Origin of the sequence: Aminobacter sp. MET-1 (assembly GCF_026521175.1) — a bacterium.
In the GTDB taxonomy this organism is placed as follows: domain Bacteria; phylum Pseudomonadota; class Alphaproteobacteria; order Rhizobiales; family Rhizobiaceae; genus Aminobacter.
Genome location: NZ_JAMSHL010000003.1, coordinates 279,159 through 369,272, shown reverse-complemented (window position 1 = coordinate 369,272; position 90,114 = coordinate 279,159). Strand labels below are relative to the sequence as shown.

Annotated in this window: 93 protein-coding genes (1 of these 93 cut by a window edge); 44 read left to right on the top strand and 49 right to left on the bottom strand. The window is 64.6% G+C overall.

Going from position 1 to position 90,114, the window contains the following annotated elements:
- Positions 1-286: 286 nt before the first annotated feature.
- The 8 genes from NDO48_RS06825 to NDO48_RS06790 all read right to left on the bottom strand — a co-directional run bounded on the left by NDO48_RS06825 (position 287) and on the right by NDO48_RS06790 (position 8,935).
- Positions 287-1,468 carry a DUF2333 family protein gene (locus NDO48_RS06825; protein WP_267321186.1) on the bottom strand — a complete coding sequence of 394 codons (1,182 nt, stop codon included), beginning with the start codon at positions 1,466-1,468 and terminating at the stop codon, positions 287-289.
- A gap of 13 nt (positions 1,469-1,481) precedes the next feature.
- Complete coding sequence (locus tag NDO48_RS06820; protein WP_267321185.1) at positions 1,482-2,768, bottom strand: DUF6638 family protein; 1,287 nt, start codon at positions 2,766-2,768, stop codon at positions 1,482-1,484.
- A 1-nt stretch (position 2,769) separates the two neighbouring features.
- Positions 2,770-3,087 (bottom strand): hypothetical protein, encoded by a 318-nt coding sequence (locus NDO48_RS06815; RefSeq protein WP_267321184.1) that lies wholly within the window; start codon positions 3,085-3,087, stop codon positions 2,770-2,772.
- Positions 3,080-4,990: an AAA family ATPase gene (locus NDO48_RS06810; protein ID WP_267321183.1), complete on the bottom strand. Its 1,911-nt coding sequence runs from the start codon at positions 4,988-4,990 to the stop codon at positions 3,080-3,082. The genes NDO48_RS06815 and NDO48_RS06810 overlap by 8 nt, the downstream gene beginning before the upstream one ends.
- Before the next feature lies 1 nt (position 4,991).
- Positions 4,992-5,738: a hypothetical protein gene (locus NDO48_RS06805; RefSeq protein ID WP_267321182.1), complete on the bottom strand. Its 747-nt coding sequence runs from the start codon at positions 5,736-5,738 to the stop codon at positions 4,992-4,994.
- Positions 5,731-6,879: a hypothetical protein gene (locus NDO48_RS06800; protein WP_018429072.1), complete on the bottom strand. Its 1,149-nt coding sequence runs from the start codon at positions 6,877-6,879 to the stop codon at positions 5,731-5,733. Before NDO48_RS06800 ends, NDO48_RS06805 begins: the two co-directional genes overlap by 8 nt.
- Positions 6,880-7,126: 247 nt before the next feature.
- Positions 7,127-8,215: a hypothetical protein gene (locus tag NDO48_RS06795; protein ID WP_018429071.1), complete on the bottom strand. Its 1,089-nt coding sequence runs from the start codon at positions 8,213-8,215 to the stop codon at positions 7,127-7,129.
- Between the two features lie 111 nt (positions 8,216-8,326).
- The gene (locus NDO48_RS06790; protein ID WP_018429070.1) at positions 8,327-8,935 is read right to left on the bottom strand and encodes a thymidine kinase; all 609 of its coding nucleotides are present in this window, start codon (positions 8,933-8,935) and stop codon (positions 8,327-8,329) included.
- Between the two features lie 210 nt (positions 8,936-9,145).
- On the opposite strand from NDO48_RS06790, the gene choX reads away from it, so the two are divergent.
- From choX to NDO48_RS06770, 4 genes are all read left to right on the top strand, one after another.
- Positions 9,146-10,081, top strand: coding sequence for a choline ABC transporter substrate-binding protein (choX, locus tag NDO48_RS06785; protein ID WP_018429069.1), 936 nt, complete (start codon positions 9,146-9,148; stop codon positions 10,079-10,081).
- A 262-nt stretch (positions 10,082-10,343) separates the two neighbouring features.
- Entirely contained in the window at positions 10,344-11,198 is an 855-nt protein-coding gene (gene choW / locus NDO48_RS06780; protein WP_026227413.1) for a choline ABC transporter permease subunit, read from the top strand.
- Positions 11,195-12,379 (top strand): choline ABC transporter ATP-binding protein, encoded by a 1,185-nt coding sequence (gene choV, locus NDO48_RS06775; protein ID WP_018429067.1) that lies wholly within the window; start codon positions 11,195-11,197, stop codon positions 12,377-12,379. Before choW ends, choV begins: the two co-directional genes overlap by 4 nt.
- Positions 12,380-12,487: 108 nt before the next feature.
- Entirely contained in the window at positions 12,488-13,522 is a 1,035-nt protein-coding gene (locus NDO48_RS06770) for a serine hydrolase domain-containing protein (RefSeq protein ID WP_267321181.1), read from the top strand.
- 55 nt (positions 13,523-13,577) lie between these two features.
- On the opposite strand, the gene NDO48_RS06765 is transcribed toward NDO48_RS06770, so the two are convergent.
- From NDO48_RS06765 to NDO48_RS06745, 5 genes are all read right to left on the bottom strand, one after another.
- Positions 13,578-14,090: a hypothetical protein gene (locus NDO48_RS06765; RefSeq protein ID WP_267321180.1), complete on the bottom strand. Its 513-nt coding sequence runs from the start codon at positions 14,088-14,090 to the stop codon at positions 13,578-13,580.
- The gene (locus NDO48_RS06760) at positions 14,087-14,431 is read right to left on the bottom strand and encodes a hypothetical protein (RefSeq protein ID WP_267321179.1); all 345 of its coding nucleotides are present in this window, start codon (positions 14,429-14,431) and stop codon (positions 14,087-14,089) included. Before NDO48_RS06760 ends, NDO48_RS06765 begins: the two co-directional genes overlap by 4 nt.
- A gap of 249 nt (positions 14,432-14,680) precedes the next feature.
- Complete coding sequence (locus tag NDO48_RS06755) at positions 14,681-15,640, bottom strand: helix-turn-helix transcriptional regulator (RefSeq protein ID WP_267321178.1); 960 nt, start codon at positions 15,638-15,640, stop codon at positions 14,681-14,683.
- A gap of 167 nt (positions 15,641-15,807) precedes the next feature.
- Entirely contained in the window at positions 15,808-16,047 is a 240-nt protein-coding gene (locus NDO48_RS06750) for a YdcH family protein (protein WP_018429062.1), read from the bottom strand.
- Positions 16,048-16,143: 96 nt separating this feature from the next.
- A complete protein-coding gene (locus NDO48_RS06745; protein ID WP_267321177.1) occupies positions 16,144-16,497 on the bottom strand; it encodes a DUF1428 domain-containing protein in 354 nt (117 codons plus the stop codon).
- Between the two features lie 187 nt (positions 16,498-16,684).
- Between NDO48_RS06745 and clpS the strand changes: the two genes are divergently transcribed.
- Positions 16,685-16,990: an ATP-dependent Clp protease adapter ClpS gene (gene clpS, locus NDO48_RS06740; RefSeq protein ID WP_267321176.1), complete on the top strand. Its 306-nt coding sequence runs from the start codon at positions 16,685-16,687 to the stop codon at positions 16,988-16,990.
- Positions 16,991-17,120: 130 nt separating this feature from the next.
- Here the strand turns inward: clpS and NDO48_RS06735 are convergent, their stop codons facing one another.
- Genes NDO48_RS06735 through NDO48_RS06720 form a run of 4 tightly spaced genes read right to left on the bottom strand, consistent with a single transcriptional unit; the run spans position 17,121 to position 23,923 of the window.
- Complete coding sequence (locus NDO48_RS06735; RefSeq protein WP_267321175.1) at positions 17,121-19,187, bottom strand: hypothetical protein; 2,067 nt, start codon at positions 19,185-19,187, stop codon at positions 17,121-17,123.
- A gap of 1 nt (position 19,188) precedes the next feature.
- Positions 19,189-22,008, bottom strand: a complete 2,820-nt coding sequence (locus NDO48_RS06730) for a DUF4159 domain-containing protein (protein WP_267321174.1) — start codon at positions 22,006-22,008, stop codon at positions 19,189-19,191.
- Complete coding sequence (locus NDO48_RS06725) at positions 22,005-22,919, bottom strand: DUF58 domain-containing protein (protein WP_267321173.1); 915 nt, start codon at positions 22,917-22,919, stop codon at positions 22,005-22,007. The genes NDO48_RS06730 and NDO48_RS06725 overlap by 4 nt, the downstream gene beginning before the upstream one ends.
- A complete protein-coding gene (locus NDO48_RS06720; protein ID WP_018429056.1) occupies positions 22,919-23,923 on the bottom strand; it encodes an AAA family ATPase in 1,005 nt (334 codons plus the stop codon). The genes NDO48_RS06725 and NDO48_RS06720 overlap by 1 nt, the downstream gene beginning before the upstream one ends.
- A 281-nt stretch (positions 23,924-24,204) precedes the next feature.
- On the opposite strand from NDO48_RS06720, the gene NDO48_RS06715 reads away from it, so the two are divergent.
- From NDO48_RS06715 to NDO48_RS06705, 3 genes are read left to right on the top strand one after another with little or no spacing between them, the layout of a single operon-like run.
- Positions 24,205-24,849: a DUF1285 domain-containing protein gene (locus NDO48_RS06715; RefSeq protein WP_026227411.1), complete on the top strand. Its 645-nt coding sequence runs from the start codon at positions 24,205-24,207 to the stop codon at positions 24,847-24,849.
- Complete coding sequence (locus NDO48_RS06710; protein ID WP_267321194.1) at positions 24,849-25,481, top strand: CoA pyrophosphatase; 633 nt, start codon at positions 24,849-24,851, stop codon at positions 25,479-25,481. Before NDO48_RS06715 ends, NDO48_RS06710 begins: the two co-directional genes overlap by 1 nt.
- Entirely contained in the window at positions 25,478-26,743 is a 1,266-nt protein-coding gene (locus NDO48_RS06705; protein ID WP_267321172.1) for a CCA tRNA nucleotidyltransferase, read from the top strand. The genes NDO48_RS06710 and NDO48_RS06705 overlap by 4 nt, the downstream gene beginning before the upstream one ends.
- A 2-nt stretch (positions 26,744-26,745) precedes the next feature.
- On the opposite strand, the gene NDO48_RS06700 is transcribed toward NDO48_RS06705, so the two are convergent.
- Positions 26,746-26,931 carry a DUF1059 domain-containing protein gene (locus NDO48_RS06700; protein WP_018429052.1) on the bottom strand — a complete coding sequence of 62 codons (186 nt, stop codon included), beginning with the start codon at positions 26,929-26,931 and terminating at the stop codon, positions 26,746-26,748.
- 115 nt (positions 26,932-27,046) lie between these two features.
- Between NDO48_RS06700 and NDO48_RS06695 the strand changes: the two genes are divergently transcribed.
- Together NDO48_RS06695 and NDO48_RS06690 are read left to right on the top strand one after the other, a co-directional pair.
- Positions 27,047-27,934: an EamA family transporter gene (locus NDO48_RS06695; protein WP_267321171.1), complete on the top strand. Its 888-nt coding sequence runs from the start codon at positions 27,047-27,049 to the stop codon at positions 27,932-27,934.
- A 223-nt stretch (positions 27,935-28,157) separates the two neighbouring features.
- Positions 28,158-29,180 (top strand): SMP-30/gluconolactonase/LRE family protein, encoded by a 1,023-nt coding sequence (locus NDO48_RS06690; protein ID WP_157632778.1) that lies wholly within the window; start codon positions 28,158-28,160, stop codon positions 29,178-29,180.
- Between the two features lie 84 nt (positions 29,181-29,264).
- Here NDO48_RS06690 and NDO48_RS06685 read toward each other — a convergent pair whose 3' ends face one another.
- The 3 genes from NDO48_RS06685 to hemF form a co-directional block, all read right to left on the bottom strand.
- The gene (locus NDO48_RS06685; RefSeq protein ID WP_018429049.1) at positions 29,265-29,525 is read right to left on the bottom strand and encodes a DUF1344 domain-containing protein; all 261 of its coding nucleotides are present in this window, start codon (positions 29,523-29,525) and stop codon (positions 29,265-29,267) included.
- Positions 29,526-29,805: 280 nt separating this feature from the next.
- Complete coding sequence (locus tag NDO48_RS06680; protein WP_267321170.1) at positions 29,806-31,626, bottom strand: DEAD/DEAH box helicase; 1,821 nt, start codon at positions 31,624-31,626, stop codon at positions 29,806-29,808.
- A gap of 349 nt (positions 31,627-31,975) precedes the next feature.
- Positions 31,976-32,890 (bottom strand): oxygen-dependent coproporphyrinogen oxidase, encoded by a 915-nt coding sequence (hemF, locus tag NDO48_RS06675; RefSeq protein WP_267321169.1) that lies wholly within the window; start codon positions 32,888-32,890, stop codon positions 31,976-31,978.
- A gap of 78 nt (positions 32,891-32,968) precedes the next feature.
- Here hemF and NDO48_RS06670 point away from each other — a divergent pair, with 78 nt between their 5' ends.
- Positions 32,969-33,226 (top strand): hypothetical protein, encoded by a 258-nt coding sequence (locus NDO48_RS06670; protein WP_018429045.1) that lies wholly within the window; start codon positions 32,969-32,971, stop codon positions 33,224-33,226.
- 291 nt (positions 33,227-33,517) lie between these two features.
- Here the strand turns inward: NDO48_RS06670 and soxR are convergent, their stop codons facing one another.
- Positions 33,518-33,958, bottom strand: a complete 441-nt coding sequence (gene soxR / locus NDO48_RS06665) for a redox-sensitive transcriptional activator SoxR (protein WP_018429044.1) — start codon at positions 33,956-33,958, stop codon at positions 33,518-33,520.
- A gap of 103 nt (positions 33,959-34,061) precedes the next feature.
- Positions 34,062-34,538: a tRNA (cytidine(34)-2'-O)-methyltransferase gene (locus NDO48_RS06660; RefSeq protein WP_267321168.1), complete on the bottom strand. Its 477-nt coding sequence runs from the start codon at positions 34,536-34,538 to the stop codon at positions 34,062-34,064.
- A 281-nt stretch (positions 34,539-34,819) separates the two neighbouring features.
- On the opposite strand from NDO48_RS06660, the gene NDO48_RS06655 reads away from it, so the two are divergent.
- The 8 genes from NDO48_RS06655 to NDO48_RS06620 all read left to right on the top strand — a co-directional run bounded on the left by NDO48_RS06655 (position 34,820) and on the right by NDO48_RS06620 (position 43,580).
- A complete protein-coding gene (locus NDO48_RS06655; RefSeq protein ID WP_018429042.1) occupies positions 34,820-35,137 on the top strand; it encodes a hypothetical protein in 318 nt (105 codons plus the stop codon).
- A 153-nt stretch (positions 35,138-35,290) separates the two neighbouring features.
- Complete coding sequence (locus tag NDO48_RS06650; protein ID WP_267321167.1) at positions 35,291-37,168, top strand: ABC transporter ATP-binding protein; 1,878 nt, start codon at positions 35,291-35,293, stop codon at positions 37,166-37,168.
- Between the two features lie 339 nt (positions 37,169-37,507).
- Positions 37,508-39,385, top strand: a complete 1,878-nt coding sequence (locus tag NDO48_RS06645; protein ID WP_267321166.1) for an ABC transporter ATP-binding protein — start codon at positions 37,508-37,510, stop codon at positions 39,383-39,385.
- A gap of 40 nt (positions 39,386-39,425) precedes the next feature.
- The gene (locus NDO48_RS06640) at positions 39,426-39,734 is read left to right on the top strand and encodes a DUF6665 family protein (protein ID WP_018429039.1); all 309 of its coding nucleotides are present in this window, start codon (positions 39,426-39,428) and stop codon (positions 39,732-39,734) included.
- A gap of 330 nt (positions 39,735-40,064) precedes the next feature.
- Positions 40,065-40,628, top strand: a complete 564-nt coding sequence (gene petA, locus NDO48_RS06635) for a ubiquinol-cytochrome c reductase iron-sulfur subunit (protein ID WP_018429037.1) — start codon at positions 40,065-40,067, stop codon at positions 40,626-40,628.
- 17 nt (positions 40,629-40,645) lie between these two features.
- Positions 40,646-41,947, top strand: coding sequence for a cytochrome b (locus tag NDO48_RS06630; protein WP_018429036.1), 1,302 nt, complete (start codon positions 40,646-40,648; stop codon positions 41,945-41,947).
- Between the two features lie 25 nt (positions 41,948-41,972).
- Entirely contained in the window at positions 41,973-42,836 is an 864-nt protein-coding gene (locus NDO48_RS06625; RefSeq protein WP_018429035.1) for a cytochrome c1, read from the top strand.
- A 198-nt stretch (positions 42,837-43,034) separates the two neighbouring features.
- A complete protein-coding gene (locus NDO48_RS06620; RefSeq protein WP_026227410.1) occupies positions 43,035-43,580 on the top strand; it encodes an adenine phosphoribosyltransferase in 546 nt (181 codons plus the stop codon).
- 278 nt (positions 43,581-43,858) lie between these two features.
- Here NDO48_RS06620 and NDO48_RS06615 read toward each other — a convergent pair whose 3' ends face one another.
- The 4 genes from NDO48_RS06615 to NDO48_RS06600 form a co-directional block, all read right to left on the bottom strand.
- On the bottom strand, positions 43,859-44,317 hold the full coding sequence (locus NDO48_RS06615; protein WP_018429033.1) for a MaoC family dehydratase: 459 nt from the start codon (positions 44,315-44,317) through the stop codon (positions 43,859-43,861).
- Complete coding sequence (locus tag NDO48_RS06610; RefSeq protein ID WP_018429032.1) at positions 44,314-44,775, bottom strand: MaoC family dehydratase; 462 nt, start codon at positions 44,773-44,775, stop codon at positions 44,314-44,316. Before NDO48_RS06610 ends, NDO48_RS06615 begins: the two co-directional genes overlap by 4 nt.
- An 82-nt stretch (positions 44,776-44,857) precedes the next feature.
- Positions 44,858-45,832 (bottom strand): magnesium/cobalt transporter CorA, encoded by a 975-nt coding sequence (gene corA, locus NDO48_RS06605; protein ID WP_018429031.1) that lies wholly within the window; start codon positions 45,830-45,832, stop codon positions 44,858-44,860.
- 183 nt (positions 45,833-46,015) lie between these two features.
- Positions 46,016-46,810: an APH(3')-II family aminoglycoside O-phosphotransferase gene (locus tag NDO48_RS06600; protein WP_267321165.1), complete on the bottom strand. Its 795-nt coding sequence runs from the start codon at positions 46,808-46,810 to the stop codon at positions 46,016-46,018.
- 490 nt (positions 46,811-47,300) lie between these two features.
- Between NDO48_RS06600 and NDO48_RS06595 the strand changes: the two genes are divergently transcribed.
- A complete protein-coding gene (locus tag NDO48_RS06595; protein ID WP_026227408.1) occupies positions 47,301-47,858 on the top strand; it encodes a hypothetical protein in 558 nt (185 codons plus the stop codon).
- A 176-nt stretch (positions 47,859-48,034) separates the two neighbouring features.
- On the opposite strand, the gene ychF is transcribed toward NDO48_RS06595, so the two are convergent.
- The 5 genes from ychF to NDO48_RS06570 form a co-directional block, all read right to left on the bottom strand.
- Complete coding sequence (gene ychF / locus NDO48_RS06590; protein ID WP_267321164.1) at positions 48,035-49,138, bottom strand: redox-regulated ATPase YchF; 1,104 nt, start codon at positions 49,136-49,138, stop codon at positions 48,035-48,037.
- A 74-nt stretch (positions 49,139-49,212) separates the two neighbouring features.
- A complete protein-coding gene (locus tag NDO48_RS06585; protein ID WP_267321163.1) occupies positions 49,213-49,755 on the bottom strand; it encodes a dihydrofolate reductase family protein in 543 nt (180 codons plus the stop codon).
- 122 nt (positions 49,756-49,877) lie between these two features.
- Complete coding sequence (locus NDO48_RS06580; protein ID WP_267321162.1) at positions 49,878-50,285, bottom strand: GFA family protein; 408 nt, start codon at positions 50,283-50,285, stop codon at positions 49,878-49,880.
- Positions 50,286-50,372: 87 nt separating this feature from the next.
- On the bottom strand, positions 50,373-51,110 hold the full coding sequence (pth, locus tag NDO48_RS06575) for an aminoacyl-tRNA hydrolase (protein WP_267321161.1): 738 nt from the start codon (positions 51,108-51,110) through the stop codon (positions 50,373-50,375).
- Between the two features lie 27 nt (positions 51,111-51,137).
- Entirely contained in the window at positions 51,138-51,749 is a 612-nt protein-coding gene (locus NDO48_RS06570) for a 50S ribosomal protein L25/general stress protein Ctc (RefSeq protein WP_018429023.1), read from the bottom strand.
- Between the two features lie 291 nt (positions 51,750-52,040).
- On the opposite strand from NDO48_RS06570, the gene NDO48_RS06565 reads away from it, so the two are divergent.
- The 3 genes from NDO48_RS06565 (at position 52,041) to chrA (ending at position 55,063) form a co-directional block, all read left to right on the top strand.
- A complete protein-coding gene (locus NDO48_RS06565; protein ID WP_267321160.1) occupies positions 52,041-52,805 on the top strand; it encodes a sulfite exporter TauE/SafE family protein in 765 nt (254 codons plus the stop codon).
- Positions 52,806-52,926: 121 nt separating this feature from the next.
- Positions 52,927-53,730, top strand: coding sequence for a chromate resistance protein ChrB domain-containing protein (locus tag NDO48_RS06560; protein ID WP_416377185.1), 804 nt, complete (start codon positions 52,927-52,929; stop codon positions 53,728-53,730).
- A 1-nt stretch (position 53,731) separates the two neighbouring features.
- Positions 53,732-55,063, top strand: a complete 1,332-nt coding sequence (chrA, locus tag NDO48_RS06555; RefSeq protein WP_267321158.1) for a chromate efflux transporter — start codon at positions 53,732-53,734, stop codon at positions 55,061-55,063.
- A 67-nt stretch (positions 55,064-55,130) separates the two neighbouring features.
- On the opposite strand, the gene NDO48_RS06550 is transcribed toward chrA, so the two are convergent.
- The 6 genes from NDO48_RS06550 to lgt all read right to left on the bottom strand — a co-directional run bounded on the left by NDO48_RS06550 (position 55,131) and on the right by lgt (position 61,030).
- Positions 55,131-56,066 (bottom strand): ribose-phosphate pyrophosphokinase, encoded by a 936-nt coding sequence (locus NDO48_RS06550; protein WP_018429019.1) that lies wholly within the window; start codon positions 56,064-56,066, stop codon positions 55,131-55,133.
- A 245-nt stretch (positions 56,067-56,311) separates the two neighbouring features.
- Positions 56,312-56,872 carry a hypothetical protein gene (locus tag NDO48_RS06545; RefSeq protein WP_267321157.1) on the bottom strand — a complete coding sequence of 187 codons (561 nt, stop codon included), beginning with the start codon at positions 56,870-56,872 and terminating at the stop codon, positions 56,312-56,314.
- 74 nt (positions 56,873-56,946) lie between these two features.
- The gene (locus NDO48_RS06540; RefSeq protein ID WP_018429017.1) at positions 56,947-58,098 is read right to left on the bottom strand and encodes a M24 family metallopeptidase; all 1,152 of its coding nucleotides are present in this window, start codon (positions 58,096-58,098) and stop codon (positions 56,947-56,949) included.
- Positions 58,099-58,102: 4 nt separating this feature from the next.
- Positions 58,103-58,894 carry a peptidoglycan editing factor PgeF gene (gene pgeF, locus NDO48_RS06535; RefSeq protein WP_018429016.1) on the bottom strand — a complete coding sequence of 264 codons (792 nt, stop codon included), beginning with the start codon at positions 58,892-58,894 and terminating at the stop codon, positions 58,103-58,105.
- Positions 58,895-59,093: 199 nt separating this feature from the next.
- Entirely contained in the window at positions 59,094-60,179 is a 1,086-nt protein-coding gene (locus tag NDO48_RS06530) for a class I SAM-dependent methyltransferase (protein WP_267321156.1), read from the bottom strand.
- Positions 60,176-61,030, bottom strand: a complete 855-nt coding sequence (lgt, locus tag NDO48_RS06525) for a prolipoprotein diacylglyceryl transferase (protein WP_267321155.1) — start codon at positions 61,028-61,030, stop codon at positions 60,176-60,178. The genes NDO48_RS06530 and lgt overlap by 4 nt, the downstream gene beginning before the upstream one ends.
- A gap of 201 nt (positions 61,031-61,231) precedes the next feature.
- Between lgt and NDO48_RS06520 the strand changes: the two genes are divergently transcribed.
- From NDO48_RS06520 to NDO48_RS06510, 3 genes are all read left to right on the top strand, one after another.
- Positions 61,232-61,546, top strand: a complete 315-nt coding sequence (locus NDO48_RS06520) for an accessory factor UbiK family protein (RefSeq protein ID WP_026227403.1) — start codon at positions 61,232-61,234, stop codon at positions 61,544-61,546.
- Positions 61,547-61,863: 317 nt separating this feature from the next.
- Positions 61,864-62,364 (top strand): YbjN domain-containing protein, encoded by a 501-nt coding sequence (locus NDO48_RS06515; RefSeq protein ID WP_018429012.1) that lies wholly within the window; start codon positions 61,864-61,866, stop codon positions 62,362-62,364.
- 10 nt (positions 62,365-62,374) lie between these two features.
- Complete coding sequence (locus NDO48_RS06510; protein WP_267321154.1) at positions 62,375-62,734, top strand: tRNA-binding protein; 360 nt, start codon at positions 62,375-62,377, stop codon at positions 62,732-62,734.
- A 154-nt stretch (positions 62,735-62,888) separates the two neighbouring features.
- Here NDO48_RS06510 and NDO48_RS06505 read toward each other — a convergent pair whose 3' ends face one another.
- A complete protein-coding gene (locus NDO48_RS06505) occupies positions 62,889-63,893 on the bottom strand; it encodes a glycosyltransferase family 4 protein (protein WP_267321193.1) in 1,005 nt (334 codons plus the stop codon).
- Positions 63,894-64,203: 310 nt separating this feature from the next.
- Here NDO48_RS06505 and NDO48_RS06500 point away from each other — a divergent pair, with 310 nt between their 5' ends.
- The 3 genes from NDO48_RS06500 (at position 64,204) to NDO48_RS06490 (ending at position 66,940) form a co-directional block, all read left to right on the top strand.
- Complete coding sequence (locus NDO48_RS06500) at positions 64,204-65,049, top strand: MetQ/NlpA family ABC transporter substrate-binding protein (RefSeq protein WP_018429009.1); 846 nt, start codon at positions 64,204-64,206, stop codon at positions 65,047-65,049.
- 177 nt (positions 65,050-65,226) lie between these two features.
- Positions 65,227-66,303, top strand: coding sequence for a methionine ABC transporter ATP-binding protein (locus NDO48_RS06495; protein ID WP_267321153.1), 1,077 nt, complete (start codon positions 65,227-65,229; stop codon positions 66,301-66,303).
- Positions 66,284-66,940, top strand: coding sequence for a methionine ABC transporter permease (locus NDO48_RS06490; protein WP_026227401.1), 657 nt, complete (start codon positions 66,284-66,286; stop codon positions 66,938-66,940). The genes NDO48_RS06495 and NDO48_RS06490 overlap by 20 nt, the downstream gene beginning before the upstream one ends.
- A gap of 13 nt (positions 66,941-66,953) precedes the next feature.
- Here NDO48_RS06490 and NDO48_RS06485 read toward each other — a convergent pair whose 3' ends face one another.
- The 3 genes from NDO48_RS06485 to NDO48_RS06475 are packed head-to-tail and all read right to left on the bottom strand — an operon-like array spanning position 66,954 to position 69,658.
- Entirely contained in the window at positions 66,954-68,366 is a 1,413-nt protein-coding gene (locus NDO48_RS06485) for an ATP-binding protein (RefSeq protein ID WP_018429006.1), read from the bottom strand.
- Between the two features lie 52 nt (positions 68,367-68,418).
- Positions 68,419-69,138, bottom strand: coding sequence for a response regulator (locus NDO48_RS06480; RefSeq protein ID WP_018429005.1), 720 nt, complete (start codon positions 69,136-69,138; stop codon positions 68,419-68,421).
- Positions 69,128-69,658 carry a MarR family winged helix-turn-helix transcriptional regulator gene (locus NDO48_RS06475; RefSeq protein ID WP_018429004.1) on the bottom strand — a complete coding sequence of 177 codons (531 nt, stop codon included), beginning with the start codon at positions 69,656-69,658 and terminating at the stop codon, positions 69,128-69,130. Before NDO48_RS06475 ends, NDO48_RS06480 begins: the two co-directional genes overlap by 11 nt.
- A 240-nt stretch (positions 69,659-69,898) precedes the next feature.
- Here NDO48_RS06475 and NDO48_RS06470 point away from each other — a divergent pair, with 240 nt between their 5' ends.
- The 3 genes from NDO48_RS06470 (at position 69,899) to NDO48_RS06460 (ending at position 72,024) form a co-directional block, all read left to right on the top strand.
- Positions 69,899-70,792 (top strand): branched-chain amino acid aminotransferase, encoded by an 894-nt coding sequence (locus NDO48_RS06470; protein WP_018429003.1) that lies wholly within the window; start codon positions 69,899-69,901, stop codon positions 70,790-70,792.
- Positions 70,793-70,942: 150 nt separating this feature from the next.
- A complete protein-coding gene (locus NDO48_RS06465) occupies positions 70,943-71,236 on the top strand; it encodes a hypothetical protein (RefSeq protein ID WP_267321152.1) in 294 nt (97 codons plus the stop codon).
- A 149-nt stretch (positions 71,237-71,385) separates the two neighbouring features.
- Positions 71,386-72,024, top strand: a complete 639-nt coding sequence (locus NDO48_RS06460; protein ID WP_018429001.1) for an MBL fold metallo-hydrolase — start codon at positions 71,386-71,388, stop codon at positions 72,022-72,024.
- Between the two features lie 94 nt (positions 72,025-72,118).
- Here the strand turns inward: NDO48_RS06460 and NDO48_RS06455 are convergent, their stop codons facing one another.
- The 4 genes from NDO48_RS06455 to NDO48_RS06440 all read right to left on the bottom strand — a co-directional run bounded on the left by NDO48_RS06455 (position 72,119) and on the right by NDO48_RS06440 (position 74,088).
- Positions 72,119-72,571 carry a BA14K family protein gene (locus tag NDO48_RS06455; protein ID WP_267321151.1) on the bottom strand — a complete coding sequence of 151 codons (453 nt, stop codon included), beginning with the start codon at positions 72,569-72,571 and terminating at the stop codon, positions 72,119-72,121.
- Between the two features lie 206 nt (positions 72,572-72,777).
- On the bottom strand, positions 72,778-72,990 hold the full coding sequence (locus NDO48_RS06450; protein WP_018428999.1) for a cold-shock protein: 213 nt from the start codon (positions 72,988-72,990) through the stop codon (positions 72,778-72,780).
- 269 nt (positions 72,991-73,259) lie between these two features.
- Positions 73,260-73,664 carry a hypothetical protein gene (locus tag NDO48_RS06445; RefSeq protein WP_267321150.1) on the bottom strand — a complete coding sequence of 135 codons (405 nt, stop codon included), beginning with the start codon at positions 73,662-73,664 and terminating at the stop codon, positions 73,260-73,262.
- A 211-nt stretch (positions 73,665-73,875) separates the two neighbouring features.
- Positions 73,876-74,088 (bottom strand): cold-shock protein, encoded by a 213-nt coding sequence (locus NDO48_RS06440; RefSeq protein WP_018428997.1) that lies wholly within the window; start codon positions 74,086-74,088, stop codon positions 73,876-73,878.
- 433 nt (positions 74,089-74,521) lie between these two features.
- Here NDO48_RS06440 and NDO48_RS06435 point away from each other — a divergent pair, with 433 nt between their 5' ends.
- Entirely contained in the window at positions 74,522-74,944 is a 423-nt protein-coding gene (locus NDO48_RS06435) for a Kazal-type serine protease inhibitor domain-containing protein (protein WP_018428996.1), read from the top strand.
- Between the two features lie 63 nt (positions 74,945-75,007).
- Here the strand turns inward: NDO48_RS06435 and NDO48_RS06430 are convergent, their stop codons facing one another.
- Positions 75,008-75,379, bottom strand: coding sequence for a hypothetical protein (locus NDO48_RS06430; protein WP_267321149.1), 372 nt, complete (start codon positions 75,377-75,379; stop codon positions 75,008-75,010).
- A gap of 296 nt (positions 75,380-75,675) precedes the next feature.
- Here NDO48_RS06430 and NDO48_RS06425 point away from each other — a divergent pair, with 296 nt between their 5' ends.
- Together NDO48_RS06425 and NDO48_RS06420 are read left to right on the top strand one after the other, a co-directional pair.
- A complete protein-coding gene (locus NDO48_RS06425; RefSeq protein WP_018428994.1) occupies positions 75,676-77,415 on the top strand; it encodes a winged helix-turn-helix domain-containing protein in 1,740 nt (579 codons plus the stop codon).
- Positions 77,416-77,538: 123 nt separating this feature from the next.
- The gene (locus NDO48_RS06420) at positions 77,539-77,847 is read left to right on the top strand and encodes a hypothetical protein (protein ID WP_267321148.1); all 309 of its coding nucleotides are present in this window, start codon (positions 77,539-77,541) and stop codon (positions 77,845-77,847) included.
- On the opposite strand, the gene NDO48_RS06415 is transcribed toward NDO48_RS06420, so the two are convergent.
- On the bottom strand, positions 77,811-78,893 hold the full coding sequence (locus NDO48_RS06415) for a helix-turn-helix domain-containing protein (RefSeq protein WP_267321147.1): 1,083 nt from the start codon (positions 78,891-78,893) through the stop codon (positions 77,811-77,813). The genes NDO48_RS06420 and NDO48_RS06415 overlap by 37 nt on opposite strands.
- 315 nt (positions 78,894-79,208) lie before the next feature.
- On the opposite strand from NDO48_RS06415, the gene NDO48_RS06410 reads away from it, so the two are divergent.
- On the top strand, positions 79,209-81,824 hold the full coding sequence (locus NDO48_RS06410) for an autotransporter outer membrane beta-barrel domain-containing protein (protein ID WP_267321146.1): 2,616 nt from the start codon (positions 79,209-79,211) through the stop codon (positions 81,822-81,824).
- A gap of 26 nt (positions 81,825-81,850) precedes the next feature.
- Here the strand turns inward: NDO48_RS06410 and NDO48_RS06405 are convergent, their stop codons facing one another.
- Positions 81,851-82,744 carry a DMT family transporter gene (locus NDO48_RS06405; protein WP_018428991.1) on the bottom strand — a complete coding sequence of 298 codons (894 nt, stop codon included), beginning with the start codon at positions 82,742-82,744 and terminating at the stop codon, positions 81,851-81,853.
- A 231-nt stretch (positions 82,745-82,975) separates the two neighbouring features.
- Between NDO48_RS06405 and NDO48_RS06400 the strand changes: the two genes are divergently transcribed.
- The 8 genes from NDO48_RS06400 to NDO48_RS06365 all read left to right on the top strand — a co-directional run.
- Positions 82,976-83,269 carry a GYD domain-containing protein gene (locus tag NDO48_RS06400; protein ID WP_267321145.1) on the top strand — a complete coding sequence of 98 codons (294 nt, stop codon included), beginning with the start codon at positions 82,976-82,978 and terminating at the stop codon, positions 83,267-83,269.
- 112 nt (positions 83,270-83,381) lie between these two features.
- Positions 83,382-84,035: a class I SAM-dependent methyltransferase gene (locus tag NDO48_RS06395; protein ID WP_267321144.1), complete on the top strand. Its 654-nt coding sequence runs from the start codon at positions 83,382-83,384 to the stop codon at positions 84,033-84,035.
- Between the two features lie 116 nt (positions 84,036-84,151).
- Positions 84,152-84,715 carry a helix-turn-helix domain-containing protein gene (locus NDO48_RS06390; protein WP_267321143.1) on the top strand — a complete coding sequence of 188 codons (564 nt, stop codon included), beginning with the start codon at positions 84,152-84,154 and terminating at the stop codon, positions 84,713-84,715.
- Positions 84,716-84,721: 6 nt separating this feature from the next.
- Complete coding sequence (locus NDO48_RS06385) at positions 84,722-85,252, top strand: GNAT family N-acetyltransferase (RefSeq protein ID WP_267321142.1); 531 nt, start codon at positions 84,722-84,724, stop codon at positions 85,250-85,252.
- Between the two features lie 204 nt (positions 85,253-85,456).
- Entirely contained in the window at positions 85,457-87,190 is a 1,734-nt protein-coding gene (locus NDO48_RS06380; protein WP_267321141.1) for a cation:proton antiporter, read from the top strand.
- Between the two features lie 174 nt (positions 87,191-87,364).
- A complete protein-coding gene (locus tag NDO48_RS06375) occupies positions 87,365-88,321 on the top strand; it encodes a LysR family transcriptional regulator (RefSeq protein ID WP_267321140.1) in 957 nt (318 codons plus the stop codon).
- Positions 88,322-88,469: 148 nt separating this feature from the next.
- Entirely contained in the window at positions 88,470-89,321 is an 852-nt protein-coding gene (locus tag NDO48_RS06370) for an ABC transporter substrate-binding protein (protein WP_018428984.1), read from the top strand.
- A 75-nt stretch (positions 89,322-89,396) separates the two neighbouring features.
- A protein-coding gene (locus NDO48_RS06365; RefSeq protein ID WP_267321139.1) for an amino acid ABC transporter permease crosses the window boundary here: on the top strand, positions 89,397-90,114 show its 5' portion. The gene runs 206 nt beyond the window's last position; the window shows 718 of its 924 coding nt (coding positions 1-718); its start codon is at positions 89,397-89,399; its stop codon lies off the right edge, out of view.

Here is a 90,114-nt window from a genome sequence, read left to right as displayed (position 1 = left end):
ATCTTCGCACCGATCTCCTGGATCGGCTTCTTCTTCGCGCCACGCGCAATCTGGATATCGGTCTTGAATTCGGCCATTGCCGCTCCTCCGGAGTTCATGTCGCAAATGAGGGTGGTTCACCTTCTCGCGTGCATAGAAGCGCGACAGCGCCGCTCGCCGCCGTCTCAAAACAGCCGCCCAATGCACGGATTGCGACAGGTTTCGTCACGGCTGGTGCGGCCCCATCGGGAGCGGCAACGGGCAGGCGCTGCGCACTCCCCAAGGGCTGGGCATGAACCCGACCGCCTTAGCGGTCGAGCACGCTGCGGATTTCGACGATCTGCGAGCGGGCGCGCAGAAGGTTGAAGCCCATGGTCGCGAGGTGCGAGGGGAACAGGAAGCTCGATTCGTTGCCGTTCGAGATGATCCAGGGCTGCATGTTGAGCGCGTCGCGCATCTGCGTCTGCATCGTGTCCCACAGGGTTGCGAGGTTGCGCTCGCGGATAACAGAGGAGAAGTCTTCGCGTGTCGCGCTCAGGATGCCGTAATAGGCATATAGCTGGCCGTAGGCGAACCAGAAGCGGTCGTCGGCGCGCGGATCGAACCAGCCGGCATCAGACGCCTCGATCTGGCTGCGCAGGATGTCGGAAGTCGAACCCATGTCACCAGCGATGCGGTCGAGGAACTGCAGCAGGTTGTCGGCGCGGGCGTCGAAGGTCGCCTGGCACTTCTCGAGGGTGGCGTTGAAGGCGCGCAGCTTGGCGATGCCGTCGCGATAGACGCTCGGCGTCGGGCGCGTCGGGCCGCGCATGCCGATGTACCAGGCGTCTTCGTCCCAGGCCATTGCCGTGCGCGCGTCCTGCAGGTTCTGGTCGATGCGCGAAGTGCCGCGGGCGCGGCCGAGCGTGTCGACCAGTTCGGTCGTCGTGCGGCGCAGCACCTGGTTGATGCCGAGCTGGAACGCCGCCTTGTTGTCGAAGAATGGCGTGTTGCGCCATGGCACGCCGAAGAAGCCGAGCTTCGACACCAGCATGGACGAGATCCACGCATTGCGGTTGACATTGAAGTCGATGAGATCGGCAGCAACCGCTGCGATCTCCGAGCGCTTGCAGACCTGCGGGGCAGGGGCGGTCTGGCCGGTTGCGGCGGCGGCCGGTGCCTGCGTGTCGGTGGCAGGCGCCGTTGCCGCAACGATCGGGTCGCCGGCCAGTGCGTTCTTGGCCTGGGCCGTGGTCGAGGATGCTGCGACCCGGGTCGGGTAGTCGGGATCGAAATCCCGCCAGAACTGGGTGACATAGAAGAAATAGGCATAGAGGCCGACGAAGCAGACGATGGCGAGGCCAAGCACGGCCTTGAGGATCAGCCCGCGCTGGCCGTACCAGCGGCCCACCCACATGAACGGCCACAGGATCAGGCCAATGACGAAGCCGATGCCGCGTCCGATCCACTGGAATATCCGGGTGAAGAAATTCACGATCGGATCGAGCATTGTGAAGGTCCCCTCAGTCGGTCAAGCCGTAGAGCTGCGCGCGGAATGCCGCTTTGTCTTTCAGATATGAGTTTTTCAGCGTGTCGACAACGTTGGATCGCCAGACTTCGTTGAGACCTTCATAGTCCTTGTAGAAGCCTTGCTTGTTGAAGACATAACGCGAGACGAAGTCCGAGGGCACGAATTCGGAGATCAGCCGGTTGGTCAGCCACGCGTCCGGGTGGTCGGTCTTGGCGCGCACCACCAGGAAGCGGTGTTGCGGAAACACCTCTTCCAGCCTCAGCTGCCCGAGTTGGGCAATCTCGCGCTTGGCGCCGTTGAGGAACGGGAAGACGCCGTCGCTGTTGATCGCGTCGGCATGACTGTGAATCCAGGTCTGCAGCCAGACCTTGTCGACCTTGTTCAGGTCGCGATTTGGCTCTGCGGCGCGGATCAGCGCCCGCACCGCCATCTCGGCACGATGTTCGAGATAGCCCGAGCTCTCGATCCAGGAGGCGCGCGGCAGGTCAAGCCTGCCGGTCGAGGCGAGGAACTTGAACACCTTGTCGGCGTCGCGGATCGACAGATAGCTCACCTGCCACGGCCGCGAGCGGCGGAAGCCCGGCGCCGAAGGGTCTGAGATGACGGTGGTGATATCAGGATCGACAAAGACGTAGAGCCCGCCGAAATGGCTGGTCCAGAAGGCGTTGTGGCGGAAGATCACCTGGTCGGGCACCAGCGCGTTTTCGCGGATGTCGCCGCAGACCTTGGCGAGCTCGACCATGCGGTTGAGCATCTCGTCGTCGCGCCAGGCCTCGGGCTCCTGCTTCAGCCGGTCGACCAGCTTGCCGAGTTCGGCTGCCTTGCCCAGCACGTCCTCGGCAGACAGCACGCGGAACTCGACCTGGTTGATCGACAAAAGGTCTTCGATGTCCTCGACCTTGGAGACGGAATCCTCGATCTCGCCATAGATCACGTCCTTGATCGTCAGCGCGTCGATGGCGCGCTGGTTCTTCGACATGAATTCGAACAAAAGCTGCGAGGTGTTGGAAAACGCCGTGTGCACGACAGGCAGGTCGACCTGCGACGGCGTCAGGATGATGAAGCGGCGATTGACCTCGTTGGGATCCAGATACTGGTAGTCGCCCAGCTCCTCGGCGATTTCGGGCGAGAATCCGGTGCGATCGATCTCGAAACTCTTGAGCTTCGTCGGTTCCAGCCCGAACGCCTTCAGCGCCTTGTTGTAGCGATCGACCAGATGCGGTTCATCGACCGGCAGGAGGCGACCGTAGATGAGCTCGTTGTCGCGGAGGAGGTCCATGTCAGAACATTCCTTCCAGCGGGCGCATGCGGTCCAGCCTTTGAGGCAAGATCAGGTGGACAAAAATCAATAAAACAGAAGCGCCAATTACATATGGCCAAAGCTCCATCATCATGGATTTTGTTCGCCTCTTTAACCGCTGCATTTCACTGTTGGCGGGGTGTCCAGGATGAAGCGTTTGGAGAAGCTTAATGTCTTCCGCTGCTTCTCTATTCCAAACACGTGCCGCCAGAGCGAACAAATAGATGGAGGTCAAAAGAGAGATTGCGTTCTCGATAAGCTGAGAAGCGCTTAGTTCGGTCAGTGACGCCTCAAGCATTCCACAGCCCCTTCGCCTTCAGTTCCTCCATCTCCTTCACTGCGCGTTCCCTCAGCCGCGCATCGCGGAGCAGCTTCGACACCGCGGCATCGTCCGACTTGTCGGAGTAGCGGAACTCCGAGTCGGCGTAGCGGTTGATCTCCTGCATCACCATCTCCATCGAGAACGGCCCACGCAGCTCCTCGATCATCGCCTTCTTCTCGTCGTAGCCCTTGTGCATGAACGTCTCGGGTTTCTCGAACCAGTCGTCCGGCAGCTCGATGTCCATGGCACGCATCTTGATCGCGTCGGTGACGTTCTTGATGGCGCGGCCGGTGAAGCGTGGCTCGGCTTCCTTGATCATGTGCAGATAGGTGCCGATGTCGGCCAGTGTCCTGGGCTCGCCATTGTCCTTCATGAAGCGGTCGTAGACCTTCATCAGCCCGTCTTCCTGAGGCTTTTCGTGCTCCTCATAGGCTTCGCTCACGGCGCGCTGGATCTCCTGCGCGGCATAAAGCTCGTGTTCGCCGAGCGGGATCTTATGGTTCTTGCCGGCGAGCAGGACAAAAATGTCGATGTAGTCGTCGCGGGTCTGCGGCCCGTCGACCAGCCAGCGGGCGCCGGCGCGCTGGCGCAGGGCGTCGTCGACATTCTCGGGATAGTTGGAGAACATGCCGAAGGAGCAGTTGCCGCGCACCACGGTTCCGGCTCCTGCGAAGGCGTCCATGAGCACGCCGGTTATTTCCTGTTGGCCGGCTGACGCACGGTCGTCCGAGCGCTTGGCCGCCACCTGGTCGATGTCGTCGATGGTGCCGAAGCCGATGGCGCGCGGGTTGAGCACGTTGTTGATGAACTGGCGGCAGTTCTGGCCCGACTTGCCCTGGTAGGACGAGATCTGGTCGACGCCGAAATTCTCATAGGCAAAGGCATAGCCGGCGACCTGGCAGTAATTGTTGACCAGGCCCGCGATCATCTGGATCAGCGTGGTCTTGCCGGTGCCCGGGGCGCCGTCGCCGATGAAGGTGAACAGGAAGCCGCCGAGTTCGACGAATGGGTTCATTTCCCTGTCGAAATCATAGGCCATCAGCATCTTGGCCAGCCGGACCGACTGGAATTTTGCGATGTGGTTGCCGACGACCTCCTGCGGCTTCTTGAAGGTCATGACCAGCGGCTTCGACTTCTTGCCCGGCGCCACGTCGAAGCCGTCGAGGGTGAAGTCGTCGGCATCGATGCGGATATGGGCGTTCTCGAAGGCGCCGAGCCCGTCGAAGCGGCCCTTGCGCTGGAGCAGGCCCTCGATGGCCGTGCGGGCAAAGGCGCGGCCGCGCGTCAGGAGATCGGCGTCGTCCTTGGCGCCCGAAAGAGCCCGGTCGAGGCCGGAGACGATCGACTTGACCGCATCCTGCGGCGTGTCGAACAGGAAGTCGGGTTCGCTCACGTCGTTGGGCGCTTCGCCGTCGCTGTCGATCAGCTGGGCGAGGTAGGAGGCAAGCGTGAAACCGGCGACATAGGCCGAGGCCGACAGCAGCTTCTTGAAATGGCCGGCTTCGTCGCCCTCAAGCGGACTGCGGGCATTCCTGGCCTGCAGCGCCTCGAGGTCGGTCGAGCGTGAGAACACGTCGGAGACAGCAAGTGCGACCGCGATGCCGCGGCGGGCGCGGAACAGAAGCGTGTGCTGGGGGATCGACATCAGTTGGTCGTCGGGGCGGATCGCCGTGACGGTCTTCTGCAGCTCGACCTCGCGCGTCTTGCGGATCGAGCCGGTCGAAACCGTCGAGACAAAGCGCCTGTTGGTGCCGGCAAGGGCCGTTCCCGACTGGCCGGAAGAATCTTCCAGCACCACGATGCGGGTGATGAAGCTCTGCGCGGTTGAGCGGTGCTTTTCGATGTCGGCTTCGGAAATCGTGGTCAGGCCGGTGTCCATTTCAAGCTCCTATCCGGTCGAGCCAATCGTTGATTGCAGGCATCACGACCGTCCCGAAACGGTCAAGCGCAAAGATACCGAGAACAAATGCCATGATCCTGGTGAAGACCATTCTCCTGACGCCCACGAATTTCAGCGTGAGTATCGAAAAGAGGATGAAGGTCATGACAGAAACCTGGCCGGCGTCCACCGGGGTCAGGTAGGAAAACGCGTACAATCCGACTGCGGTTGCGACCAGGATCAGCAGATAGAACCTGATCGATATGATCACCCGGTCGCTGTAGATGAAATAGCCGGTTCCGAGCAGTAGGCTGACAAAGATCGCGACGGCATCAAACATCCTGGCTGGCGCATTCAGAACCGTAACCAGCGTGGATTGGGACACCAGTTCGCATATGGTGTAGCGGTCGAAGGCGAGCCGTCTTTCGGTCTTCGTGCCGTAATTGGCTGCGATCGCGGCGCCGGCGCAGATCAGGCAGAACGACAGGGCACCGTGGATGTTGTCCAGCGAGACCCCGAGCAACTGTCCCACTGCACCCCATGCGTGCATCGAGACCGTGTTGAAACCCAGCACGATGCGGCTGAGCAGCGGGCCGAAATCCAGCTTGCTGTTGAAGTTGGCGAGGACCGAGATTGCCGTGGGCACGCCAAAGGCGATCGAAATCCACTTCCAGGCAACTTTTCTCCTACGTGCCTGACTGGCCCACCAAAGCGAGATCGTGTCTCGTATTGAGGACGCCTCAGACATCCGAGATCACCTGTCCCTTCGACAGGATGTGCACCTTGTAGCCCTCGAAAATCTTCTGCGTCTCGCCGGCGGCATAGAGCGCCTGGTAAGCCTCGTGCGGGATCAGCGCGTGCTTTTCGTAGCTCGACACGCCCTGGCGCGCAGCTTCGAGATCGTCGGTGTTGATGAAGAATTCCTCGCTCGAGGGTTCACTCGACCACAGGCCCTTTCGTCCCGGCTTCTCCGCCTTGGAGTAAACCTCCTGGATGGTCCAGGTCAGAAGCCAGGCGTTTTCGGCCTTGCGCACCTTGGACAGCACTTCGGCGACGACCGAATTGTGCTCGGTGATCCCGGCCGAATAGAACGGTCCGAGCACCAGCCGGCGCAGTTGCTTGGGGTGGAGCTCGGCAAAATCCTTGTCGAGATTGGTGGCGATGGTCAGCGGCGACAGCGTGTAGGCCGAATTCTTCTCGGTGAAGTCGTCGAACCGATGGGCGAGGTCGGGGTTGAGCAGGCCCTCGACGGGCAGGGGAATGTCGATCTTCTCGTTGAGCTTGCCGCTTTCTCTGTCGACGAGCTGGCTCACCATCGCGTCCGACGAATCCTCGACGGTTGCCATGTAGATCAGCGGCAGGTTGGCCGTGCCGTCGAAGCTGCCCCAGTGGACGAGGTAATAGGGCCGCATCGACCGCGGGTTGACCGACACCTTGGCCGTCTGCGACAGGATGAAGGGCGAGAAGGTGACGCCGTCCTTGACGTCTTCGAGATAGAGCCGCTCGGCCATCGACCGCTGCAGCGCCTCGGGGAACTCCTTGTGGCGCAGGATGAAGTCGGCCATCTCCTCGCGCAACTCGCCCGGCGGGGGAATGTTGGCGAGGCGCTGGGCCGCCGTGCGGCGGTCGTTCTCCAGTTCCAGCACGTTCTGGAACACCGGAAAGCCGCTCTCGGCGCGGCTGATCTTGAACGTCTCCATGAAGCCGAGCCGGTTGCGCCAGCAGGCGAAGGACCGCTCCAGCCGCGAGATGTATTCGGCGGCGACCTTGGCGACGATGCCATGCCGGTAGAGCGGCGAGCGGTCGTCGCGCATGAAGATTTCAAGCCCGCTCAGCGCCGCCTTGATGGCCTCGAAATAGCGGACCGCCGGGTCGTCGGTGGGGGTCATGAATGAAGTCTCCGGGGCATTCGCTCGATGTTGCCCCCTTCTGCCCTGCAGGCCATCTCCCCCTCGATGGGGGAGATCACGCTTTCATCGGTCTCATAGCCAGCCACTGACGCTGCAATGCCCAACACAAGAAAACATGCAGGACAAGCGCCGCCGGCGACGTGCCTGATCTCCCCCCTAGAGGGGGAGATGGCCGGCAGGCCAGAGGGGGGCGCGACAGGGCGCGACATAGCGGATGCTGGTCGGCTTACGACTGCACGTAATCAGCCGCGTTGTGCTTCTTCAGCACGTCCTCGAAGCGGCGGGCGAACGCGTCGTCGGCCAGCTTCTTGCGGCGCTGGATGTCGGCGGTCGCCACCATGTTCTTCTCGTGCAGCTCAAGCAGGTCGCCGATGTGCTTCTGGGCGGCGGCGCCGATGCCGGCCATCGTCTCTTCGGCGGTGTTGTCGACCTTTGAGCCCAGCGTGTTGATCTTGTGGGCCACGTCCTGCTGGGCCGCGGTCTTCAGCGAGTCCTCCAGCGCCTTGTAGAGCACGATGCGCTGCTCGGTATCGATGGTCAGCTTGTTGATCAGCGTGTTCTGGGCGGCGATCTGGTTGTTGAGCGAATCGACGAAGGTCTGGAACATCGAGGTGTAGCGCTCGAGCGTCTGGCTTTCGGCCAGAAGTTCCTGCTCCTTGGCCTGCTTCTCGTTGTATTCGGTGGCGAGCTTCGAGCGCTCGGATTCGAGCTCGGTGCGTTCCTTCTGGCTGGTCGAGGCGGCGATCCGGTTCTCGATGTCGAGCAAGAGCGGGTTCAGCTCCTCGATGCGCTTCTGGGTCGCCTCGAGATTGGTCATCGTCGTCTTGCGGCGTTCGATGACCTGCGACAGGCTCGCCTCCGAGGTCTTGTAGCGCTGGTCTAGGACCTGCTTCTGCGCCTTGAGGATGCCAACGATGGTATCGGACTTGGTCAGGAGTTCCTGCAGGTTGCCGGCCAGCGACATGTTGCGGACGCGGTCGGTGCGCATGCGTTGCTTTTGCGCATCCGAGAAGATGCCGACGAGGCTTTCCCAGCCGGTGAAGCTTTTCATGCTTTCGAATTCGGTGCCGAAGACGTTGGTGGCGTCCTCGAGCCCGATGATGAGGTCGGCGATGTTGCCTTCCATCACCTTCTGCTGCTTGAGCACGTCCTGGATGCGCGCATTCTCGATGTCGAAGTCCTGCGCGCCGATCTTGGCGTCGGTCTGGGCGAATTTGTCGAGCACCGTGCCTGATTGCTCGATCTTGCCCCGCATCTCCTCCACGACCTGTCTGGTCTTGGCGATCTCGGCGTCGAAATTCTGCAGCGTGGCCATCAGGTCCTCCGGTCATGTCACAAGGGCATTGGGGGCGAATATATGTGGCGCATCTTTCGATTGAAAGACACGCGCGCCTCGCGGAAAAGATTTAGGAAAAGCTGAACTTCGTCAGGACGCAAAGCCGATGAAGTCGTCGGGCTGGGCGCGGCCCATCTCTTCTTCCCAATGACGCCGGCACAGCGACACATAGACGTCCTTGCCGATTGCTACCTGCTCGCCTTGCTTGGCCACCTTGCCGTCGGGCCCGAGCCTGACCACCATCGTCGCCTTGCGGCCGCAGCGGCAGATGGTGCGCACTTCGCGCAGGTCGTCGGCAATCGCCAGCAGCGCCCGCGAGCCCGAGAACAGATTGCCCTGGAAATCGGTGCGCAGGCCGTAGCACATGACCGGGATGCCCAGCCTGTCGGCAACGCGCGCCAGCTGCCAGGCCTGCTCTTCTTCCAGGAACTGCGCCTCGTCGACGAACACGCAATGCACCGTCGAGTGCTTGTGATGCTCGGCGATGCGGGCGAACAGGTCGTCGCCGCCGCGGAACATCTCGGCGCCCGCCTCAAGCCCGATGCGCGAGGAGATGTAGCCTTTGTCGCCCTTGCGGTAGTGGCCGGCGACGAACAGCATCGTGTTCATGCCGCGCTCGCGATAGTTGTAGGACGCCTGCAGGAGCATGGTCGTCTTGCCGGCATTCATGGTCGCGTAGTGGAAGTAGAGCTTGGCCATGCGTTCTTCTAAGCCGAAGCCGCCGGCTGCGGGGAGGGGACAAGTTCCTCCGTCCACCGCAAAAACTTGGCCGCATGTCGCTCATGGATAAGCCGGCGGCGTCTGTCGCTGCGTCATGTCACTTGAATCCAAAGGAAAATGGTGTTTGGCTCGCGACAAAGACGAACAACAACAGTATCGCGTTGCCGTCATAAAATGGGAGAAATATATATGTCGCGCATGAAAGCACTCGCCGCGGTCATCGGCGTGTCGACGTTTCTGACTGCCAGCGCAGCCTTCGCTGCCGATCCGGCCAGCTGCAAGACGGTACGCCTCTCCGACGTCGGCTGGACCGATATCCAGGCAACCACGGGACTTGCCTCGGTTCTGCTCACCGCGCTCGGCTACGAGCCGCAGGTCATCCAGCTGTCGGTGCCCGTCACCTACGCTTCGCTCAAGAACAAGGACCTCGATGTCTTCCTCGGCAACTGGATGCCGTCGATGACCAACGACATCAAGGACTATACTGCCGACGGCTCGGTCGAGACCATTGGCGAGAACCTCACCGGCGCCGGCTACGGCATCGTCGTGCCGACCTATGTCGCGGATGCCGGCGTCAAGACGCTGACCGACCTCGGCAAGTTCAAGGACAAGTTCGGCGGCAAGATCTACGGCATCGAAGCCGGCAATGACGGCAACCGCATCATCCTCGACATGATCAAGAACCCGGCCGACAATCTCGAAGGCTTCGAGCTGGTCGAATCGTCGGAAGCCGGCATGCTGACCCAGGCCGAGCAGTCGATGAAGAGCAACGAGTGGATCGCCTTCCTCGGCTGGACGCCGCATCCTGTTATGGGTGAGATGAAGATCACCTATCTCGACGGCATGGGCGACTCGGGCTTCGGTGCAGCCACCGTCAGCACCAACGTCCGCAAGGGTTATGTCCAGGAATGCCCTAACGTCGGCAAGTTCCTCTCCAACCTCAAGTTCAACCTTGAGATGGAAGGCGTCATGATGGATGCCATCCTCAAGGGCGGCAACGCCAACGACGTCGCCAAGGACTGGCTCAAGGCCCATGCCGACGCCGCCACCCCGTGGCTCGCCGGCGTCACCACCTTCGACGGCGGCGATGCTGCTGCGGCGGTCAAGGCGGCGCTCGCCAACTGACGATGAACGGGCGCGTCATCGAGGGCGCGCCGGGCGGATCGGATTCTGCCTGACCGGACAAAGGGCAGCGGCGCGAGACAGCTGCCCTTTTTCATATCAGGCCTGGAGCGAGCTGCGTCCGAACGGACGCACCGAGGACGCTACAGGCATTTGAATCTGCGCACCGTGTCTTCCGAAGATCCTTTCCGATTTTCGGGCCATGTGCGCCAGGGAACGGCGCCGGCCTCTGCCTGTGTCGGAGGAATCGACAGAGAGGGGACATATGGATCCGGTATCAAGCTTGCTGGCCGCCTACAAGATTCCGATCGGAGCCTGGGGCAAGGCGTTCTTCACCTTCCTCACCGATAATTTCAACGCCATCTTCCGGGGCTTCTCCGGCGGCCTCAACTTCGTCCTCAACGGGCTGGTCGACGGGCTGCTGTTCGTGCCGCCGGTGCTGGTCGTGGCGGCCATCGCACTGCTTGCCTGGTATCTGCAGCGCTCGAGGGCGCTTGCCGTCGGCGTGGCGCTCGGGCTTCTGTTCATCATCAACCAGGGCCTGTGGAAGCAGACGGTCGAAACGCTGGTGCTGGTCGTCGCCGCTGCCGCAGCCTCGATGGCGATCGGCGTGCCGCTCGGCATCTGGGCGGCGCACAAGCCCAAGGTCTACCGCTTCATGCTGCCGGTTCTCGACCTGATGCAGACGCTGCCGACCTTCGTCTACCTCATCCCGGTACTCACGCTCTTCGGCCTCGGCAATGCTCCTGGCCTGATCGTCACCATCATCTTTGTCATCCCGACCGCCGTGCGGCTCACTCATCTCGGCGTCGTCTCGGTGCCGACGTCGATCATCGAGGCCGGTCAGGCCTTCGGTGCGACGAAGCGCCAGCTCCTGTGGAAGGTCGAGCTGCCGGCGGCCCTGCCGACCATCATGGCGGGCCTTACCCAGTGCATCATGCTGTCGCTGTCGATGGTGGTGTTCGCCGCGCTCATCGGCGCCGGCGGCCTCGGCACCGAAATCAACCGTGCGCTCGGTTCGCGCAAGATCGACCTCGGGCTTGAAGCGGGCCTTGCCATCGTGGTGCTCGCCATCGTCCTCGACCGCATGACGCGCATCGGCGTGGGAGGCAAGAAATGAACGTTGCCGTTGATTTCAAGAATGTCGACATCGTCTTCGGTGCGGACAGTTCAGCCTCGCTCGCCATGCTCGACAAGGGCGCAACGCGCGCCGAGATCCTGGAAAAGACCGGCAATGTGCTGGGCTGCGCGGGCGCCAATCTCACCGTCAACGAGGGCGAGATTTCCGTCCTGATGGGCCTGTCCGGTTCGGGCAAGTCGACGCTGCTGCGCGCCGTCAACCGCCTCAACATCGTCTCGCGCGGCTCCGTCATGGTCAAGGACGGCGACAGGATGGTGGACGTCGTCTCGTGCGACGAGCCGACCCTTCGCCGCCTGCGCCAGCATCAGGTCGCCATGGTGTTCCAGCAGTTCGGCCTTTTGCCCTGGCGCACGGTCGAGGAAAATGTCGGCCTCGGCCTCGAACTTGCGGGCATGCCGGAAGCCGAGCGCAAGCAGAAGGTCGGCAAGCAGCTCGACCTCGTCAACCTGACGCCATGGGCGAAGAAATACGCCCATGAGCTTTCGGGCGGCATGCAGCAGCGCGTCGGCCTTGCCCGTGCCTTCGCCACCGAAGCGCCAATCCTTCTGATGGACGAGCCGTTCTCGGCGCTCGATCCGCTGATCCGCACCAAGCTGCAGGACGAGCTGCTGCAACTGCAGAAGACGCTGAAGAAGACGATCATCTTCGTCAGCCACGATCTCGAGGAAGCGCTCAAGATCGGCAACACCATCACCATCATGGAAGGCGGACGCATCGTCCAGTCAGGCGCGCCCGAGGACATCGTGCTCCGGCCGGCCAACGACTATGTCCGCGACTTCATCGCCAATGTGAACCCGCTGTCGGTGCTGACGGCATGGAACGTCATGCGCGACCGCCGCGACCTGGAGACGGCAGGCGAGGATGGCTGGCTCTGGCTCGACCGGCGCAAGACCACGCGCTTCAAGATCGACGGCCAGGGGCTGGTGACTGCGGCCGAACGCAACGGCCAGCCGGCCGTCTGGGTTTCGGTCGACGAGATCGAGCGCGTGCCGGAGGATGCGGCGCAGGTGTTTTGGGCCAAGCCCGGCACCTCGCTCAAGCTGGTCATGCTCGCCATGCACCGCTCGCAGACGTCGCCCGTGGCGCTGTTCGACGACCAGTCGCGCTTCGTCGGCGCCATCGGCGTGCGCGACGTCCTGAGCGCCGTGCTCAGGCGCTAGGCTTGCCAAATCCTGGCCGGCCGCCCGGTGGGCGGCCGGCGGTCAATTCGGCGTGAATCCGCTGCGATCCGAATGACTTGGAGACTGTGCCGGGGTAGGGCTGGCGTCATGAAGCGCCGCGCGTTCCTTGTCCTGGCCGGATTGGCTCCCTTTGCATCGCAGGCGCTGGCGCAGCAGGATGCCGCGCCGCCCGTGCCGTTGGCGACATTGCTTGACGACGCTGCCAGGCTGGAAAACCTCAAGGCCGTGATCGTCGCACGCGGCGGCAAGGTGCTCGCCGAGCGCGGCTATCGCGGCAACTCGCCCGACACGTCCACCAACATCAAGTCGGCGTCGAAGTCGGTCATCTCGCTTCTGGTCGGCATCGCCATCGACCGCAAGGTGCTGACGGGTGTCGACGAGCGGATCGCTCCGATCCTCGGCCGCGACTTCCCCGCCGAGCGCGACCCGCGTCTCGACCGGATCACCGTCGGAAACCTCTTGTCGATGCAATCAGGGCTCGACCGCACGTCGGGTCCGAACTATGGCCGCTGGGTCGCCAGCCGAAACTGGGTCCGCTTCGTGCTGGCCCAGCCCTTCGTCGACGACCCCGGCGGCGGCATGCTCTATTCGACCGGCTCATCGCACCTGCTTTCGGCGATCCTCACCCGAAAGACGGGGCGCTCGACGCTCGACCTTGCCCGCGACTGGCTGGCGCCGGTCAAGGATTTCCGCATCGGTGGCTGGGATCGCGATCCGCAGGGCATCTATCTCGGCGGCAACCAGATGGCGATGAGCACCCGTTCGCTGCTGGCCTTCGGCGAGCTTTACCGCAATGGCGGCGCAACGCCGGAGGGCGAGCGCATCGTCTCGCCTGAATGGATCGAGGCGTCCTGGGTGCCGCGCACCAACTCGGTCTTCTCTGGCGACGGCTATGGCTATGGCTGGTTCCTGCGCCGGATCGGCGGCGAGGACGTGCGTTATGCCTGGGGCTTTGGCGGCCAGATGCTCTATATCGTGCCGTCGCTGGGGCTGACCGTCGCCATGACCTCCGACGACGGCAATCCCTCGGCGCAGTCGGGCTATCGCGACCAGCTCCACGGCCTGCTCGCGGAGGTGATCGCCTCGGCGCGCAATGCACCCGCCAAGACGAAAGAGGGCTGAGGCTCCAGTCGCCCCAGCCCCCTGTCACTGAACGCGGCGTCCGCCAGCTGCACGTTCAGTGATTGACGTTCTCGCCCATCACCACATGCAGCAGGTCGGCATGCGGCCGCACCGTGTCGGCAAATGCCTTGCCTTCCTCGCGCAGCCTGGTGATCTCGGCCCACTGCTCGTCGACCATGGCCTGCATTTCCTGCTTCTGTTCCGCGGTCAGCGTCGTGTCGGCCTTCAGCCTGTCGTTGATCTGCTTGAAGCGGCCGGTGAAGGCGTCCTCGGGCATCAGCGCGAGATAGCCGCAGAACGTCTCGCCAAGCGCCCGACGCCAGCTGTCGCGGTCGAAACCGGCCTTCTCGATGATGCGGTCGTTTTCCTGGTCCTGATCGAACCAGGCGTCGGCCTCTTCTTCGTCGTAGGCGAAGCTGCCGCCCGTCGGGTAGAGTTCGTTCATCAGCCGGGTCACTTCGCCGGCCTCGTCGTCGGTCAGCGCATTGGCCGGCGCAACGAAGGTGCCGAGCGCCAGGCTTGCCGCCAGCAGACCCGCCGCCAGACAGCGCGAAATTGCCGGCATCATCCCATGCACTCCGTTTCCAGTGCCTTGTCGGCGTCGCCCTGCGCCTTGGCCTGCACCAGCGAGCCGCCGACGGAGACCGCCTGCGCCGCGACCGCGCCGCCGCGTCCGCCAAATCCGCCGAAGCCGCCGACCACCGACAATGCGGTGCCCAGCATCGCCGCATTGTTCTGCTTGCGCATCGCGTCCTCGCAGCGCTGGGCCACGGTCTGGGCCTTCTTCGGCTGAGCCTTGGCGGCCGGCTTGGCGGTCGCCGACGTCGTTGCCGGTCCGCCCGATGTGCCCGCGGTCTGGCTGCATGCGGCCAATGCGCCGCACATGATCAATAGGATTGCCCGTTTCATGCATCTCTCTCGATTGTCATGGAGATGAACCGGCGCCATGCCGGAAAAAAGCGGACCGCCCAGGCTGCCCCCTCGGCGGTCCGCTATGGTCGATCCGAACAAGTCCTGGACGAGAGCCCCCGCCAACGAAAACGTCGGTCAACCGTGGCGCCGGTTTACGACGCGGCTGGCCGACGGTCTTGGCTTGGGACGAACAGATGCGGCCTGGAGCGAACTCCCTGTCGATTTTTTGTCGGCAGCAGCGCAGTTCTACTGGCAGCGACGCAGGGTGGCGGCCCTGATGTCGCGTGGCGTGGCGCCAAATCGCTGGCGGAAGACGCGGTTGAAATGGGACAGGTCGCCGAAACCGGCGTCGAAGGCGATGGCCGATACCGTTGCCGCTCGTGATCCCGCGCTTCCGAGAGCGTTGTAGGCGGCGTCGAGGCGGGCATCGCGAAGGAATTCGGAGAAGGTCAGTCCCTCCTGGCCGAACAGGCGCTGGATGTAGCGCGGCGTGACGCCGTGGCGCCTGGCGACGTCGGCGACGCCGAGCTCCGGGTCGGCCAGATGGCGCAGGATGTCGGTCTTCACCAGTTCGAGCCGTGCCGCGCCGAGGCTCGGCCGCACCTGTTCGGCAGCGTCTGCGCCGGCGCCCTGGATCACCAGGGCGGCGAGATCGTAGAGGTGGCTGCCGGCCAGCCGGCGTCCCGTGTCGGTCTCCGGCGAGGCCGCCCGCAGCAGGTCGGCATAACCCGTCAGGAGGCTTGCGCCCGCCGCTTCGGCGGGAATGTGGTGCAGGGCATGCATCCTCACGCGCGGCGCGATCGCTGCCAGTCGCGCCTCGTCGAGCGACACGACCTTCAGCAGCGTCGCCGGCAGGGCAAAGGCCATGGCCTCGCCTTCGTTGACCAGGGTGATGTCGCCGGCCTTGATGACCAGCGGGCTCTTGCCCTCCATCGCCACCTCATAGTCGGCGGTGTGGATGGTCATCAGATAGTCCTGGCGTCCGTCGACAGCCAGAAGGTCCTTGGGGCGCTGGCCGAGCACAGCCGAATAGCAGGCGGTGCCCACTGTGGTCCGCTCGTCGAGAAAATAGGCCGCGAGATCGAAGGCGAAGGTGTCGCTGTCGGCCGGCTTGAAGCGCAGTCCGGCGACGTGGCGGGCGACGAAGTCGTGCAGATAGGACAGGCGGTCGCGTGCCGGAACGTCGTAGGTCGACAGTCGCTGCATCAGGGCAGATCCGTAGCAAAGCCGGCCGCCCCGCCTGCGACCTGAGCTGGCAGGACGCCAGTCTTGCACTGTATGCGGGTTGAGGTCTTATCGGTGCAAACGGCTTTGCGGTCAACCGGCGATGTCGCGGGCGCGCCCTGGATGGACGCGCCCTAAAGGGTCAGGGATCAGTTCGCGGCGAGGGCGCCTGCGATGGCATCCTTGAGCGCCAGCCGTCGCTTGCGCAGCGACGTTTCGTGTTCCTCGCTCACCGGCTCGATCTTGGTCTCGGCGCGATGGATCTCGTCGTTGACCTGGTCGTATTCTCCGAGGATACGGGCGAAATCGGCGTTGTCGGCCTTCAGCGCGTGGATGGCGTCGAGCTTGCCGGGAAATTCTTCGCCGAGCGTGTGGGGCGTGTTCGACATGACGTGGTCTCCTTGCGTTGTGTCGAAGCAAACCTAGCCCGCCCGGCAGGGCGCCGGTTTGATCCTGGTCAAATCACCAGTGGGCGGCGTTTGCGGTTACACGTCGAGGAACGGCACGAAGCCGCCAAAGATCATGCGCTTGCCGTCGAACGGCCATGTCGAGGGATCGCTCTTCATGCGATCGTCGGCCATGACTTTCTTCATGACCTCGTCGCGATCCTCGCGGGAGCGATAACGGACCCAGGAAAAGACGACGACCTCGTCATCCCTGGCCTGCACGGCGCGCGGGAAGGAGGTCAGTTCGCCAAGGGGAACATCGTCGCCGATGCATTCGACATAAGCGAGCGCGCCATGTTCCCTCCAGACCTTGCCGGCCGTGGCGGCCAGGGTCTTGTAGGCCTCGATGTTTGCCTTGGGCACTGCGACCACGAATCCGTCGACATAAGACATCTTTGTCTCCTCCTGTTTGCAGAAACCTCAGTCCAAGGACGAACCGCCGGGCGCCGGGACGACACGCGCGCCTGCATTTTTTTGGGCGGGCGGCCCGGCGATCAATGGGCGGGCAAGTCCTCCAGACATTGCACAGGCGGTCCGACGACCCCATACTATCAGGACGAGCGCATGAGGCACGACTGCCATGCCCGAGACAATCACCGTCCCGCGTACCAAACCCAAGCTTGAGACCGAGCGGCCCAGGCTGCACAAGGTCATCCTCGTCAACGACGATTATACGCCGCGCGAATTCGTCGTCACGGTGCTCAAGGGCGAATTCCACATGAGTGAGGACCAGGCCCATCGCGTCATGATCACCGCCCACCGGCGCGGTGTCTGCGTGGTCGCGGTATTCACCCGCGACGTCGCCGAGACCAAAGCCACCCGTGCCACCGACGCCGGCAAGGCCAAAGGCTATCCGCTGCAGTTCACGACCGAACCGGAGGAGTGAGAGCGCGGGCGTTGGGGCAGCATGGAACCGTCCCGGGTCTGACGACGGTCACGGCAGCGAAACCGCCGACGGCACCATGCCGGCGCAGCAAAGCGCATCGGTGATCGTGCGGTGGCGCGCCCAAAAACGGCTAGCGCCCTTCGCGGTACCACATGGCGCCCATGGCGAGCAGCAGCAGGCCGAGGCCGAGGAAGCCGCCGAACAAAGGCACGCGCGACACCGATTTCAGTACGCTGTCGTCGGTGGTGCGGAAGCCGATCCAGTCGCGGCCCGAGGCTTCGGCCGAACCGCGCACCGGCACGACATTCGGCAGCGAGATGCCATTGCCGAGGATGCCCGACGATGCCAGGCGGCGTACGTCGCCGCCGGTCGCCTGCGCTGCCGAGCGCAGCACCTGTTCGGTCGAGACCACGTCGGCGAATTCGGGCGCGTTGACCGGCCCGACATGGGCCAGCGCCTTCAGGTCGCCATTGCCGATCTGGTAGAGGCCGATCTCGCTGGTCTCCACGCTGCCGGTGAAGATGCCCGGCTCGCTCTGGTTCAGCTTGACGTCGAGCGTCTTGCCCGACGGCGTGATGACGCGGGCCGAGCCGGCCTCGTCGCGCATGGTCTGGCGCCTGATGTCGAGCACCATGCCGCGACCGTCCGCGGTCAGGCGCTCTTCCTCGAGCTCCGGTTCCTTCATCAGCCAATGGGCGATGCGGCGATAGAGCGAGACATGCGGGCCGCCGCCTTCATAGCCGCGCGCCCAGAGCCAGCCCTGGTCGGACAGGAACATGCCGACGCGGCCTTCGCCCTTGCGGTCGAGCAGCAGCAGCGGCTTGTCGTCGGCGCCCTTCATCACCACTTCGCCCTCCGGCTGCTCGATGCCGATCTGGCGGAACCAGCGGCTCCAGCGTGGCGGCTCGCTTGCCGCGCCCTCGAGCCCGCGCGTCACCGGGTGGCGCTTTCCGAGGTCGGTCAGGCGCGGGTAGAAGGCCTTTTCGATGACGTCGCCATTGGGCATTGCGGGCAGGGCGGAAATCAGCGGCGTGTTGGCGATCGACTGCTCGCCGGCATATTCGGGGCCGGCGGCGATCAGCAGCGCGCCGCCTTTTTCCACGTATTCGGCGATGTAGTCGTAATAGAGGATCGGCAGCACGTCGCGGTGCTGGTAGCGGTCGAAGATGATCAGGTCGAAGTCGTGAATGCGCTCGACGAACAATTCGCGCGTCGGGAAGGCAATCAGTGACAGCTCGTTGATCGGCGTGCCATCCTGTTTTTCCGGCGGCCGCAGAATGGTGAAATGCACGAGGTCGACCGAGGCGTCCGACTTCAACAGGTTGCGCCAGGTGCGCTCGCCGGCATGCGGTTCGCCCGAGACCAAGAGCACGCGCAGGTTTTCGCGAATGCCGTCGACCAGGGCTATGGCGCGGTTGTTGGTGTCGGTCAGTTCGCCCTCGACCGGATCGATGGCCAGTTCGACGATGTTGCGCCCGGCGGTCGGCATGGTGATCTGCAGGGGCATCTCGCGGCCGATCACGGCGCGCTGCACCGACACCTGCTCGCCATTGATCGACACCCTGACATCGGCTTCTCCCGCCGCGCCATTGGTGTCGATGACGCGATAGGTCATGTCGAGCGGCTTGCCGACGATGCCGAAGCGCGGCGCCTTTTCGAAACGGACGCGGCGGTCGCGCTCGTCGGGGTGGCCGGTCACCAGCGCATGCAGCGGCGCATTCAGCGCGGGCTTTGCCGGCACGTCGTGCACCTGGCCGTCGGTAATCATCAGGGCGCCGCCGATGCGCGACGGCGGCACGTCGTGGAAGGCGCCGTCGAGCGCGGAGAACAGGCGGGTTTCGGTGCGGTCGTCGCTGCGGCCGGCCTCGACCACGCGCACCTCGAACTGGCGGAACCGCGCCAGCCGCTCCTTCATGCCTTCGACGGCCTGGTCGGTCTGGGCGGTGCGCTCGCCGATCTCCTGGCTCTGGCTGCGATCGACGATGAGGGCGACCACGCTTTTCAGCGGCTCGCGCTCCTCGTCGAGGATGACGGGGTTGGCGAGCGCCAGCGCCAGTGCGGCCAGCGCTGCGAGGCGCAGCCAGGCGCCGCGCTGGCGGAAATAGAGCCCGGCAAGTGCTGCGATCAGCACAGGCACCAGGATCGCGGCCATGACCGGCCAGGAAAGCAGGGGTTCGAAGGTTGCCGACCAGTTCATGCTACTGCCCCAGCCGTTCGAGCAGTGCGGGCACGTGCACCTGGTCGGATTTGTAGTTGCCGGTCAGCATGTACATCATGATGTTGACGCCGGCGCGCAGCGCCAGCACGCGCTGCATCGGATCGGACGGCACGGTCGGCAGCAGCGGCGCGCCGCTTTCGTCGACGGCCCAGGCGCCAGCGAAGTCGTTGGCGGTGATCATGATCGGGCTGACGCCATCGCCGGTGCGCACCGGCCGGCCTTGCGTGTTCTCGGCGTCCAGCGACGCCTCGACCCACAGCGGGCTGCCGTTGAAGCGGCCCGGGAACTCCGGCAGGATGAAGAAGGCCTTGGTCAGCACATGATCCGACGGCACCGGCTCCAGCGGCGGCACGTTGAGATTGCTCAGTATGTCGCGCAGGCGCTGCGTCGCCGGGCTGGTGGAGTCGGCCCCGAGGCCGTTGGAAAACTGGTCGCGGGTGTCGAACAGGACCGTCCCGCCTTCCTTCATGTACTGGTCGATGCGGCCGATCGCCTGCTCGCTCGGCATCGGCGCGTCGGGATCGATGGGCCAGTAGATCAGCGGGTAGAAGGCAAGCTCGTCCTTGGCGATGTCGACGCCTGCCGGTTCGCCGGGTTCGAGCGCGGTCTTCTCGATCAGGAACTGGGTCAGGCCGGCAAGGCCGGCGCGGCTCACGGAATCGGTGTTGGCGACACCTGTCAGCACATAGGCGATGCGGGTTTTGGAGATCGCCTCGACAGCCTCGATGTCTCCAGGCTTGGAATCCTGGGCGCGGGCGTCGGGCACCGTTGCGGCAAATGACGACGCCAGCACGAACAGTGCCAGCATCGTGGTTGCGGCATGGGCCGCGCGCGGGCGACGGCGGAACATGCCGCCCAGCCACAGCACGATCAGGCTGTCGGCCAAAAGCAGTGCTGCGGCGGTCGCGAGAAGCGGCGCCTTCATGTCGCGCGATTCGTCGAGCGCATAACGCTCATCTGCGACGGGCACGGAAATCGCAGGGCGCTCGATCGGCGCAAGCGTGGCGTCGGCCTGGAGCAGATTGTGGGCGAAGATGCCTTCCTCGGTGCCGTACATGCCCGGCGGGTTGTCGAGCGTCACCGCCGGCGCTTTGGCGCCACCGACCAGCAGAGGCCTGGTTTCGCCCGATGGCGGCGTCAGCACGCCGTCGGACCCGATCATCCGGTAGGGCGCAAGCGAAGCCGCCGCAACGTCCGGGCGCGCGCCCACGGCACCCTGGTTGCGCGACAGCTGCACGATGCGGCGCAGCATCTCGACGAAGCTGCCCGAGATCGGCAGGTTCGACCATGTCGCCTGCGGCGCGATGTGGAACAGCACCACCATGCCCTTGCCGCGGCGGTCGGCGGTCACCAGCGGCGTGCCGTCGGCCAGCACCGCCCAGGTCTTGTCGACGAGGTCGGGCGTCGGCTCGGCCAGCACCTGGCGGCTGACGGTGACGTCTGACGGAGGCGACAGATCGGCAAACGGGCCGGTCGAGGGGAACTGTGCCACCGGCTGCGGTTCGGTCCAGGACAGCGAACCGCCCAGCGAGCGCTCGCCGAGCCTGAGGCTGACGGGCAGAAGTTCGGCATCGTTGCCGGCGGTGATCAGGCGGGAGCTGGCAAAGCGCACCAGCGTGCCGCCGTTCTCCATCCATGTGATCAGCTGGGCGCGGACGCTCTCGGGCACCGTGCCGACGTCGCCCATCACGATGACGGCGGGCTTCTGCGCCAGAAGCTGCGGGATCGCTTCGATCAGATCGGGGCTCGGCGGCTCGACCAGATCGGCAAAGGGCTCCAGCGCCCGGCGGATGTAATAGAGCGGCGACAACAGCAGGCGCGACTGGTCGACGGGTGTCTGCGACAGAAGCCCGACACGCCTGCGCTTGGCATTTTCGTCGAGCACGCGCACCGCGCCCGCCTGGGCCTGGCCGTCAAGTGCTATCCAGGAGAAGTCGTTGCGCAGTTCGAACGGCACGACGATGTCGCCGGTCGCCTGGCTTTCGCCGGGGCGGAACGTCATCGCCGCGTCGCCGATCCGGCGCGCCTTGTCGTCGAACACACCCGCCGTCACCTGCGCCGGCGCGGGGTTGCCGGGCGCGCGGATGGCGGTGATCGAGAAGCGGTCGACCTGGTTGTCGGCAGCGGTCATGGCGACCGTGTTGACGCTCTCGGGCTGGACCCAGATGACGTTGCCCGTCTGCTCGCCGAACAGGCTGGCGAAGGACTGCTGGTCACCAGGCGTGGCAAGGCCGTCGCCCAGCACCGCAACGGTTGCCCCGGGCAGCTCCTTGAGTGCCGCGCCGACGCGGGCGTAGACGCCTGGCCGGTCGGTCGGCACCGGACGCGGCACCGCCGCGTTCAGCCGCTCGCGGGCCTCGCGGGCGCTGTAGGGGCCGATCTGGGAATTGGCCTTCTCGGCGGTGAAGGCGAGGATGATCGGCGCGTCCTTGGCCTCGGCATTCTTGATCAGCCGCTCGGCGGTTGCGACGCGCAGCCTCCAGTCCGGCGCGCTCGACCAGCCATTGTCGATGACCAGCGCCAGTGCGCTCGAGCTCGTCGCCACCGGCTGGCGCGGGTTGTAGATCGGTTCGGCCAGCGCCAGCACGACGAGGCCGGCCATGACCAGCCTCAAAAGCGTGAGCCACCACGGGCTGCGGTGCGGCGTCTCTTCCTTCTTGAACACCCGCGCCAGGATCTTCAGCGGCGGAAACACTTCCGTCTGCGGCTTGGGCGGGGTCAGCCTGAGCAGCCACCAGATGACGGGCAGGGCAAGCAGGCCCCACAACACCGCCGGAAAGCCAAAGGAGATCCAGCTCATCGGCGGCCCTCCGGTCCATGTCCATCCGATGTCATCGCCATGTGGATATGCACCAGCGCCTCGGAGGCGAGCCGGTCGGTGTGGTTGACCGTGTAGCTCCAGCCAAGCCGCTTGCACCACGCTGCAAGCTCGTGGCGGCGGGCCGAATAGAGATTGCGATAGGCGTCGGCCAGCTCCTCGGCGCGTCCTGCCGTCAGCTTGTCGCCGGTCTCCGGGTCGGTGAACTCGGTGCGGCCGGAATAGGGGAAGCTTTCCTCGGCCGGGTCGGCGACCTCGACCAGATGAGCGCGGGCGCCACGGCGGGCGACCACGTCGAGCCAGGCCATGGTCTCTTCGACCGGATCGAGGAAGTCGCCGACGAGGATGACGTCGGAGAAGCGGCGGATGTTGGACAGAGCGGGCCGGGCAGGGGCGGACAAACTCTGCACCAGCTGCGATGCCAGCCGCTCGGCGCCGTTGCGGGCGCTGAACGGGTCGGTGAGGCCGGGCCAGGCGATGCGTTCGCCGCTGCGCGACAAAAGCTCGGCCAGCGCCAGAACCAGCACAAGCGCGCGCGATTCCTTCGACACCGACGCCGATTTCGACTTGTAGAGCATGGACGGCGACAGGTCGGCCCACAGCCACACCGTGTGCGCCGCCTCCCATTCGCGGTCGCGCACATAGGTGTGGTCGTCGCGCGCCGAGCGGCGCCAGTCGATGCTGGCCATGGATTCGCCCTGCACATAGGGGCGGAACTGCCAGAAATTCTCGCCGATGCCGCGTTTCTTGCGGCCGTGCCAGCCGGCGATGACGGTGTTCATGATGCGGCGGGCCTCGACCAGCAGGTCGGGCACCAGAGAAGCGCGCAGCCGGCCGCGCGCGAGCGCGTCGCTCGCCGCAACAGGTGCCTTTGCCTCGCCTATGCGACCCATCAGATGTCCTTGGCCAGCCTCGCCACGACATCGCGCACGCTCATGCCTTCGGCGCGGGCGGCGAAGGTCAGCGCCATGCGGTGCTGCAGCACCGGCTCGGCCAGCGCCTTGATGTCGTCGATCGACGGCGCCAGCCGCCCGTCATAGAGCGCGCGCGCCCTCGCACACAGCGTCAATGCCTGGCTGGCGCGCGGGCCGGGACCCCAGGAAACGTGCTTGTCGGTATCGGCATTGCCCTGTCCGGGGCGGGCCGAGCGGACGAGCTTGAGGATCGCCTCGACCACGCTTTCGGGCACCGGCATGCGGCGGATGAGATGCTGGATGTCTTTCAGCCGCTCGGCGTCCAGCACGTGCGGCGCCCTTGTGTCCTCGATCCCGGTGGTTTCCAGGAGGATGCGGCGTTCGGCATCGATGTCGGGGTAGACGATGTCGATCTGCATCAGGAAGCGGTCGAGCTGTGCCTCGGGCAGGGGATAGGTGCCTTCCTGCTCCAGCGGGTTCTGCGTCGCCAGCACATGGAAGGGCGCGGGCAGGTCATAGCGCGCGCCGGCCACCGTCACATGGTACTCCTGCATCGCCTGCAGCAGGGCCGACTGGGTGCGCGGGCTGGCGCGGTTGATCTCGTCGGCCATCAGCAGCTGCGCGAAGATCGGGCCGGACAGGAAGCGGAAGGAGCGCTTGCCCTGCTCGTCCTGCTCCATCACCTCGGAGCCGAGGATGTCAGAGGGCATCAGGTCGGGGGTGAACTGGATGCGGCGCGAATCGAGGCCCAGCACCGTGCCCAGCGTCTCCACCAGCTTGGTCTTGGCGAGGCCGGGCACGCCGACCAGAAGCGCATGGCCGCCGGCCAGAACCGCCACCAGCGTGCGCTCGACCACGCTTTCCTGACCGAAGATGACGCGTCCGACGCCCTGGCGCACCTTGGAAATGTCGGCGAGCGCGCGTTCGGCGGCGGCAATCATGTCGCGTTCGTTGATGGCTGTGTCCTTGATCATCACGCTCATACGGGCCCGATCCTTCTTCCTGCGCCTTGTTGCCAATATCGCTTCCGACATCGACGCGAAGCAGGCGCCAACTCAAACTATCGAAGTGTTTGCCCTGAGACCATCCACCCGTCGGTCTGCTGCGCCGTCCGTATGGACGTTGCGCTTGCCGCCCAATCCCCGGAGGTCAGATGTTCCTGGGCGTCGCACTCTCCCGACTCGCACCTTGGCGAGGTCTTCGCGTTCAACTTAAATCACTCGCCTATGCTGACAAGCGCAACAACAGTGACTATTTCGTGACCATGACCGCGGAGCTCAACCACACAGACGAAGCGATGGCCCAGGCCGGGATGGCCCGCGCCGACGATGCCGCCGGGCTCGAGGCGCTGATCGCGCGCGCCGCCCGCGCCGGCAAGGGCCTGCCGCCGGTCGAACGCTGGAATCCCGATTTCTGCGGCGACATCGACATGGAGATCCGCGCCGACGGCACCTGGTTCTATCTGGGCACGCCGATCGGCCGCGCGCCGCTTGTGCAGCTGTTCTCGACCGTGCTGCGCAAGGATGCCGACGGGCGGACCTATCTGGTCACGCCGGTCGAGCGCGTCGGCATCCGCGTCGTCGACGCCCCTTTCGTCGCCGTCGAGATGAATGTTGCGGGCGAGGGCACCGACCGGGTGCTGACCTTCCGCACCAATGTCGGCGATGTCGTCGAAGCCGGCCCCGAGCACCCCTTGCGTTTCGTCGACGAGCCCGAAACGGGCGGCCTCAAGCCCTATCTGCTGGTGCGCGGGCGGCTGGAAGCCCTGGTGGCGCGGCCGGTGATGTACGAGCTCGTCGAACATGGCGAGCAGATCGAGATCGACGGCAAGGTGATGTTTGCCGTCCGTTCGAAGGGCGAGGTCTATCCTGTGATGCCCTGGGACAGGCTGGAGCGGTTGAGCACGTGATGGTTCATGCCCGGCCAGCGCATTATTCGGCGCAGGATTTCCGCCAGCGCGCGGTGCAGGAGCATCTCAACGATGCCGCCGCCGACTATGGCGACCATGTGCTCAATCCCGGGCTGCGCGAAGTCTTCGTGCATGACCGCCTGCGCAATGCCGCGGTGCTGATCCCTGTCGTCGACCATGGCGACGCCTCGACCGTCATCCTCACCAAGCGCGCCGACAAGCTGAAGAACCATTCCGGCCAGATCGCCTTTCCCGGCGGCCGCATCGATCCCGGCGACGTGTCGCCGGAGGCTGCCGCCCTGCGCGAGACATCGGAGGAGATCGGGCTCGCCTCTGGCTACATCGACGTCATCGGCCGGTTGCCCGACTACGTCACCGGCAGCGGCTACCGCATCGCGCCGGTGCTCGGCGTGGTCCGTCCGGGTTTCCAGCTGACGGTCAATCCCGACGAGGTCGACGACATTTTCGAGGTGCCGCTCGGTTTCCTCATGGACCCCGCCAACCACAATCGCGCCAGCCGCACCTGGCAGGACCAGGAGCGCTTCTTCTACGCCATGCCCTATGAAGAGCGTTACATCTGGGGCGTGACCGCCGGGATCATCCGGGCGTTGTATGAAAGGCTTTACGCGTGAGCGTTTCGATTGCCGGCAAGGCCCCCTGGCTCGACGAGCCCGATCTCCAGACCCTGCTTGCGGCGCTGAACGCCGATGGCGAGCAGGCGCGCATCGCAGGTGGGGCGGTGCGCAACGCGTTGCTGGGCGAGCCTGTTGCCGATGTCGACATCGCCACCACCAACCTGCCTGACGAGACGGTGCGGCGCGCCGAGGCTGCCGGCTTCAAGACGGTGCCGACGGGCGCCGAGCACGGCACCATCACCGTGATTTCAGGCGGCAAGCCGTTCGAGGTCACGACGCTGCGCGCCGATGTCGAGACCGACGGTCGCCATGCCAAGGTCGTCTTCGGCCGTGACTGGAAGGCCGACGCCGAGCGGCGCGACTTCACCATCAACGCGCTCTATGCCGAGGGCGACGGCACGGTCATCGATCTTGTCGAAGGCATAACCGATCTCGACCGCCGCATGCTTCGGTTCATCGGCGATGCCGAAACCCGTATCCGCGAGGACTATTTGCGTATCCTGCGCTTCTTCCGCTTCTTCGCCTGGTATGGGTCCGGCCGGCCCGACGCCGAGGGGCTGAAGGCCTGCGCCCGCCTCAAGGACGGACTGCCGCGGCTGTCCGCCGAGCGCATCTGGTCGGAGATCAAGAAGCTCTTGTCGGCGCCCGATCCTTCGCGCTCTCTGCTGTGGATGCGCCAGGCAGGCGTGCTGACAACGGTGCTGCCCGAGACTGAAAAATGGGGCATCGACGCCATCCACGCGCTGGTCCGAACTGAAGCCGATCTCGGCTGGCCGGTCGACCCGCTTCTCCGTCTCGCCGCCATCGTGCCGCCGGATGCGGCACGCATGAAGGCGCTCGGCGACCGGCTCAGGCTGTCGAATGCCGAGGCCGACCGGCTGGTGCAATGGGCGGCGACGCCCAAGATAGAGCCCAAGGTTACCGAAGGCGAACTGTCCAAGCGGCTCTATCGCGGCAATTTGCAGGGTCATCTCGACCGGCTGCGCCTCGACCTTGCGGCCGCGCGCGGCCGGGCCCAGCAGGACGACAAGGCGCTGGTCGAGGCCGGCGGCTATTTCCGTCTGCTGTCTCATGCGCAGAAGTGGCAGAAACCGCAGTTCCCGCTGCGCGGCGGCGATCTTGCGCCGCTCGGCGTCGAAGGCGCCAAGCTCGGCGCATTGCTCAAGGCGCTGGAAGCCGAATGGGTCGATAGCGGTTTTTCGCTGGAAAGCGACGCACTGCTCAAGCGCGCCGCCGATAGCCTTGACAGTCAGGCCTGACGTCAGGCGACGTCGCGTACCTTCTCGATGCGCGAGCGGATCGCTTCGATCATCGTCTCGCGGATGACGGTTTCGCCATGCGTCTCGCGCAGGTGCTCTGCGACACGGCGCATGATCTCAGCTTCGTCCTCGTGGCGCGTATGCCATTGGCAGCCGGGGACGAGCGACCCGCATTGAAACTCCTTCATCGGATGTCTCCTTTCCTCCCTCCTTGGGTGGGCAACTATAACACGTATCCCCTGAAATGGTTGCGCCACGCTGGCCCTGCCGTGTAAGGGCCGTACCAAACGGTGGGGCCAGCACGTGAATTCCATATCGGCGGCGCATTTCGGCCGGGCTATGATCGTGCTCGCCGTATTCCTCCAGGCAATCGGCAAGGTGATGTTCGGCACATGGCTGTCGAGCTTCCCGTCGCCCTTCTTCGTCCTCATCAGCTTTGCGCTCACCGCGGGCTTCTTCCTTGCATTGTCGCGCCAGGGCGTGGGCGAGAAAGCCTGGGGACCGCTGCTGCTGCTCAACGCCAGCACGGCTCTCACCTTCCTGTGCTTCTTCTACGCCCTGAAGCTGATCGAACCCGCCATCGTCGGCGCCGTCGAAATCGGCATCGGTCCGCTGCTGGCGGTCGGCATCACCTTCATCCTGACCGGTGAACGCCCGACGCGCATGCGCGTTGCCGTCTGCGGCGGCATCCTTGTCGGCTGCGCCGTCCTAGGGCTTTCGGCCATGCAGGGAAGCGGCTTTGCCACCTTCGGCTGGAACGCCTTGCTCGGACTGTCGGCCAGCGCTGCTGCCGGTGTCGGTGCCGTGCTGATCACCATCGCGTCCAAGGCCCTCCTGAACCGTGGCTGGAAGTTCGGCGCCGTCCTCGCCCATCGCTTCTATCTGATCCTGCCTGTCTCGCTGGCGTTGACGTGGGGCGCAGATACCGCCGGGATCGAGTGGTCCAACCTGCTCCTCGTCCAGCTGCTGGTGGTGTCCGTCGTCAGCGTTCTCGCCCCGCTCTATCTTCTGCAAGTGGGTATCGGTCGGTGCGACGCCTACACGGTCATGGTGACAATGGCCGCTCTGCCTGTCCTGACGTTCATCGTCGAAGGGTTCTCGCCGGTCTATTCATGGTCGTGGCTGACGGCTGCGGGGTTGGCGGTCGTGACGGCGTTCCTGCTCGTCGATGTCCTTGCCAGGCGCTCGTAACCAGAGACAGCTGCACAACGCCGGTAGTTGATGCCGGCCAGGCGGCCTTGCCAAAAGTCCGAGTCATTCGAAGGCTTTGCCGCATGACCCTCGGGCGATGATTCCGCTGCTTCAGCCATCGCTGCATGTGGGGCTGCGGCTTAGTCCGAGCGGACGATGCCTGACATTTCAGGGTTGCGGACCTTCGATCCGAAGCAGGACGAACCTGCGGAGGAGGAAACCGATGCTACGCAGCGCAGCGACACTTGCACTTCTCTTGTCATCCGCGGTCTTGCCAACTCTGGCAGCACCGGCGTCCGCGTCCGACTGGCGCATCCTGGCGCAGTTCGACGACGCGCCGGAGGGCCTGGTCTCCGATGGCGCGGGCGGCTACTTCGTCAGCCTCTACCACTCCGGCCACATCATGCGCGTCGACAAGGACGGCAAAGCAAGCCGGATCGCCGATCTGCGCAGTGTCGTCGGCAATGCCGAAGGCAGCACCGTCGGCCTCGACTGGGACCGCAAGGACACGATCTACGTGGCGTTCTCGGAGTACTCCAGGCATTTCCCGTGGCCGGCCAAGGCCAACCTCGCGGTGGAGGCTTGCGGCGATGCCACCGTCACCAAATCGGGCCTCTACAAGGTCACGATCTCGACCGGCAAGGTCGAACCGGTGGTGACGCGCGCCGACGGCTATCCGTTCTGCTTCCCCGACGATCCGGCCGTCGCCGCCGACGGCAAGGTCTATGTCTCCGACCTCAGCCTGCAGGCGATCTGGAAGGTCGATCCTGCAAGCAGGTCGGCGGAGGTGTGGTCCAAGGATCCGCTGTTCAGCCCTGGTGACAGGTCGTTGAGCGGCTATCCCGTCGGCGTCAACGGCATTGCGCTATCTGGCGACGGCAAGTCGCTGTTCGGCGTCACCGGGGGCATTCCGATGCTGGTGAAAGTGCCGATCAACGCCGACGGCAGCGCCGGCAAGGCCGAGATGCTGGCCTATGGCTACGACAACATGGATGGCCTGGAAGTGGATGCCGAAGGCAATTTCTACCTCACGGAAACCGCGCGAAGCGAGGTCTGGAAGGTCAGCGCCGACACCAAGAAGCGCCAGCAGCTGGGCAACCCGCTTCAGGCGCCGCTGGGCGCGCCGGCCAGCATCGCCTTCGGCAATGGCGAGATCTGCGTCACCAACCTGAATTTCTTCGGCCACCTGCCAGCCGAGAAGGCGAACTCGATCGCCTGCGGTAAGCTTGTCGATCCATTGTGGTGAGCGGGCGCAAACCCGACATGCGGGAACTCTGATCGCAGAAACGGGCGGAGCACCGCTCCGCCCGGTTGCATGCCGGCAGAGCCGTCAGTGCATGATCTTGACGGTTTCGGCGACCTTGTTCTTGCCGCTCATGTCCCACATGACCGAAACCTTTTCACCCGCCTTCAGGCCCGGATCCTTGAATTTCTTCGGCAGCATGAACGTCGTGCCGTCATCGAGGATGAGGCTCATCGCCTTGGAATCGAAGGTCTTGATGGTGCCGTCTGTGTGCTGGGCGGCGGCGAGGGCAAGTGCTGACGTGGCGAGGACCGCAGCAGCGGCTGCCGGGATGATAAGCTTGCGCATGGCGTGCTCTCCGACGAGGGCGGGCGCGCCAGCATGGCGATCCCGCTTCCTGGCAAAAGGGCCGTCCGGGCGCGTCGGGTCGCGGCTCGCCTCGGGCAAACCGCCGGCGTTTCCTCGGCCCCGACGATAGAAATAGACAGGCCGTTGCGCCCGCACATTAGACGAAAAACATATTGTTGATCGCAGCGGACGCCACATTCATCGCCACGATCAGGCGCTTTGTGGCGCGATCGTGCAAGGCCCGGACCTTACGAAAATGTATTCCGGGCCCCGCGCGGGATTATTCGCCGAACTTCTTTTTCGGCTTGAACTTCTTGGCCGCGCCGTCACCCTTGGGCTTGCCGCCCCAGGGCTTGTCGAAGCCCGGCTTGTCGCCCTTGGGCTTGTCGTAGGGCTTCTTGTCGAAGGCCTTTTTCTTGAAGGGCGGCTTGTCCGAAGGATCGTACTGGCCCTTGCGGTGCTGCTTCTTCGGCTTGGGGCTGGTGTTGCCGGCGCCGGGCGCGCCTTCAAGCCGCCTGATGTCGACGCCTTTTTCGCCCGATCCGTTCTGCTCGACCGTTCGTGCGTAGTTGTCGGCGCGGCTGGCCACCACTTCGAAATGCGTCTCGGTGTCGAAGATGCGGATCGAACCGATCTCGTTCTTGGTGACGTGGCCCGCCTTGCACAGCAGCGGCAGCAGCCAGCGCGGTTCGGCACGCTGCTTGCGGCCGACCGAGACGGAGAACCACACGCCGTCGGTGAAGCGGTTGTCGGGACGTTCGGCCTTGGCAGCGTCGAATGTCGGGATGGGGCGGTCCGACAGCTCTTCGGCTGCCGGGCGCGACGCCATCTGCTGGCGCAGCCAGGCCAGCGCGATCGCCTCGGGCGAGTGGGCGGCGAGGATCTCGGCGACCTGTGCCGCCTCGTCCTCGGCCGGAGCTTCGGCATTGGCAAGTTCGGCCAGCATGCGCTCGCGGTTGCGGGCGTCGATCTCGGCGGGGCCGGGGGCTGCCTGGGTGGTTGCCTCGAGTTTCGCCAGCTTGAGCAGGCGGGCAGCGCTGCCGCGACGGTGGAACGGCACGACCAGCACGCACACGCCCTTGCGGCCGGCACGCCCGGTGCGGCCCGAGCGGTGCAGCAGCGTGTCGGGATTGGTCGGCAGGTCGGCGTGGATCACGAGGTCGAGATTGGGCAGGTCGATGCCGCGGGCGGCGACGTCGGTCGCCACGCAGACGCGGGCGCGGCCGTCACGCATCGCCTGCAGCGCATTGTTGCGCTCGGCCTGGCTCAGCTCGCCCGACAGGGCCACGACCGCAAAGCCGCGATTGGCGAGACGCGCCGAGAAATGCTTCACCGCTTCGCGCGTTGCGCAGAACACCATCGTGCTCTGGGCGTCGAAATACAGCAGCGTGTTGATGATGGCGTTTTCGCGCTCCGGCGGCGCGACGAGAACCATGCGGTACTCGATGTCGTCATGCTGGCGGCTTTCGCCGGCGGCCGTGATGCGCAGGGCGTTGCGCTGGAAGCGCTTGGCCATCTGGGCGATCTGCGGCGGCACGGTGGCCGAGAACAGCAGCGTGCGGCGTTCCTGCGGCGCTGCGGCCAGGATGAACTCGAGATCCTCGCGGAAGCCGAGGTCGAGCATCTCGTCGGCCTCGTCCAGCACCACGGCGCGCAGGCCGGAGATGTCGAGCGAGCCGCGGGTGATGTGGTCGCGCAGGCGGCCCGGCGTGCCGACGACGATGTCGGCACCCTCATCGAGGGAGCGGCGTTCCTTGCGCATGTCCATGCCGCCGACACAGGAGGCGATGCGGGCACCGGTGCCGGCATAGAGCCATTCGAATTCGCGGCGCACCTGGATAGCCAGTTCGCGCGTCGGCGCGATGATCACGGCACTTGGCGCGGCTCCGGGCGCGAAGCGCTCGCGGCCGTCGAGAAGCGTCCGCGCAATGGCGATGCCGAAGGCCACCGTCTTGCCCGAGCCGGTCTGCGCCGAAACCAGAAGGTCGACGCCTTCGGCCTCGGGAGCCAGCACCGAGGTTTGCACCGGGGTCAGCGTTTCGTAGCCACGCGCGGCGAGCGCCCCGGCCAGTGCCGGAACCATGTTGTCGAAAATCGTCACGAAAGTCTTCCAATGAGAGCAAGGCCCGTCACATCGGGACGAGGGCCAAGGAAAACGCGCTCTCTAAAGGCTTGCTGCCCGCGCGTCAATGCGACGAGTGGGCAGATCAGCCATGCGGCCGATACATGCCGCCCGCATCGGACGGCGGCGTGCGCATCTGGGCGTGACGGTCTGAGCTCCGCAGCCCGAGCGGTCTAGAAGTGGTAGTTGACGCCCATCCGCACCGTGTCGAATGTCAGCTTCGACCCGTCGAACTGGCCGAAGTCATTCGGTGTCCGCGAGCAAGAACTGATCTCAATCCATAGTTGCAGCTCTGCAACAGCATATGAGCGCAGAGGCGCGGCTCCGCTCAGGGCCACCGAACTTCGGGCGGCATGCTCGACAGGATCGACGCGATATTGCCGCCGGTCTTCAGGCCGAAGATCGTGCCGCGATCGTAGAGCAGGTTGAATTCGACATAGCGGCCGCGGCGCACCAGCTGTTCGTCGCGATCGCCATCGGTCCAGTTGGTGTTGAAGTTCTGGCGGACGAGATGCTGGTAGGCGACGAGGAAGGCGCGGCCGACATCCTGCACGAAACGGAAGTCGGCGTCCCAGCCGCCCTTTTCTTCCTGAGAATGCTGCCAGTCGAAGAAGATGCCGCCGGTGCCGCGCGGCTCGTTGCGGTGCGGCAGGAAGAAATATTCGTCGCACCAGTCCTTGTATTTGCCGTAGTCGGCCACGCCGGGATGCTTGGCGCAGGCAAACTGCATCGCCTTGTGGAAGGCGACGGTATCGGCGTCTTCCTGGCTGCGGCGGCGGTCGAGCACCGGCGTCAGGTCGGCGCCGCCGCCGAACCACCAGCGCGACGTCGCCACCATGCGCGTGTTCATGTGCACGGCCGGCACGTTCGGGTTCTGCGGATGGGCGATCAGCGAGATGCCCGAAGCCCAGAAGCGTGGGTCTTCCTCGGCGCCCGGCATCTGCTTGCGGAATTCGGGCGAGAACTCGCCATGCACGGTCGAGGTGTGTACGCCGACCTTCTCGAAGACGCGGCCATGCATCATCGACATGATGCCGCCGCCGCCCTTGCCCTCGTCGCGCTGCCACGGCGTGCGTTCGAAGCGGCCCGGCGCCCAGCTTGCCAAGGGACCCTGGACCTCGTCCTCCAGCGCCTCGAAGGTCTGGCAGATGCGGTCGCGCAGTTCCTCGAACCATGCGCGGGCGCGCGCCTTCCTGTCTTCGATGTCGGCCGGCAGTCCGGCCGGAATTTCGGGACGCTGCAATTTAGGCTCCGCACAAATGACTCGTAATTTTCCGCGCGATCCCTAATCTCCCTGACGACAGGGTCAAGGAGTTCTTTGATGGGCACCCCGACCAGACCGCCGCTGGATGATCTCAGGAAGCGGCTGCATCGAAGCCGGGCCGAACGCGCCGACAAGCCGCGCGACGGGTTCCTGCGCGAGACCTTCGTGCTGCCGCGCAACGATGCCAGGGCCAAGGCGCAGGAATGGTTCGCGCGCTGGCCGAAGCAGGCCTACTGGACCGAAATCGAAAGCTGGTTCGAGCGCCCCGGCGACGTCATCGAGTTCACCATCCGCCGCCTGCCGACATCGGATTAGGGCCAATCCTGCATTGCCGGTCCTGCCGTGAGCGCAAAAGCAAGAGCGCCGAAGCCGCTCCGCTGTCTCACCAGTTTCCGCTCTTGCCGATTCGACTGGCGATGTGGATGCCGGACGGCGGCGCGATGGCGAAGCCGCAAAGGGCCGCAGTGCCACATTGGCCCTTCGGCACCACCGGCCTGGTGAGGCCGGCGAGGTTGGCGAGCGTCCCGGCGACGGCGGACGCGATTGCAAACAGCCGGGTCGTGGTGACCGCCGGCGGGCAGTTCCTGCTCCGCGGTCAGGGAGGGACTAATCCTTCACCAGCAATCTCTGCGGCCCCGGGCCCTGGCGCGCCAGCCTGTCTTCGCGGTTGCGCAACGGGCATTTGTCGATCGACATGCAGCCGCAGCCGATGCAGTCGGTCAGCCCGTCGCGCAGCTTCTTCAGCTGTTCGATGCGGTGGTCGAGGTCGTGGCGCCAAGCTGTTGAAAGCAGACTCCAATCCTCCCGGTTGGGCGTGCGCCCGTCAGGCAGCGTGGCGAGGGCCGCGGCAATGTCGGCAAGCGAAATGCCGACATCCTGCGCGATCCTGATCACGGCCACCCGGCGCAGCACGTCGCGCCCATAGCGTCGCTGGTTGCCGGCTGTCCGGTGGCTCTGGATCAGCCCGCGCGTCTCATAGAAATGCAGCGCCGAAACAGCCACGCCGCTGCGCCGCGCCACCTCGCCGACGGTGAGTTCCTGAGCCATGAAAATTCCCGCTTGACCTCAATATAAGTTGAGGTTGTACGAGCTTGTCCGTGACATTGCAACGCAAGGAATTCAGGCCATGTTCGATGGACGCCGGATCGACCTAACCAGCCTCAGGCGCCTGGCCGAGCTGGCGCAGCGCCTCGCCGGTGACCATCGCCGCACTCAGAGCGACGTTGAGGCTGCGGCCGCCGCCGGGCATCGGGATGATCAGCCGCTCGAAGGCGAGATCGTGGACGTGGTCGGGCACGCCGGCCGATTCGCGGCCGACCATGACGATGTCGCCTGGTTCGAAGCGGAAATCCGTGTAGGGCAGGGCGGCTTTCGTCGACAAAAGCACCAGCCGCCGCGCTTCGCTGTGCCGCCAGTCCTCGAAACGATCGAAGTCGATGTGCCGGGTCAGGGCCGCCATTTCGAGATAGTCCATGCCGGCGCGTTTGAGTGCCCGGTCGGAAATGTCGAAGCCGGCCGGCTCGATCAGGTCGACGGCGACGCCGAGACAGGCAGCCATGCGCAGGATCGTGCCGGTGTTGCCGGCGATATCTGGCTGGTAGAGGGCGATGCGCAGGCGATGGTCCATGTCGATGTCCTAATCTGTGGCTGCAAGGCAACAGCAAGTCGTGCCAAAGCAAAAAGTGCAGATGGTGCTGTGGCGTTCTGCCGCGAAGGGGAGTATACGGCCGTCATTGTCAACTCGAACCGATGGAGGGGTACATGATGCTGCTTGACACTCACCGCCCCACCTGTGGGCGACGAACTGCCTGACGGTGGTACCGGTTCGACGATCTCCCTGACATCTTCAGGCCTATTCGTATCGCGGTCCGCCGAAGCCTACCCACGGTTTTTCGAAGGACAATTCCGATGTTTGTCAACATCCCCGGCGGGCACGATGCCCGCAACGAACACGACTCCGTATTTTTTGCTCACCGCAACGACATAGCCGACGCCAGGCACCACGCCATGATGCTGGCGCTCGGCGCGCATCAGCCCAAGGCGGACCCGGTCGCGCGGCAGCGTCCGCACCGCGGCATGCTGCCCGACGTCGACCTGACCAATGTCGTCGTCGATCCGAACCACCGGCCGCTGATCGGCCGCCTGGTTGCCCTGATCGGCCGGCTTGCCGGCCGGTCGGAGCAGGCAAAGCCTGCTGCCGGAACCATGTCAGGAGGCAGACGCTGAGGATTCGCCGAATCCTCAGCAGTCCCCTACATTCGGAAGGCCCCCGCAGCAGTTTACGACAAGGATCCGGCCAGCCATGGCCGTGCCAATGCCCACCAACATACGTCCCACGCGGAATTCGCCGCGTGCCGCATACCGAACTGAGAGACTGAGATGTTCCGCTGGTTTGAAAACAGACTGAACCCGTTCCCATCGGAGGAGCCGGTCGAGCCGCCCAAGACGCTTGTGGCGTTCTGCCTGCACTACACGAAGGGTGCATGGCTCTACATCATCGTCGCCGCGGTGCTGACGTCGCTGATCGCGCTCGCCGAAGTGTGGATGTTCGGTTTCCTCGGCAACATCGTCGACTGGCTGTCGGCCCAGAACCGCGAGACTTTCCTGCAGAACGAAGGCTGGAAGCTCGCCGGCATGGCCTTCATCGTCATGGTCATCCTGCCGGGCATGGTGGTGCTGCAGTCGCTGGTCAACCAGCAGACGCTGATGGGCAATTATCCGATGCGCATCCGCTGGCAGGTGCACCGCTACCTGCTCAAGCAGTCGATGAGCTTCTACCAGGACGAATTCGCCGGCCGCATCGCCACCAAGCTGATGCAGACCGCGCTCGCCGTGCGTGAGTGCGTGGTCAAGCTGATCGACGTGCTCAACTACGTCATCGTCTATTTCATCGGCGTGCTTATCATCGTCGGCTCGGCCGACCTGCGCCTTGCAGCGCCGCTGATCGTCTGGCTCGTCTGCTATGTTTTGTTGCTGCGCTATTTCGTGCCGCGTCTCGGCAAGCTCGCCGAGGAGCAGGCCGATGCACGCTCGACCATGACCGGCCGCGTCGTCGACAGTTACACCAACATCCAGACGGTCAAGCTGTTCTCGCATTCGCGCCGCGAGGCGTCGTTTGCCAAGGAAGGCATGGCGCTGTTCATGAACACCGTCTACCGGTCGATGCGGCTGGTGACCTCGCTCTACGGCGTCCTCTATCTGCTCAACTCGACGCTGCTGCTGTCGGTCGGCATCCTGTCGATCACGCTTTGGCTCAACGGTGCGGTTTCCATCGGCGCGGTCGCGGTCGTGCTCGGCCTGGTGCTGCGCCTGTGGGGCATGTCGCAATGGATCATGTGGGAGGTCTCGGGCCTGTTCGAGAGCATCGGCACCGTCCAGGACGGCATCACCTCGATTTCGATGCCGCGCGTGGTCGAAGACAGGACCGACGCCAAGGCAATCGTCGTCGGCAAGGGCGCGATCTCGTTCGACCAGATCGGCTTCCACTATGGCAAGCAGAAGGGCGTGATCGAGAACCTCACCCTCGATGTCAAGCCGGGCGAGAAGGTCGGCATCGTCGGCCGCTCGGGCGCCGGCAAGTCGACGCTGGTCAACCTGTTGCTGCGCTTCTACGACATCGAGAAGGGCCGCATCCTGATCGACGGGCAGGACATTTCTGCGGTGACGCAGGACAGTCTGCGCGCCCAGATCGGCATGGTCACGCAGGACACGTCGCTGCTCCACCGCTCGGTGGCCGACAACGTGCTCTATGGTCGCCCCGATGCATCGGAAGCGATGATGGTCGAGGCGGCGCGTCGCGCCGAGGCGCTCGACTTCATCGGCAATCTCGCCGATCCTAAGGGCCGCAAGGGCTTCGAGGCCCATGTCGGCGAGCGCGGCGTCAAGCTGTCGGGTGGCCAGCGCCAGCGCATCGCGATCGCGCGCGTCATGCTCAAGGACGCGCCGATCCTGATCCTCGACGAGGCGACCTCGGCGCTCGATTCCGAGGTCGAGGCGGCGATCCAGGAAAACCTCTATCGCCTGATGGAGGGCAAGACCGTGATCGCCATCGCCCACCGCCTGTCGACCATCGCTGCGATGGACCGGCTGGTCGTCATGGACAAAGGGCGCATCGTCGAACAGGGCAGCCATGACGAGCTGGTCGCCAAGGGTGGGCTCTACGCCTCGCTCTGGCAGCGCCAGTCCGGCGGCTTCCTGCCCGACGACATGACCGACGCCGCCAACGACGCCGAGGCCAAGGGCCAGGCGGCCGAGTAGGGCACGTCGCACGACCTGGATCGAGGCCTCCCTTGGGGGAGGCCTCTTTCGTTTTCGGGGAGGTGCATTTCGGGGCAGGGGGGCGGGAGCCGTGCTGCGCGTTGCGATGGCGTCGGCGGCATTCGACAGGGACAGCGGCGATCAGGAGGTCGATGCCCGCATCGGCCTGTTCCCGCATCCTCCTGTTAATGTGAACGTACCGCCCAACAATCGCCCGGGTTGCAGGCAGGCTCCTGACAGGCGGCGGTTGCCTCGTCGCCCCGTTTGGGCCGACAATCGCGAGTCGGCGCCTCGGTCTTCTCGAGGCATCAGATCCATCTGGCTTGGTCCCGGGCGCGCATGAACAAGATCTACGACTGGTTCGAGAACTGGGTCTTTCCCTTCCGGGAGCCCAAAAACCTCAGGCCGCCGTCGTCGGTGTGGGGCTTCATCTGGCACTATGTCGGCCAGGCGCGGGTCGCCTTCTTCGCCATGCTGGTCATCGGCGGCATAGCTCCGCTGGTCGAGGCCGGGCTGTTCTATTTCGTCGGCCGCCTCGTCGACATCCTCGACCAGATGCCCGCCGACCGCAGCTGGGCGTCGCTGTGGGCCCATGCCGGACCCGAGCTGCTGTTCATGGCGGTGACCGTCCTGGTCATCCGCACCATCGTCGTCGGCTTGTCGGCGCTGGTCGACGAGCAGACGATCACGCCCGGTTTCTACAATCTCGTGCGCTGGCAGGCCCACCGCCATGTCTCGCGCCAGTCCTATTCTTTCTTCCAGAACGATTTCGCCGGCCGCATCGCCACCAAGGTCTGGCAAGCGGGGCAGGCGACCGGCGACCTGATGGAAAGCTTCATCGAGGTGGTGTGGTTCATGATCGTCTATACGGTCACCACGCTTGCGGTCGTCGCCGGCCTCGACTGGCGGCTGGCCGCACTCGTCGTCGTCTGGATCGTCGCGTTCGGCTTCCTCGCCCGGCGCTACCTGCCCACCATCCGCAAGCATGCCGAGGCAACCGCCGAGGCCGGCTCGATGATCAACGGCCGCATCGTCGACAGCTATTCCAATGTCCAGACGCTGAAGCTCTTCGCCTCCGACGGCGACGACCGCTACATCCGCTCGGGCTTCGACATCTATCTCGGTGCGCTCCGGCCCTTCACCCGCAAGCTAACAGGCGTGCGCATGGCGCTGACGACGCTGTCGGGCGTGATGATCACGGTCATTGCCTGGTATTCGATCCATCTCTGGGTCGAGGGCGCGATCTCGGTCGGCGCGGTCGCCTTCACGCTCAGCCTGGTGCTGCGCCTCAACATGCTGCTCGGCCGGCTGATGATGCAGCTCAACGGCATCCTTCGGAACCTCGGCGTGCTCGAGAACTCCAAGGCGCTGATCTCCCAGCCGCTCGGCCTCGTCGACAAGCCCGGCGCTGCCGAACTCGTGGTCAAGGGCGGCGAGATCAAGGTCGACCATGTCGTCTTCCATTACGGCAAGGGCGGCGGCGTGCTCGACGGCATCGAGCTGACAGTCCGCCCTGGCGAAAAGGTCGGCATCGTCGGCCCCTCGGGTGCGGGCAAGACCACGCTCGCCAACCTCATCCTGCGCCTCTACGACCTCGAGGGCGGACGCATCCTCATCGACGGCCAGGATGTCGCCGCCGTGACGCAGGACTCGCTGCGCGGCCAGATCGGCGTCGTCAGCCAGGATACCGCACTGTTCCACCGCTCGCTGCGCGACAACATCAAGCTCGGCAAGCCCGAGGCCTCCGACGCCGAGGTGTTCGCCGCCGCGCGCCGGGCCGAGGCGCATGAGTTCATCGGCACGCTCCAGGACAATCGCGGCCGCGCCGGCTACGACGCCTATGTCGGCGAGCGCGGCGTCAAGCTGTCGGGCGGCCAGCGCCAGCGCATCGCCATTGCGCGCGTCTTCCTCAAGGACGCGCCGATCCTGATCCTCGACGAGGCGACCTCGGCGCTGGACAGCGACATCGAGGCGGCGATCCAGGAAAACCTGACCGCGCTCATGCAGGGCAAGACGGTGCTGGCCATCGCCCACCGTCTTTCGACCATCGCCGCGCTCGACCGGCTGGTCGTGCTCGAGCAGGGCCGCATCGTCGAGCAGGGCACTCATGACGAGCTCATCGCGCTCGACGGCCTCTACGCGCGGCTGTGGAAGCGCCAGTCCGGCGGCTTCCTCTTCCATGAGGAAAGCGTGCTCGATGAATCGCGGCCGGCGTGATCAGGTGGCCCCGAGGCGCCCAGCGGAGTAAGCTACTGACATGTCGGTCCGCCCGCCCAGCATTTTCTCGAACCGTTCCGAGCAGGTCCTCAACGTGCTCGAATACGAGTTCATGGCCGAAAAGGCGGCAGCGCTGGGCCGCGCCGGCGAGCGGGTTGGGGAGGCGATCGCGAGGCTCGCGGCGTATGAGGGTGATCCCGAGGCGCGCCGCATCCTGCTCAAGGCAGCGTCCGACGCCGTCTATGCCTACTTCATCCAGCGCGAGCTTTGCGGCCACCGCCGCCATGACGACGCCATCCGCGAGTACGCCATACCGCGGGAAGTGCTGGTGCGACTCGGCGCGGCATAAGCCAACAGGGGCCGTGCCGCGGCAAGGTCGGCCATCGCCGCTCGGGTCCACAGCACTTGTTAGAAGCTCCGTCCGGCGCTCGCCCGGCTGGCCGCAAACCCGCGGAATTCGGCGTCTTCGCGATGGTTTTCCACCGGCTAACGTTAGCCCCGCGACAATCTGCCCATATGCCCCGTGCCGACTGGACAAAAACGGGCTTCACGCATAAACCGAAATCCAAATGCCGGAGGAATTCGCTAGCCTGGTAGCCATGCGCCGTCGGGCTCGCATCATTGAGCGGGGACAAGTGCTCAGCCTCCGGTTGGAATTGAGGCAAAAGGATCAGGTCCCGTGAGCGCAACCGATACGAGCGAGCCCAATCGCCGCGATTTTCTCTATGTGGCCACTGGCATGGCCGGTGTGGTCGGCGCTGCCGCTGTGGCTTGGCCCTTCATCGACCAGATGCGTCCGGACGCTTCGACGCTCGCCGCTTCGTCGATCGAGGTCGACGTCTCGTCACTGACGCCGGGCATGTCGCTGACCGTCAAGTGGCGCGGCAAGCCGGTCTTCATCCGCAACCGCACGCCTGAAGAGATCAAGGCCGCCCAGGACGTGGCGCTGGCCGATCTCAAGGACGCCAACGCCCGCAACGCCAACCTCCCTGGCGATGCTCAGGCCACCGACATCGACCGCACGGCCGGCAAGGACAAGGAAAACTGGCTGGTCATGGTCGGCGTCTGCACCCATCTGGGCTGCGTGCCGCTCGGTCAGCAGGGCGATTTCGGCGGCTGGTTCTGCCCGTGCCACGGCTCGCACTACGATACGGCGGGCCGTATCCGCAAAGGTCCGGCGCCGGAAAACCTTCATATTCCGACATTCCAGTTCATTTCCGACACGAAGCTTCGGATAGGCTGAGCAGGGGACATAATTCCATGAGCGGTGGACACTCGACCTATTCGCCCAAAACCGGCATCGGCCGCTGGATCGACGCACGCATGCCGCTGCCGCGGCTGGTGCACGATTCATTCGTCTCCTATCCGGTTCCGCGTAACCTGAATTACGCCTACACCTTCGGCGGCATCCTTTCGATCATGCTGGTGGCGCAGATCATCACCGGCGTCGTTTTGGCCATGCACTACGCCAACGACACCACGCTGGCCTTCCAGTCGGTCGAAAAGATCATGCGCGACGTCAACTCCGGTTGGCTGCTGCGCTACATGCACTCCAACGGTGCGTCGTTCTTCTTCATCGCCGTCTACATCCACATCATGCGCGGTCTCTACTACGGCTCCTACAAGGCGCCGCGTGAGCTGCTCTGGATCCTCGGCTGCATCATCTATCTCTTGATGATGGCGACCGGCTTCATGGGCTACGTTCTGCCCTGGGGTCAGATGTCCTTCTGGGGCGCCACCGTCATCACCGGCTTCTTCACCGCCATCCCCCTGGTCGGCGAGTGGATCCAGCAGCTGCTGCTGGGCGGCTTCGCCGTCGACAATCCGACGCTGAACCGCTTCTTTGCGCTGCACTACCTGCTGCCGTTCATGATCGCCGGCGTCGTCATCCTGCACGTCTGGGCCCTGCACGTCACCGGCCAGACCAACCCGACCGGCATCGAGGTGAAGTCCAAGACTGACACCGTTGCCTTCACGCCCTATGCGACCATCAAGGATGGTTTCGCCATGGTCGTGTTCCTGGCCGTGTTCGCCTACTTCATCTTCTACATCCCGAACTATCTCGGCCACCCCGACAACTACATCATGGCCGACTCGCTGAAGACGCCTGCGCACATCGTCCCTGAATGGTACTACCTGCCGTTCTACGCGATCCTGCGCGCCATCACCTTCAACATCGGACCGATCGACTCCAAGCTGGGCGGCGTGCTCGCCATGTTCGGCTCGATCGCGGTGCTGTTCGTGGTGCCGTGGCTCGACACCTCGAAGGTCCGTTCGGCGGTCTATCGTCCGTGGTACAAGCTGTTCTTCTGGCTCTTCGTCATCAACGCCATCTTCCTGGGCTGGCTCGGCTCGCGTCCTGCCGAAGGCGCCTATGTGGTGATGTCGCAGATCGCAACGCTCTACTACTTCGCGTTCTTCCTGGTCATCATGCCGGTGCTCGGCCTGATCGAGACGCCGCGTCGCCTGCCCAATTCGATCACCGAAGCGGTGCTCGAAAAGAACAAGGGCGGCTCGGCTCATCCCGCAGGCGCCACCGCCGCCCCGGAAACCCGTGGCTGAACGAGAATCTGAGAGGAATTCCGGAATGAAAAAGATTCTCCACAGCCTGGCGGCCATCGGCTTCCTTCTCGTCGGCACCGCCGGCGCGGCGGTTGCCGCCGAGGAAGCCAACCACGCTGCCGAGCCGACGCACTTCCCGATCCACAAGCCGAAGGAAATGGACTGGACCTTCGCCGGCCCGTTCGGCACCTTCGACAAGGCCCAGCTCCAGCGCGGCCTGAAGATCTACAAGGAAGTCTGCTCGGCCTGCCACTCGATGAACCTGGTGGCGTTCCGCACGCTCGAGGACCTCGGCTACTCGGAAGCGCAGGTCAAGGCCTTCGCCGCCGAGTACGAAGTGCAGGACGGCCCGAACGGCGATGGCGAGATGTTCACGCGCAAGGCGCTGCCGGGCGACCACTTCCCGTCGCCATTCCCGAACTCGGCTGCTGCCGCCGCCGCCAACAATGGCGCTGCTCCGCCCGATTTCTCGCTGATCGCCAAGGCGCGCGGCGTCGAGCGTGGTTTCCCGACCTTCGTCTTCGACATCTTCACGATGTATGCGTCGAACGGTCCTGACTACATCCACGCCCTGCTCACCGGCTATGACGAGCAGCCGCCGGCCGGCATGGAAATCGCCGAGGGCACGCACTACAACCCGTTCTTCATCGGCGGCAAGTCGCTCGCCATGGCCAAGCCGCTGTCGGATGGCCAGGTGACCTACGAAGACGGTTCGCCCGAGACGGTCGAGCAGTATTCGCGCGACGTCGCGGCCTTCCTGATGTGGGCTGCCGAGCCCCATCTGGTGGTGCGCAAGCAGACCGGCTTTGCGGTCATGATCTTCCTGGTGCTGTTCGCCGGTCTCGTCTACGCGACCAAGCGCCGGGTCTGGGCCAACGTCGCCCATTGATCGGGCACGATCCAAAAGAAATCGAAGGGGCGCCGAAAGGCGCCCTTTTCTTTTGCTGCCCAAGCCGTCAAAAGTGACGGGCATTGTCCTTGGGCCGGATTGGACTTCCGGTTCGGGCTTGCACAGATTCACGGTTCTACAGTGTGGTTGCGCGTCCTTGCCGATGACGTGCCGGCTGGAGACAACGGAGCCCCGCCGATGAGCACTTCCCTCGAGCAGACGCTGATCTCCTCGATCCGCAACATTCCCGACTATCCCAAGCCCGGCGTCATGTTCCGCGACATCACCACGCTGCTCGGCGATGCGCGCGCCTTCCGTCGCTCCATCGACGAGCTGGTCCATCCTTATGCCGGGACCAAGATCGACAAGATCGCCGGCATCGAGGCGCGCGGCTTCATCCTCGGCGGCGCCATGGCCCATCAGATGTCTTCCGGCTTCGTGCCGATCCGCAAGAAGGGCAAGCTGCCGCACGAGACCGTGCGCATCGCCTACAGCCTCGAATACGGCCTCGACGAGATGGAGATGCACAAGGACGCGGTCGCGCCCGGCGAGAAGGTCATCCTGGTCGACGACCTCATCGCGACAGGCGGCACCGCGGAAGCCGCCGTCAAGCTGCTTCGCCAGATCGGCGCCGACATCGTCGCCGCCTGCTTCGTCATCGATCTGCCCGACCTCGGCGGCCGCAGGAAGCTCGAAGCGCTTGGCGTCGATGTGCGCACCCTGATCGCCTTCGACGGGCACTGAGCGGCGGTTTCAGGCGGCATAGCGGGCCGCTGCGCCTGGAGTATTGGTAGTGCGACGAGGCGGGGAATTTCCTCGCCTCGTTGCGTTTGGCGGGCAGGCACGTTCCTCGCTGCATTTCGCGAGGCCTATTGATGTCTCGAGCGGGGTGAGCGTTTCCGCGGCCAGAGGATTTCTTGGGCGGGCCAGAGGAGGCCGAAGGAGTTCTTTGAAAATGGCCAGATCGTTGGCTTTTCCTGATCTTCGGTCACCACTCCTCACCCGACAAGGGAGAGGGAAGGCTAGCCCACCTTCACCAGCACGGCGCTGTCAAACTCAAGCACCTTGTCGCCGGTCGAATCGAAGGCTTCGGAGTGGATCGTCAGCATGCGCCAGCCGGGCCGTGAGGCGAGGGGCCGATGGTCGAGGCCACGCCGGGTGAATGTCACGGTCTCGCCGGCAAAGACCGGCTTCAGCCATTTCAGGTTCTTGAAGCCGGGTGAGGGGCCGAACTCGGGCTTTGGGCCCTCGCCGTCCCAGGCGCGGCCGCGATGCGCCAGGTTGAGCTTCATCCACACCGCCGTGGTGTGCCAGCCCGAGGCGCAGAGACTGCCGAAGACGCTGTTCCTGGCCGCGTCCTCGTCGGTGTGGAAGGGTTGGGGATCGTATTTGCGGGCAAAGTCCTTGATCGCCTCGGCGCTGAAATGATGGCTGCCGAGCGTGATGGTTTCGCCGATGCCGAGATAGTCGTCGAGGGTCATCGAGTGGCCTCGCGGGTCAGGAACATGCAGGTGTTGACCAACTCGAACACCGTCTCGCCCTTCTGGTTGACGAGCTCGGCGCGCCAGCTGACGAAGCCGAGCCCCGGCTTCGACCGCGACAGGCGGCTGGACAGGACCGTCAGCCTGCCGCCGAGCGTGTCGCCTGCCAGCACCGGCCGTTTCCACTTGGCGTAGTCGATGCCGGGCGCGCCCTGCGATGTCGAGTCGAGCAGGACGGCGTCGCACAGCATGCGCATGAACATCGAGCAGGTGTGCCAGCCAGACGCCGACAGCCCGCCGAGAATGCTCGCCCTGCCGGCCTCTTCGTCGAGATGGAAGGGCTGGGCGTCGAATTCCGAGGCGAATTCGATGATCTCTTCGGCCCGTACGACCTTGGTGCCGAGGTCGATGACGACGCCCTCGGCAAGGTCCTCATAGGCCCATTTCCTGACGCTCATCGGATATCCTGTTCAATCTTGTACGATCACCATGAGCCGGTTTCGCGTCATGGGCAAGACCCGGACCGGGCGACCTGTTGGCTCAGAGCCAGCCGCGGCTGCGGAACCACCAGAATGGAAGGATGGCCGAGACGATCATCAGGCCCAACGCGAAGGGGTAGCCGAACAGCCATTTGAGCTCCGGCATCAGCTCGAAATTCATGCCGTAGATCGAGGCGACGAGCGTCGGCGGCAGGAAGACGACGGCGGCGACCGAGACGATCTTGATGATGCCGTTCTGCTCGATGTTGATCATGCCGAGCGTGGCGTCGAGCAGGAAGGTGATCTTCTGCGACTGGAACGAGGCGTGGTCGGCGAGCGATGTGATATCGCGCGCCAGCGTCTTCACCCGCGCCTTGGCATCCTTGCCGTTCTTGGTCTGGCCGGTGGCGTTGGCGAGGAAGCCGGCGAGGCGCTGCAGCGAGGTCAGGCTGTCGCGCATGTTGGCGGTCAGCGATTCCTTGCGGCCGATGTCCTTGAGCAGCTGCTGGAAGTCGCGGTCGCGCTTGGAGGCCTTCTTGGCCGTTGGGTTGAAGATGCCCTTTGACAGGCTCTCGATGTCGCGCGAGACGCGCTCCAGAACGTCCGCCAGCCGGTCGACGATCGCTTCCAGAAGGCCAAGCAGGATGGTCTCCCCGGAGGTGCAGCCAATCGACGCCTTCTCGGCCCGCATCGGGAAGGTCTGGAAGGCGCGCGGCTCGTGATAGCGGATGGTGACCAGCAGGTTGCGGCGTAGCACAAAGGTGACGGGCGACATGATCGGGTCGTCGCTGTCGGCCATCGACGGCAGCGTCGCGGTCATGAAGTAGGCGCCGTCCTCGACATAGAGGCGCGAGGAAATCTCGATCTCCTCCATTTCCTCGCGGGTCGGAACGCCGACGCCGAGCCATTGCTCGATCGTCGCCTCTTCCTCGCGTGTCGGATTGAGCAGGTCGGCCCAGACGATGCGGTCCTTGTCGGCCTCGATGCCGTCAGTTGACCGCAACCGGTCATTGTCCACGACGAATGCCTTGATCATCGCCGGGTCTCCCTTGTTCGAGGCGCGATTTGCCCGTCTGGGGGCGGGCGCAGGATAGCGTCAAAACGGGCCCTGGGAAGCCCGGCCGGGATGTGCCGTCGGTAGCCGGCGCAGTCAAGCCAGCAGTCGGTAGGAGCGTGGCGTGACAGGACTATGACGTTCCGGCCGGAATGCAGCGATGGCTCAGAAGAACTCGTCGAGCAGACGGTAGTAGGCGAGCTTGCCGGCATCCGCGTCCGGCATGCCATAGGCGGCAAGGAACGGCTCGACCCAGGCTTTGCCGAGATTGTGGGTGATGCTCCAGCAGGCCAGAGCGAGGTCCTGGTGGCGATCGGCAACGCCCAGGCGGGCGCAGTCGATGAAGCCCGCGAAACGTCCGTCAGCGGCTATGTAGTTGGGCAGGCAGGCGTCGCCATGGGTGACGACAAGGTCCTCGCTTGCGGGGCGGGTCGCCAAAAGCTCGGCGAAGGCGCTCTCGGCCGTGCGGCCTTCGCGTTCGTCGTCGAAGTCCTCTTCGTCGACCTCACCGGCCTCGACGCGCCGTTGCGCCAGCGCGATGCGGTGTTCGAGGCGATGATCGAAGGGGCAGGAGGCGATGTCGAGCGCATGGAGCCGCCGCAGCGCACCCGCCATGACGGCAATTGCCCCGACGGCGGGCATCTCCTGCGAAACGAGATCGCCGCCAGGCAGCGCGCTCATCAGCAGCCAGTGGTGCCCGCCATGGGTTTCGAAGCGGAGCGCTTCGGGGCAGGGGATGCCCTGGCTGGTCAGCCAGCTCAGTCGCGTCACCTCATCGGGAAGCTCGGCGAAGGGGCCGGCCTCCTCTGTCTTGAGGAACAGCACAGGCTGGCCTTCTGCCTCCAGCCTGAAGACGCCGGCATTCGAAGCGCCGATCGTCTGCCGGCTCCAACCGTAGCCGGACAACGCGTCCCGCAACGAGCCGGGAAGATCGATCTCGATAGGCACGTGCTGCGTCATCTGTCCCCCTAGAGCTTTGCCTGTTGCGCCGACAGCATCGCAGCCGTCCTTGCTTGCAGGGCAGATAGGTGTTCGAAGTGGAGCCGTCGAGAACAATCTGGTTGGTCGTGCGTGAGAACATGCGAACGATTTGTGCCTGTGCCCTCGATGCTCGAAGCAGAGAGGGCGGGCGAAACAAAAAAGGCCGGGGTGAACCCGACCTTTCTCTAGCGCCTCAACATCCTGTGCCAGTACATCCGTGGTCAAAGGTGGAGGCGATCTGCAATCTCCATGCCTGAGTACAGCGGGATGGTTAATGGAAGATTAAGGGCGAGGCCGTCTCCCGGCGTGATCGTCCGTTGTCGCGAATATCGGCGGGCGGCCTGTGTGGCGGCGCCACAGCCGTGTTCTTAACCCAAACGGGGCAGATACTTTTTCCTGGCGTCGTGCCAGTATTTTCAAGCATTGCTGGCTGCAATGATCATGTGTGTACATACGAAGGGAGGACAATATGCAGCGCATCATGTCAGTCTCTACAGTCGATGTGCATGTTCTGAAGTCAAATCCACCTATGCTTGACATATCCGCAACGGGCGAGGTTCCCACAAGCGGATGGAGTAATCCCAGCCTGACGCCTTGGTACTACATCGCGCCACCGAAGGACGGCATCCAGGACTTTGATTTTGTTGCTGCGGCGCCGACCGGCATCGTCAGCGAGGTCGTCAAGCCCATAGCGGTCGAATTGGTCGTCGATATCGATCCGACAGACTACTGGGGCAAAGGCCGGCCGCTGCAGGGCATCAGGGTCCATTCTCGAACGAACAGCCTCGAGGCGCCCCTGGGGACCACGTTATTTGCCGAGGGGGATCGATGGGTTCCTTATCCGTGGCGTGGAATGCGGGAAAAGGTCGACGTGGCGAACCTGATGCAATCGCCGATCGGAACCCTGATCGGCAGGCATGCGCGCGTCTACCATACTGGAGATATGCTTACGCAGGACTCCAGGCCAGATCGCGTCAATGTCGAGCTGGGCGCGTCCAACGACATCGTGTCCATCTGGCTTGGGTAGCAGCATGCGTGACGCTGTAGCGCCAGCCCCGTTTTTCGACGGGGCTGGCGTGCAATGAACCCGGCATGATCGCCGTTGCGCCGTCGACCAGACTGGACCCAGCTGGAAACAGAAAAGCCCGGCGCGAGGCCGGGCTTTTGCTGAGAGCCGGAGGCGGGCTATTCGCCGGCACCTTCTCAGGTGTTGAACTTGAACAGCATCACGTCGCCATCCTGGACGACATATTCCTTGCCTTCGTCACGCGCCTTGCCGGCTTCCTTGGCCGGAACTTCGCCGCCGAGCGTGACGAAGTCATTGAAGGCGATGGTCTGGGCGCGAATGAAGCCGCGCTCGAAGTCGGTGTGGATGACACCGGCTGCCTGGGGCGCCTTGGCGCCCTTGTGCACGGTCCAGGCGCGCGTCTCCTTCGGGCCCACGGTGAAGTAGGTGATGAGGTGCAGGAGCTCGTAGCCGGCGCGGATCAGCTTATCCAGGCCCGGCTCGTCGAGGCCCATGTCGGCGAGGAATTCCTTGGCTTCCTCGTCGGGCAGCTGCGCCACCTCGGCCTCGATGGCAGCCGAGATGATGACGACGCCGGCGCCCTGCGCTTCGGCCATCTTCTGGACCGCTGCGGTGTGCTCGTTGCCGGTCGCCGCATCGCTTTCGGCGACATTGCAGACATAAAGCACGGGGTGCGAGGTCAGCAGGTTCAGGCCCTGCAGGATGGCAAGATCCTCGGCTGATATGCCCTTGAGCAGCAGGCGCACCGGCTTGCCGTCCTGGAGCAGGGCGAGTGCCTGTTCCATCATCGGCAGGACGGTGGTGGCTTCCTTGTCCTTGCCCTGGGCGCGCTTGCGGATCTGGACGATGCGGCGCTCGAGGCTCTCAAGATCGGCAAGCATCAGCTCGGTCTCGACGGTCTCGGCGTCGGCGACCGGATCGATGCGGCCTTCGACATGGGTAATGTCGTCGTCCTCGAAGCAACGCAGCACATGCACGATGGCGTCGACCTCGCGGATGTTGGCGAGGAACTGGTTGCCCAGGCCTTCACCCTTGGAGGCGCCACGCACGAGGCCGGCGATGTCGACGAAGGAGATGCGGGTCGGGATGATCTCCTTGGACTTGGCGATGCTGGCCAGCTGTCTGAGGCGCTGGTCAGGCACGGCCACTTCGCCGGTGTTCGGCTCGATGGTGCAGAACGGATAGTTGGCGGCCTGCGCGGCGGCCGTGCGCGTCAGCGCGTTGAAAAGCGTCGATTTGCCAACATTGGGCAGGCCGACGATGCCGCATTTGAAACCCATGGTCTTTTGGTCCTATCGGGAAATCGGAATTTGAACAGGGCTATGGGCGATAGGGCCTAAGATCGTCAAGTCTTTCAGCGTCGCACGCGGTATTGCGCATGGACTGCGCCATTGGCCAGGGGCTTGGCAAAGGCCAGATCGAGCCAGCGGTCGGCCTGTATGCCGCCGAAAGCCGGGATGCCGGAGCCGAGGATCACGGGGATGGTGCCGATCTCGATCGTATCGAGCAGGCCGGCATCCATGAACTGGCGGGCGAGGTCGCCGCCGCCGAACAGCCAGATGCGGCCGGTGGCCCCGCGTGCGCGAAGATTGGCAAGCATTTCGGCTGGCGTGCCGGCCATTGCCTCCGCGTTTTCGGGCAGGTTTTCGAGCGGGCGCGAGGTGGCAACCAGGCAAGGGTATTGGCCGTAGGCCCATTCGTCATGCCGCCGGGTGGCTTCATAGGTGCTGCGGCCCATCACGATGCCGCTCAGCGAGGCCATGAAGCTCGAAAAGTCGTAGTCGTCGTCGGCCGGGAAATTGTCGAGCCAGTCGAACGTGCCGTCCTCGCGGGCGATGAAGCCGTCGAGCGACATTGCAAACATGTAGATGACGTCGTCTGTGCCTGTTGTCGCCATGATCTGCTCCTGTTGCGCAAGGAAGCTGTCTAACATGCCGACCGGCCGACTTATGTCAGGAGCCTTCAGCTTGCGGGCAGGACCGCGTGAAGACGGTCCGTACTCGTGTCGGGTATCGCAAGTCAGTCAGGGTCCTTGTCATAGGCCTTGGTTCCCGGAGGCAGGACGACCCATGAGTGGCGGCGGCAGTCGTAGACGGAATCCTCGGGAGGGGGAAAATCCGGGTCGGCGAAGCCGCCGACCGCGACCGCCACAAAGGCACGCTCGGCGCCGACTTCGGTGTGGAACAGGTTGGTGCCGCAGACCGGGCAGAACCTGAAGATGTAGCGCGAGCCCCTGTCGCCGACGCGCAGATATTCGCTCGCCGTGCCCGTGGCCGTGTAAGGCGGGGCGAAGGCGGCAAGGGCGGCAAAGACGCTGCCGGTACGACGCTGGCAGGCGAGGCAATGGCACACACCGACACCGAGCGGCGCGCCGCTAACTTCGATGCTGAGCTGCCCGCAGGAGCAGGATGCGGTTTTGGATTGCATGGTGACACCTCGCCGGACGGTTGCGTCGGACCCAAGGGCGTTGCGCGCCCTTATCGCACGAACCGAGGCGGATGTCTTTGCGGCCGCTCAGTCCTTGCCGAGAAGCTTCTTCAGCATCGCGGCCATCGGGCCGGTCTCGGGGACCTTGACGGCAGGCTGGTTCGGGCGGGCCTGGCGGATGTGGCTCTGGGCCTTCGGCGCCTGCGGCTTGGGCGCCTTCGGCGGCGGCGTGTCGTCGACGCCTGTCGGCTGCAGCTTGTCACGCAGGCCGACGGTGACCTTGTTCATGAAGCCGTTGTCGTCGCCCTTGGTCAGAAGGCCGGCGTTGTCGGCCATGAGGTCGAGCAATACCTCCAGCCATTCCTTGTCGGCCTTGGCGAAGTCGCCAAGCACATGGCCATGCACCATCTCCTTGACGCCGGGATGGCCGATGCCGATGCGGACGCGGCGATAATCCTTGGCGATGTGCTGGTCGATGGAGCGGATGCCGTTGTGGCCGCCGGCGCCGCCGCCGATCTTGACGCGCACCTTGCCGGCGGCGAGGTCGAGCTCGTCATAAAAGACGGTGAGATCGGAAGGGGCGAGCTTGTAGAAGCGCATGGCTTCGCCGACCGACTGGCCAGACAGGTTCATGAAGGTCAGCGGCTTGATCAGGATGATCTTTTCGCCGGCGATGTTGCCTTCAGAAATCAGGCCCTTGAACTTCTTCGTCCAGGGCGAAAACGAATGGCGGCGGGCAATTGCGTCCGCCGCCATGAAGCCGACATTGTGCCGGTTGTTCTGATATTGCGCACCCGGATTGCCGAGACCTGCAAAGAGCAGCATGTTCGGGTCCTCCGGGTATGCTGGCGATTATGCCTCGGCGGTAGCCTCGGCCGCGCCTTCTTCCGACTTCGATGCCGAAGTGCCGGCGATCGTTGCGATGGTGAAATCGCGGTCGGAGATGACGGGCTTCACACCCTTCGGCAGCTTGACGGCCGAGATGTGGATCGAGTCGCCGATGTCGGTGCCGTCGAGGTCGACGGTGATGAACTCGGGGATCGCGTTGGCCGGGCAGTGGAACTCGACCTCGTGACGGACGATGTTCAGCGTGCCGCCGCGCTTGATGCCGGGCGACTTCTCTTCATTGATGAAGTGAACCGGAACCTGGACGTTGACTTCGGTGTTCTTGCCAACGCGCAGGAAATCGACGTGCATCGGGAAGTCACGGACCGGGTCAAGCTGGTAGTCCTTGGGCAGGACCTGGATCTTCTTGCCGTCGACGTCGATCGTGGCGATCGTGGTCAGGAAGCCGCCGCCATGGATCTTGTAGAAGATGTCCTTGTAGGACAGGGCGATGGCCAGGGGAGGCTGCTTGTCGCCGTAAATGACTGCAGGCACTTTGCCGTTGCGACGAACTTCACGGGCGGACCCCTTACCGACCAGTTCGCGTGCTTCGGCCTTGAGCTCGTAAGTTTCGCTCATGGCATTTCCTTTCGGTTGTATGGAGCGCCTACGGCGGGCCTGAGGCCTGATCCGTAAACGTCGAAAGCCGCCGGGTGGGGCGGCCTTCCGCCGCGTTGCCTCCAAGGGTGTCTACGCGGGTGGCGGCTCTATATCGGAAGGTGGCAAAAAGTGCAACCGTTGCGGCCCCTGTTGCGGCCCTGTTGCGGCAATTGTGGCCTGGATTGGTGCTGGTTGCGCCGTGGCTGCTCGCGCAGGTGACGCCGAGCCTGTATCACGCCGGCTCGAAACAATCACGGCGTTACCCAACACATGCAAGATCTTCTGCCCCTCCACCTGCCGACGGCGACCATCGTGGTGCTCGTCATTGCCGCCTTCGTCGCCGGCTGCGCGCGCGGCTTCTCGGGTTTTGGCGGGGCGTTGATCTTCGTGCCGGTGGCAAGTTCGCTGATTGGCGCCAAGCTTGCCGTGCCGCTGTTGCTGATCGTCGACCTGGTGCTGACGCCTGGGCTCATTCCCAAGGCATGGCGCAATGCCGACCGTGCCAATGTCGGCGTCATGGCGCTTGGCGCAGTCATTGGCGTGCCGACAGGCACCTATCTTCTCACCCATGTCGACGGCGTGGTGATCCGCTGGGCCATCGTCGCCATCGTGGCAGGTCTGCTGGCGCTCCTGATGTCGGGCTGGCGCTATCACGGCCGCCCGCATGCCGGCCTGACTGCGGCCGTCGGCATGACCTCGGGGCTGTTTTCGGGGGCTGCCCAGGTCGGCGGGCCGCCCGTCGTGGCCTACTGGCTTGGCGGGGCTATCCCGCCGCTGACGGTGCGGGCCAACATCGTGCTCTATTTCGCCATATCGAGCGTGCTGTCGATCGCAAGCTACCTCATCGCCGGGCTGCTGACCTGGGAGACGGTGGGGCTGTCGCTGACGATCGGGCCGACCTTCGCGCTCGGCCTTTATATCGGCTCGCACCTGTTCAGCCGCGCCAACGAGGCAACCTTCCGGCGCATCTGCTACGGGCTGATCGCCACTGCCGCTGTTATCGGCCTGCCGGCGCTGGACGGCGTGTTGAGATGATTGAAGCGGCCAGCGGTTTCAAATAGAATTCGCATATCGGGGGCATGGTGGACTCCCCGTAAGGCCGAAAGGCCCAAGCTCCGCCTTCGCAACGTTGTGCGGAGGAAAGACCATGCCCAGAATGATCTCATTGCAGGAATTGATCCGTCTCGTCGGCACCGACAAATGCCCGTCGATCGTCGATGTGCGCAGGAAGGCGGCGTTCGACGCCGCTCCGACACGGATTGCCGCCGCCTTGTGGCGGGACCACATGAAGGTGGACGAGTGGCTGCCGCAGATGCCGGCAGCACGCCCGATCGTCGTCTATTGCGCCCATGGTCACAATGTCAGCGAGATCGCGCTGGCGAAGCTTGTGGCTGGCGGCGCCGATGCCGCCATGCTCGAAGGCGGCATGGATGCCTGGCTTGCCGCCGGCGGCCCTGTCGTGGCTCGGCAAGCGCCTGAGCTTGAAGCGGGGCTGCCGCGACCGAGCGAATGGGTGACGCGGGCGCGGCCCAAGATCGACCGTATCGCCTGTCCCTGGCTGATCAGGCGCTTCATCGACCCGCTGGCGGTGTTCCATTTCGTCACGGCTGAATGGGTGAAGGACGTCGCCGACGAGACCGGCGCCATCCCTTATGACATCAAGGACGTGCATTATTCGCATCGCGGCGACGACTGCACCTTCGACACGCTGATTGCGGAGTTCGGCCTGACCGAACCGGCACTCCTGCGTCTTGCCCGCATCGTCAGGGGAGCTGATACCGCGCGGCTTGACATCGAGCCGCAGGCTGCGGGACTTCTCGCCATATCGCTCGGCCTGTCGGCCATCGAAGACGACGATCATGCCCAACTCGAGAAGGGTATGACTGTCTACGATGGCCTCTATGGCTGGTGCCGCTACGCGACCGACGAAACCCACAACTGGCCAGCAAGGGCGGTTTGACATGGATGCCACGCCGCCAAGAGCCGCGCCCTCCTTCGGGGAGGCGACGCGGACCTTCGCCAAGATCGGCCTGCTGTCCTTCGGCGGGCCGGCCGGGCAGATCGCGCTGATGCACAAGATACTGGTCGACGAGAAGCGCTGGCTCGACGAGCCGCGTTTCCTGCATGCGCTCAACTATTGCATGCTGCTGCCCGGACCGGAGGCGATGCAGCTCGCCACCTATGCCGGCTGGCTGATGCACGGCACCAGGGGAGGGCTGGTGGCGGGGCTGCTGTTCGTGCTGCCCGGGGCCATTGTTATCACCGCCCTGTCGGCCATCTACATGGCGGTCGGCCACATCACGCTGGTGCAGGGCCTGCTGTTCGGGCTCAAGGCGGCCGTGCTCGCGGTCGTGCTCGAGGCGCTGATCAAGGTGTCGAAACGGGCGCTGAAGAACGGCAGCATGGTCGTTCTCGCCATTGCGGCCTTCGTGGCAATCGCCTTTCTCAAGCTGCCGTTTCCGCTGATCGTGCTCGCTGCGGCGGCCATCGGTGCGCTGTTGCATCTGGCCGGGCTCGCGCCATCGGGCGCGAGGTCTGCCGACGAGGACGGCGTCGCCTATGAGATGCCGGAATGGACGAGGCCGAGCGCGCGGCGCTTCTTCACCACGCTCGGTGTCTGGCTGGCGATCTGGTTCCTGCCGATGATCGTGCTGTGGCAGGCGCTCGGGCCGGCCCATGTTTTCACGGCCGAAGCCGCGTTCTTTTCCAAGATGGCGGCGGTAACGTTCGGCGGCGCCTATGCGGTGCTGGCCTATGTCGCCCAGCAGGCGGTGGAGGTCTATGGCTGGCTGAAGGCGGACGAGATGCTGACGGGCCTGGGCCTGGCGGAAACGACGCCCGGGCCTTTGATCCTGGTGCTGGTCTTTGTCGGTTTCCTCGGCGGCGCGCGCCTTTCGACGCTGGCCCCGCTGGCCGGCGGTATGGCGGGCGCCGCGGTGACGCTGTGGTTCACCTTCGTGCCGTGCTTCCTGTGGATCTTCGTCGGTGCGCCCTATGTCGAGACGGTGCGCAATGTGCGCTGGCTGGCGAGTGCGTTGGCGGCGGTGACGGCGGCCGTCGTCGGCATCATCGCCAATTTGGCCGTGTGGTTCGCCCTGCATGTGCTGTTCGGCAATTTCAGGGAGGTTGCGTGGGGGCCGCTGATGCTGCCTGCACCCGATCTCGGCCGGTTCGACTGGGTTGCGGCAGCCATTGCGGTTGGTGCCGGTGTGGCCTTGATCCGCTTCAAGGCCAACATGATCCTGGTGCTGGCGGTCTCGGCGCTTACAGGCATGGCGTGGCAGCTGGCATGAACTCGTGAAAAAGGCCCGCCCCGGATTTCGGGACGGGCCTTGAAGCGGTCAGTTGACGGCTTGGAACTCAGTCGAACAGGCTCGACACCGACTCTTCGCTGGCCGTGCGCGAAATGGCTTCGCCGATCAGGTCGCCGATCGAGGCGACGCGAATGTTGTGCGCGTCCATGACGGCCTGGGTCGGCTGGATCGAGTCGGTGATGACGAGTTCCTGCAGCTGCGAGCCGGTGATGCGGGCGACAGCGCCGCCCGAAAGCACGCCGTGGGTGATGTAGGCGGTGACCGAGGTGGCGCCCTTGGCGAGCAGCGCGTCGGCCGCGTTGCACAACGTGCCGCCGGAATCGACGATGTCGTCGATCAGCAGGCAGTCCTTGCCGGCGACGTCGCCGATGACGTTCATCACCTCGGACTCACCCGGACGCTCGCGACGCTTGTCGACGATGGCGAGCTGGGCGTCGAGGCGCTTGGCCAGCGCACGGGCGCGCACCACGCCGCCGACGTCGGGCGAGACGACGGTGACGTTGCCGAGCTGCTTGTACTTGGCCTTCACGTCACGCGCCATGACCGGCACAGAGAACAGGTTGTCGGTGGGGATGTCGAAGAAGCCCTGGATCTGGCCGGCGTGCAGATCGAGCGTGAGCACGCGGTTGGCGCCGGCGCGGGCGATCATGTTGGCCACGAGCTTGGCCGAGATCGGCGTGCGGCCCGAAGCGCGGCGATCCTGGCGCGCATAGCCGAAATAGGGAATGACCGCCGTGATGCGCCGTGCCGAAGAGCGCATGAAGGCATCGATCATGATGAGCAGTTCCATCAGGTGATCGTTGGTCGGGAAGGAGGTGGACTGGAGGATGAAGACGTCCTCGCCGCGGACGTTCTCCTGGATTTCCACGAAGATTTCCTGGTCGGCGAAGCGCCGGACGCTCGCCTTGCCCAGGGGGATGTTGAGATAACGTGCGACAGACTCTGCCAGCACCCGGTTGGAATTGCCCGCGAAGAGTTTCATACGTTGACCCTGGGAAGTGAATATGAGCGGGCTTTTAGCGGCCTTGGCCCGTATTGCAAGCGGACTCGCCCCCAGAACCCCAAAAAAGCGACATGCGTAACGGAATGTCGCGGTTGGGAATGCCCTTCAGCTTGCATCGGCACAGGGCTCCATTTTTGTCATTGAGAATGATTTTGTGACAATGATCTTGTCCCCGATCGGTTCCCGTTTGCAGGAGATGGAAGCCTTCGGGCCGAAATCAAGCTTCAGCCGGCACGTGCAGCGAGCCAGTCGACGAGCTGGTCGATGGTGGAATCGGCGATCGCCTGCATTGTCGTTGGAGCGACAGTCGGCCAGCCGTCGCCCGTGCCCGTGGAGGCCGCGCTCTGCTGGCCGTTGATGCGGTGCAGCCGCGTGCCTGCCGGGTCGTAGACGTCCCAGACATAGACGACTGTCGTGTTGGCGCCTTCGGTCATGGCCGAGAAGTAGCCGCGCATGATGATGCCGGGCGGGGTGGTGTCGGTGCTTCCGGCGAGCGTGATGCCGCGGGTGCGGGCGCGCAGGTTGAGCCGCTCGGTCAGAGGCGTCGCCGCCTCGACCGGCGTGCCGACGATGGGGGCGAACTGCACGCGCGTCTTGGCGACGATGGCCGCCGTCTGGGGCGACAGCGGCGCGGGTGTTGCGGGGGCGGGTGCAATGGCGGGGGCGCCAGCGTCGGTGCCTTCGGCGCTGGCTAGGGCATTGGACTGTTCGGTCGGCTTGATCGAGGACGGATCGAGCGCATCCCTGGGGCTGTTGCACGCCGCCACCACTGCAAGCGCGGACATGCCGGCTGCGGCTCCCAACCAACGTCTCATCTGACGTGAACTCCCTGCAAACGCCCCTCAGCGCTCATCGCCAGTCACCGTACGATCAAGTCGAGATCATGGCGGGAAAGTGGCTTGGGCACAGATTCCGTGGTGAGGTAGGTACGACCCAGCGTCATCGCCGTCTCGGTCTCGGAATCCATGATGATCATGTGGGCGAACAGCGTCATGTTGGGCGCGATGGGCTCGGGATTGCCCTGGTAGAACATGGGCATATCCATCCAGGACGGCGTGAAGCGGGCGCCGACCGAGTAGCCGCAGGCGTTGAGGCGGTGCCGGGTCAGGCCATGGGTCTCGAGCGTACGGGCGTGGGCGTCGAAGACGTCGCCGAACGTGTTGCCCGGCACCATCGCCTTTTCAACCGCCAGCAGGGCGGCGAGCGATGCGTCGTAGAGCTCCTGGTGGCGCTTGGAGGCCTTGCCGGTCAGAACCGTGCGCATCATCGGCGCATGATAGTGGTTGTAGACGCCGGCCCATTCGAGGGTCAGCTGGTCGTTCTTGTTGAGCTTGCGGCGGCCGGACTTGTAGCGGCAGAGCAGGGCGTCCGCGCCGGAGCCGATGATGAACTCGTTGGCGGGATAGTCGCCGCCGCCGGCAAAGATGGCGCCCTGCATGGCGGCCAGGATTTTTGCCTCGTCTCCGCCCTGCTTGATCAGCGGCAGGGCAGCGTCGAGTGCGTCGTCGCCGAGAGACGCCGCCTTCTCGGCTTTCTCGATCTCGGCCGGGCTCTTGAACAGGCGCAGCCGGCCGACGATGCCGGAGGCATCGACGATCTGTCCGAAGGTCTGCAACTGCTCGTCGAGGCGACGGCCGTTGAAGGCGGTCAGGCCATGGGTGTCGTATTCGACGCCGATGCGCATGCCGAGCAGATCGAGATCGTTGAGCAGGTTGCGCAGGTCGAGCGTCGGATTGGCGCCGTCGCGGTCGGTCCAGACGACGATGTTGTCGATGGTGGAGGTCTGGCGCGCCTGGCGCAGGTCGGCCGAGCGGGTGAGCAGTGTCATGGCGCCGTCGGCCTTCATCACCAGCGACTGGAAGAAGCAAAAGCCGAAGGTGTCATAGCCGGTGAGCCAGTACATGCTCTCCTGCGCGAACAGCACGATGGCATCGAGCTTCTTTTCGGCCATCTCGATCATCAGCCGGTCGCGGCGGGCGTCGAATTCGGATCGTTCGAAATGCAGCGCCATGCAGTCAGTCCTCCAATGCAATTGCCGAAATCTGCCGCCCGTAATCAGCTTCCTTGCGGTGCGTGGTGCGCCGGTAGGAGTAGAAAAGGTCCTCTTCCGCATAGGTGCAGCGGTTCAGCGCCTCTGCAGTCACGCCGGCGCGTCGCAGCCGGTCGACCGTGTAGAGGTTGAGGTCGAACATGTGGTGGCCTGAATTGATCGACGGCGAGAAGTAGCGCGTATTGTCGGCGTCGGCCTCGACGAAGCGGGCGACGAATTCGGGACCGACTTCATAGTTGGCCGCGCTGATCGACGGGCCAAGCACGGCGAGGATGCGCTCGCGCCTGGCGCCCAGGCCTTCCATGGCGGTGACGGTGTTTTCGAGCACGCCGGTAAATGCGCCCTTCCAGCCGGCATGGGCTGCGCCGATGACGCGCGCCTGGGGATCGGCGAACAGCACCGGTCCGCAGTCTGCCGACGATGCGCCGAGCGCGATGCCGGGGCGGTTCGTCACCAGCGCGTCGGCTTTGGGACGGCCGTCCGGGAACGGGCCTGACGCGACGACGACATCGGGCGAATGGACCTGGTAGAGGCTGAGCAGATGGTCTGCCGGAACGCCCATCCATGCGGCGACGCGGCGGCGGTTTTCAGCAACATGGGCCTGGTCGTCGTCGGAGCCGACGCCGATGTTGAGACCCTTGTAAATGCCCTCGGAAACCCCGCCTGCGCGGGTGAAATAACCGTGGCGGATGCCCTGGGCTTCCGCGCCGGCGAGCAAGGTGGAGCGGACCGGATCCGGTTTCGAAACGTTCAGCATTGCCGCTCTTGTCATCTCCGGAGGCGGTTTCGTCAAGGCTCGCAGCCGCCACGGCAGGCTAAGCCCAGGAGCCCAGTTCCATTCCGAACCGGGCTCAGTTTTTCCTGATTGAGCATGACCTTGTCCGAAAAACGGTCCCCAGTTTTCGGGGGCATGCTCCGTCGCGAGGGCGGACAGTGGGGCAGGCGCAAGCCGCCTGTCAACTGACTATCGGGAAGGGGACTTTGGTGCCCGTCGGCGTCACCGCCAGCACCTTGAACAACTCGCCCATGGCGTCGGGGCCGGCGATACGCTCGACCTCGGACCGGATCTTTTCGCGGCCGGCCTCGTCGGCGGAAGCGCCGAGATTTCCGGCGCGTTCAAGCAGCCCCATGGCCAGCAGGAACGCACCTTGGGTGGCTGTTTGGGCAGCAAGGCCATGTGCGCGGGCCGCTGCGGCAAGGGCTGCGAAATCGACATGCGAGGTCAAGTCTGCCTCGCCGGGGCTGGCCAGCACGTCCTCGTATTTGTGGCGGCGCAGCGCCTGCAGCGTGTCGCCGATGCCAGCCGACAGGTGGCCATAGTCGAGGAACAGTCCTGCGCCGCCCGATGCCGCGATGCGCTCGCCAATCTGCTCCATGGTGGCGCTGCGCGCCGGAGCGAATTCGAAAACGGCTCCTTCGGGCGCGGCAGCGGCCCCCTTCGGCAGAAGCGCCGGCTCGATGGTCGCCGGGCCGGCGACGAAGGCGAGTTCGCCCGGCTCGTCGAGCCCGACCAAGCGCTCGTGCCAGGCATTGCCGAGCTTGACGAACTGGCGCGTGGGGATGGCATCGAACAGTTCGTTGCCGACGATGAACAACGGCGCCGGGGCCAGCGCGGCGACGCTGTCGTGCCAGGTGATCTCGACGCCGCTCTGGCCGAGCGTCGCCTTCTGCACCTCGCGCAGGCGCGGGCTGGTCTCGATGAGGGCAAAGGACGCGCCGGCGATGAAGGCAGGGTCGAGCCGCTTCAGGACCCTGAGCATGTCCTTCATCAGCGTGCCGCGTCCGGGGCCGATCTCGGCCAGCACAGGCGATGCGGGGCGGCCCGCCGCCTGCCATGCGGCGTAGAGCCAGACGGCGACGAGTTCGCCGAACATCTGGCTGACTTCAGGGGCGGTGGTGAAGTCGCCCGCCGCGCCGAAGGGTTGCCTTGTCGTGTAGTAGCCCTGTTCAGGATCGAACAGGCAGATCGCCATGTAGTCGGATACGCTGATCGGGCCCGATGCCGCGATCAGGCCCGATATCCGCTGTTTCAGGCTGGTCATGCCGGCTTTGCGACTGGCGCTGCGGGTTTCGCCGCCAGCATCGCCCAGACGCCGATCAGCACCATCGGCGTCGACAGCACCATGCCCATGGTCAGCCAGTTGCCGGCGAGATAGCCGATCTGCTGGTCGGGCTCGCGGAAGAACTCGGCGAAGATGCGCGACAGGCCGTAGCCGCAGACGAAGGCGCCGGCGACGAAGCGCGGCGTCTTGAGCCTCAGCCTGGAGTGGGTGAGGAAGCGCAGCACGAAGAACAGCACCAGGCCCTCGAAGAAGGCTTCGTAAAGCTGGCTCGGATGGCGCAGGAACGGCCCGCCGGTGGGGAATTCCATTGCCCACGGCACGTTGGTGACACGGCCCCACAGCTCGGAATTGATGAAGTTTGCGACGCGGACGAGGCCGAGGCCGACAGGCACGCCGGCGGCCACCGTGTCGATGAGCGACCAGACCGGAATGCCGCGCCTGCGGGCGAACAGCACCATGGCCAGCGTGACGCCGAGCAGGCCGCCATGGAACGACATGCCGCCCTGCCAGACGGCGACGATGTCGAGCGGGTTCTGGATGTAGCGGGCGAGGTCGTAGAACAGCACGTAGCCGGTGCGGCCGCCGAGCACGACGCCGATCGCCGCCCAGACGAGGAAATCGTCGAGGTCTTCAGGCTTCATTGGAGCCGTGCCGTCCTGCCAGAGCCGTGGCGTGGCCAGCAGGCGCTTGCCGTACCACCAGGCAAACAGGATGCCGACAATGTAGCCGAGGCCGTACCAGTGGATGGCCAGCGGCCCGATCTGGACGATGACCGGATCGATGTTCGGAAAGGGCAGCGCGGCCAGCGGCAAGGCGAGATATTCGGACAATTCGGTCTCCGGTCGAAGCAATGGCGCGGACCATGGGGCAGGGCTTTGGCAGGGTCAAGGCAGGGTTGCGGTCTCTCACCGAGATGTCATTGCTTGGACTGGGCATTTTTGCCGCGGTGTTTGGCGGTTGGATCGCATCACGATATCCTTGCAATCTACGCCTTGCCCCACTACGTCGAAACCACAATGCGAGGGTTTGCCATGACGACCGGACCGAACCGTATCCTGGATGAGTTCGCCAAGCTGATGACCGATGCCGCAGGTGCAGCGCAGGGCGTCAAGCGCGAGGTGGAGACCGCATTTCGTTCGCAGGCCGAACGGGTGATGAATTCGCTCGAGGTCGTGCAGCGCGAGGAATTCGAAGCCGTGCGCGACATGGCGATCAAGGCGCGCGCCGAAAACAAGGCGCTGACGGCCCGCATCGAGGCGCTGGAAGCGCAGCTTGCGGCGCTCGGTGGCAGTGCCGCTGAGGCAGCCTCACCTGCGGCTTCGCCCAAGCCCCGTTCGAAGAAATAATTCGTTAACTTTTCCACAAAGCGCCAAACGAAAAAGTGCTTTGTCGTGAATCGTTTACCGGCGCTTGATGAGCCTGCGCCGCAGCCTGTTTCCACACCCGAATGCGGCAGTGCGAAAAATTGGGCTGTTCACGAGAGTCACGATCAATACACTGAAATTACTGCACGATTCGAAACAGCGTCGTGCACCGGATGGCGCGGTCCGGCTGGGGGGTATTGAGTCCGGCAGCGCTGGTCGTCCGAGTTCAAGAATTTAGTTCGTCGTGTGTGTCCCCCGCGCGGAGCGCGATGACGCGCCCGGAACGACAGGAAGCATTTATGGAACTTCTCGAACTCGAGTTCTCCCGCGAGATCCACCCGGTGGATGTCATCGAGCAGGTGGCTCACAACAACGACTGGTCGTTTGAGCGGGCCGGCGACGACGAGATCTCGATTTCGGTCGTGGGCAACTGGACCGAATACCAGGTCTCCTTCTCGTGGATGGAAGACTTCGAGGCGCTGCATCTCGCCTGCGCCTTCGACATCAAGGTGCCCGAGAACCGCACGCTCGAAGTGCTGCGCCTGCTGTCGATGATCAACGAGCAGATGCTGTTCGGCCATTTCGACCTGTGGGAGAGCGAAGGCGCGATCATGTTCCGCCAGTCGCTGCTGCTCGCCGGCGGCGTCGAGCCCACCAGCCAGCAGGTCGAAGTGCTGCTGTCGTCGGCGCTCGAAGCCTGCGAGTGCTACTTCCAGGCCTTCCAGTTCGTCGTCTGGTCGGGTACGTCGGCCAAGGACGCGCTGGCCAGCGTGTTGTTCGAGACGCAGGGCAACGCCTGAGACTTCCAAGATGAGCGAGCATGGCGGGCGCAAGCCCGAGATCACTTTCGCCGACTTTGACAAGGTCGACATCCGCACCGGCACGATCGTCGAGGCCGAGCCGTATCCGGAGGCGCGCAAGCCGGCCTTCAAGCTGAAGATCGACTTCGGCCCTGAGATCGGCGTGAAGCGCTCGTCGGCGCAGATCACCAAGCACTATGCGCTGGAAGAGCTTGTCGGGCGGCAGGTGTTTGCCGTCGTCAACTTCCCGCCGCGCCAGATCGGCAAGTTCATGTCGGAAGTGCTGACGCTCGGCTTCCCCGACGAGGAGGGCGACGTCGTGCTCGGCGCCATCGAGCGCAAGGTACCTGACGGCTCGCGCCTGTTCTGAACTGTATCGATATTCAGGTGATGCCCGTCTGCAAAGGCTGATACCTGCGCTTCCGGTACTCACGTACCCAGATGTACGTTCCGTTCCGGTTCTCAGAAACCACCATTTTCGACTGGGCCTGACCTGAATCTCGATACAGTTTGGCTGTCTGGATTCATGCAGCGTAGGCGGCCCGAACATTGTCCAGAAACATCTCGGCGCAGGCCGCCCATGTGTAGCGCATGGCGCGCTCGCGGGCTTCGGCGCGGTCGATGTTGAGCGCGGCGAGCGCTGCTTCCCGCAGGTCGTCCGATACCACGCCGCCGATGCCGTCGCCGACGATGTCGATCGGACCCGTCACCGGATAGGCAGCGACCGGCGTGCCGCTGGCGAGCGACTCGATGATGACGTTGCCGAAGGTGTCGGTGCGGCTGGGGAAGACGAAGACGTCGGCCGAGGCGTAGATCCGGGCGAGCTCGTCGCTTGGGCGGCGTCCAAGGAAATGCGCCCTAGGGTATCTGGCGCGCAGCCGCTCGATCTCGGGGCCGTCGCCGACCAGCACCTTGCTGCCTGATAACTCGAGATCGAGGAAGGCGGGCAGGTTCTTTTCCACGGCGATGCGGCCGACGCACAAAAAGATCGGGCGTGGCAGGTCCATCTCGACCTTCTTGTCGGGATGGAAATGGTTGATGTCGACGCCGCGCGTCCATGGCCTCAGCTTGTCGAAGCCGCGCGACGCCAGGTCGTCGGCCAGCGACTGGGTCGCGACCATGCAGCCCTTGCCGGAATTGTGGAAGTTGCGCAGCAGCCCGTAGGTCCAGCTTTCCGGCAGCGGCAGGCGGGCGCTGACATATTCGGGGAAACGCGTGTGGTAGCTGGTGGTGAAGGGGCGGTTGTTGGTGAGGCAGTAGCGCCGCGCCATCATGCCGAGCGGCCCTTCGGTGACCAGGTGGATGTGGTCGGGCCGGCGCTGCTCGATGATGCGGGCGACATTGCCGGGCGTGGTCAGCGCCAGCCGGATGTCGGGATAGGTCGGCATCGGCAAAGTGCGGAAGATCTCAGGGGTGAGGAAGTCGGCCTCGGCGCCATAAGCGACAAGCGTCTCGGCGAGCCGTTCCAGCGTATGCACGACGCCATTGATCTGCGGACGCCATGCGTCGGTGACCATCAGGATGCGCACAAATCGTCTTCCCATCAGGCCGCGTCCGACGGCTTTGGAGCCTGCCGGAATCAGCGGCGGTCGCGTTCGTTGCGGCTGCCTTTGAACAGGGTTCGATGACGTGGCGATGACGGCCGGTCTTCTCGCAACTGCGAAGACGAGGTTGCTTCTGCCCCGGCTGGCGTTTTCTTTGTGACGATTTTTCCCGCGACCGGGGCTGGCGTGAAAACAGGTCCTTTGCCGAAAGGGGGGCGTTTGCCGACGATTGGGGCAAGCTTCGCATGTCGCGGGGCGAGCCAATCCTCCCAACAGGCTCTCAGCGAGAATTCAGATGACCGAGATCACCAAGTCGCTTTCCCTTTTCGCCACCAGCCGGCGCGGCGCCCTCGCTGCCCTGTTTGCTTCCGTCGTCACGGTTGCCGGCCTGACCGTGCCGCACCAGGCCTTCGCCGAGGACAAGACCGCCATCAAGGTGGGCATCATCAGCGGCGAGGACGAGGATGTGTGGCGCGTCGTCACCTCCGAGGCCGCCAAGCAGGGGCTGAAGATCGAGACCGTCGTGTTCAACGACTATACCCAGCCCAACGAGGCGCTGGAGCGCGGCGAGATCGACGCCAACGCCTTCCAGCACCAGCCCTATCTCGACAACCAGATCAAGTCGCAGGGCTACAAGATCACGCCCGTCGGCTTCACCGGCCTGTGGCCGATCGGCCTCTATTCGAAGAAGCACGGCAAGGTCGAGGACCTGCCGGAAGCAGCCGTTGTCGGCGTGCCGAACGATCCGTCCAATGAAGGCCGCGCGCTGCGCGTGCTGGAAGGTGTCGGCCTGATCAAGCTCAAGGAAGGCACCGGCATCCTGGCGACCGTCGCCGACATCGCCGAGAATCCGAAGAAGCTCGACGTCAAGGAACTCGATGCCGGCATCGTCGGGCGTTCGGTCGACGATCTCGATGCGGCAGTCGTCAACACCGACTGGGCGCTGAAGAGCGGGCTGACGCCGGCGCAGCGCATCGCCCAGGAGGCGGTGGCCGACAATCCCTATCGCAACTTCATCGCGGTCAAGACCGGCAGCGAGAACGAGCCATGGGTGAAGAAGCTGGTGGCGGCCTACCAGAACGAGACCGTCAAGGCCGAGTTCGACCGCGTCTACAAGGGCACCGGCATCAGCGCCTACTGAGCGGCGTTTCATTTTCCGTCCATGGCGGCCCGTCCAACCGGCGGGCCGCCATACGCGTTTCGGGCACGATCCCCAAAGTGGGAAGCGGTTTTCGGCAAAGATCGTGCTCAGGCAAAAATTGGAGGTCGCTCCACGTCGACATCGTCGAAGTGGAGCGGGCCCCGGGAAAGGGACTTCATGAACCAGCATGTTTCCTGGGCCGAGGCAGGCGCGGCGGAGACGAGGGGCGGCGACGTCGTCCGCATCGTCGACCTCAAGCGCCAGTTTGGCGGGACGGCGGCCGTCGACGGCATTTCGCTGTCCGTCCGCAAGGGCGAAATCCTCGGCATCATCGGGCGCAGCGGCGCGGGCAAGTCGACGCTGATCCGCTGCCTGAACGGGCTGGAGCGGCCCGACGAAGGCCAGATCTTCGTCGAGGGGCGCGAGATCACCGGGCTCGGCGAGCGTGACCTGCAGCCGCTGAGGCGGCGGATCGGCATGATCTTCCAGCATTTCAACCTCCTGTCGGCGAAAACAGTCGAGGAAAACGTGGCGCTGCCGCTGAAGATCGAAGGCAGGTCGAAGGCTGAGCGGCTGGCGCGCGCGGCCGAACTGCTCGATCTCGTCGGGCTTGCCGACAAGGCCAGGGCCTATCCGGCGTCGCTCTCCGGCGGCCAGAAGCAGCGCGTCGGCATTGCCCGGGCGCTTGCGGCGCGGCCGGCGCTGCTGCTCTCTGATGAGGCGACCTCGGCGCTCGACCCCGAGACGACGCGTTCGATTCTGTCGCTGCTCAAGGACATCAACCAGCGGCTCGGCCTCACCATCCTGCTCATCACCCACGAGATGGAGGTGATCCGCACGGTCGCCGACCGCGTCGCTGTGATCGACGCCGGCAAGATCGTCGAGGAAGGCCAGGTCTGGTCGGTGTTCGCCGATCCACAGGCCGATGTGACCAGAAGCCTGCTCGCCGGCATTCGCCCGCAACTGCCGGAGGCGATTGCAGCGCGGCTCGGCAAGGCAGGGCGCGAGGCGATCCTGCGTGTCGACGTTGCCGGCGAGGCGGCGCGCCGGCCTCTGCTTCAGGAGCTTGCGACGGCCATTCCCGGCCGCTTCCGGCTTGTTCATGGCGGCATCGACCATATCCAGGGCGAGCCTGTGGGCACGCTGTTCGTCGGCGTGCAGACGACCGACGGGCGCGTCGCCGAAATCATCGACTTCCTGAATGCCCGGGATACCCGGGTCGAGGTGCTTGGCCATGTCTCAGACGATGTTTGACCTTTTGCTGCGGTCCCTGTGGGAGACCGTGGTCATGACCGGCGCGTCGGGCCTGATCTCGCTGGTCTTCGGCCTGCCGCTCGGGCTGGCGCTGGTCGCCACCGATCGCGGCGGCATTGCCGAGCAGCTGTGGCTGAACCGCATCCTCGGCGGCATCGTCAACGGCTTCCGCTCGGTGCCGTTCATCATCCTTCTGGTGGCGCTGATCCCGCTGACGCGGCTGATCGTCGGCACGTCGATCGGCACCTGGGCGGCGATCGTGCCGCTGTCGATCGCGGCCACGCCCTATTATGCGCGCATCGCCGAGGTGTCGCTGCGCGAGGTCGACCGCGGCCTGATCGAAGCCGTGCGCGCCATGGGCGGCGGGCGCTGGGCCATCGTGCGCGAGGTGCTGGTGCCGGAGGCGTTGCCGGGCATCGTCGCCGGCTTCACGGTGACTTTGGTGACGCTGGTCGGTGCCTCGGCCATGGCAGGCGCCATCGGCGCCGGCGGCCTGGGCGATCTCGCCATCCGCTACGGCTACCAGCGCTTCGAGACGTCGGTGATGGTGGCGGTGGTGGCGGTGCTGATCGTGCTCGTCTGTGGCATCCAGTGGATCGGCGACCGGCTGATGGCGCGGCTCGACCGTCGCGCCTGACCCCTTGCGGGCCTCAGGCCGGCACGCGGATCATCGCGCGCAGGCCGCCCAGCGGGCTGTCGCTGAGCTTGATGTCGCCGCCATGGCTGCGGGCGATGTCGCGGGCGACCGCCAGGCCGAGGCCGGTTCCGGTGGAATCGAGGTTGCGCGCCTCGTCGAGGCGGAAGAAGGGCTTGAACACCTCCTCGCGCTTTTCCTCGGGAATGCCGGGGCCGTTGTCGTCGACCATGACCACCAGCATGCCGCGGTCGTGGACGGCCTTGACCTCGACCTCCTTGGCATAGCGGAAGGCGTTGCCGACGACGTTCTGCAACAGCCGGGAGAAGGCGTTGGGGCGGACATGCACCTCGGGTTCGCCGACAAGCGTGACCTTGAGCTTGCGTTTCCGGAGCTTGGCCTCGTCGCCGATCTTGTCGAGATAGGCGCCGAGGTCGAAGCGGCCCGGATCCTCGAGCGCTTCGCCGCGGGCGAAGGCGAGGTAGGCTTCCAGCATCGACTGCATGTCGTCGATGTCCTGGCTCAGCGCCTCGCGGTCGATCTTGTTGCCCGACAGAGCGAGCTGCAGCTTGAAGCGGGTCAGGATGGTGCGCAAATCGTGGCTGACGCCGGTCAGCATGGCCGTGCGCTGGTCGATCTGGCGCTCGATGCGCTCGCGCATCTGGATGAAGGCGAAGCCGGCGCGACGGACTTCCTCGGCGCCGCGCGGGCGGAAATTGGGCGGCATCGGCCGGCCCTTGCCGAAGCTTTCGGCGGCCTCTGCCAACTGCAGGATCGGCCTGATCTGGTTGCGCAGGAAGGGGATGGCGATGGTGAGCAGCACCAGCGACGTGCCGACCATCCACAACAGGAAGATGTGCGTGTTCGAGGCATAGGCCTGGCTGCGGCGGACGAAGACGCGCAGCACCTTGTCGTCGAGCTGGACGCGCACCTCGACGATGTTGGAGTTGCCGACGGTGTCGAGCCAGAACGGCTTGTTGATCTGCTTCCTGATCTCGGAAGACAGCGCCTGGTCGAGGATCGAGAAGAACGGCTTCGGGCCGGGCGGGGGCAGGGGCTCGGCCGGCAGGAGGTCGATCTTCAGCGACATCCGCTCCTGGGCGATGCGGATGATCTGGGCGTAGTTGTCCTGTGCCGGAAAGGTGTCGAGCAGGTCGATGATGGCGGCGATGTCGCGCGTCACCGCCTGCGACAGGCGCACGGTGACCGTCTGCCAGTGGCGCTCCATGAAGACGAAGGCCACCACCGACTGCAGCAGGATCATCGGCGTGATGACGATGAGCAGCGAGCGCGCATAGAGCCGCTTCGGCATGTAGAGCGACACGCGGCGCCAGAAATGGTGCCAGCTGCGCGGCACGGCCGTCAGCGCACGCCAGATGCGTGTGCCGAGACTGCCTCCGCCAGGCCGTTCCATGTCTGTGGTTGCCATCCGTCCTTCCGTGCGCGGCCCCTGATGCTACATCAAGTCAGCCGCGACGATCCTATTCCACGCTCAGCCGATAGCCAATTCCGCGCACCGTCTGCAACCAGACGGGATTGGCGGGATCGCGCTCGATCTTGCGGCGGAGGCGGTTGATCTGGACGTCGATGGTGCGCTCGCCAACTTCGGAGTCCCCGGTCACCAGCTCATGGCGCGGGATGGTCTCGCCGGCGCGGGCGGCGAAGATGGCCAGGATTTCCTGCTCGCGGTCGGTGAGCTTCAGCGCTTCGCCGCCACGCTTCAGTTCGCGGCGGGCGATCTGGAAGGTGTAGGGGCCGAACACCAGCTGCTCGACCTTGGGCGTGGCCGCCGGGCCGCCGCGGCGCAGGATGTTGTTGATGCGCAGGATCAGCTCGCGCGGGTCGAAGGGCTTGGGCAGGTAGTCGTCGGCGCCGGCTTCGAGCCCGGTGATGCGGCTGTCGGTCTCCGACAGCGCCGTCAGCATCAGGATCGGCACTTCCTTGTCCTCGCGCAGCGACTTGGTCAGCTCGACGCCGGTCTCGCCCGGCATCATCACGTCGAGGATGAGCAGGTCGAAATCGAGCCCTTTGAGCTTGCGCCGGGCTTCGTCGGCATTGCCGGCCACGGTGACGCGAAAGCCGTTCTCGCTGAGATACTGCTTCAGAAGGTTGCGGATGCGGGTGTCGTCGTCGACGACGAGCAGATGCGGAGCATCGTCACCCAGGGCCGCCGGATTTGCCGTCTTTTCGTTACTCTCCATGGTCCTTCCCAGGTGTGTTTCCGGGCAGATGGTCAATCTGCGCCCTCAGTTCGGGATTGACCATGGCCTTGAGGAACTTCTCGATCCAGGCACGCTCGGTCTCGCCCGCGCCCTCCAGTGCCGCATGGATGCGGCGTGACTGTGGCCGAGCCAGCGCCAGCGTCAGGGTGCGGCCCTTGGGGGTGGGATAGAGCTCGCGCTGGCGACGGTCGCGCGGGCCCTGAACCTGGACGATGTAGCCGGCGTCGATCAGCTGCTTGAGGACGCGCGCAAGGCTCTGCTTGGTGATCTTCAACACGTCGAGCAGCTCGGCGACGGTCAGGCCGGGCATGCGGTTGACGAAGTGCAGCACGCGGTGATGCGCACGGCCGAAACCGTATTCCGAAAGGATCTGGTCGGGGTCCGAAGTGAAGTCGCGATAGGCGAAATACATCAGCTCGATGATCGAGAAGTCGATGCCTTCGTCTGCCGTCACGGCGGTACGGATCGGATGTGCGGCGGCGCCGCTTCGTTGGGCCATAGAAATCCTGCTCGTCAATTTATGTCAGCACTGTTGACATAAATTAGGTGCGATGGTAATTTTTGACAAGCTTTTCGCCGGATTGCGAACGAAAAGGCAAGGTACGGTGGTTTTTTCCGAAACATCGTAAGTTTGCTTTGATATTCTCAGGCGCCTACGCTTTAGCAGCCGACCCCCCTGAGGGGCCAATTAGAAAGATACGAAACGATAGGCAGGCCCCGGCCTGCGGGAAGGTTTTCCATGGCATCCGTTCCTTTCGACCAGCTCGATGGATTTATCTGGATGAACGGCGAGTTCGTCCAATGGGCCGACGCCAAGATTCACGTACTAACCCATGGTCTGCACTATGCAAGCGCGGTGTTCGAGGGCGAGCGCGCCTATGGCGGCGAGATCTTCAAGCTGACCGAGCACACCGAGCGCCTGCATGAGTCCGCGCGCCTGCTCGGCTTCACCGTTCCCTACTCGGTCGAGGTGATCGACGATGCGTGCCGCGAACTGCTGAAGAAGCAGGGCTTCAAGGACGCCTATGTGCGCCCGATCGCCTGGCGCGGCAGCGAGGAAATGGGTGTCGCCGCCCACAAGAACCGCATCAATGTCGCCGTCGCCATCTGGCAGTGGCCGAGCTATTTCGATCCGGCGCAGAAGCTGAAGGGCATCCGCTTGGACATCGCCGAATGGCGCCGTCCCGACCCGCGCACGGCACCTTCGAAGTCCAAGGCTGCAGGCCTCTACATGATCTGCACGCTGTCCAAGCATGCGGCCGAGGCCAAGGGTTATGCCGATGCGATGATGCTCGACTGGCGCGGCCAGGTGGCCGAGGCGACCGGCGCGAACATCTTCTTCGTCAAGGACGGCAAGGTGCATACGCCGAAGGCAGACTGCTTCCTCGACGGCATCACCCGCCGCACGGTCATCGGCCTTGCCAAGGATCGTGGCCTCGAGGTTGTCGAGCGGGTGATCATGCCCGAGGAACTGGAAGGTTTCGAGCAGTGCTTCCTGACCGGCACGGCGGCTGAAGTGACGCCTGTTTCCGAGGTCGGCCCGTACCGATTCGAGGTCGGCGAAATCGCCAAGACGCTGATGAACGACTATTCGGCCGCGGTGCAGCCCAAGCACGCGATCGCTGCTGAATAATCAGCAAAATCAAACGATTAAGTTCGGCAAGGGGCGGTTTTCGGACCGCCCCTTTTGCTTGGGTGGGGGCTGATTTGACTTTCGTCGAATTCGGCGTCTGATGGTGACGTCGGCTGGCGGGAGCTGGCCTGCAATTTGGAGGGAATTGTCATGGAATCGCTTCTTCCGATCATCATTCAGATTGTAACCGGCGTAATCGGTGGACAGGCAGTAGGTGCAGCCGTCAAACAGGCGGCGATGGGGCAGGTGACGAAGCTGCTCGCCGGCGGCATCGGCGGTATCGCCGGTGGCCAGATTCTGGGCAGCCTGCTGGGTGGCGCTGCAGCCGACCCGGCAACGGCGAGCGCGATGAGCGGCATGCTGAGCAACGTTATCGGCGGTGCCGGCGGTGGCGCCATCCTGACGGCAAGCGTCGGCGCCGTCATGGGCGCCATGAAGAAATAAGCACCTGGCAAAACGAGTTTTCGGATTGGGCGGCCTTGGCCGCCCTTTTCCGTTCTGGTGCCGGTCAGTTCACCGATCGCCGGTGCAAATTGCGTGGACGCGCGCGTCGTCTGTGCCTATGTCCGGAGCAAAGTTGTGAAAGGACAATCATGGGACAGCTCAACGCAGGGATCGTGCCGGTCACGCCCTTCCAGCAGAATTGCACCATCCTCTTCGACGTCGAGGACAAGACGGGCGTGGTCGTCGATCCCGGCGGCGACGTCGACACCATCCTGTCGGTGCTCAAGGACAACGGCATCAAGGTCACGGCGATCTGGCTGACGCATGGCCATATCGACCATGCCGGCGGGGCGATGGAGCTCAAGGAAGCGCTCGGCGTCGACATCATCGGGCCGCACGAGGCCGACAAGCCGCTGCTCGACAACCTTGTGACCCAGGGCCAGAAATTCGGCATGAGCGGCGTGCGCAACTGCACCCCCGACCGGTTCCTGGCCGATGGCGAGACCGTATCTTTCGGCAGCCACGTCTTCGAGGTGCTGCATTGCCCGGGCCACGCGCCCGGCCATGTCGTCTACTACCACCGTGACGCCAAGTTCGCCCATGTCGGCGACGTGCTGTTCCGCGGATCGGTGGGCCGCACCGATCTCTATGGCGGGGACCACGACACGCTGATCCGCTCGATCAAGGAAAAGCTGCTGCCGCTGGGCGACGATATCGGCTTCATCTGCGGTCATGGGGCGGGCAGCAAGTTCGGCGACGAGCGCCGCGGCAATCCCTACCTGGTCTGATCGCAGCCGGCCGGGGCCTGAAAACGAAAGCGGCGCCATCGATGAGATGGCGCCGCTTGTCATTTGAAGGGCAGGGAACCCTTGTAAATGCGTGTCAGTTGGCGGTGCAGAAATGCTCCTGGCCGTCATAGCCGGTGAAGGTGCCGCTGCGCGGCTTGAAGCTGCGGTAGCGATCCGAGCAGTAGCTGTACCATTCAGGCGTCCAAGGCTCGACGGCATAGCTGTCGCGGTAGACGACGCGGCGCTGCACCGGGGCGGGACGATAATAGTCCTGGCCATAGTAGTCCTGGCGGTACACGCGGCGCGGCTGCGGCTGGTAGCCGTCGTAATAGTCGTCATAGACCGGCTGCTGGCGGTTGGCGCTGCCGGCGATGACGGCGCCGGCGATCAGTCCGAGCGCGCCGGCTGCGACGATCGCGCCGGTGTTGTCGCGGCGACCATGGTCGTAGCGGCGCCAGCGTTCACCAGCCTCTGCGGCGGGCAGGGCGGCAAGCGTGGTAGCGGCAACGGCTGCCGACAGGACAAGGGTTTTGAAGATGCGGTTCATATCGGTCTCCTTCGCCGTCCGGCCCGTATCGAAGGGCTGAATATTGGCGTCGACTATCTGTCTAAGGGACCCAGCCTGAACGCAAGCTGAACGGATTTACCGACGTTAACGGGGCTTGCCGAAAGCCAAAGCATGCCTCTCCGGCATACCGGTTCGGACGCTTACAGACAATCGGCCGGCGCCATGGGCTCCGGCCGCCCCGGGGTTCAGCCAACCGTCAGATTGACGGCCTTGGGACCCTTGCCGCGCTTGTCCGGCTCGGTGTCGAAACTGACTTTCTGCCCATCCTCAAGACCGGGAAGGCCCGACGCCTGCACGGCGGAGATGTGTACGAAAACGTCCTTCGCTCCATCGTCCGGCGTAATGAAGCCGAAGCCTTTGGCATGATTGAAGAACTTGACGGTGCCGGTCTGCGGCATGGGAAACTCCTCTGATCCCATCAATTTCAGTCTTCGGGCCGGCAAATGCCCGAAGTGGAAATTTGTCGTTCATTTTTGGGTGATCGGCAAGCGAAACTTTCAGGCTAGATCGCTGCCCGAAATCGGTCCGTTTGCCTGTTTTTTCAGCCGTCACGCGGGCTGTTCCGCACAATCGGCAGCCATGTGCAGGGGCATTTTGAGACCGGCGCGCGGCCGGCAAGCCGGCTCCGGTTTTCAGGCCGCGCGCAGCGAAAATTCACCTGTCCGGCTCAGTACTCGCAGTAGCGGATCGGGCCGATCTGGATGCAGGCGCCGGGCCGGGGGCGCTGCGGGTTGTACCTGGTGTAGATCCTGGCGCGGCAATCGGGACCGATGTGCCGGTGCGGGACGTTGCCGTAGCGCGGCAGGAAATGCCGGCGCACGTCGCGGTGGCAGTCGCGTATCTGCTGCTGCACCGGGATCGGGCGACAATCGGGCCGGCGGTGGCGATGGTACATGGTGCGGCCGAATGCGGGGACGAAGTGCCGCTGGATGTCGGCATGGCACCCCCTGACCTGCACCACCAGTCCGCCGTCGACCTGAGGCAGGTCGGTTGCCGGCATGGCTTGTGCCGGGCCGCCATAGCCAAGACCGGCGGCGAGCAACGCCGCCGCGAGGAACTTCAGGAAACTCATGTCGTGCCTCCTCTCGCATCGGGGCAGGGATACGCGCGCCCCACGACCGGACCATGTCATGGACTTCGGAGCCTGGCCATATCGGCGAGGGTCAGGCGTTCGGCCAGGCCGTCGATCCCGAGGGATGAAGAGGCGCGGGCGGGCAGCGCCAAAAGCAAAGGGCGCGACGGTTGCCCGTCGCGCCCTTCGTTTGGTTCACAACCGGCTGATATCAGGCCGCGCGAAGGTTGACTGCCTTCGGGCCCTTGCCCATGCGGTCGGGCTCGACGTCGAACGTGACCTTCTGGCCGTCGACGAGCGTGCGCAGGCCCGAGGCTTCGATGGCGGAAATGTGGACGAAAACGTCCTTCGCGCCGCCGTCTGGCGTAATGAAGCCGAAGCCCTTGGTCGTGTTGAAGAACTTTACTGTACCGGTCTGGGCCATTGGGAGAACTCCTTCACCCGTTCTTTGGTCTGGACTGCCATCCGCCTGGCGTCGGTGGCAAGTCGGTGGTTTGCTTGGCGGTCGTGCATTCGCGCACACTAAAACCCCCCGCCGAGTCACGGTGCCGTCGAAGATTCACAGTATCGGGGAAAGGGTCGTGCAAAAAACGTTCCAGTCTCCGGGACAGCAAATGCCCGAACAAAGCCTGTATTGCATGGAAACGTTTAGGTTGCAAGATGTCGCAGGCAATCGATGCGATGCTCGTCAAGATAGTATGAGTACAAACAATCCACCGGACTGTCATCTCTTCAGATGATGTCAAAGACAGGCAATGTCGTGGCGGCGGGGATTGATTTCGCGCCAAGAATTGCAAGGATCGATTCGGCGGCAAGCGCGTTCTTCCGCCTGGGGCGGCGCGATAGGGAAGACATCCATGAGATTTTCGGCAAAATCCTTTGCAAGCAAGGCGGCGTTGACTTCGCTGCTTGCTGTCGTGCTGGCGTCGTGCACGGTGGTCGTGGATGAGGGACCAGGCCCTCGTCCGCCGCGTCCGGGACCGGGGCCGCAGTTCTGCACGCGCGAATATGACCCTGTTTGCGCGCGCCGCGGCAACGACCGCCAGACATTCGCCAATTCCTGCATGGCCGAAGCGTCCGGATACCGCATCATCCGCGGCGGCGAATGCCGTGGCAGCGGCTGGGACAATGGCGGTGGTCCGGGCGGCGGCAACCAGCAGTTCTGCACCAGGGAATACCGCCCGGTCTGTGCCCAGAGGGGCGGCACGCTCAGGACCTTCCCGAATGCCTGCGAAGCGGATTCAGCCGGCTTCCGGGTCGTCGACCGCGGCCCCTGCTAGGCCTGTGAACTGAAACGTCTGCACGGGGGATCGCCGGAGGCCGCAAGGCCTTCGGCAAGCGCCTCAGAATGGCGCGGGCTCGTTGACCTGCCTGACCTCGCGCACGCGGCAATCGTCGCCGACATGGCGATGGCGCAGCATGATGCCGTCGATGCGATGGGTGCGCACGTCGCGATGGCAATCCACGATCTGCCGGCGCTGGTTCTGGCGCGGCGCAGAGACGATGACCGGCTCGCAGGTGCCGCGCTGGTGATAGTGCGGGACGCGTTGGCCGACCTCCGGAACATAGTGGTCGCGCACGTCGCCATGGCAGCCGCCCACTTGCACGACCAGTCCGCCCGCTGCGGGGACAGCCGGGGTCACGGCGGGTGCGGCCGTGGCCGGCATGACGGACGCTGCCATCAGGGCGGCGAGCGAAACGGCCTTGAACTTCATCCGAGATCTCCATGAGACGAGGTCGCGAGCAGCGAGCACGTAGATTGCGCCGCCGCCCCGATGTTTCAATGCAGGCGGGCGGCTGGCCCGGGCATTTCGACATGGCAGGGTTACCGCTTCCTTGCGTCCGCATCGCTTGACCACAAATCCCGGGCAGCCGGATTGCTGGCCGGTTCCGCAGCTGCGTGTTAGCCTGTGGTGATGGGGCCGGGCGGCCCCGGGGCCAGCACCCCTTCTACGCCGAAGGTGGGGAACTCGCCGTGATATCGATGCCAGCCTTGCCGATGTGAGGCGCCATGGCTGCGGAGCAAACGGTCTTTGACTTCGCCGGCCACAAGCTCGACCTGGCAACGGGGCGTCTGCTCGGGCCGGGTGGCGAGATCGCGCTGCGGCCGAAATCCTTCGATCTCCTGGTCTATTTCCTGCGCAATTCCGGGCGCGTCATCGCCAAGGGCGAACTGCTCGACGCCATCTGGCCCGATGTCACCGTCACCGAGGATTCGCTTGCCCGATGCGTGCACGAAATCCGCACGGCGCTTGGCACAAGCGGGCCGCCGCTGCTGCGAACCGTGCCGCGCCGGGGCTATCTGTTCGTCGCCGCGCAGGAGCCTGCCGGCAACGGCGACAAGCCCGATGTCCTGGAGCTGTCCGGTTTGGAAGCCCGAGGTCGGGGACCGCGCGGTTGGGGCACGCTGGGGCTGGGAGCCGCAGCACTCGTGCTCGTGGCATCTGCCGGACTTGCCGCCTGGTTGTTCGCCTCGGGGCGGCCGCTGTCGACAAAGGCGTCGATTGCGGTGCTGCCGTTCCAGAACATAGAGGGCGACGCCGCGACCGGCCGGCTCGCCAATGGCATGACCGAGGACATCATCACCGACCTGGCGCGGTTTCGCGAATTCGACGTCATCGCGCAGAATTCGGTGCGCGGCATAGCCGGCACAGGAGCCGGCGAGGTCGGCCGCAAGTTCGACGTGCGTTATGTGCTGACCGGCTCGATCCAGCGCCAGGACGGCCAGTTGCGCATCACCGGCCAGCTCATCGACGCCGGCACCGGGGCGCATCTGTGGGCCGAGCGCTGGGACAGGCCGGCAAACGACGTCTTCAAGGTGCAGGAGGAGCTGTCGCGGCAGGTCGCCGGCCAGCTCAGCGGCATCACCGGCACGATCGTCGCCGCCGATCGCGAGGCGGCGCGGCGCAAGCGCCCAAGCGATCTCGGCGCCTATGACCTCTATCTGCTGGCGTCCGAAGCCAAGCACAAGGAAACCAGGGAAGGCATCGGCGAGTGCCTGTCGCTGCTGGACCGAGCCCTGAAGGTCGATGCCGGGTTCGCCCGCGCCTGGGCGCTGCTCGGGACCTGCCATGCATTTTCGATGCGCTGGACCGACAGCTGGGACGCCACCTATGCCAGCTATCTGCAGGCGGAGCGGCGGGCTGTCGAACTCGATCCGCTGGATGCCGACGCCCATGCGGGGCTCGCCATGGCGCTGTCGCTGGGCGGCGATCTCGAGCAGGGCGAGGTGGAGTTCGACAAGGCGCTTGGCCTCAATCCCAATTCGGCCGACGTGCTGACGCGCTTCGCCTACTGGGCACTTGCTTTCGGGCGGGCCGAAGAAGGGGCGGAAGCGGCTGCCCGCGCCGTCAGGCTCGACCCCGACGCCCAGCCCTGGGCGCTGCGGTTCCGGAGCGCCGGGCTGTTCTACGGCAACCGCATCGACGAGGCGATCCGGGTCAGGCAGCGCGTTCCCCGGAGCATGTTCGGCGACAGCGACTTCATCGAGCTGGCCACCTTCTTCGTGGCTGCCGGGCGCATCGCCGAAGCCAGGGTGCTGGCCGAGGAAGCGCTCTTTGCCATGCCCGGCATCAGCATCGAGGGCTGGACCGGCGATCCGGGCTGGCTGGAGGCTGACCGGCAGAAGGCCATCGCCTATATGCGCGAAGCCGGTTTTCCCGTCTGCGCCGGACCGGCCGAGCTTGCCAGGGGCGGCATCAAGCAGCGCATCGCCGAATGCGTGGCTGAGGCAGGCACCACCGCAAGGTAGCCGGCGGCGTTTCAGCCAAGTTTCAAGCGAATTTCAGCACTCTTTCCAGACTTGCCGAGGCGTGGCGCCGATGCTCGCGGCGTCCCTCGTGCCGGGGGCGCCCAGCAGGGGAAGGAGCGAGCGATGACCGGGACCAACGATATCTCCGATAAGCGCAAGGCGATCGATTTCACTTTCGTGGCCGACGATTTCAGGGCGATCAGCCGCCGGCTGAAGAGGCTCGCGGCATGGCGTCCGCAATGGCTATCCGGCGGAGCAAGGGGCTGCCCGCTCGATGAATTGAGCGCCCGGCATCTCCAGGATATCGGCCTTGAGCGCTTGGACAACGAGACGACATGGACCGACAGTCGCGGCGCGCCGCTGACTGCTCTCAGGGATTTCGACTATCGCGGCCGTCAGGCGTGTTTGGCAGGCCGGTCCGACTTGGCCTGAAAATGCGCCTGGGGCGCGGGGGCCGAAAAGCCGGCGAGGTAGGCCTGCATGCCCGCGAGGCGGCTGCCTTCCACGATCAGCGTGCGGCGCTCCTGCCTGGCCTCGCTCGGCGACATTCCAAAGCGGGTGCGAAAGGCGCGCTGGAACTGGCCGGCGCCGGAAAAGCCGAGGTCATGGGCCAGTTGCGTCATGGGCGGGGGCGAGGGGCGCATGAGCATGCGATAGGCGGCATCGAGTCGCCGCTCGCGGATGACCCTGGCGACACCGCCATCGGCCTCGAACATGCGGTAGAGATGGGCCCGCGATACCCTGAACTGGCGCAAGAGCATTGCCGGGCCGAGCTCCGGATCGGTCAGCTTCGCGTCGATGACGTCGAGCAGGCGCCGGCGCAATACAGGCGCAAGGGCAGGGTCCTGAAGGGCCGTGTCGGCCGGGTTCTGGTTCAGGGCCGAGGCGAACAGGGCGACGGCGGCGTCCTCCAGCGTCGGCGCTTCGGTTTCGCGGATGTCCGGCGCGACGTCGTTCAGGCCGACGATGAAGTCGGCCAAAAGGCGGGTCAGAGGCTGGCCCGCCTTGAACTGCGTGCCGTGCAGGCTTCGCCCGGACAGCCTGTCCAGCCGCTCGCGATGCAGGAGGACGCTGAGGGTGGAGCCGGCGCTCACCGATGCCTGGAAGGTTCGATCCATGTCGAAGGCATAGACGTCGCCGGGGCAAACCGTCATGGCCACGCCCTCGCAATCGGCGACCGCCATGCCTGATGTGAACAACTGGACGAGGTAGAAGTCCTCAAGGCCGCTCTGGCTGACGATGCTTCGGTCCCTGACATAGTTCTGCGCATTGAAGCGCGCGCGGCCGACCATCATCGGGCCGATCAGGCGAGTGGCGAAGGAACCTTCGAGGAGCAGGGGGCTGTTGCTGTCCGGTGTCGTGTCGAACAGCGGGCGGGTCACGTCACGCCAGTAGTCCGCGCGCAGTTCCGGCTCGACCAGATCGGTGGAAAGGAGGACGGCGCCCTGCGTCACAGCGCACCATCTGTCGACCGCCACATCGCTTTGCCCCCTCGATGCGCAACTGTTCGGTGACCTTGCGTAAGACTGTCGCGGACGCCGGTCCAGCGACCATGGCGGGTACAGATGTGTCCAGACACGGCAAGGTAGTGGGGCGGAGACAAATCGCGCCAAGAAATGAGACGCCACGCTGCTTCGATATAGCAGGTTCTATGCAACTATCCACTTGCGGCGGGCATGATCGGGCTGGCGGCGATCTTTACGCTGCACGGCCCCATCAGTGATTCCTGTGGGGATGCTCGCATCAGATCATCGATGCGGGGCGCCGTGCGGCTTCCCGTGGGGGAGCTTGGCATGGCCGTCTTCAAGAGCGTCTTTTCACTTCAACGATCGCTGCGGACGAGAGCGGATAGCGTCTCCGCCGGTGCGGTGGCGGTGGCGCTCCTGTCATCGGCGAGCACTGCCCTTGCCGGCGACTATCACTTCAACTCCTCCGGCAACGTCGTGTGGCAGCAGCTTCCTTCCAGCGGTTTCGAAGCGCCAATCATCCTTCAGGCAGGGGATCGCGCCATCTACGATCGTGCCGGCACCGGACAGTCGATGATTTTCGGACCCATCGTCAGGAATGTGGGGCAACTGGTGTTTCGGTCACCCTATACGGGCAGTGGCTTTGCCAACCCGCCGGGCTCGTTGACCGGCCCGTTTGCCATTCATGGGCTGGAAGGGCTGGGGGTCGACAGCAAGGTCGACCAGCAGATCACCCTGTCCGAGCAACTCATCATCGCCGGCAGCCAGGAATGGCGCGTCGACAGCGCCACCGGCAGCGTCACGCAGCTGGGGCGCACCGCATCGCGCTCGCTGAGCCTCGGCAGCTACATGCTGACGCTCAATGCGGTCGGCGCGGGCAATTCCTTCATCCTGAACAATCCCGTTTCCGGAACCGGCGGTCTGATCGTCAAAGGCGCGGGCACCACCTTCCTCAACAACGCGAACACCTATTCGGGCGGCACGTTCCTGGATGGCGGCACCGCGGTGGTAACGGCCGACAACAATCTCGGCGCGGCATCGGGCGGGCTGGGCTTCGACGGCGGCACGCTGCGGCTCGGCTCTTCCTTCGCGACAGCGCGGGCCGTCGCGCTGGCGGCCGGCGGCGGCACGATCGACAGCAATGGCAACAACGCCACGCTTTCCGGTGACATCTCAGGCATTGGTGGCCTGACCGTCGCCGGAACCGGCACCGTGACGCTGACGGGATCGCTCGGCTACACCGGTGCGACCGATATCGAGGCAGGCAGGCTCATGCTGTCCGGAGCCGCAAGCCTGGCAAATTCGAGCGTGGTGATCGCCGACGGGGTGTTCGACGTTTCGACGGTCGGCGGGGCGTCCACCGAAATCCGCTCGCTCTCGGGCGCCGGTTCGGTAGTGCTCGGCACCACCCAACTGGTGATTACAAACGCGGCCGACAGCTATTCAGGCCTGTTCCTGGGCACCGGCGGTCTGACCCTGCAGGGCGGCATTCAGGAGCTGACCGGAAACAGCGCGGGCTTTGGCGGAACCTCCCGCATCGAAGGCGGCACGCTTGCGGTCAACGGCAGGCTCGGCGGCGTCATGGATGTGCTGGGCGGGCGGCTGCAGGGCAACGGCCAGGTCGGCAACACCGCCAGTTTCCTCGGCGGCGTCATCGCACCGGGCAATTCCATCGGCACGCTGACCATTGTCGGCAGCCATACCGGCAATGGCGGCATGCTGGAGATCGAAACGGAGCTCGGCGGCGACGGGTCGCCCACCGATCTGTTGGTCATCACCGGCGACAGCATTCTAGGCAGCGGTCCGACGCAGGTCAGGGTGATCAATGTCGGCGGTATCGGCGGCGTGACCACCGGCGACGGCATAAAGATCGTAGATGTCGGCGGCGTCTCGGCGGCGGGAGCCTTCGTCCTCGCCGGACCGGCGATTGCCGGCACCTACCGCTACGACCTGTTCCAGAACGGCTTGAGCGGCCCCGCCGATGGCGACTGGTACCTTCGCTCCGCCGGTCTCGCGCCGACGCTGCCGACCTATGAGATCTATCCGCAGGTGCTGCTCGACCTCGTGGGGCTGCCGACGCTGCAGCAGCGTGCAGGCGTCCGGCACCGGTTTGCCATCGACGGCACAGGATCCCAGGAGGGCGGTGCGGTCTGGTCGCGCATCGAAGCTGCGCATGGCCGCAGCCAGGCGCAGGGATCGACGACCAATGCCGCCTTCGACAGCAACACGCTGCGCATGCAGGCCGGCATCGACGGCCAGATTGCCGCCGATGCCGGGGGCATGCTGATCGGCGGGCTCAACCTGCACTATGGCCGCACCAGCGCCGACATCTTCTCCGACATCGGCGGTGGAACCAACGGCACCTCGAGCTATGGCCTGGGCGGGACGCTGACCTGGTATGGCGAAAGAGGTATCTATGTCGACGGCCAGGCGCAGGTGTCGGTGCTGCGCAGCGACTTCGCCTCGAACCAAGCCGGCAGCATCGGCAAGGATATCCACGGCAGCGGCTATGCGTTGAGCCTGGAGGCCGGGCGGCAGGTCGGGATCGGCAATGGCTGGTCGCTGACGCCGCAGGCGCAGCTGGCCTATTCGGCGGTCAGTTTCGACAGCTTTACCGATCCGTTCGGAGCCGAGGTGTCGCTGAAGGACGGCGACAGCCTCAAGGGCAGGATCGGGCTTTCGGCGGACTGGCGGCGCGACGCCGGAACGCATGTCTATGGCGTTGCCAGCCTGACCTACGAGTTCCTCGACGGCACCACCGCGACGGTCAACGGCATGGACCTGACCTACAGGCCCGAGCGCCTCGGCGGCGAGATCGGACTTGGCGGTGCCTATCGCTGGAACGACGGCAGATATGCCCTCCATGGCGAGGCACTGGCCACGACCAGCTTCCAGGACAGCTACGGCTTCAGGGGGGTGGTGGGCTTCACCGCCGGACTGTAGCCGCCGACGGCGCCTGCCGGCGTCGTTCAGCGCAGGAAGATCAGGCCCATGCCGGCGACGACCAGCGCCGCTCCCGCCCAGGCGCCGTTGGCGGGACGCTCGCCGGTTCTTGCCCACAGCATCGGCAGGATGATGACAGGCGAGGTCGCCGACAGCGTCGAGACGATGCCGACCTTGCCGCCCGAAAGCGCAAAGAGCAGCAGCGTCATGCCGATGCCGAGCGCGATGAAGCCTGTCAGCGCGGTGAGGGCCGCAACCTTGAAGGTCAGCGGCCCCTTGGGCTTGACCGCTGGGATCGGCAACTGGATCAGCACTGTCAGGCAGACGGCGGCGATGCCGACGCGCAGCATGGAGGCGAGGAAGGGGTCGATGCCGGTGGCCATGACCGGGCGGGCGATGATCGATCCCACGGCCTGGCCGGTGGCGGCGCCGAGGCCGAGCGCCACGCCGATCCACAACGGCCCCTTGACCTTCTCCCAGGCATGCAGCTGGTCGCGGCGCTTGCCGAAGACGATGGCGAGCACGACGCCGGCAACTGTCAAAGCAATGCCTGCTACCGCGTTGGTCGACAGGTCCTCGCCGAGCGCCAGCCAGCCGAGCAGGGCGGCGATGGGCGCATTCAGCGCAAACAGGATGCCGGAGCGGCGCGGGCCGACGCGGTTGAGGGTGGCAAAGAGCAGCGTGTCGCCGACGAAGATGCCAACGAGGCCGGAGACCAGCAGCGGCGCGACATTGGCGGCGTCAAGCTGTTGCCAGGCGCCGGTGGCGAGCACATAGGCGGCCAGCAGGCAGGTGACGAAGATCTGGCGGAAGCGGTTGAAGGCGAGCGCGCCGAGATGGCCGGCAGGGCCGGCCGAGATCAGTCCCGTCACCGACCAGCAGGTCGCGGCTCCGAGGGCGGCAAGTTCGTGGATCGGCATGGGAGCTCACAAGGTTACGGCACGCCACAGAATCGGCGGCTCAATCTAGGAGCGCGGCAGCCTTTGCTCAACGGATCCCTGGGCCGCCGTGGCCTGTCGTAGCTCCTAAAGGCTAGGCCAGCGGGCCTTTACGGCTACATCCTGCCATCGCCTGTGGTGATAGGGTGCGCTCCGGGAGAAACGGCGGCTGCGCCGATGCGCCCGCACGCCTCCGCAACCAAGGAGGATGAAATGGCATATTACGTCTTTCTTACCAATTTCACCGACCAGGGCGCACGCACGGTGCGGGACTCGCCCAAGCGCGCCGACGCATTCAGGGCGATGGCCGAAAAGAGCGGCGCCAAGGTGCATACGCTGCTGTGGACGCTCGGCAAACATGACGTCATCGTTCTTCTCGAGGCGCCCGACGACGCGACCGCGACCGCGCTCAGTCTCTCGGTGTCGGCGCTCGGCAACATCAAGACCCAGACGCTGAAGGCCTTCGACGCCGCCGACATGCGCAAGATCATCGACAAGATGGTCTGACATGCCGGTTCGGGCGGGAGCTCTTGCCATGCCACATGGCTTCCGCCCGTTCTTGATTCCGGCTCCGCGCTCGCGCTAGCGTGACCTCGGGCGAGCTGTTCGGGATTCGGATTTGAATTTTCACAAGACCAGTCGCGACGCGTTTGCGGATGCGGAGGCGTTCATCCGGGAAAACCTCGTGGTGTTGCCGGTGCCGTCGATTGCCGGCATATCGCTCTACACCGCTCATCCGGGCAGCGGCCTGCGCCGGCTGGCAAGCGACGACGATGGCCCAGCGCCTTACTGGGCCTATCGCTGGGCCGGCGGTCTGGCGCTGGCGCATCATGTGCTTGCCCTGCCGGAGGCGGTGCGAGGGCGACGCGTGCTCGACCTTGGCGCCGGTTCGGGGCTGGTCGGCATTGCCGCGGCCAAGGCCGGGGCGGCCAGCGTGCTGTCGGCCGAGATCGATCCGAACGGGATCGCCGCCATTGGTCTCAACGCCGGGCTGAACGGCGTGACGGTCATGCCGTGCGGCGACGACCTGGTCGGTGGCGCGCCGCCCGAGGTCGACCTCGTGCTGGTCGGCGACCTGTTTTACGCGCGGGAAATCGCCGAGCGGGTGGCTGTGTTCCTCGACCGGTGCCTGACTGCCGGCATTGCGGTGCTGGTCGGCGATCCCGGCCGCGAGTTCCTGCCCTTGGCGCGGCTTGATCCGGTGGCCGAATATGTGGTCGCCGATGTCGGCAGCGCTGCGGCGCCAGCCAGGGTCTATGCCTTCGTGGCCTGACGGCCGACCGCAGCGCGCCGAATTCCTGCACTGTCGCCTCGCCACGCGCCGCCGTCACATGGGGCTGTTCGTGGACCGGCTTGACTAATTCTCATATTTGAGAATATTTCTCTCATATGGATGAGATCGACGATGGCATGGATATCAGGATCGCGCAGCGGCTGCGGACGCTGAGGGCCGAGCGCGACTGGTCGCTGGACGAGTTGGCGAAGCGCAGCGGGGTCAGCCGGGCGACGCTGTCGCGGCTGGAAAATGCCGAGGTCAGCCCGACGGCGAGCGTGCTCGGCAAACTTTGCGCCGCCTATGGGCTGACGATGTCCCGGCTGATGCACATGGTCGAGGGGACGTTTCAGCCGGTGATGTCCAGGCAGGTGCAACCGGTGTGGAGCGATCCCGAGATCGGGTTTCGTCGCCGGCAGGTGTCGCCGCCGGCGCAGACGCTGGCCGGCGAGGTGCTGGAATGCGAGATGGATGCCGGCACTGATATTTTCTACGAGGCGCCGCCGCATCAGGGGCTCGAGCATCATCTGCTGCTTCTGGATGGGCAGCTCTCGGTCACCGTCGACGGCGGCACGCATGAGCTGAAGCCGGGCGACTGCCTGCGCTACCAGCTGTTCGGACCGAGCGCCTTTGCCACGCCCGCGGGGCAGGGCGCGACATACATGCTTTTCATCGTGTGAGACGTCATGAGCGAATTCGAGATTTCCGTGTTCGGGGCCAGCGACATCGAGGCCAATCTGGCCGAACTGGGCCAACTCCTGCATGCCTGCGTGCATGCAGGCGCGAGCATCGGCTTCGTGCTGCCTTATTCATTGGCCGACGCCGAGAGCTTCTGGACCGACAAGGTGCTGCCGGGTGTCGGTGAAGAAACGCGCATCATGCTGGTGGCAAGGCAAGATGGCCGCATCGCCGGCACGGTGCAGCTCGGCTACGACACGATGCCCAACCAGATGCATCGGGCCGACATCAACAAGCTGATGGTGCATCCCGACTTCCGCCGCCAGGGCATTGCCAACAGGCTGATGGTGGAGATCGAGGCGCATGCCCGCAGGCTGGGCCGCCGCCTGATGACATTGGACACGCGGACCGGCGACAGCGCCGAGCCGCTGTACACGTCGCTGGGCTATGTCACCGCCGGCGTGATCCCCGCCTATGCGCGCGATCCCTTCGGCAGCGACCGTCTCGACGCAACGACTGTCATGTACAAGCTGCTCTAGCGTGCCGGTGCGGCACAGGTAGCTGCCGGGGGCTCCGGACCGGCAACTGTCCGACGCCCTGTCGCAGATACTGATTCCGGATGCGCGGCTAAGGCACTGGCCGCCATATTCTTTCTTCGCATCGGCCGATGCGGCGGGCATAAATGGCTGACGTGCCGATCTTCGAGTCGGCATCGACGAACGGGCCACCTGCCAGGAGCCGCCATGGGCGAGAACCTTCACAACATCTGGCTCAACGATGCGCTGGTGTTCCTGTTCGCCGCCGGCGTGCTGGTGCCGCTGATGCGGGTGGCGCGCATCCCGAGCGTGCTTGGCTTCCTGCTGGCCGGCCTGGCGCTCGGGCCCTTCGGCATGGGGGCCCTGGCGGAACGCTGGCCGCTGCTCAGCCATTTCACCTTTGCCGATCCGGAAGCGGCCGAACCTTTTGCCGAGCTCGGGGTGCTGTTTCTTTTGTTCCTGCTCGGGCTCGAACTGTCATTCGAGAAGCTGTGGTCGCTCAGGCGCATGGTTGTCGGCGCGGGCGGGCTGCAGGCGCTGGCGAGCGTCGCTGCAATCGCCGCCGTTGCCGCCCTGTTCGGCGCCGAAGGCCGCGTCGCGCTGGCGATCGGCCTTGCGCTGGCGCTGTCGTCGACGGCGATCGTCATGCAGACGCTGACCGAGGAAAAGCGCGTTGCCGGGCCGGTGGGGCGGGCAGCACTCGCCGTGCTGCTGTTCCAGGACATGCTGGTGGCGCCGATCCTGATCCTCATCGGCTTTCTCGGGCAGGGGCCGGATGCCAGCCTGCTGCCGGCGCTGCTCGAGGCGCTGATCCAGGGCGGCATCGCGGTTACGATCATCCTTTTGTTCGGACGTTTCGTGCTCAAGGACGCCTTCCGGCTTGCCGCACGCGCCGGCGGACGCGATTTCCTTATGGGGCTGACGCTGCTGGTCATCGTCGGCGGCGCCGTGTTCACCGCCGCTGCCGGACTGTCGCTGGCGCTGGGCGCGTTCATGGCGGGTCTTCTGCTCGGCGAGACCGAGTTCAAGCACCAGGCCGAGGTCGACCTCGAACCGTTCAAGGGCCTGCTGCTCGGCCTGTTTTTCATGACCGTCGGCATCGGCCTCGACCTTGCCACCGTATGGAGCGAACTGCCGACGGTGCTGGCAGGGCTGGTGGCGCTGCTTGTGGTCAAGGCGGCCATCGCCAGCTTCGCCTGCCGCGCCTTCGGGCTGGAGCGGGCGCGGGCGGTCGAGACCGGCTTTTTGCTCGCGCCGGCCAGCGAATTCGCCTTCGTGGTGGTGACGACTGCGGCGGCGGCCAATGTGCTCGACGCGCCGACGGCGACGCTGGTGACGGGCATTGCCGGACTGTCGATGCTGGTCACGCCGCTGGTGGCGCTGATCGGCCGGCGCATCGCGGCCCGTATCGACGCCAGGCGGCCGTCGGACATTGCGCCCGAAACCTATCCCGATCTCCGGGGGCACGTCGTCATTGCCGGCTTCGGCCGCGTCGGTCGCACGATTGCGCGCATCCTCGATGCCGAGGAAACCGACATCGTGGCGCTGGAGCGCAATCCCGAGATCGTGGCGCGCGAGCGCAAGGCGGGCCGCAAGATCTATCTGGGCGATGCCGCGCGTCCCGAAATCCTCGCCCATGCCGGGGCCGAGGGCGCCAGCCTGTTCATCGTCACCGTCGACAATGCGGCCGATGCCGCCGCCATGGTGCATGCCGTCAGGCAGATGCGCAGCGATGCGCCCGTGCTGGCCCGCGCCCAGGACGCCGCCCATGCCCGCCAGCTCTACGAGGCGGGCGCCGAATTCGTCATTCCCGATGCGGTAGAGGCCGGCCTGCAACTGGCCGGCAGGGCGCTTCTGGAGTTCGGCTATTCCAACGAGGTGCTCAAGGATCGCATCGCGACCGAACGCAGCGTCGAATACCAGCGCGCCGGGGCGGAGTAGGCGCGCCCATCGTGCCTAGCGGTTAGAACCTGCGGTAACCCTTGCTTCCTAGCCATGGAGCTCGTCCTCAAGGGACATCGTGATAGTCGCGCACATTTTTCGTATGAATGTATAAATCGCCAAAGCTGAAATTCATGATGTTGTCAGATGCCTCCAAGCCCGCACGCGTTCTCCTTGAATCAAATCGATCTGAACCTGCTTCGTACGTTCGACGCATTGATGCAGGAGCGCAGCGTCACAAAGGCGGCGGAACTCCTTGGCAGGACGCAGTCGGCCACAAGCCATTCACTTTCCAGGTTGCGGCATATCTTCAAGGACGAATTGTTTTCTCGCGATTCAGGGGTGATGGAGCCGACGCCTCGGGCGAAAGAACTGGCTGCGGTTCTTACTCGCTCGCTGGCTGACATTCGTCAGGTCGTTGAAAGGCATTTGAATTTCGAGCCTGCGAGCACATTCAGAAACTTCAGGATCGGCCTCTCGGATTCCTCGGCCGTTACGATCCTTCCGAGCCTCATCCAGAACTTCTCGGCTCAGGCGCCAAATGCAACGCTCAACGTCTTGCACACAAGAGAGGCTGAAGTCCTCGACTTGCTGAAATCCAAGCAAATCGAGTGCGCGGTGCTCGGCAACTTTTCGCTCAAGAGTGACCAGATTACGGTCGTGCAACTATCGACACACAAGATGGTCTGTGCCGGCTGGAAAGGAAATTGCCTGCTGGATGACTTCACCCAAGAGCGCTACTTGTCTTCGCCTCATCTTCAGATCTCTGCAGACGGCAAGGCGGATGGCGTTGCAGATATCGTTCTGAGAGGCCTTGGCCTCAAACGGAAGGTTGTCGCCACCATTCCGCACTATCTCGTAGCGCCCTGGATCATCAAGGACACGCCTCTCATAACGGTTTTTGGCGACAACTTCATTTTCGCGGTCTCCGAAGAAACCGAGACCAAGATCGTTCCGGCCCCGTTCCCTCTTCCGGACGTTCGGGTCTCCATGGTTTACGAACGTAGTTTGGAGGCCGATGCGGGACATGCCTGGCTGCGAAGCCTGATCATCGCCACGACAGAGGTGCAGCGGGCATTGAAAGAAGCGGCGTATAGACGCCTTAACATCTCCGGCGGTCCTCAACCTTAGCATAGATGTGCGCCACGCGTTGGTCCCTCATGAGCTGTTTCACGATGGTACTATGCATAGCATGCATAGTCTTATGTCGCATTATCAATTTCACCGATCATGCAGGCGACTGCTATCCGTAGGCCACGGTTCAAACAGGGAGGAACCAATGAAGCGTGGCCTTACAACGAGTGGCGTGGTTCTTGCGCTCTCGGCATTTTCGACCCTCAGCAGCTTTGCTGCGGACATTCCCGTAACGGATGCCGTCAAGACCAGCGGCAAGCTTACAATCGCCAGTTCCCTCGCCTACGCCCCCTTCGAGTTCACTGACGCCTCCGGAAAGCCGGCTGGCCTGGACATTGAGATGGCTCAGGCCGCAGCCGACCTGATGGGGGTGAAGCTGGAAGTCGTCACAATTCCCTTCGCCTCGCAGATTCCGGCTCTCGCATCGGGGCGCGCAACGATGGCCTGGACCACCTTCACGGTGCTGCCTGAGCGTTTGAAACAGGTGGACTTCATCTCCTTCATGGAAACCGGCTCCGTGGCAACGGTGAAGCCGGAGGACAAGGACAAGTTCACAAAGAAGCTTGACCTTTGCGGGCACGCTGTCGCGGTTCAGACCGGCACTTCCGGCGATATCGCTGCCGACAGGATCTCGGCCGACTGCAAGGCCGCCAACCTGCCGGAGATCAACAAACAGATCTATCCGGAGCCAAAGGACAGCATCGCTGCGGTGCTGTCAGGTCGCGCCGAGGCCTGGTTGGATGACTCGACGGCCACAGGCTATTTTGAGAAAACGAGCAAGGGGCAGCTCGTCGTTACCGGCGACAGCTATTATCCGTCACCGCTCGGGATCGCGGTCCCGAAGGGAGACAAGGCTACGGCGGCCATGGTGGATGCCGTCCTCAAGGAATTGATGGCGAACGGCACCTATAAGAAGCTGCTCGACAGCTACAACATGGGCAAGTCGTCCCTGGACGCGCCGGTCATTTACACCGACGTCTCTCAACTGAACCAGTAACCGCCATATCTCATCCGAGATCGACTGAACGCCCGGTGGCCTCGACTGCCGGGCGGGGAGAGCTGTGCGACACCCATGAAAAACGATCAAAACTCCGCGGCAATTGCCAAGCTTAAAGTGGTTCCGCTGCCCCACCCGTTCCGCCTCGCGGCCATCATGCTTGTGCTGTCGCTTCTCGCGCTGGCAGTTCGTAGCGCGGCAACGAACCCCAAGCTGCAATGGCCCATCGCCGGAAGCTATCTCTTCAATCCGCTGATCATGAATGGTCTCCTGGTGACCCTCATCGTGACCGCTCTGGTAATGGTGATCGCCGTTATCCTGGGCACGATTGCGGCACTTATGATCTTGTCGCCGAGCCGGCTGCTTTCAACGCCGGCAAAAGTGTTCGTCTGGTTTTTCCGGGGAACGCCGGCGCTGGTCCAGCTCATACTCTGGTACAATCTGGCGCTGATCGTTCCGCGCTTCGAGCTTTGGCTGCCTGGTCTTGGCACCATTTTTTCAATTTCGACCAACGACGTCATGACGCCTCTGGTCGCGGCCGTCGTCGGCCTTTCGCTCCACGAATCCGGCTACATGGCGGAAATCATCCGCAATGGCCTGCAGTCAGTCAACCAAGGCCAGCGGGAAGCGGCTCTGTGCCTCGGGATGAAACCGAGCCTGTTGATGCGCCGCATCATCATCCCCCAAGCCATGCGCGTAATCATCCCTCCATCCGGCAACGAGACGATTAACCTGCTCAAGACCACTTCGCTGGTCAGCGTTGTTGCAGTGGGTGACCTGCTTTATTCGGCGC

Bases quoted from the DNA above. Each gene is read 5' to 3' on its own strand.
- NDO48_RS06825 (WP_267321186.1), bottom strand. From the start codon at position 1,468: ATGCTCGATCCGATCGTGAATTTCTTCACCCGGATATTCCAGTGGATC.
- NDO48_RS06820 (WP_267321185.1), bottom strand. From the start codon at position 2,768: ATGGACCTCCTCCGCGACAACGAGCTCATCTACGGTCGCCTCCTGCCG.
- NDO48_RS06815 (WP_267321184.1), bottom strand. From the start codon at position 3,087: ATGCTTGAGGCGTCACTGACCGAACTAAGCGCTTCTCAGCTTATCGAG.
- NDO48_RS06810 (WP_267321183.1), bottom strand. From the start codon at position 4,990: ATGGACACCGGCCTGACCACGATTTCCGAAGCCGACATCGAAAAGCAC.
- NDO48_RS06805 (WP_267321182.1), bottom strand. From the start codon at position 5,738: ATGTCTGAGGCGTCCTCAATACGAGACACGATCTCGCTTTGGTGGGCC.
- NDO48_RS06800 (WP_018429072.1), bottom strand. From the start codon at position 6,879: ATGACCCCCACCGACGACCCGGCGGTCCGCTATTTCGAGGCCATCAAG.
- NDO48_RS06795 (WP_018429071.1), bottom strand. From the start codon at position 8,215: ATGGCCACGCTGCAGAATTTCGACGCCGAGATCGCCAAGACCAGACAG.
- NDO48_RS06790 (WP_018429070.1), bottom strand. From the start codon at position 8,935: ATGGCCAAGCTCTACTTCCACTACGCGACCATGAATGCCGGCAAGACG.
- choX (WP_018429069.1), top strand. From the start codon at position 9,146: ATGTCGCGCATGAAAGCACTCGCCGCGGTCATCGGCGTGTCGACGTTT.
- choW (WP_026227413.1), top strand. From the start codon at position 10,344: ATGGATCCGGTATCAAGCTTGCTGGCCGCCTACAAGATTCCGATCGGA.
- choV (WP_018429067.1), top strand. From the start codon at position 11,195: ATGAACGTTGCCGTTGATTTCAAGAATGTCGACATCGTCTTCGGTGCG.
- NDO48_RS06770 (WP_267321181.1), top strand. From the start codon at position 12,488: ATGAAGCGCCGCGCGTTCCTTGTCCTGGCCGGATTGGCTCCCTTTGCA.
- NDO48_RS06765 (WP_267321180.1), bottom strand. From the start codon at position 14,090: ATGATGCCGGCAATTTCGCGCTGTCTGGCGGCGGGTCTGCTGGCGGCA.
- NDO48_RS06760 (WP_267321179.1), bottom strand. From the start codon at position 14,431: ATGAAACGGGCAATCCTATTGATCATGTGCGGCGCATTGGCCGCATGC.
- NDO48_RS06755 (WP_267321178.1), bottom strand. From the start codon at position 15,640: ATGCAGCGACTGTCGACCTACGACGTTCCGGCACGCGACCGCCTGTCC.
- NDO48_RS06750 (WP_018429062.1), bottom strand. From the start codon at position 16,047: ATGTCGAACACGCCCCACACGCTCGGCGAAGAATTTCCCGGCAAGCTC.
- NDO48_RS06745 (WP_267321177.1), bottom strand. From the start codon at position 16,497: ATGTCTTATGTCGACGGATTCGTGGTCGCAGTGCCCAAGGCAAACATC.
- clpS (WP_267321176.1), top strand. From the start codon at position 16,685: ATGCCCGAGACAATCACCGTCCCGCGTACCAAACCCAAGCTTGAGACC.
- NDO48_RS06735 (WP_267321175.1), bottom strand. From the start codon at position 19,187: ATGAACTGGTCGGCAACCTTCGAACCCCTGCTTTCCTGGCCGGTCATG.
- NDO48_RS06730 (WP_267321174.1), bottom strand. From the start codon at position 22,008: ATGAGCTGGATCTCCTTTGGCTTTCCGGCGGTGTTGTGGGGCCTGCTT.
- NDO48_RS06725 (WP_267321173.1), bottom strand. From the start codon at position 22,919: ATGGGTCGCATAGGCGAGGCAAAGGCACCTGTTGCGGCGAGCGACGCG.
- NDO48_RS06720 (WP_018429056.1), bottom strand. From the start codon at position 23,923: ATGAGCGTGATGATCAAGGACACAGCCATCAACGAACGCGACATGATT.
- NDO48_RS06715 (WP_026227411.1), top strand. From the start codon at position 24,205: ATGACCGCGGAGCTCAACCACACAGACGAAGCGATGGCCCAGGCCGGG.
- NDO48_RS06710 (WP_267321194.1), top strand. From the start codon at position 24,849: ATGGTTCATGCCCGGCCAGCGCATTATTCGGCGCAGGATTTCCGCCAG.
- NDO48_RS06700 (WP_018429052.1), bottom strand. From the start codon at position 26,931: ATGAAGGAGTTTCAATGCGGGTCGCTCGTCCCCGGCTGCCAATGGCAT.
- NDO48_RS06690 (WP_157632778.1), top strand. From the start codon at position 28,158: ATGCTACGCAGCGCAGCGACACTTGCACTTCTCTTGTCATCCGCGGTC.
- NDO48_RS06685 (WP_018429049.1), bottom strand. From the start codon at position 29,525: ATGCGCAAGCTTATCATCCCGGCAGCCGCTGCTGCGGTCCTCGCCACG.
- NDO48_RS06670 (WP_018429045.1), top strand. From the start codon at position 32,969: ATGGGCACCCCGACCAGACCGCCGCTGGATGATCTCAGGAAGCGGCTG.
- soxR (WP_018429044.1), bottom strand. From the start codon at position 33,958: ATGGCTCAGGAACTCACCGTCGGCGAGGTGGCGCGGCGCAGCGGCGTG.
- NDO48_RS06660 (WP_267321168.1), bottom strand. From the start codon at position 34,538: ATGGACCATCGCCTGCGCATCGCCCTCTACCAGCCAGATATCGCCGGC.
- NDO48_RS06655 (WP_018429042.1), top strand. From the start codon at position 34,820: ATGTTTGTCAACATCCCCGGCGGGCACGATGCCCGCAACGAACACGAC.
- NDO48_RS06650 (WP_267321167.1), top strand. From the start codon at position 35,291: ATGTTCCGCTGGTTTGAAAACAGACTGAACCCGTTCCCATCGGAGGAG.
- NDO48_RS06645 (WP_267321166.1), top strand. From the start codon at position 37,508: ATGAACAAGATCTACGACTGGTTCGAGAACTGGGTCTTTCCCTTCCGG.
- NDO48_RS06640 (WP_018429039.1), top strand. From the start codon at position 39,426: ATGTCGGTCCGCCCGCCCAGCATTTTCTCGAACCGTTCCGAGCAGGTC.
- NDO48_RS06630 (WP_018429036.1), top strand. From the start codon at position 40,646: ATGAGCGGTGGACACTCGACCTATTCGCCCAAAACCGGCATCGGCCGC.
- NDO48_RS06625 (WP_018429035.1), top strand. From the start codon at position 41,973: ATGAAAAAGATTCTCCACAGCCTGGCGGCCATCGGCTTCCTTCTCGTC.
- NDO48_RS06620 (WP_026227410.1), top strand. From the start codon at position 43,035: ATGAGCACTTCCCTCGAGCAGACGCTGATCTCCTCGATCCGCAACATT.
- NDO48_RS06615 (WP_018429033.1), bottom strand. From the start codon at position 44,317: ATGACCCTCGACGACTATCTCGGCATCGGCGAAACCATCACGCTCGGC.
- NDO48_RS06610 (WP_018429032.1), bottom strand. From the start codon at position 44,775: ATGAGCGTCAGGAAATGGGCCTATGAGGACCTTGCCGAGGGCGTCGTC.
- corA (WP_018429031.1), bottom strand. From the start codon at position 45,832: ATGATCAAGGCATTCGTCGTGGACAATGACCGGTTGCGGTCAACTGAC.
- NDO48_RS06600 (WP_267321165.1), bottom strand. From the start codon at position 46,810: ATGACGCAGCACGTGCCTATCGAGATCGATCTTCCCGGCTCGTTGCGG.
- NDO48_RS06595 (WP_026227408.1), top strand. From the start codon at position 47,301: ATGCAGCGCATCATGTCAGTCTCTACAGTCGATGTGCATGTTCTGAAG.
- ychF (WP_267321164.1), bottom strand. From the start codon at position 49,138: ATGGGTTTCAAATGCGGCATCGTCGGCCTGCCCAATGTTGGCAAATCG.
- NDO48_RS06585 (WP_267321163.1), bottom strand. From the start codon at position 49,755: ATGGCGACAACAGGCACAGACGACGTCATCTACATGTTTGCAATGTCG.
- NDO48_RS06580 (WP_267321162.1), bottom strand. From the start codon at position 50,285: ATGCAATCCAAAACCGCATCCTGCTCCTGCGGGCAGCTCAGCATCGAA.
- pth (WP_267321161.1), bottom strand. From the start codon at position 51,110: ATGCTGCTCTTTGCAGGTCTCGGCAATCCGGGTGCGCAATATCAGAAC.
- NDO48_RS06570 (WP_018429023.1), bottom strand. From the start codon at position 51,749: ATGAGCGAAACTTACGAGCTCAAGGCCGAAGCACGCGAACTGGTCGGT.
- NDO48_RS06565 (WP_267321160.1), top strand. From the start codon at position 52,041: ATGCAAGATCTTCTGCCCCTCCACCTGCCGACGGCGACCATCGTGGTG.
- NDO48_RS06560 (WP_416377185.1), top strand. From the start codon at position 52,927: ATGATCTCATTGCAGGAATTGATCCGTCTCGTCGGCACCGACAAATGC.
- chrA (WP_267321158.1), top strand. From the start codon at position 53,732: ATGGATGCCACGCCGCCAAGAGCCGCGCCCTCCTTCGGGGAGGCGACG.
- NDO48_RS06550 (WP_018429019.1), bottom strand. From the start codon at position 56,066: ATGAAACTCTTCGCGGGCAATTCCAACCGGGTGCTGGCAGAGTCTGTC.
- NDO48_RS06545 (WP_267321157.1), bottom strand. From the start codon at position 56,872: ATGTCCGCGCTTGCAGTGGTGGCGGCGTGCAACAGCCCCAGGGATGCG.
- NDO48_RS06540 (WP_018429017.1), bottom strand. From the start codon at position 58,098: ATGGCGCTGCATTTCGAACGATCCGAATTCGACGCCCGCCGCGACCGG.
- pgeF (WP_018429016.1), bottom strand. From the start codon at position 58,894: ATGCTGAACGTTTCGAAACCGGATCCGGTCCGCTCCACCTTGCTCGCC.
- NDO48_RS06530 (WP_267321156.1), bottom strand. From the start codon at position 60,179: ATGACCAGCCTGAAACAGCGGATATCGGGCCTGATCGCGGCATCGGGC.
- NDO48_RS06520 (WP_026227403.1), top strand. From the start codon at position 61,232: ATGACGACCGGACCGAACCGTATCCTGGATGAGTTCGCCAAGCTGATG.
- NDO48_RS06515 (WP_018429012.1), top strand. From the start codon at position 61,864: ATGGAACTTCTCGAACTCGAGTTCTCCCGCGAGATCCACCCGGTGGAT.
- NDO48_RS06510 (WP_267321154.1), top strand. From the start codon at position 62,375: ATGAGCGAGCATGGCGGGCGCAAGCCCGAGATCACTTTCGCCGACTTT.
- NDO48_RS06500 (WP_018429009.1), top strand. From the start codon at position 64,204: ATGACCGAGATCACCAAGTCGCTTTCCCTTTTCGCCACCAGCCGGCGC.
- NDO48_RS06495 (WP_267321153.1), top strand. From the start codon at position 65,227: ATGAACCAGCATGTTTCCTGGGCCGAGGCAGGCGCGGCGGAGACGAGG.
- NDO48_RS06490 (WP_026227401.1), top strand. From the start codon at position 66,284: ATGTCTCAGACGATGTTTGACCTTTTGCTGCGGTCCCTGTGGGAGACC.
- NDO48_RS06485 (WP_018429006.1), bottom strand. From the start codon at position 68,366: ATGGCAACCACAGACATGGAACGGCCTGGCGGAGGCAGTCTCGGCACA.
- NDO48_RS06480 (WP_018429005.1), bottom strand. From the start codon at position 69,138: ATGGAGAGTAACGAAAAGACGGCAAATCCGGCGGCCCTGGGTGACGAT.
- NDO48_RS06475 (WP_018429004.1), bottom strand. From the start codon at position 69,658: ATGGCCCAACGAAGCGGCGCCGCCGCACATCCGATCCGTACCGCCGTG.
- NDO48_RS06470 (WP_018429003.1), top strand. From the start codon at position 69,899: ATGGCATCCGTTCCTTTCGACCAGCTCGATGGATTTATCTGGATGAAC.
- NDO48_RS06465 (WP_267321152.1), top strand. From the start codon at position 70,943: ATGGAATCGCTTCTTCCGATCATCATTCAGATTGTAACCGGCGTAATC.
- NDO48_RS06460 (WP_018429001.1), top strand. From the start codon at position 71,386: ATGGGACAGCTCAACGCAGGGATCGTGCCGGTCACGCCCTTCCAGCAG.
- NDO48_RS06455 (WP_267321151.1), bottom strand. From the start codon at position 72,571: ATGAACCGCATCTTCAAAACCCTTGTCCTGTCGGCAGCCGTTGCCGCT.
- NDO48_RS06450 (WP_018428999.1), bottom strand. From the start codon at position 72,990: ATGCCGCAGACCGGCACCGTCAAGTTCTTCAATCATGCCAAAGGCTTC.
- NDO48_RS06445 (WP_267321150.1), bottom strand. From the start codon at position 73,664: ATGAGTTTCCTGAAGTTCCTCGCGGCGGCGTTGCTCGCCGCCGGTCTT.
- NDO48_RS06440 (WP_018428997.1), bottom strand. From the start codon at position 74,088: ATGGCCCAGACCGGTACAGTAAAGTTCTTCAACACGACCAAGGGCTTC.
- NDO48_RS06435 (WP_018428996.1), top strand. From the start codon at position 74,522: ATGAGATTTTCGGCAAAATCCTTTGCAAGCAAGGCGGCGTTGACTTCG.
- NDO48_RS06430 (WP_267321149.1), bottom strand. From the start codon at position 75,379: ATGAAGTTCAAGGCCGTTTCGCTCGCCGCCCTGATGGCAGCGTCCGTC.
- NDO48_RS06425 (WP_018428994.1), top strand. From the start codon at position 75,676: ATGGCTGCGGAGCAAACGGTCTTTGACTTCGCCGGCCACAAGCTCGAC.
- NDO48_RS06420 (WP_267321148.1), top strand. From the start codon at position 77,539: ATGACCGGGACCAACGATATCTCCGATAAGCGCAAGGCGATCGATTTC.
- NDO48_RS06410 (WP_267321146.1), top strand. From the start codon at position 79,209: ATGGCCGTCTTCAAGAGCGTCTTTTCACTTCAACGATCGCTGCGGACG.
- NDO48_RS06405 (WP_018428991.1), bottom strand. From the start codon at position 82,744: ATGCCGATCCACGAACTTGCCGCCCTCGGAGCCGCGACCTGCTGGTCG.
- NDO48_RS06400 (WP_267321145.1), top strand. From the start codon at position 82,976: ATGGCATATTACGTCTTTCTTACCAATTTCACCGACCAGGGCGCACGC.
- NDO48_RS06390 (WP_267321143.1), top strand. From the start codon at position 84,152: ATGGATGAGATCGACGATGGCATGGATATCAGGATCGCGCAGCGGCTG.
- NDO48_RS06385 (WP_267321142.1), top strand. From the start codon at position 84,722: ATGAGCGAATTCGAGATTTCCGTGTTCGGGGCCAGCGACATCGAGGCC.
- NDO48_RS06380 (WP_267321141.1), top strand. From the start codon at position 85,457: ATGGGCGAGAACCTTCACAACATCTGGCTCAACGATGCGCTGGTGTTC.
- NDO48_RS06370 (WP_018428984.1), top strand. From the start codon at position 88,470: ATGAAGCGTGGCCTTACAACGAGTGGCGTGGTTCTTGCGCTCTCGGCA.